Origin of the sequence: Flavobacterium fragile, from assembly GCF_023634865.1 — a bacterium.
Taxonomy (GTDB): Bacteria; Bacteroidota; Bacteroidia; order Flavobacteriales; family Flavobacteriaceae; genus Flavobacterium; species Flavobacterium fragile.
This window is the reverse complement of sequence record NZ_JAMLJN010000002.1, coordinates 57,672-173,014: the sequence shown is the minus strand read 5'-3', so window position 1 is coordinate 173,014 and position 115,343 is coordinate 57,672. Positions and strand designations below refer to the sequence as shown.

Below are 115,343 nucleotides of genomic sequence, written 5' to 3'. Positions count from 1 at the left end.
GACCATCGGCGTAGAAAATATCAAAGCCCAATTCATTTGAAAAACCAAAATCGCTATCTGGGCGATTAATGAAATTCAATTGTCCACTTTCCTGCATGGGAAATAAATTTTCGTGTAAGAACGAAGCTTTTTCACGCGCATTGGGTTGGGTTGCCCATTTCCAATGGTTTTCATTCGTCCAAAATTTTGCGTTTTTAAAAGCCACTTCGTAGCCCGTTTTATCTTTGTTCCAATTTACGCTTCCACCACAATGGTCGAAATGTAAGTGCGTCATAAAAACATCGGTAATATCATCGCGATGAAAACCAGCATTTTTTAACGATTTATCTAACGAATGGTCGCCCCAAAGCGAATAATATCCAAAGAACTTTTCAGATTGTTTGTTTCCCATTCCGGTATCTATTAAAGTTAATCGGTTTCCGTTTTCTACTAATAGGCATCTAGCTGCAATATCAATTAGGTTATTTTCGTCTGCCGGATTGGTTTTATTCCAGATAGTTTTGGGCACTACACCAAACATAGCACCACCGTCTAGTTTGAAATTTCCAGCCTCAATAGGGTATAATTTCATGGTTAATACATTTTTCAGCCAAATTACAAAAAATACTATAAACAGAAACTATGAATCTATAAGTTATAAAAATGTTATGAAATCTTGCAAAAAGCAATTTATGACTTATCTTTGCCGTTAATTTAGACAAAATCAAAATAGCAATGATCAAAGTGTCAGATACAGCAAGTAAAAAAATCATCGAAATGATGAAAGATGATGGTTTTGATGCAACCCAAGATTACGTAAGAGTAGGCGTAAAGAGTGGTGGTTGTTCGGGTTTGTCATACGAATTAAAGTTTGACAAAGAAATAGGAGAAAACGATAAAATATTTGAAGATAATAATGTAAGAATTGCAGTTGAGAAAAAGAGTTTTCTTTACTTGGCTGGAACTATATTAGAATTTTCAGGTGGTTTAAACGGAAAAGGATTTGTTTTTAATAATCCTAACGCACAAAGAACTTGTGGATGTGGAGAGAGTTTCTCTCTATAAATCAAAAAATATGAGCAAATATACAGAAGACGATTTAAAAGTCGAATTAGAAAATAAAGAATACGAATACGGATTTTATACCGAATTGGACTCGGAAACATTTCCTGTTGGGTTAAATGAAGATATTGTTCGTGCCATTTCTAAGAAAAAGGAAGAGCCAGAATGGATGACCGAATGGCGTTTGGAAGCTTTTCGTGTTTGGCAAGAAATGGAAGAGCCGGAATGGGCCAACGTAAATTACGAAAAACCCGATTTTCAAGCCATTTCGTATTATTCAGCTCCAAAAAAAGCCGATCCGAATAAAAAATTAGAAGACGTTGATCCTGAACTTTTGGCGATGTACAAAAAGTTAGGTATTTCTATCGATGAACAAAAGAAAATGAATAACGTGGCGATTGATATCGTAGTAGATTCAGTTTCAGTAGCAACGACTTTCAAAAAAACATTAAACGAAAAAGGCATTATTTTCTGTTCGATTTCGGAAGCCATCAAAGAACATCCAGAATTAGTTCGTAAACATTTAGGAACCGTTGTTCCAATGAAAGATAATTTTTACGCTGCTTTAAACTCAGCTGTTTTCTCTGATGGAAGTTTCTGTTACATTCCAAAAGGCGTAAAATGTCCAATGGAATTATCAACGTATTTCCGTATCAATCAAGGAGGAACCGGTCAGTTTGAAAGAACGTTATTAGTGGCTGATGAAGAGAGTTATGTTTCTTATTTAGAAGGATGTACCGCTCCAAGTCGTGATGAAAATCAATTGCACGCTGCCGTTGTTGAACTTATTGCAATGGACGGAGCTGAAATCAAATATTCAACCGTTCAAAACTGGTATCCTGGAAACAAAGAGGGTAAAGGTGGTGTTTACAACTTCGTAACCAAAAGAGGTTTGTGCGAGAAAAACGCAAAAATTTCTTGGACGCAAGTAGAAACAGGTTCGGCGGTAACTTGGAAATATCCTTCTTGCGTGTTGAAAGGCGATAATTCAATCGGGGAGTTTTACTCAATTGCCGTAACCAACAATTTCCAACAAGCGGATACCGGAACAAAAATGATTCATTTGGGGAAAAACACCAAATCGACCATCATTTCTAAAGGTATTTCAGCTGGAAAATCACAAAACAGTTATAGAGGATTAGTGCAAATTGGAGCAAGAGCTGAAAATGCTCGTAACTTCTCACAATGTGATTCGCTTTTAATGGGAAATAATTGTGGTGCACACACTTTTCCATATATCGAAAGTAAAAATGCTTCGGCAAAAATTGAACACGAAGCTACGACTTCAAAAATTGGAGAAGACCAAGTGTTCTATTGTAACCAACGCGGAATCCCAACCGAAAAAGCCATTGCTTTAATCGTAAACGGTTTCAGTAGAGAAGTATTGAACAAATTACCAATGGAATTCGCAGTTGAAGCTCAAAAATTATTGGAAATTTCGTTAGAAGGTTCAGTAGGATAGTCAATCATAAATTCGAATATATAACACATTTACAAAATGTTACAGATAAAAAACTTACACGCTTCGGTAGAAGACAAAGACATATTAAAAGGAATCAACCTTGAAATTAAAGCAGGAGAAGTGCACGCAATTATGGGACCAAACGGTGCCGGAAAATCAACCTTATCTTCTATCATTGCTGGAAACGAAAATTACGAAGTTTCTCAAGGAGAAATCTTTTTAGACGGTGAAGAAATTTCAGAATTAGCACCAGAAGAAAGAGCGCACAAAGGTGTTTTCTTATCGTTTCAATATCCAGTGGAAATTCCAGGAGTTTCGGTAACGAATTTCATCAAAACCGCTATCAACGAAAAGCGCAAAGCGAATGGTGAAGAAGAAATGCCAGCGAATGAAATGTTAAAGAAAATCCGCGAGAAATCAGAATTGTTAGAAATGGACAGAAAATTCTTGTCGCGTTCTCTAAACGAAGGTTTTTCGGGTGGTGAAAAGAAACGTAACGAAATCTTTCAAATGGCCATGTTAGAACCAAAAATCGCTATTTTGGATGAAACGGATTCAGGTTTGGATATCGATGCGTTACGAATTGTAGCTAACGGTGTAAACAAATTGAAAAACGAAAACAACGCGGTATTAGTAATTACGCACTACCAACGTTTGTTAGACTATATTGTTCCAGATTTCGTTCACGTTTTAATGGATGGAAAAATCGTAAAAACGGGTGGAGCTGATTTAGCTTTAGAGCTTGAAGAAAAAGGATACGACTGGATTAAACAAGAACAAGAAGCATAATATGGAGTTGAAAGAAAAAATGTTAGCTTCCTTTATGGCCTTTGAAGAAAAAATCAAAGACAATGAAGATTTGCATGAAGTTCGAAATCAAGCCATAAAAAATTTCGAAAACAAAGGGTTCCCAACAAAGAAAGAGGAAGCTTGGAAATACACGTCGTTAAATGCTATTTTAAAAAATGATTTTTCGGTTTTCCCAAAAAAGGATAATGCGATTGAATTTAAAGACGTAAAAAAGTATTTCTTACACGAAATTGACACTTATAAAGTAGTTTTCATCGACGGAATTTTCAGTTCGTTTTTGTCTTCTACAACTCATGAAGGTTTAGATGTTTGTTTGATGTCTTCGGCATTGACCAAACCGAAATATAAAATGGTAATTGATACGTATTTCAATCAAATTGCGAGCAAAGAAGAGAGTTTAACTTCTTTAAATACGGCTTTTTCATTGGAAGGCGCTTACATTAATATTCCAAAAAGTAAAGTGGTGGAGAAACCTATCGAAATCATCTATTTCTCTACCGGAAATGAAGCGGCTTTGATGGTGCAACCTCGAAATTTAGTAATCGTTGGAGAAAACGCTCACGTGCAAATCGTAGAACGTCATCAAAGTTTGAATTCGAATCCCGTTTTAACGAATTCAGTTACCGAAATTTTTGCTCAAAAACGTGCCATTGTAGATTATTACAAAGTACAAAACGATGTGCAAACTGCCAATTTGATTGACAATACGTACATTGCCCAAAAGCAAGAGAGTAGAGTAGCGGTGCATACGTTTTCGTTTGGCGGAAACATCACCAGAAACAACTTGAATTTCTATCACCAAGGGGAACGAATCGATTCAACCTTGAAAGGAATTACCATTATTGGCGATAAACAACACGTAGATCATTATACTTTAGTACAACACGCCACACCAAACTGCGAAAGTCATCAAAATTATAAAACGATTTTACATGATAGTTCAACTGGTGTTTTCAATGGAAAAATTTTCGTAGAAAAAGAAGCGCAAAAAACCGATGCATTCCAACAAAACAACAACATTTTAATTGGCGATAAGGCTACTATCAACGCAAAACCACAATTGGAAATCTTTGCCGATGATGTAAAATGTTCGCACGGTTGTACAATTGGTCAATTAGACGAAAGCGCCATGTTCTACATGCAACAACGCGGCATTCCGAAAAAAGAAGCAAAAGCTTTGTTAATGTATGCCTTTACAAGTGAAGTAACAAGTAGCATTAAAATACCAGAATTAAAAGCTAAAATTGGTAGAATTATCGCTGATAAATTAGGCGTAAATATGGGATTTGATTTGTAGTGTTAAACCACAAAGACACTAAGTAATACACAAAGAGCGCAAAGTAGAAAACCTTGCGCTCTTTTTTATTTTTCTATTTTAGAAAATGGATTTGCGTTGTTTTATTCAAACAATTAAGAATTTCCTTATCTTTATTCAAACTTTACTTCATGGAAAAACCACATTTTTCAGAACTACAACTTCAAAAACTCCATCAAAAGGGGTTTCTAAACGATAAAGATTTACAGGAAATTGCTGATTATCAAAAGAAAGGCATTTTTTCCTTGAGAAGCGAATTGCTTTTAATGATTTACTTTTCTATAATCCTTTTTACTTCTGGAATAGGAGTAATTATTTACAACAACATCGATTCTATCGGACATTTAGCGATTCTTTCGGCTAATTTTATTTTGATGTTGGTTTGCTTTTATTTCAGTTTTAAAAAAGCAAAAGGATATTCGAATGATGAGGTTTTGTTCGAAAATCCGTTGCATGATTATTTGGTTTTAACCGGAAGTTTGTTGGCGTGTATCTTTTTGGGTTACATCAATTTTCAATATCAAATTTTTGATGATTCGTATGCTTATGTTTCTTTAATTTCAGCTATTTTATGTTTCGCTGTTGCGTATTATTTCGATAATCGAATTGTACTTTCCATGGCGATTACGAGTTTGGCGGCTTTCATTGGAATCAGCATAACACCAAAAAGTTTGTTTCAAAATGAAGTCTATTCTAATCTAGAATTAACCTATTCTGGATTGATTTTAGGAATACTTTTGTTGATTTGGATGGAATATTCCTTTAAAGGAAAAATCAAAGCGCATTTCCATTTTGTGTATGCCACGTTTGCTTTGCATTTGTTGGGCGTTTGCATTGTAGCAGGTTTGGTTTCCGATCATTGGTGGATTTTCATTCCTATTTTAATTGGATATGTTTATTATTTCTACCAATTTAGTTATCGCGTTTTTGCTACGTCACTTTTCGCTTTTATGCTTTTGTATGGCTACTTCGGAGTGAATATTGTAGGCGGAAGAATCATTTCGTTTATTCATTTTGAATTTATTTACCAATTTATAACCATGTTAGCGCCATTTTATGTGGTAGCGAGTATTTATCTGTTTATTCGATTAGTCAAACAATTTAATGCCAAAAAAAATGCAAGCGTACAATAAATCCGAATTAGAAAACTATTTTTTGGCCGAAGAAGCGAAAAAATTATACCTAAAGAAATTCTTGTCAAAAGAACAATTGCAAAACATTTACGCGCAATTAGTCCAACTAAAATCGAATGCTAATTTTTTCTTTAGAATTGGGTTCTTTTTCTTGGGAAGTTTCTTGATTTCAACCATTATCAGTGCTTTTGGATTAATATTATTTCCTTTAATTTCAGAGGAATATCAAATTATTTTCTTCTTTTATGCAATTGTGGCTTACATTGGATTAGAGGTTTTGGTGAATATGAAGTTTTTTCGACACGGATTAGATGATGCCTTTTTGCTTACTTCGCAAATTTCTTTCGCAATTGGTATCGGAATTCTCACCGAAGCTATATTGCCGGTTTTAATCACGATGTTGGTTTTAGGGGTGTTTTTTGCTATTCGTTTTATCAATACGATTTCGGCTTTATTGGCTTTCATAGGTTTGGTTGGGATATTTTTCAATTTAATAGTCGAACATGATATAATGCCAAAATTTTATTTGTCATTTGTGGGATTAATTTTAGCCATTTTGGTTTACTTTTTTGTAGTTCATTTGGCTAAAAACCAAAATTACTATCCGTATTTCAAAACGTTTGATACCATTCGAATTGTGAGTTTGCTTTTAGGTTATTTATCAATGAATTATTTAGTAGTTCGCGAATTATCTCAATCTTTAATGAACTTAGAAATCACAAATAAATCCGATGTTCCGCTTGCTTTTGTTTTTTACGGACTCACCTTTTTAATTCCGTTGCTTTATTTCTTTTTGGGAATCCAATGGAAAGACAAATTGGTTTTATACACCGCATTTGCCACTTTAGCATTCGGATTTTACTCCATTCGTCATTATTACTATTTCTTCCCAATAGAATACGTTATGGTAATTAGCGGAATTTTACTTTTCGGATTAGCTTATTTGATTATCCAACAGCTAAAAAATAAAACCGAAGGTATAACGTTCCAACCCGATAGAGATTCTGATAATTCTTTATTATTTAACGCCCAAGCGGTTTTATCATTAGCGAATGCCAATACACCTGCACCTATACAATCCAATCCAATGGAATTTGGTGGAGGAGGATTTAGTGGCGGCGGAGCAGGAGAGAAGTTTTAATTTGATTTTAACCTTTATTTATTCTAATTATAAACAATGAAGTTGTAAATTTGTACTCAAATTGTACAAAAATGTTTGATGTTCAAAAAGTAAGAGCTGATTTTCCCATTTTAACGCAAAAAGTAAATGGTAAACCCTTGGTGTATTTTGATAACGGCGCTACTTCGCAAAAGCCACAAGTGGTTATCGATGCTATTTCGAAATATTACAGCGAAATCAATGCTAATATTCACCGCGGGGTACATACGTTGAGTCAATTGGCTACCGATGCTTATGAAGTGTCTAGAAATACAATTCAAAATCACTTAAATGCGAAACATAATCACGAAATCATTTTTACTTCGGGAACTACTTTCGGAATTAACTTGGTGGCGAATGGTTTTGCTAGTTTGCTAAAAGCAGGCGATGAGGTAATGGTTTCGGCTTTAGAACATCACAGCAACATTGTGCCTTGGCAATTTTTATGTGAAAAAACAGGAGCAAAGTTGGTCGTAATTCCAATAAATGAAAAAGGAGAATTAATCCTTTCTGAATTCGACAACTTACTTTCTGAAAAAACGAAAATCGTAACCGTAAATCACATTTCAAACGCATTAGGAACAGTTAACCCAATTGAATACATCATCAAAAAAGCACATGGAGTAGGAGCAGCCGTTTTAATCGATGGAGCACAAGCAACGCCGCATTTACGTCCCGATGTGCAAGCTTTGGATTGTGATTTTTATGTGTTTTCAGGCCATAAAGTGTGCGGACCAACAGGCGTTGGAATTTTATACGGAAAAGAAGAATGGTTGCGTAAATTGCCACCCTATCAAGGCGGAGGTGAAATGATTGCTGAGGTTACATTTGAAAAAACAACCTACGCGGATTTACCTCATAAATTTGAAGCGGGAACGCCCAACATCGAAGGAGGAATTGTCCTGGGAACCGCGATTGATTATATGAATGAAATTGGTTTTGAAAATATTGCGGCTTACGAACAAGAATTATTAGATTACGGAACCAAAAGATTACAAGAAATCGAAGGTTTAACGATTTACGGAACTAGTGAAAATAAAGCTTCGGTAATTTCATTTAACATCGATGGTATTCATCCATATGACATTGGCACAATTATCGATAAGTTAGGTATAGCGGTTAGAACCGGACATCATTGCGCCCAACCTATTATGAATTTTTTCAATATTCCGGGAACGATCAGAGCGAGTTTTGCTTTTTATAATACCAAGGAAGAAATTGATATTTTTGTAGAAGCGGTTAAAAAAGCGAAAATGATGTTGTCTTAAAAAAAAATAGATTATGAGAGTATTATTATCAACATTGTCTTTGTTGTGTTTTTTAGTAAGTTGTAAATGCAACAAAGTGGCTTCAAAAGAGGATACAGTTATGGTGGTTACAGAGGGAAGTTTAGTTACAGAAACAAATATGCCAAATGTAATTTATCTTGAAACTTCAAGAGGTTTTTACAAGAAAATTGCGATTGATGGCGTTAGAATTTATGTTACTACAGTACGAGAAGCTAAGCCGGTTTTTTGGGATTTAAAAAAATCAGACTACCAGAAGTTGTCCGATTTATATCAAAGTATCGATTTACAAAGATTAAGCAATCTAAAAGCTCCTACTGACAAAAGATTAGTTGATGGTGCCACTATTGCTACACTTGCTTTTGTAAAAGACAGTACGACTTACACTTCTTCTGAGTTTGATGGAGGTACACCACCAAAAGAGATTGAAGTATTTGTGAATGAGTTAATCAGTATTGCAAAAAATTTGAATAAATAATGACAATTAAAGAAATACAAGAAGAAATTGTAGACGAGTTTTCAATGTTTGATGATTGGATGCAACGCTATGAATATATAATCGAATTAGGGAAATCTCTGCCGTTAATCGATGAACAATACAAAGTCGAGGACAATATTATCAAAGGTTGCCAATCTAAAGTTTGGGTGCACGGTGAAGAAAAAGACGGTAAAATTATTTTTACTGCTGATAGCGATGCCATTCTAACCAAAGGAATTATTGCGATTTTAATCCGTGCATTTTCTAATCAATCACCAAAGGATATTTTAGATGCGAATACTGATTTTATCGACGAAATTGGATTAAAAGAGCATTTATCACCAACAAGAGCAAACGGTTTGGTTTCAATGATAAAACAAATCAAAATGTATGCTTTAGCATTTCAAGCAAAGCAATAGATTTAATAATTTATTACATTAAGTTTTTTATATACTAATTACTTTTACTGAACACTGAATACTAAAATAAAATGGAAGAATTTAACGATACAATCAACTTAGGCGAAGATGTAGTCAAAGTTTTAAAGGGAATTTACGACCCAGAAATTCCTGTAGATATTTACGAATTAGGTTTAATCTACGATGTGATGATTAATGAGGATAACGATGTGAAAATCTTAATGACCTTAACGTCACCAAACTGCCCAGTAGCGGAAACGTTACCGCAAGAGGTAGAGGAGAAAATAAAGTCTATAGATGCTGTTAAATCTTGCGAAGTTGAAATTACTTTTGATCCGCCATGGAGCAAAGATTTAATGAGCGAAGAAGCGAAGTTAGAATTAGGAATGCTTTAAAATAGTAAGCAGTCGCAGTCACAGTAAACAGTTTTATACTTGTATTACTGAAAACTGCGACTGAAAACTGTGACTAAAAATGAACGAAATAATAAATAAAGTAGCGCAAAGTTCTTTGATGGTTTTCGATTTAGAAGATTACTATCCAGATGATCATGTGATTGGTTTAGATATTTCGCAATGGTTATTGGAAGGGTTTATTCTTAAGGAATCGGAATTTAGGACGAAACTAAAAGAAACGGATTGGTCCCGATTTGAAGGCAAATACGTGTCTCTGTATTGTTCTACCGATGCGATACTTCCAGCTTGGACATTTGCTTTGGTTACGGTTCATTTAGCTCCGCATGCTTTGAAAGTTTTCCATGGTAATGAAGAGCAAACAGTCATAGAATGGTACCAAGATATATTGAATAAGTTAGATTATACCGACTATTTTCAAAAGCCGGTTATTTTGAAAGGCTGTTCAAAAAAACAAGTCCCTAATCAAGTTTATACGCTTGCGATTCAAAAGTTGATTAAAATAGCTAAAAGCGTTATGTTTGGTGAAGCTTGTTCAGCAGTTCCCTTATTTAAATCAAAATAAAAAGACCTCATTTGAGGTCTTTTTGTTATTCTTTATCGACAGCGTCTTTATAATCTGGATATAAAAATTTATTGTAAGGAAATCTAGTGATATGAATTTCTCTAACCGCTTCATACACCTTTTCTCTGAATTCTTCAAAATTAGCTTTTTCAGTAGCGGATATGAATAAGGTTCTGTTTTCACCTAATTTACTCATCCAAGTTCTCTTCCAATCCTCTAAAGTGTAATGTTTAGTTGTCTTTTCAACTGATAAATCATTTTCATCAAAATGAGCCGATTTGAAAGCATCAATTTTATTGAAAACCATTATGGTTGGTTTGTCTGCACTCTTAATATCTTGCAAAATTTGATTTACCGATTCAATATGGTCTTCAAAGTCGGGATGAGAAATATCTACCACGTGAAGTAATAAATCAGCCTCTCTCACTTCATCTAAGGTGCTTTTAAACGACTCAACCAATTGTGTTGGTAGTTTTCTTATAAATCCAACGGTATCGCTTAAAAGAAAGGGTAAATTCTTTATTACTGTTTTACGAACAGTTGTGTCAAGTGTTGCGAATAATTTGTTTTCTACAAACACATCACTTTTTCCAACCGCATTCATTAAAGTAGATTTTCCAACATTAGTATAACCTACTAAGGCTACACGAACCATGGCACCACGATTACTTCGCTGGGTAGCCATTTGTTTATCGATAACCTTAATTTTTTCTTTAAGTAAAGATATTCTATCACGTACGATACGACGGTCGGTTTCAATTTCAGTCTCCCCCGGACCACGCATTCCAATTCCTCCTTTTTGACGTTCAAGATGCGTCCACATTCCGGTTAAACGAGGTAGTAAATATTGGCATTGTGCTAATTCTACTTGCGTTCTTGCGTAAGAAGTTTCGGCACGTTGTGCAAAGATGTCTAGAATAAGATTAGTTCTATCTAAAACCTTACAATCTAATTCTTTAGTAATATTTTTGGATTGTGATGGTGTTAATTCGTCGTCAAAGATTACGGTTTTAATGTCGTTATCTTTGATAAAATATTTTATTTCTTCTAGTTTTCCTGTTCCAACAAACGTCTTTGGATTTGGTTTGTCCATTTTCTGAGAGAAACGTTTTATAACCGTTCCGCCAGCAGTATAGGTTAAAAACTCCAACTCGTCAAGATATTCATTTAGTTTATCTTCGCTTTGATTTTGGGTTACAATACCTACTATAATTGATTTTTCAAAGTCAATAACTTCTTTTTCTAACATAATCGTTCTTTATAGATTGCAAATGTAGTTAAATACAGAACACAAAAAAAGCGACTCATTTGAGTCGCTTTTAATTAGTTTTAAAATAATTGTTATTGAAACAAAATATTATCTATTTGTGCACCAGGTCTAGTTTCTGCATTAGCTGTAGAAGTTGTTGCAACATCATATGCAAAAATGATATGACCTTGACCAGACATTCCAGTAAATGTATGAACACCTGAATCTGTGAAAGCAGGTGCCCAACCTGTACCCGTATGAGTTGAGAATGTAAAACTACTCGTAATATCTACAAGATTTGCTGTAGGGTTACTACTATTGAAGTTAGTAGAATAATACACTTTCATAATTGGTGTTGAAGTCTGAGACATGTAACCATACAATGTTTTAAATGAAACTTTTGTATGTGTATCAAAATCGAAAGGCATTACAAAGAAAATTTTAGTAGCCCCTGAGTTAGATCCTTTTCTTGCTTGTAAATATCTATTGCCATTGTATAAACCTACATACCAATCATTAGTTCCTTGAACAGTGATATTTAAATAATTAGGGAATACATTAGTGTTTGTTGTTGTAAAAGATTCAAAGTTTTCGATTGCAGGGTGTAATCTAGCATTGGTTAATTTTACATCGTTTAGTGTTCTTAACATTAATTGAAAAGTTCCATTGTATTTAGTTAAAACACCACGAATTTTACCACTCTCACTTGGGATTTCTTCTGAAGCAAATGTAGCGAATGCACTATTACGTACAGTTATTGAATTACCAGCCGCATCAATTACAGAATGATTTGTAGCAGTAGCATTAACGAAAGATAATGCTTCATCATGATACGTGTGTCCTAAAGAAGCATCTGCGAATTGCACCCCATCAAACTCTACGATTTTGTGTAAATAAGAATCATTAATTTGAGAAAGTGAAATATGTTGTACTAAAGTTTCTTCATCAACTTTATCACAACTTCTTAAGATAGCATCTTTATATTCAACACCAGAAATTCTTCCCACGCTACCTTCATAAAGTGAACCAATTTCTAAAGATGAAATTTGATTTTTGTAATGAAAATATCTATTCTGCATGTTAATGGTAACTTTTCTACCAGGTTCAAATTCTGTATATAAATTATACGAATCAACTGGCATCGTGAAACCTTTATTTCCGTCAACAGAAACAAAAGATATCGATTTGTAAAAATTTCCACCTTCATCACTAGAAGTAACATAAGCTTCTATGTAATCAGAATCTGGATATTGTTGAACAGTAGTATTAGCTAAAGTTGCAATATCTTGTACAGATTTAGTTGCAGCTATACTAATACAATCATTCGATAAATCTGGAGTTCCATAATCATCGCCATTAACACATCCTACTAAAGATGCTAAAATGGTTGTTGTTAGTACTAATTTTAATTTTTTCATAGCTATTAATTTTTAATTATTTTAACATCATCTACTTCCCAAGTAGTAGAAGCTGAAGATGTTGAAGTGTATTTGAATGCTACATATACATTTCCTCCAGCAAAAGAAGAAATATCTATTATTCCAGATCCTGTCCATTTATAATTACTAGTATCAAGATCTAACGTAGCTGCTAAATCCATCCAAGTGGCATCATTTGGATTACCACCAGCATAATCAGACGAAATTTTTATTTCTAAAACATTTCCAGAAAATTTTGAAGCAGTTTTAAAAGTCAAAGCGGCCGATGTTAATTCACTTAAATCAAAAGCTGGCGAAATTAACCAATCTTCATTTACATTATTCGTACCTGCATATCCAGACATTTTTGCACAATTAGAATTGTTAAAACCATATTGAGTGTCCAATTGCCATGTTTGAGCACCTGTTACACTATATTTAGTCCAATCAGCCCAATTAGTTTCGAAACCATCAGTATAAGCGTATTCATAAACCGTAGGAGTTGCATAGTCATCATCTCCTACACAACTTGTTAATAAACTTGTACAAAGAGTTAACAAGAACATTGTTTTTAAAAATTTTATTTTCATAGTATATTTTTTTAGAAGTTAATGTAGAAATTAACAAAATAAGTTCTTCCGTAGCCATAGAAGTATTTAGGTCCAAAAGAAGGAGTTCCGTTAGCTTGATCAGCTTGTAAATCTGGGAAAGTTGCTTTTCTAGATTGTTCAAAACCACCTGTTTTATAAGTAACATCAAAAACGTTGTTTACAGAAGCAAAGAATCCCACTGTATTACGATTTGCTTTACTAATTCTCCAAGATTTTCCACCTGTTAAATTTACTAATGTAAAGTTATCAAATTTTTCTTGTTTTAAAATATCTTTAACAGTTTCTGGTGTTGCTCCATTGTAAGTATCACCACTTGAATCTAAACTAAAGTTGTCAGTTCTTAAAATGTTAGATACATCTAAATAAGTTCCTTCTAAGTAATTAACATTAGCTCCAATCCACCAGAAGTTTGGATCTCTATATTCTAAACCAAATGTAGCAGCAGTTTGTGGCATACCTGGTAATCTGTAATTTTTTAAGTATACAGTTCCAAAGTCTGTTAATGGGTTGTTTCCAGTGGCCGCTACGTTATCATCATTTGTTTTTAAGTTAGCATTATCAGAATAGATGTACTGACCATATGAAGCAGCAGCAGTTGCTTTAATTGTTGAAGTAATTTGATATTCTAAACCTACTTCAACACCCATGTTTTGTTTGTTAACTCCAGTAACAATTTCACTTACAAAAGTGTCTTCATCACCTCCATCATCACCTCCAATTCCTTCTCCATAGAAAAATGCAATTTCAGTAGCATCTTTAATAGATGAGAAGAAACCTGTGAAACGAGCTTTGAATTTAGGAGCTCTAATAATATAACTACCATCAGCACTCAAAACAGTTTCACTTCTAAGATCTGGAGTAATGGTATTGTTTAATCTAGCATTTGAGAAAGAGTTTCTTAAATTAGGTGCTTTCGTCATGTAAACTCCGTTGAAATCAAGTAAATGTTTACCTGTAATCTTGTAAGTTAAACCTCCTTTGAAACCAAAGTTTTCAAAAGTTACACTTTTACTTTTTCCATAAGAATTATCCACATAAATACCATTTCTGTAAATACCCTCTCTTTGATATTCGCTACGAGAAAAAGATTGCGCTAAATAGAAATCGGCTTTGTCGTAAGAAAATTTGAATTGTGTAAACCCATCAAAAGTTGTAGCATGTAATAAATAATTGTAACCATAAGATTCGTTTTCTCTTACTTGGCGGTTAGGATTATTTAAATCAGACTGAGAAGCGTTTCCTGTAAAGAAAGGATCGATATCCAAGAAGTATTGACCTCCTAATAAGTCTAATAAGTTTTGGTGATTGTGTGATCTTAATTTTCTAAAATTAACTCCTGCATTTAAAACGATATTGTCAGATAAGTTAGAGTTAATAATTGAATTAGCATTCAATAAATTATCATCTGTTCTATCTTCGTATAAAGCATATACGCTTCTACCAGCAAAAGCACTATTTTGGTTCGCAATGTACATTGCATTCCAATCAATTTGTGGACGAGATCTAAAAATACTAGCGTAGTTATTAAACTCATCTTGAGTTAAACCTCCATTTAAGTTGCTATAGTAGCTAGGTAAGTTTCTGTAGTAAGTTGGGTCAGGATTGTTTCCTAATTGGTAGTCTAATCTTGAGTTACCAATAGTTCCCGTTTGGAAAGCAACATTAGTATTCAAATTTGTTTTTTCAGAAAGTTTCCAATAGTGAGACAACATTACCATTGGCTCTTCTAAATCTTTATCTCTCGAGTTACGTTTTTTACCATCTTGCCATCCCCAATAAGAGTTGTATTTAACTCCCATTAAATCTGTAACTTCTTGAGTGTTTGGTGAATTTTTACCTCTACTGTTTTGAGCGTAAATTGCCGTTAAGTTAAGGCTGTGTTTGTCGTTGAATTTTTTCTCAACACTAGCAAATAATGAATTTGCCCCATAATCAGTACCATCAAAGTAACCCTCTTCTGCCCATCTTCTCGATGCAGAAACTACAAATGCCCATCCTTGTTTGTTCATTCCGGAAGCATGTGTAGCCATAACTCTCCAGTTGTAGTTTGTGTTAGTACCTGACATTGAAATTCTTGAACCTGGACGGTAGAAAGAAGCTCTTGTGTTGATGGTTTGAGTACCTAAAATTCCTCCGAAAGTATAATCAGAAGGCTTAGACCCCATAGTAAACTCTTGGTTTCTTGTAGCGTCATTTAATCCTCCCCAGTTTCCCCATTGTGGTCTTCCGTCGTATAATTTATTCATTACGATACCATTAATCATTGTGGTACCATATTCGTTATCTAAACCTCTAATTCTAAAACGAGCCTGACCCCAGTTAAAGGCAGCTGCTTGCTGATAAGTATCTCTTGTAGCTTGTAATAATCCAGCCGTGCTTTCAGAGCCACTATTATCATCTCCTAAATCATTTTCTGTAATGGTAATAAGAGACAATTGTTGTTCTGAAGTAATATCTTCTTCCAATAAAATTGTTCCTAAATCCACTGTTTCACCTGTAGAAGGCTCTAAAGCAAAAGTTTGCTGATTGAATCCTGTGAAACGAATTACTAAAACCTGATGTCCAGGTGGAACAGTTTGAAACACAAAATTTCCACTAAAATCAGTTACAACAGTTTGATTGGTGCTTTGAATTATAGCAGCCACGTTTTGTAATGGTTTTTGACTTTTAGCATCGATAACCTTACCCTTTAAGGCTGGATTTTGCTGTGCAAAAACTAAAACAGCTTGTAGTACCAATAAGGTACTTAGTACAAGTTTTTTCATAAAGAAATTTAAAATTAATACTAATTTAATGTTAAGTACTTACAAACTTAACAGCCTACAAATGTATAACTTTTAATAATATTATTTACCTTTGGCTCCTATTTTGTGTTAAACTTGATATTAATATAACATTCATTTTATGAAAATTAAACATCTTTTCTTGGTTTTTGCAGTTGTTTTTTCGGTAAATAAAGGCATTTCTCAGGATAAAAAATTCAAAGTTCATACCGTAGCTTTTTACAACTTTGAAAATTTATTTGATACCATTAACGATCCAGATACGTATGATGAAGAATATACACCGGTCAATGGTTGGACTAAAAAAAATTACAATAAAAAGTTAGATAATTTAAGCCATGTACTTATAGAGTTAGGTACTAGTGAAAATCAAAAAAATTCTCCTGTAATTATCGGAGCTTGTGAAATTGAAAATAGAAGAGTTTTAGAAGATTTAGTAAAACACCCTACATTAATCAATAAGGGTTATAAAGTGGTACACTTTGATTCTCCTGACAAAAGAGGTATTGATGTTGGATTTTTATATCAAGAAAAATATTTTCAACCTACAAGTTACATCAATGTACCATTGTACGTGTATGAAACAGAATCTGATTCTGATAAAAAAAGTAAGAAAGAAGAAGGTGAAGTTGAAGAAAATGTAAACTACGATAAAAAAACCAAAAGAATTTACACACGTGATCAATTATTGGTTACAGGTTTGTTAGATGGTGAAGAAATCAATGTAATAGTAAACCATTGGCCTTCCCGTTCAGGCGGCGAAAAGAAAAGTAGTCCATATAGAGAAGCCGCTGGTAGATTGAATAGAAAAATCATGGACTCCATCATAAAAATTAACCCTAATGCTAAATTCATTACAATGGGAGATTTAAATGACGGTCCTTACAATAAATCCGTAAAACAAGGGATTGGTGCTAAGTTAAAAAAGACCGAATTAAAAGAACCAAGAGATATTTACAATCCGTTTGAGCAAATGCAAAAAGATGGTCATGCTACTTTGTTTTATAGAGATGCTGGAGATATTTTCGACCAAATTATGGTGAGCCAGCAATTGATTCCTTCAGATAATAATGACTACGGTTCGTTCAAATATTGGAAAGCAGGAATTTACAATAAACCTTTCTTAATTCAGAAAACCGGCCAGTATAAAGGATATCCACTTCGTAATCAAAATGGAGTTCCTGGATTCTCAGATCACTTCCCAGTTTATATTTACTTAGTAAAGGAAGTGAAGTAGTTCAAAAATAATAAATTCAAAAGGTTAGTTGTATAAAAAAGCAGCTAACCTTTTTCTTTTTAGTAACTTTACGTTTTAAAATTTAAAAAATGAAAATTCAAAAACCATTCAATTTGAATCAATGGATAGAAGAAAACAGGCAGTTTTTAAAACCGCCTGTAGGAAATAAAACCATTTACGACGAAACTTCTGAAGATTATATTATCATGATTGTGGGTGGTCCTAATGCACGTAAAGACTATCATTATAACGAAACAGAAGAATTGTTCTATCAATTAGAAGGTGAAATTACCATTTATGTTCAAGATGAAGGCGAAAAGAAAGCTATGAAATTAGGTCCTGGAGATATGTATCTTAATCCTGCCAAAGTACCACATTCTCCATCAAGAACCGAAGACTCTGTTGGTTTGGTAGTAGAAAGAAAAAGAGCAGGTAAAGGTTTTACAGATGGCTTACTTTGGTTTTGTGATAACTGCAATCATAAATTACACGAAGTCTATTTCGAATTACACAATATTGAAAAAGATTTCCTGCCTCATTTTCAGGAGTATTATTCTTCAGAGGAAAAAAGAACGTGTCAAAAATGTGGGACTGTAATGGAAACGAATCCTAAGTTCCTAAAAAAATAATACTAAGTATCACAATGGTTTTTCACAAAGTTTTGTAAAGAAATACGTGAAAATCTCTGAAATCTGTGACAAAAAATTAACTTAAAAATTATTTGCTTTTAGCGTAAGCTTAGTATCCTGAAACTTCGGGATTGTGGTTAAAAAATATATTTTCTATCTTTGAAAAAAAATCTAACAAAATCTGAATAAAAAGTTATAAAAATGATATCTGAAGCAGCAATTCAATTTGGTATGCAAGAAGCTTTGCAACAATTAGGCATTAAAGAAATTAATGATGGAACTTCTACTGGAACAAAGTGGTTTTCTAACGGAAAAATCATCGAATCATACTCACCTGCAACAGGAGATTTGATTGGAAAAGTAAAATCTTCAACAAAAGAAGATTACGAAACAGCTATGCAAGCAGCAACTGAGGCTTTCAAAACTTGGCGTTTGGTTCCGGCTCCAAAAAGAGGGGAAATCGTGCGTCAAATGGGAGAAGAATTGCGTAAACACAAAGAAGCATTAGGAAAATTAGTGTCTTTCGAAATGGGTAAATCGTATCAAGAAGGTCTTGGAGAAGTTCAAGAAATGATTGATATCTGTGATTTCGCAGTAGGGTTATCACGTCAATTACACGGATTAACGATGCATTCGGAACGTCCAATGCACAGAATGTATGAGCAATGGCATCCGTTTGGAGTAGTTGGAATCATTTCGGCTTTCAACTTCCCGGTAGCGGTTTGGTCTTGGAACTCGATGTTGGCTTGGGTTTGTGGTGATGTTTGTATTTGGAAACCAAGTTCAAAAACACCTTTATGTGGTGTTGCGTGTCAAAACATCATTCAAACGGTATTAGAAAGAAACAATTTACCAGAAGGAATCAGCTGTTTAGTAGTGGGTAACGAGTCTGGAGATTTAATCAATAACGACAAACGTATTCCATTAGTATCGTTTACAGGCTCTACAAGAATTGGTCGTCACGTATCAAAAACAGTTGCTGAGCGTTTTGGAAAAACTATCTTAGAATTAGGTGGAAACAACGCGATTATCGTTTCTAAAGAAGCTGATTTATCAATGGTATTGGTAGGAGCAGTTTTTGGAGCGGTAGGAACAGCAGGTCAACGTTGTACTTCAACTCGTAGATTAATTGTTCACGAAAGTGTTTACGATAAAACTTTAGACGTTTTAGCAAAAGCGTATGCGCAGTTAAAAATTGGAAATCCATTAGATGCAAACAATCACGTAGGACCACTTATCGATAAAGGTGCAGTGCAAGATTACTTAAACGCTATCGAAAAAGCGAAAGCTGAAGGCGGAAGAGTTATTGTAGAAGGCGGTGTTTTAGAAGGAAAAGGATACGAAAGTGGTTGTTATGTAAAACCATGTATTATCGAAGCTAAAAACGAGTTCGAAATCGTACAACACGAAACATTCGCTCCAGTATTATACGTAATGAAATACAGCACAATTGAAGAAGCTATCGAAATGCAAAATGCAGTTCCTCAAGGATTATCTTCTTCTATCTTTACCAACAACATGAGAGAAATGGAGTTATTCCTTTCGGCAGCAGGTTCTGATTGTGGTATTGCTAACGTAAACATTGGAACTTCTGGTGCTGAAATTGGTGGTGCTTTTGGTGGTGAAAAAGAAACCGGTGGTGGCCGTGAATCAGGTTCTGATGCATGGAAAGCCTACATGAGAAGACAAACCAACACCATTAACTACGGAACAGCATTACCATTAGCTCAAGGTATTAAGTTTGATTTGTAATATTAAGTGAAGAGTGAAAAGTAATTAGTGATTAGTTACTTTTTGGATATAGAAAAACCCTGCAAGAATATTGCAGGGTTTTGTTTTATTTTGATGGCACGGAATGCAATTCTGCACTATCGGAATGTTTTGTTTGTAATTTAGTTTTTTGGATTCAGTAAAAAAAATAAGATTAGATTCTCAAGCGAACTTTTTATAAATATTATTTTTTACATTAAATTTATAACGAATTATAAAAACCAGCAAACTAAATATGAATATGACTAATACGGTTCGAAATAAAAAAATAGCAGTTTTGTTATTGCTTTCATTTATTTTTATTAAGTGTAATACGTATAAAATGGAAATGCATTTAAAAGGTGGAAAATCACAAGCTATTGAAAATTGTATTATAGACTACTATCATACTAATAAAAAATACATAAAAGAGTATGATAGTTTTTATATCCGATTTATGGATGATAAAAAGTCTAATTTTTATCATATAAATATCTTACCACAAAGAAATAAAATTTCAATAAGGAAAAAACATAATATTGGCTCTATTGTTACAGATGAATTTTTTCCTACTAATTATAAACATTATAATTATAAACTCTTTATTTGGTACGATGAAGATAAAGCACTTCAAAGAGATGTTTTAGATGCATTAGATAAAAACAAATTGTTAGATTCTATTTGGTTACGTTATGACTTAGGTATTTATAAAGACGATTGGGATAATCCAGGTAAATATCCATATCCTCCAACAGTCAGTATTGATGAAACTATTGAAGGAGTAGATTATTTAATTTGTAAAAATAAAATTAAGAATTACAGAAAAAAAAGAAAAGGAGTTTTTCGTCCATATGATAATAATCTACCAAAACCTAAATGTAATTAATTTTGATTTGTAAAATAAGTGATTAGTGAAAAGTAATAAGTGATTAGTTACTTTTTGGATATAGAAAAACCCTGCAATTGCAGGGTTTTTTGTTGTTATGGTTATGGAATACGATTCCACGAATAAACTAATTATTCCAAACAGGAGTAACACAAGATATTAATTTGTCTTTAACTGTTGCACCTACATAGCCATGTCCTTTTAAATAATAAAAATCAAAAGTTACATCTTCAAATTTAGCACGTATAACTAATAGATTTTCATATTTACAAAATGGAGTTTTTAATTTACCATTAAATGAAATGATTTCATACTCACAATCGCCTTCAGCTGTTTTCCAAATATGTCCTTTTTTGAAGTTTTTATCAAATCGAATAGTTTCTTTTTTAACATCTTTTTTATATTCATAGATAACTCCATTTTCTTCTCTTAAATACATTTTAGACAAGTTCTTTTCTCCCCAATCTTGTAGATATTCAATATACTTTTTTTCATTAATAATTACAAAATTATTTTTTGTCTCAAAATAAGATTTATCCTGCCAAAGGATACGTTTTTTATCAATTGATGAAGGAAAATAATCACCGTTTTCATTTGGAGAACAAAAATCTTGTCCTTCATTAATTTGAGAGAAAATGGAATTTGTGATTGCTAAGAAGAGAATAAAGATTACTTTTTTCATACAAAAACTTTTTCAAATGTATTAAAATATTTAAACAAGCAGTGGAATAAAATGTATTAAGCTATACAATTTATTAAAACCAAAAACCCCACAAATCAAATTTGCAGGGTTTTCTATTGTGATATTGCCACATCGGCACATTGTCTCATCGACACATTGCCACATCGGCACATTAAAAACTACTTCGTTTTCTTCACGTATTGCGTCAAAATGTAAATACTTTGGTTTTCCACTCTACCTTCAATTAGGTTCGCGTCGTCCCAAACTAATTTAATGTTGTGCACGGCAGCTCCACGTTTTGCTGTAAAAGTAGCACCTTTTACATCTAAATCTTTAATTAACACCACCGAGTCGCCATCTTGTAAAATAACGCCGTTACTGTCTTTATGTACAATTTTGTTTTCGTCTTCTTCAGCGTCTTCGCCTGTTGCTTTTGCCCATTCTAAGGCTTCTTCATCTAAGTACATCATGTCAAGCAAATCGTTGTTTTTCAAACGCGCTAACATGCGCCAAGATAAAATTTGTACTGGCAAATGCTCATTCCACATACTTTCTGATAATCCTCTCCAATCGTTTTCATTCATGGTTTCAGGGTTTTCAATTTGGTCTTTTAAATGTTTTGCAACTAAAACCGAATGTTCTAAACTTTCTGCAGTGTGAGGTGGCAACGTATACACAACTAAACCATGTTCGGTACCACTAATTTCGCAAACTGAACCACTGCGATCTTTCAGTTTTTTTTCTATTACACTCATTTTGAATGGATTTTACGTAAATAAATAATTTGAAGCAAAGGTATAAATTGTAACTAGATGGCATAAAAAAAAGCAACTTTTTTATAAAGTTGCTTCAGTATATCGTTTTTTACGAACTTTAAAAGTTAAAAGCAGCACCAACACTTAAGGTTACTTGGTTATTAAAATGGTCAAATCCTCTAACTTGGTTTTTAAAACGTGCCAGTGGCGCAACGCCTTCTGCAAATACTCCAAACCCATTACTAAAAAAATGACGAAAACCTAAATGCGCACCAAAGTTTCGTGTGCCTAAATTCAAGCCGGGATACACATCCATTTTAGATCCTAGATTTAAAACGTTTCCAATGTTAGCATTGAAACGTACTTTAAAATCTATTTTGTCTCCAAAAGCAGCACTTTCACCACCAATTTCAGAGGTGTTTAAAAGATAAGTAGCATTGAAACCATAAGACATATTTTCACCAATACCGAAGTCAACCGTACTTGTAATTCCAGTAGCTCTGTTTTGCATGTTTAGTCCCACGTGTAGTTTTCGATCACCTTCACCTCTGTATGCTTGAGCCATAACAGAAGGTACACATATCATAAGAAAGAATAGAAGAGTTGCTTTTTTCATAGTGTCTTTAATTTTATTGAAAAGCAAAATTACTAAAAACAAACAAGTAATTTTTTTATTTGTTGCTTCATAAACAGAAATCTAATGATTAATTTCTACCTTTTTCATTTGGATATAAATCAGGTAACGCATCACTTTGCCAAAATGCTTTAGTATCAATATCCATAGCGGTTACTTTACCTTTAAAAGCGGCCCCGGTATCAACATTCCAAACACAAGCTTTGTTCACGGGAACGGTTTCGTTTATTTTTGTAACTGGAGTGTGTCCAATGTAAATTTCCTCATATATTTTCAATCGATTGGGATAGCGCGTATCTTCTTTTGGTATCGAAGTATCTAACGCTAACGCCATTTCCCAAAGCGTTCTGTCCCAATAAAACAAAGGTTTAAAAAATTCATAATCAACGCCTCTAACATTCGTAAATCCCGCATGAATAAATAAACGATTTTCGTCATCTAAATAATAATTTTGAAGCGATTGTAGAAAATGAATGTGTTTCATTTTAGTTTCTTCATCTACATTTTGATAGGCTAATGCGCTAGCATCTCCACCATTTTTAAACCACATGTTCTCATCAAATCCATCATGATTTCCTGACAACCATTTTAATAATAAATCATCATGATTTCCTCTTATGAAAACACAAGGTTGTTCTTTTTCAAGTGCAATTAAGAAATCTAAAACGGCAGGAGATTCGCTCCAACCGTCAACATAATCACCTAAAAAAATTAGGGTGTCTTCTTTTGTTATTTTAGCTCTTTCAAAAATTTGGTGTAGGGCTTTTAATCCTCCATGAACATCTCCAATGACTAATTTTCTATTCATTTTTTTTGTTGTATTTCATTTTTCTTAAAATCCGCATGGCTTCTTTAAACGAGACATAGAGTAGCGGATTTTCAAATGATTTTAGATAGGGTTTAGCTTCAATTAATTTTTGTTTAGCATCCTCAAATCCGTTTAAATAACAAATCATCATAATTTGAGGAAAGTTTTCTATATCTCTTTTTTCCGACGGTTGCAAAAGTAATCCCTTTTGAAGTTTTGTGAGCAAAGCAAGATGAGAATTGTAAATATGATGTAACATTTTTCGGTTGTATTGCGGGGGTTCAAACAACATTTCCGAATTTATTTTGTAATAGCCGTTATCAAAAAACGTTAGCGTCACTTTTTCAAAAGGATAATAACTCGTTTTGTCATTTAATCCGAGCGAAATGTATTCGGTAATACTAAAACTGTTATCATCATAAGCGATACTTACCTCGTCTAAAGCGGAATAAAACAATTTTACTTGTTCGTTGACCAATTCAATATCTACTCTTGAATAATACTCTTGGTCTCGAACTTTTTTCTTGTTTCCAGCCCAGCAAACCACAAACAATTCCTTAAACACTTTAAAATTAGACGGTAAATCTTTGTGACGATTATTGATGAAATCTATAACACTTTCTAATGTATGCTCGATACTGTTTCGAGAACTGTTTTCGATGCTAATAACCGTTTCCACATTCTGTTTCGAATACGGAATTTTTTCTGAAGTAGGTGAGGTATTACTTCCTTTTCGAATGAAGTAAGTATTCGCTTCAATCGTGTGAATACCTTTTCTAAAGTACGAATTTTTAGATTTGGGTTTAATCGTAACCAATCCCACTACTTTATCTTTTGGAAGGTTCGGAAAAGGGACATTTTCATACTGAATTTTAGGTGGATTTTCCAAAAAAGCATTCACTAAATTCTGAATCTTGCTATCGTCAAAGAAATCATCACCCACAATTTCATTGGTTTCATCTTCCACACCCACCACAATATAAGAATTATTGCTCGGATTGGAATTGGAAAGCGCACAAATATGCTTTAAGAATTTTGCTTTTCCTTCTTTGGTATGCAAATTCAACTGCCGCTTCTTATCATAAAAACTATTCTCATCATGATGAGCCAACAGATTTTTGATAAGAAGCCGCTTGTTGATCATTTTTTACCTGAATATTCTGAACACTATTAACCTAACATTGAATACTAGATTAAGGCACTCTATTTCCCATACTCTCCGTCCAAATCGCAAACCAATCTTGTTTGTCTAGTACTAGTGATTTTGCTTTCATCAATTGTTGAATTCTACCAGAGTTAACCGTTCCGGCAACGGGAGAAATTCCAGCAGGATGCTGCATAATCCAAGCCAATAAAATAATATCAGAACCTATGTGATATTTTTCTACCAATTTGGCTAAAAGTTGGCGCAGTCTAAAGGTTTGATCCGTATTTTCTCTAAAAACAGTTCCTAAAGGATTCCAGGCCATAGGTTTAATGTTGTGGACTTGCATGTAGTCTAAACTTCCATCTAACATGGCTTCATGATGCGTTGCAGAGAATTGAATTTGATTGATATCTACTTGTGTTTTTTGACGAATTAGCTCTGTTTGAAAAGGTGTAAAGTTAGAAACCCCAAAAGATAGAATTTTTCCATCTGCTTTTAATCGTTCAGCAGCTTCTGCAATTTCGTCTGCTTGCATTAACGGACTAGGACGGTGCAATAAAAATGCATCTAAATAGTCGGTTTTTAAATTTTTTAATGAATTTTCGGCAGACCAAATAATATAATCTTTTGAGTATTCATAATGTTTGATGTGATTATCGGGTCTATTTTCAGAAACATATTGAATACCACATTTGGTAATTAATTGAATTTTTTTTCGGTCAATCTTACTATCAGAAAAGGCTTTTCCAAAAGAAGCTTCAGTAGTATAACCTCCATAAATATCAGCGTGATCAAAAGTAGTAATTCCGTTTTCTACGAATAAATTAATTAAATGAGTAAACTCTTTGGTATTAAGGTTTTTATCCCAAATACCCCAATTCATTACCCCAGCAATGATAGGCGATAATTGTACAGACATAACGTTAGGTTTAAATTATTTCTTAAAATTATAAAATAGAATCTTAAAACACTCACAAAATCAATCTTTTTTATTCACTTTTAACGCAATGTTAACAACAAAGAATCAAAAAAAAAATTCAATTTGTAGTGTTAAAAAATGTTGTTAATTTCACACCGCCAAATACAATCATAAAATGGAAGAAAATACATCAACCTTAGACATTAGAGCAATTAATGAAAAGATTGAAAGAGAAAGTGCTTTTATAGACTTACTCACAATGGAAATGAATAAGGTAATCGTAGGTCAAAAGCATATGGTCGAGCGATTATTAATAGGTTTATTGGGTCAAGGACATATTTTACTAGAAGGAGTTCCTGGTTTAGCAAAAACCTTAGCCATTAATACGCTTTCACAAGCCGTTCACGGTTCGTTTAGCCGTATTCAGTTTACACCCGATTTATTGCCAGCCGATGTAGTTGGAACCATGATTTATAACATCAAACAAAACGACTTTACCATTCGTAAAGGACCCATTTTTGCCAACTTCGTCTTAGCGGATGAGATTAACCGTGCGCCTGCAAAAGTGCAATCAGCTTTGTTAGAAGCCATGCAGGAAAAGCAAGTTACTATTGGTGACGAAACGTTTAAGTTAGACAAACCGTTCTTAGTAATGGCAACGCAAAACCCGGTTGACCAAGAAGGAACGTATCCATTACCAGAAGCGCAAGTTGACCGTTTCATGTTAAAAGTGGTTATCGATTATCCAAAAATGGAGGAAGAGCGTCATGTAATTCGTCAAAACTTAAAAGGTGCTTACGAAAAAGTAAATGAAGTAGTTTCGTTAGACCAAATTTTAAGAGCACAAGAAGTGGTTCGTGAAGTGTACATGGACGAAAAAATTGAGAAATATATCTTGGATTTAATTTTCGCAACACGTTATCCAGAAAAATATAAATTAGAAAGTCTAAAACCGTTAATCAGTTTTGGAGCTTCGCCTCGTGGAAGTATCAACTTAGCAACAGCTGCTAAATGTTACGCTTTCATCAAACGTAGAGGTTACGTAATTCCAGAAGACGTTCGTGCTGTAGTATACGATGTATTACGTCACAGAATCGGAATCACCTACGAAGCAGAAGCTGAAAATGTAACCACAGAAGACATTATTAGCAGAATTGTTAACGAAGTTGAAGTGCCTTAATTTAGTAATCAGTGTTTTGTCTCAGTTTTCAGATAATACTGTTTTAACACTGCGACTATCAACTGCGACTGTCAACTAATAGAAATGGATACCAAAGAAATTCTAAAGAAAGTTCGAAAAATAGAAATCAAAACCCGAAGATTGAGTGATCATATCTTTTCGGGAGAATATCACACGTCTTTTAAAGGACGCGGGATGACGTTTTCAGAAGTGCGCCAATACCAATACGGTGACGACGTAAGGGCTATCGATTGGAATGTAACCGCGCGCTACAACGAACCTTTCGTAAAAGTATTTGAAGAAGAGCGTGAATTAACCATGATGTTAATGGTGGACATTTCAGGTTCAGAAAGTTTTGGTACAAAAAATCAGTTAAAACGTGATATGATTACTGAAATCGCAGCTACATTGGCGTTTTCGGCTACTCAAAATAATGATAAAATTGGTTTGCTTTTGTTTTCAGACCAAATCGAATTGTTTATTCCGCCTAAAAAAGGAAAATCACACGTTTTACGCATCATTCGCGAGTTAATCGAATTCGAATCGAAAAGTAAAAAAACCGATTTATCGCAAGCTTTGAAATATTTATCGAGCGTTTTGAAAAAGAAAGCCATTGTGTTTTTAATTTCCGATTTCATGGTGAAAGATTACGAGCACACACTAAAAATCGCTTCAAAACGTCATGATGTTACCGGAATCCGAGTGTTTGACCAAAGAGAAGAAAGCATTCCAAACATTGGAATTGTAAATATGATTGATGCTGAAACAGGCGAAACGATTTTAGTTGATACCACGTCAAAAAAAGTACGAATGGATTACGAAAAATACTATCGTGAAAACGTAAATTATTTCAAAGATATTTTTTCAAAATGTGGAGCAGGAACGATTAGTTCGAGAGTGGATGAAAGCTATGTGACCAAATTATTGGGTTATTTTAAAGCGCGTAATTAAGAAAAATGAAAAAGAAACTTTACTTATATATTGCTTTAATGCTCGGATTTTTGGGTTTTGCCCAACAAATCTCGTCTTCTATTGATTCTACCCAAATTAAAATTGGATCGCAATTCAACTTAACTATCAAAGCAAAAGTAAACGCAAAAGATAAAGTCGTTTTTCCTGATGGAAAGTTTTTTGGTGCTTTGGAAATATTAGAATCGTATCCAATTGACACCGTAAAAAACGACAACCAATATGAATTAATCAAAAAGTACGGGTTAACCCAATTTGATTCGGGACGTTATGTGATTCCGAAATTATTGGTGAAAATCAATCAGAAAGAATTTCGTACCGATTCGCTTTCGATTTTGGTAAACGATGTAAAAGTTGATACCACGAAACAACAAATGTACGACATCAAAGACATCATCGCTACCGAAGAAAAACCGATGAGCGAATGGTGGAAGCTATTGATTTTATTGGTGTTGATTGTAGCTTCTGGATTTGCATCTTACTTCATCATCAAGCGATTACAAAAAGACAAGGAACAAAAAGAAGAATTTTTCGCTTCGCCAATTGAAAAAGCGATTGCGTATCTTCAAAACTTAGATAAAAAACAATTGGTACAACGCGGTGATGTGAAAGAATACTATTCTGAAATGACCGATATCACCAGAACGTACATTGAAGAATCCATCCATATTCCAGCAATGGAAAGCACTTCAAGTGAGTTGATGGAAGCATTGAAAAAAGCGATTGCCGACAAAAAAATGTTTGTCAATCGTGAAGAATTAGATAAGTTCAAGAAAGTTTTAGAAAATTCCGATTTGGTGAAATTTGCTAAATCGCAACCGTTACCATTTGAAATTGAAACGGATAAAAAAATCATCGATAAATTCTTGTTGGTGATAGACAAAGCTTTACCTAGAACTGAAGATCAAGCTGCAATTTTGTTTGCTGAAGAAGTTCGCAAGAAAGAAATGCAAAAACAAAAAGCAAAACGTTTAGCACTTTCAGCCGGAATTTCAGCCTTTTTATTGGTGGCTTCTGTTGTGATTTTTGCTTATACGGTAGGATTTGATTTTGTGAAAGACAGTTATTTTGGCTATTCTACCAAAGAATTGTTGGAAAAAGAATGGATTACTTCGGAATATGGCGAGCCAGCTATCATTATTACGTCGCCTAAGGTTTTAAAACGAACAATTGATGAGAAAATTCAAAATAACCTTCCAGAAAACGTAAAATCAACCAGTCGTTTTGCGTATGGAAATATTACGGACGATTTCTCAATTGTATTAATCACAACGGCTTATAAAGACACCACCAAGATAGATTTAGATTTAGCATTGGAAGCGGATTTGAAAGAATTAGAAAATTTTGGTGCTAAAAATATCATCGTAAAAACGGGCGAATTTGAAAACGTAAAAGGACTTTCAGGTAAAAAAGCCTATGGAACATTCACGGCTTTTGACCCCGATAGCGAAGAAGATGTAAAAATGCAGTACGATATTATGGTGTTATCGCAACCGGGCGGCGCACAAGAATTTTTCTTTATGTATAGAGAAGAAGATAAGCATGCGAAGCAGATTATAGAGAAAATTCAGAACTCAATCGAACTAAGAAAAGCCAAGAAATAATGGGAAAAGTAACCTTTTTAAATCCGGAATTTTTATGGTTGTTTTTGGTTTTGCCAATTGCAATAGCTTGGTTATTTTACAAAAGAAACCAACTTTCGGCAACGGTAAAAATGAGTTCATTAGAACCTTTCAAGCAGAATAGAACTTTCCTGGCTAAAGCAAAACCATTTTTATATGTGCTGCGAATTTTAGCTTTAAGTTCGATTATCATCGCATTAGCCCGACCAAGAAGCGTTGACGTAACTTCAAAATCGAAAACCACAAAAGGAATTGATATTGTAATGGCAATTGACGTTTCGAGTAGTATGTTGGCCAATGATTTAAAACCAAATCGATTAGAAGCTTTGAAAAAAGTAGCTTCAACATTTGTGCAAGATAGAATTAACGATAGAATTGGATTAGTAGTTTATGCGGGTGAAAGTTACACGAGAACACCTGTAACTTCAGATAAAACAATCATTTTACAATCGCTAAAAACTATCGAATATGATGATTCTATTATTGCTGATGGAACAGGAATTGGTGTTGGTTTAGCAACCGCAATTAATCGAATTAAAGACAGTAAAGCAAAAAGCAGAATCATCATTTTATTAACAGATGGGGTGAACAACTCAGGAACTATCGACCCAAGAACGGCATCTGAAATCGCTAAAGAATACGGCATCAAAGTATATACCATCGGAATTGGAACGAACGGTCAAGCTATGTTTCCTGTAGCAAAAGACGCGAATGGTAAATTGGTATTCAGAAGAATGCCTGTAGAAATAGATGAAAGTTTAATGAAAGGAATTGCAAAAGCTACAGATGCAAAGTATTTTAGAGCCACATCCAACAAAAAATTACAAGCCATTTACGACGAAATCAATAAGTTAGAAACCACCGAAATTGATGAGAAGAAATTCTACAATTACGACGAGAAATACAAACCTTTCGTGTTGATTGCATTTGTATTATTAGGCGTTGAGGTGTTATTACGAAATTCAGTTTTTAGAGGAATCGTTTAGAAAGAAAAACAATGTTTGAATTAGAAAGTCCCATATATTTTTACTTATTAGCGCTATTACCTATAATAGTGGCACTTTTTCTATTCAATTTGTTTTGGAAAAGAAAAAGACAAGCCATTTTTGCCGATTTGGAATTGTTTAACCAATTAGCGCCTGAAAAATCTAGCTTTAAACCGGCTTTGAAATTAGGAGTTTTGTTGTTGGCATTAGCCTGCATTATCATCGCTTTGGTAAACCCAAAAATGGGAACGAAAATGGAAACCGTAAAGCGTCAAGGAATTGATATCGTTTTTGCAGTCGACATTTCAAAAAGTATGCTAGCCGAAGATGTAGCACCAAATCGATTAGAAAAAACCAAGCAAATCGTTTCGCAAATCATTAACCAATTAGGAAATGATCGTGTAGGAATTGTAGGTTACGCCGGAAGTGCTTACCCCGTTTTACCAATGACGACAGATTACAGCATCGCAAAAATGTACTTGCAGAGCATGAATACCAATATGGTTTCTTCGCAAGGAACCGCTTTTAACGATGCAATTCAATTAGCAGTAGATTTCTTTGATGTGAAAGATACTAGTAAACTAATTGTTTTGATTTCTGATGGTGAAGACCACGGAGATGGAGTAGAAGATGCTGTTGAATTAGCAAAAGAAAAGGGAGTTCGTATTATTACAATTGGTGTTGGAACCGAGAAAGGTGGCCCAATTCCGTTACGTGATGATAAAGGAACTATCGCTTCGTATAAAAAAGATCAAGACGGACAAACAGTAATTACCAAGTTATATCCAGAAACTTTAAAGAAAATCGCCGACAATACCAAATCAAAATATATAGCCGGAACAGTTACAAAAGATGTGGTAGAAGAAGTGAAAAAGTCGTTAGACAAAATCGAAAAATCAGAATTCGAATCGCAACAAATTGCTGATTTTGAATCGCAATATCAATGGTTTTTAGCTTTAGGATTTTTATTATTGTTAGTAGATGTTTTTCTTTTGGAGAAAAAAACAGCATGGGTGCAAAAGTTGAACTTATTTAATGAAAAGAAACATGCGTAAGATACTTTACATAGTGCTATTGTTGAATAGTGTTTTGCTTTTTGGACAAGAAAAAGACAAAAATCTTTACAACGGTAATCAGTTATTCAAAGAAAAAAAATACGCTGATGCCGAAGTTGATTTTCGAGTAACGGAATCCAAAAAATCACCAAAAAAAGCAACTGCAGGATACAATTTGGGAAATAGTGTGTATCGTCAAAACCAACAAGGTGAAGCGCAAATTAAATATATCCAAGCCTTAGAGCACGCGAAAACGAAAGAAGAAAAGCACCGAATTTATCACAATTTGGGCAACACTTTCATGTTAGAAAAGAAATATGATTTAGCAGCAGATGCTTATAAAAATGCGCTTCGAAACAACCCAAATGACGAAGAAACGCGTTACAATTATGCATTAGCCAAAAGAAAAAATAAAGACAATCCGCCTCCAAAAGACAACAAGAAAGACAACAAAGGTGGTGGAGGTCAAGATAACCAACCACAGCCGAAAGATAAAAACGGCAAAAACCACAAAGGAAACGACAAAAAAGATTCGGATAAAAACGATCAGAATAACAAAGACAAACAAGGCGATAACCAACAAGGTAAAGGTGACGGAGAGAAAAAGGAAGATAAAAACGAAAATCCAAAACCAAGTGGTGCCGACAAACAACGCATCGATAACATTTTAGATGCGGTTAATAATGCAGAGAAGAAAGTTCAGGACAAAGTGAATGCGAAGAAAGTGAAAGCACGTCCAGTTTCAAATGAAAAAGATTGGTAATTCATGAAAAAGATACTTTTAGTTTTATTCTTATCGTTTTTTTACAACGCTGTTTCTGCTCAAGTAAAATTTGAAGCACAAACAGAAAGAAGTTCTTATGGATTAAACGAGCGTATTCAGTTGGTTTTTTCTATCAATAACGAAGGAGATAATTTTGAACCTCCAAAATTTTCTGGATTTAAGGCGGAAGGACCTTTCATTAACAAAGGAAATCAAACTTCAATCACAATTATTAATGGTAGAGTAACACAAAAAAGGGAAATTTCTACCCAAGTCATTTACTATTTAACGCCTACTAAAAAAGGAACTTTTACCATTGGTGCTGCTTCAATTGAATATGAAGGAACTATTTACAAATCAGCTCCGATAAAAATCACTATTACTGATCCTATCCAAATGCCAAATTATCCAGGTCAGCCAAACAATATGAACTTTGGAGAAGGAATTCATTTGGTTGCCGAATTATCTACAAAGAATCCGTACATAAACGAACCAGTTACAGTTGTGTACAAGTTATATTTCGAGCCTCGTTCTACTGTTGGGAATTTCAGAAACTTCAAAGCACCAAAGTATAACGATTTCTGGAGTCAGTATATCGACATGAAGCAATTAACTGCAGAACGCGGAAAATACAACGGAAAAGATTATAGTATGGTGGTGCTTCGCAAAGTAATTTTGTATCCGTTAGAAGCTGGTGCTAAAACTATAGAACCTTTCAAAATCGATTTAGATGCTGAGGTTCCTACAGGTCGTCGCGATTGGTTTGGAGAATATGAAATGCGCGTGATCCAAAAATCATTGTCAACAGGAAATCAAACTATCAACGTAAAACCGCTTCCAGAAAAAGGTAAACCTGAAAGTTTTACAGGTGCTGTTGGGAATTTTGACTTTAAAGTAATTCCATCTAAAACCGCTTTAAAAGCAGGCGAATCTTTAGATTTGGAAGTGAGTGTTTCAGGGAAAGGAAATTTAAAATTATTCACCTTGCCAAAACCGGTCGTTCCAACTGCTTTAGAAATGTACGAACCATCACATACCGAAAATGTACAAACGCCATTAACGGGTATGGTGGGAAAAATTTCGGACAAATACACGATTATTCCCCAGTTTAAAGGAAAATATACTATCAAACCGATGGAGTTTTCGTATTACGATTTGGGAAGTAAATCCTATAAAACCATTACCTCAAAAGAAATCACAATTGAGGTAGCCGAAGGAGATGGAACCATTGTAGCTAATGCCCCAAGTACGAATAAACAAGCCATTCAGAAAAAAGAAGTATTCCAATTCAATAAGTTAAAAACGGAATTTGTTTCTGCTTCTAGAGAAGATTTCTTAGGTTCAGGATTGTTTTATGGCTTATTGATTGCGCCACTTTTACTAATTCCAATTGTGATGATTGCTAGAAAACAAAAAGAAGCAAAAGATGCTGATGTTGTTGGAAACAGAATTAGACAAAACAACAAGTTAGTGAAGAGATATTTGTCGGAAGCCAAAAAACAAATGGGCGACAAAGTTCCGTTCTATATGGCAATGGAAAAAGCATTACACAATTTCTTGAAAGCCAAATTACATATCGAAACGGTTGAAATGAGCAAAGAAAACATTATCGAATTATTGCAACAACGAAATGCATCCGAAGAAAGTATTAATCGATTTATGGAGTTAATGAACGATTGTGAATTCGCACGATACGCTCCAGCAACTGATATTGCCATGACCAATGATTTTGAACGAGCTGTGGAACGAATTTCTGAACTTGAAAAACAATTGAAATAATGAGAAATAAAATTATACTATTCCTTTTGTTTTTGATTTCATTTGCCAATGCAAACGAATCCAACGATGCTACCTTCAAAAAAGCAAACGATTTATACAACAAAGGTGATTACGAACAAGCGGTTCAATCTTTCGAAAGCATTGTAAACCAAGGCAACGAATCGGCTGATTTGTATTTTAATATTGCCAATTGTTATTATAAATTAGGAAAAGTTGCGCCATCGATTTACAATTACGAAAAAGCATTGCTTTTAAACCCAGATGACGAAGCCATTCAAACCAATCTGTCTTTTGCGCAAAAAACAGCAATAGACGACATTAAAATCATTCCAGATGTCGGTTTCAAAAAAATGGTAAAAGAGTTTACGAGCACATTTCATTATGATACTTGGGCTTGGATTGCGGTTATTATTGCTTTTCTAAGTTTACTTTTATTTTTAGGTTATTATTTTGGAAATACTGTATTTCTAAAACGCACTTTTTTCAGTTTGTTTCTGTTGTTTTTAATCGGAATTGGAGTAACCGTTTTTTCTGCTTTTTTACAGAAGAAGTTTGATGCGAATTACAATCCAGCCATTGTTTTTGCAGAAGCAACCACTTTGAAAGCCGAACCTAAAAACAGTTCGGAAGATGTAGTCACGCTTCACGAAGGCACAAAAGTTTTCGTTTTAGAAGAATTAGGCAATTGGAAACAAGTAGAACTTACCGACAAAACCAAAGCCTGGATTGACAAAGAAGCAATTAAGGAAGTGAAGAAATAGTGTTCAGTGTTCAGTTGAAAGTATTCAGAATCTAGGTTTGTAAGGCTGAGTTTGTTGAAACTTTTACTTCTCACTCTCAATTTCCGATTTCAAACTGTCATACCAATCCTCAATCGTAGGATAAATCGCTGTTGAAATATTCTGAATTGGATTATAAAAAATAGAGTTCTCTTGTGTTTCTTTTGAAAGTAACATGTTATTGATGTTGATTTTTTCAAAAATAAAAAGCACAACACTCAACGCTAAGATCGTTTTCAATAAGCTGAAAATCACACCGGCTAATTTATTTATCCAACCTAAAAATGCAAAATCTGCTAATTTGGTTAAAATTTTTGCGCTTAAATGAATTCCAATTACCACCAACAAAAACGTAATAATAAAAGCAGTAATTTGAATATATTTCGGATTCCAACTTGGGACAGTTTCAGTAAAAATCGAACCAACTAAACTCGAAAATTTAATCGCTAAATAAATACCTAAAATCAAAGCTACAAATGAAGCGACTTCTACAAAAAGTCCGTTTTTCAATCCTTTATAAACCGCAAAAACCAACAAAACTGCAAAAACAATATCAATAAAACTCATCCGAAACAATATAGATTAAAGAACAAAGATAAAAGAATTATTGAAAGTGGTTTTCTGTTGTTATCTTTGCAGAAATTTAGTGTTAGATAAATGGTAATTAGGTTCAAACCTTTAACTCTTAACCCATAACCTCAGAAACATGTCCAGAGACGAACAATTAAAACAGCGTTGGGAAAGCGTTGTCACTATATTATCAAACAAATTCGCAGATGGAGAAACCCTTGATTTAGAAGGAATCATCTACTTAATTGGTGTGCAAGAATTAGGGAAAATTCACGCAACTTTCAAAAAAGATGAAAAAGTGAACCTAATGCACATCGCCATTTGCCGTTTGCTAGAACCTTACGGTTACTACGAATTTGAATATTTCGACAATGATGGTTGGCCACATTACAAAGTAAAAGAAGAATTGCCACCATTAAAAGCAGGCGAGCAAGCGGTATTAATGAAAGAAGCAATTGTAAGCTACTTTTTAGAGAAAGAGTTGATTGATTAGTTTTCAGTCGCAGTCGCAGTTGGCAAATTTGTAAATTCTGAAAACTGTGACTGAGACTGTTTACTTTCATTAAAAATCCATAAATTTGCACCTTTATACAACGAGCGATGACAGAAACGATTAAAGCCCATATTGAAGAAGTAAAAGCTTTTCAAACCGATAATAAAGAACAATTAGAAGCCTTCCGAATCAAGTATTTAGGAAGTAAAGGCTTGTTGAAAGACTTTTTTGCCGAATTCAAAAATGTCCCAAACGAACAAAAGAAAGAATTTGGTCAAGTAATCAACGAATTGAAAACTTCGGCAGAAGAAAAGGTAAAAACCATTCAAGACGCTTTAGAAAATAAAGAAGAAGCAAAAGGAATTTACGGCGATACAACACGTCCGGGAGAAGCTATGAACATTGGTTCGCGCCATCCAATTTCTATTGTAAAAAACCAAATGATTGATATTTTTTCAACCATTGGTTTCAATGTGTCCGAAGGTCCAGAAATCGAAGACGATTGGCACAATTTTACCGCATTAAATTTACCAGAATATCATCCAGCACGAGATATGCAGGATACATTTTTCATTCAAACCAATCCTGATGTTTTGTTGCGTACACACACTTCATCAGTGCAAGTGCGTTATATGGAAAACAACAAACCGCCAATTCGTACGATTTCTCCAGGAAGAGTGTTCCGTAACGAGGCCGTTTCTTCGCGTTCGCACTGTATTTTCCATCAAGTGGAAGGTTTGTATATAGATAAAGACGTTTCCTTTGCCGATTTAAAACAAACCTTGTTGTATTTCACTAAAGAAATGTTCGGAAAATCGAAAATTCGTTTACGTCCGTCATATTTTCCATTTACAGAACCAAGTGCTGAAATCGATATTTATTGGGGATTAAAAACCGAAACAGATTATCGAATTACAAAAGGAACCGGTTGGTTAGAAATTGGTGGTTGCGGAATGGTAGATCCAAACGTATTGAAAAACTGTGGCATCAATCCAGACGAACACACAGGTTTCGCTTTCGGAATGGGAGTAGAACGTATTGCGATGTTGTTATACCAAATTGGCGATATTCGTATGTTTTACGAAAATGACGTTCGTTTCTTAGAGCAATTCAAATCGAGTATATAAATTAAGATAAAGTCTTAATAATTAATTCTTTAATCTTACTACTATTTCAATGAAGAAAGACATTATCATCCCAAAAGTAGAAGGCGTTCATATTGTAGCTTTTCAAGAATGGAACGACGATTTTATGGAGAATTCTTGGTACGCTTACTTAGTAAACGACACCGATAATTTGCTAGAAATGGCTATGGTAGTTTCTCGTGCTTATGGTTTAATCAATGGCGAAGAACGCAAAACAGGAACATTCCGTCACGCATTTGCTAAAGTAGAACCAAGAACCGCGGTTAAAGTTGAATTGTTAGAAAACAACGTTTTACAATTGAATAACGAATTCATGTTGTCGTATTTCTCAAACGGACAATTATACGATAAAACCTTCGTATTCCGAGTAAATACTATCAACGAAAAAGCCACTGCGGATTTACCAATCATCAACAAAAGAGGCGTTTTTGCGAATTAGATAGTAAAGTTACTATCAAAATAGTATCTTATTTATTTTCCTTCCCAACCCCACGGAGCATCAGGAGTTGCAATTGGTTTTTTCAAATCAAACGTAACACTGAAAACACGCTCTGTACCGATGCGTCTTAAGTTGTAGGTAAATGAATTTTCATCTAAAGTAATCCACCAAACATTATTTGAGGCATAACCAATTAAATCTGCCGTAAATTGATCAGCTGGAAATGATTGAATATTAGGCAAACCAGAATTTGATGCAGTTCCACCATATTGAGTAACTTTATCTTCTGAACCATCTTGATGTCTGTGATCATGTTTGAGCGTAATAACATCGTTATCAAATGTTAAAACCCAAGTACGCGATTTATCTTCTCCAACAAAGAATGGAATTTTTATATGATTTTCTGCACAACTTCTTACATGCATAACTAATTTTTTTCCTGAAAAAGGATCGTTTGGAGTTGCTCCAGCAGTTATTGTTCCTTCATAGGTTTGACCACAATGCTTTTTTAATTCCTCCCAAAACACTTTGGAACCTTTTTCAGATTGTCCAAAAGCTATTTGTACAAACCCAAGAATTAGAAACAGGATTCTTTTCATTGGAATTTGGTTTTAATCCTTATCAGGAAATAACAAAGAAGCAATTACAGACAAGATTAGAGCTCCACCCACAACAGATAAAGATAAACTTGTTGGAACGTGATAAAACGGCGCTATAATCATTTTAGTTCCGATAAAAGCCAAGATAAATCCTAATCCATATTTTAATTTACTGAACATATACATGAAATTCGCCAAAAGGAAATATAACGAACGTAATCCTAAAATCGCAAAAATATTAGACGTATAAAGAATAAATGGATCATCAGGAGCAATGGCAAAAATTGCTGGAATACTATCGATTGCAAATAATAAATCGGTAAATTCTACAATAGCTACTACTACAAATAAAGGAGTTGCAACTTTAAGTCCGTTTTCAATGGTGAAGAATTTATCGCCATCGTATTGATGCGTAACATTGAAAAATTTGTAAACAAATCGAGCACCTGGACTTTTTGTAAAGTCTTTGCTACCATCATCTTCTTCCTGACTAAAAGCAGATTTGATACCCGCAACAATCAAAATTAAACCGAAAATAGTTAATAAATAATTGATTTTAACCATTTGTCCGAAAAGTTCTATTTCAGGCAAATAAGTGTAATTTAACAGCCAAACTCCTGCGAAAATGAAAATAGCTCTAAATACTAATGCTCCAATTACACCCCAGAATAAAACTTTATGTTGGGCTTCTTTTGCCACATTGAAGTAGCCAAAAACTAAAATAAAAACAAATAAATTATCTACCGAAAGTGCTTTTTCAATCCAATACGCGCCTTGAAATTGCATGAATTTTTCGGCACCCATGTAATGATATATAATTCCACTGAATCCCATGGCAAGCGAAATCCAAATTACAGACCAAATAGCCGCTTCACGATTAGAAATTACATGGCTTTTTTTATTTAGAACTCCTAAATCAAGAATTAACATCGCAATGATGGTTATCGTAAAAGCCGTAATAATACCTGGATGATCTATTAAATGATCTATTGAACCTGTTTGTAAAGAAAATATCATGGGATTAATTTAATTTTTCAGTTAGTGATTTGAAAACGGTTTTAGCGTCTTTGTTTTTGTATAAAATTTCATATACAGCATCAATGATTGGAGTATCTGCACCGTATTCTTGATTTAATTTGTAAGCACTTTTTACAGCATAATAACCTTCAGCAATCATACTCATTTCCATTTGTGCAGATTTTACCGTATAGCCTTTTCCAATCATGTTTCCAAACATTCTATTTCGAGAAAAAACAGAATATCCAGTTACCAATAAATCGCCTAAATAAGCCGAATTATTAATATTTCGCTTCATTTTATGCACTTTACGAATAAATTTCTTCATTTCGCGAATTCCGTTACTCATTAAAACCGCCTGGAAGTTATCGCCATAGCCTAAACCATGAGCAATTCCGGCTGCAATTGCGTAAATATTTTTTAAAACGGCTGCATATTCAGTCCCAATAATATCATCAGTAGTTTTTGCTTTGATGTAGTGCGAACTCAAATTTTTAGCCACATATTTAGCTTTTTTCTTATCACTACACGCAATGGTTAGGTACGATAAACGTTCCATTGCTACTTCTTCTGCGTGACAAGGACCTGTAATTACCCCAATATTTTCAAATGGAATATCGTATTTAGTATGAAAATGTTCGCCTACAATCAAACTTGATTCAGGAACAATTCCTTTAATAGCTGAAAAAATGATTTTTCCTTCCAAACTTTCAGTCAAACTTTCTAATTCTTTGCTTAAAAAAGCTGACGGAACCACAAAAATAATGTAATCAGCATAAGCAACCGCTTCGTTGATGTCGTTTGTAAGTTTTAATTTATTGATGTCAAACGCAACCGAACTTAAGTAGTTTGGATTGTGTTTTTGATGTTTTAAATGCTCAATAGCATAAGTACTTCGCATGTACCAAGCGATTTCGTCTTGATTTTCACAAAGCATTTTCGCAATTGCAGTAGCCCAACTTCCTCCTCCAATGACGGCAAATTTTGGCTTTTTTTCCATTTTACGATTTAATTTAGAACATCAAAAATAGTCATTTAAAAAGGATTTACAAAAAACGTTTGCGAAACTCTTTTTAATACAAAGGCACGAAGAAAAACTCCGCGCCTTTATTATGATGAATACGTATTTTTTAATAACTCATTTCTACAATAGCTCTCACTTTTTCAAGTGTGATGTTTTGCTTTTCACCCATGGCTTTCCAACCTCTTTCTTCGAAACGATTTACGATGAAATCAGCTGTTTTTTCGATGTTTTCTGCGTTTTCAGAAATTTTGGTTTTCATGCCCATTTTGTGGAAGAACTCAACCGTTTTTTCAATCGCTTTTTCTGCAATTTCTTCCGTTGAATTGCCTTGAATGTTCCAAACGCGTTGCCCGTATTGTGCTAATTTCTCTTTTTTCGTATCGAACATGACGCGGTACAAGTTAGGTCCAATAATAGCCAAGGTTCTTGCATGATCAATTTCGTATAAAGCGGTTAATTCATGACCAATCATGTGTGTTGCCCAATCCGAAGGAACTCCTTTTTGGATTAAACCATTTAGTGCCATAGTAGCACTCCAAACAAAGTTGGAAGCCAATTTATAATCACTCGGATTTTCTACTACATCTGGACCAATTTCAATTAGCGTTTGTAAAATGCTTTCTGAAATTCGGTCTTGTAATAAAGCATCGTGTGTATAGGTTAAATATTGTTCCATTACGTGTGTGAACGCATCCACAACACCGTTTTGTAATTGTCTTTTTGGTAACGAAGTAATCACCGTTGGGTCAACAATGGAGAAAACTGGAAACAAAGCGCTTCCGCCCAACGTTAATTTTTCTTGTGTAGCTTCAATCGTAACTACAGCGCCTGAATTCATTTCCGAACCTGTTGCTGGTAATGTTAAAACGGTTCCAAAAGGAATCACTTTAGTAACATCTTTGAATAAGATTCGTTTTTTCAAAATATCGGCTTCGTCACCTTCAAAATTCACGGCAGCCGAAATAAATTTCACACCATCAATTACGCTTCCGCCACCAACAGCTAAGATGAAACCAATTTTTTCAGCACGAATAATTTCAACGGCTTTCATCAAAGTTTCAAAACGTGGATTCGGTTCGATTCCGCCAAATTCCACAATATCGTGATTGGGTAAAGCTGCTTTTACTTGGTCGTAAACGCCGTTTTTAAAGATACTTCCACCACCATAAGCAAGTAGAATCTTAGTATTTGTTGGAACTAAATCAGTTAGTTTAGCAATTTGTCCTTTTCCAAAGACATAATTTACCGGATTGTATAATTCGAAGTTTAGCATAACATTTTATTTTTTAAGAATACAAAGTTACGCAATGGGATTGGGAACGAATGGTAAAGGAATGTTAAGAGATAACTAATTATTTTGTTTAAACGTCTTTAAACAATTTAACATCATTGACATATTTTTATTTAATTCTTTAGTTCTAGAAGCGCTGGCATTTAAATAAAAATAATTATTTTCAGTACTACTTTTAGTAATTATGGTTATCATTTCTAATTCGCCATAATTTCCAGAATTAGATTTAGAATGGATAAAGTATGCCTCATTAATCAGAAAATCTGTTTTCCCTGAATCAATGATTATGAAAGAATCTTTTTGTTTGATTTTTTGAATGAGATAATCATATTCAGATTTCAAATCTTTTTTTGATGAAAATGGTTTCATTTTTTGAACACTTATTGCGTAGATAAAGTTTTCATTGTCAGGTTTTGAAACAGCATCGATTCCTAAAATTATTTCATCGTTATTTTCATAGTCTTCAACTTTACTTTCCCAATTCAATGGTAGGAAAATTTCAAATTCATCATTTGGATAAACAAATTTTTTCTTGGCAAATTTTACAGGGTAGTTTGCGTATTTTTCAAATGTAAATTGCTTTTCAGAACAAGAAATCAGGAGAGAAATAAAAACGAGTATGAAAATTTTTTTAATCATAATTTCATTACTTCTTATAAAACAAATTATGTTCCACGTATTCCCAAACTTTATTCGGTAACATCGGTACTACATTTTTACCGTTTTTAATGCTTTCGCGAATGAAAGTAGAAGACAATTCAATTACTGGTGCACCTACGCGATGAATTTTTGGATGATTCACAAATTGTTCGTCAATCTCACCTGAATTTAATCGCGGATAGACATAAATATCGTGATTTTGCAAAATGATTTCGTAGTTTTTCCACTTATGGAGTGAGTTCAAATTGTCTTCGCCCATGATTAATGAAAACTCGTGTTTGGGGAATTTTTCTTGCAGATGTGCTAAAGTATTAACCGTATAATTCGGCTGCGGCAATTTGAATTCGATATCTGAAGGTTGGATTTTAGGGTAATCTTCCGTTGCCAAATGCACCATGTGCAAACGATGGTAATCATCTAACAACGAACTTTTCTGCTTGTGCGGATTGTGCGGCGTTACCACCATCCAAATTTGATCCAAATCAGAATGTTCTGCCATGTGATTGGCAATAATCAAATGCCCAATGTGAATGGGATTAAACGTTCCGAAATACAATCCGATTTTCATTTGTTTGGGTTTTGGGTTTTGGGTTTTGGGTTTTGGGTTCATTTGTGCTATTTTACCAATGACCTTTTGCCCAATACCTTTTACCTATTTACTAATAAAATCCTTTACCAATTGATACGCTTCTTCTTTTGCCACATCTAAATCATAATTTTTGATAATGGTGTCAAATTGAGGTGCGGTGGCTAATTCAACCGATGCTTTTGCAATACGCATGTTGATTTTATCTTCGCTTTCTGTAGAACGCTGTTTTAAACGACGTTTTAATTCGTCAACACTTGGTGGTTTTACGAAAACCGCTAACGTTTCGTTTGGAAATTTGCTTTTGATACGTAATCCGCCTGCTACATCAATGTCAAAAATTACATGTTTTCCTAAAGCCCAAATGCGTTCTACCTCGGTTTTTAAAGTACCGTAGAAATTATCCGTGTATACTTCTTCCCATTCCACGAAATCTTCTGCTTTAATGTGCTTTTTGAATTCGTCCCAAGAGATAAAATAATAATCTTTCCCATCTACTTCTTCGCCACGAGGCGCACGCGTAGTACACGAAATCGAAAACTCTAAATTCAAATCGGGTTGGGCTAATAAATGGCGTACTATAGTGGTTTTTCCTGAACCTGATGGCGCAGAGAATACTAATAATTTTCCTTTAGTCATTGTGTTGTGTGTTATCCTGCAAGGTTTCCAAAACCTTGTAGGTAGTATGAATTACGGATTCAAATAGAATTTTATCAACTTTTTATATAGATAAATTACTATTTTTTTCTGTTATTATTTTCTCTTAATTTATATTTAGTATTTTTTTTACTTCTTTTATATATCTGTCAATTAGTTCTTCTGGTTTGAGATAATTTATATCTTCATAATTATGATTTTTCCCTTTTAATTTATATCGTGAACCATCAAAATATATCCAAAATGTTGAATCTTTAACATTGGTTAATTTGATAGTGATTATTTTTGCAGTTTTCTCTTGAATAATAAAACCTGTATCTTCTTTAATTTCTTCTAAGAAAGAAATATGATTAGATTCTAACAAATTTTTGACATCATTAGAAAGATTTTTTTGAAACTTGCTTAAATTTTCATTATTCAAAACTAAATATTTTTCCCAAAATTGATAATGTTGTTTATACCATTGCTTTCCTCTAAAGAATGAAGATGCTATATTTTTTATCCACATAGTTTTTACATATAATATATAACTCAAAAATAATACCTACAAGGTTTTGGAAACTTTGCAGGAATTTTATAAAACGTTTAAAACTTGTTCTTTAATCTTTTCCAATTCATCTTTCATCATCACCACCAATTTTTGCATTTCGGAATGATTTGATTTGGATCCCATGGTATTGATTTCTCTTCCCATTTCTTGCGTGATGAAACCTAGTTTTCTTCCGTTGGCTTCAGTTCCGTTTAAGGTTTCTAAGAAATAGTTTAAATGGTTGCCCAAACGCACTTTTTCTTCGGTAATGTCGTACTTTTCTAAATAAAAAATCAATTCTTGCTCGAAACGATTTTCATCTACATTGACTTTTAATTCATCTAAAGCAGTGCGTAAACGTGTTTTTACTGTTTCAATACGTTCGGCATCGTAAGAAACGGCCTCGTTCATTAATTTTTCAATATTGGCAATTCTTAATTGGAATTCTTTTTCCAACGAAGCACCTTCGTCTTTTCTAAAATTAACGATGTTTTCCAAGGCTTCATCAATCACGGTTTGGATTTGTTTCCATTCGTTTTCATCGATTTCGTCGCGCTCGGTTTTTAATGCGTCTGGCATACGAACGGCCATTTTCATTAATTCCGTTTCATCTGCATTTGGAATTACGGCTTTCATTTGGTTAATGTAACCTTTTACAACTGGCACATTGATTTTTGAAGTCGTTTCTTCGCCTGTAACTTCTATATATAATGAAAAATCAACCTTTCCACGCTCTAAACGTTGCGAAATTTGATTGCGTAAACCCAATTCCATTTCACGAAAAACCGATGGCATTCGCGTATTTAAGTCTAAACCTTTACTGTTTAGCGATTTGATTTCTACGGTAATTTTTTTGGTTGGTAATTGCAAAGATGCTTTCCCAAAACCCGTCATGGAGTGTATCATACGTTATAAAAATGTCTTCAAAGATAAGAAAAAGTGTTCAGTGTTCAGTTTTTAGTGTTTAGTGGGAAATTTAATCTTTAAATCTCCAATACTTTCTTTCAATACCTTCATTCGTTATATACAGAGTGTCTTTAGAAATTTTGAATTTTCCTTTAGAAGTATAATCATCATAAAATATGAATAACGAATCTTTTTTTAATTTGTATTCATATTCTTTTAATAAATCAAGATAGAAAATAGTTTTTTTATTGATTTCAAAGGTCGCATTCTCTGTACTTCCGTCAGTCCAAATTCCCAATATTGAGTTGTTTTTTTGTAAAAAATTAAATGATGAAAACAATACAACTAATGATGTTAGAAATAATAAAGTAGGTTTATTCATAATTAAATCACTTTTTTTGGGTTACTAAATATACCCCAATAAAAATTAAAATAGCCGAAATCAATTTTACTAAACTCAAGTCGTCTTTTCCTAGACTCACGGCGAAAATAGTAGCAAAAAGTGGTTGTAAATAGATAAAAACCGCTACGGTTGTTGGCTTAAGTTCACGCATGGAAACTAAATTCAGCAAATAAGTTAAGAAGGTCGAAAACACGACTACAAAACCAATTTTCCAGATGATATCTGTTGGTAAATTAGCAAAATCTATCGCTTGAAATTCGCCCCAACCAAATGGTAACACCATCAAGAATCCAAAAGTATAAATCCATTTCACGAAGGTGAAGGCGTTGTATTTATCCATTAATTTTTTCACGATAATTAAGTAAAATCCGTAGGAAACGGCATTTACAAAAACCAATAAGTTTCCTAAACTTGCATTGGTCGCGTTTACCAATGATTTTCCATACAATATCAATGTTATCGTTCCGGCTAAGCCTAAAATAATTCCTAACACTTTTCGGTTTTCCATGCGTTCTTTCATGATAAAAGCGGATAAAACGAGGACAATCATAGGTGTAGTCACCATTAAAACGGCTCCCATAATAGGCGAAGTGTAACTCAATCCTTTGAAAAAAGTCAACATATTAAATGCAACTCCGAAGAACGCAGCAGTAATAATTCGGGGAAAATCTTCTTTAGCGATTTTTTCTTTGGGTCCAAAAAAGGAAATCAGCCAAAATAACAAAACGGAACCTCCAACACGCATTACGATAAACCCGAAAGCGTCAACGTATTTTGGCATTACATCTTTGGCAATCGTGAAAGTCACACCATAAATGATGGAAACTAAGGTAGCGGCAACTAGAGCCCAATTTCTTTTTGACATTAGCTTAAAACGGTAATTACTTCGTGAATGTTTTTTGGACTATTTCCAATGTAAATCTTCCCATTGATAATAAAAACTGGTCGACTTAAAAAGGTGTAATGTTCTAAAAGATATTTTTTAAAATCGGCTTCAGTTAGATTTTTATCTTTTAATCCTAATGATTTGTATAATTGAGCTTTTTTGCTGAAAAGCGCTTCGTAACTTCCCGAAAGTTGATACATTTCTTCCAAATCGATTTCCGAAATTGGATTTTGACGAATATCAATAAATGTTAATTTATCAGAATTTGGAAGTGATTTGATGATTTTTTGGCAGGTATCACACGAAGCCAAATAGTATATTTTATTCATTTTGTTGTTTTTCAATTTCTGATGCAAAAATACAGCCTTTTGAATTCTAAAAATCAGTAATTTTGTAAAAAATTAATACAAATGAAATTCAATACAAAAACGATACATGGTGGGCAACATCATGAAAAAGTAACGGGAGCCGTAATGCCTCCTGTATTTCAAACGTCGACTTATGTACAATCAAGTCCTGGAAAACCGGTTGGTGATTATGAATATAGTAGAGCAGCTAACCCAACAAGAACCGCTTTAGAAGATGCTTTGGCGAGTATCGAAAACGGAGCAAGAGGTTTAGCTTTTTCATCTGGATTAGCGGCAACCGATTGTTTGTTACGCATGTTCAAATCAGGTGACGAAATCATCGCAATGGACGATTTATACGGCGGAACTTACAGATTGTTCACCAGATTATATAAAGATAGCGGTATCAAATTTCATTTCGTGGATATGAATGATTTGGAGAAATTCCAATCGTTAATCAATGAAAACACGAAATTGGTTTGGGTAGAAACGCCAACCAATCCCTTAATGAAATTAGCGGATATTGCTGCGATTGCTCAAATTACAAAAAAACATAATATTTTGTTTGCGGTGGATAATACATTCGCTACACCCTATTTACAAAAACCATTAGATTTAGGTGCTGATATTGTAATGCATTCGGCAACTAAATATTTAGGCGGACATTCAGATGTTATTGCTGGTGCTTTAATTATAAAAGACAAAGCGTTGGGTGAAGAATTACACTTTAAACAATTTGCAACAGGCGCAACTTTAGGACCAATGGATTCTTTCTTGGTTTTAAGAGGAATCAAAACGTTACATTTACGTGTACAGCGTCATTGCGAAAACGGTGAAAAAGTAGCGGAATATTTGAACAATCATCCTTTAGTGGAAAAAGTATATTATCCAGGTTTAACGTCACATCCTTTTCATGAAATTGCAAAAAAACAAATGAGCGGTTTTGGTGGAATGGTAACGTTTACTTTCAAGTCAGGTAAAAAAGAAGATGCGATTAAGTTTTTAGAAAATTTAAAAGTGTTCACATTAGCAGAATCTTTAGGTGGAGTGGAATCGTTAGCGAATCACCCAGCTTTAATGACACACGCATCTATTCCGGAAGATAAAAGAAAAGAAGTAGGTATTTCAGATGATTTAGTTCGTTTGAGCGTTGGAATTGAAGATATAGAAGATTTATTAGCGGATTTAGAACAAGCTTTTAAATAGTAGTATTAACAAAAAAATCCCGATTTGATAAAATCGGGATTTTTTGTATTGTAATATTATTAGTCTAAATAGTGGATGTATCCAAAATTAAGCCATACATTCCAATCATTTGTCTTGTTTTCTTTCCAAATTTCTGGATCTTTTCTTAATCCGTCTACCCAATCAGAAAAGTAATATTGCCATCTTAATTCTACAAATAAATCAGATAACTCAGCAAGTTTGTAGCGAGTACCAATAGAAGATACAATAGACCAAGTAGTTCCTCCTTCTGAAGAATATCCGTTAGGTAAATATCTTGGATATGTTGTTAATGGTGTTCCAAGGGGACCCAAATCTGAATAAACATGATTGTCAAAAATTGAAAAATGTACACCTAAACTGACAAAAGGCGCCCAGGCTCCATCTGTTGCCGTAAATTCTCTAATGCTAAATGGATAGTACTCAAGTTGCATACCAATATCAGTAACTTTGGTTTCGCCTTTCATCGCTTTAAGCATTCTGCCATAATCAGAATCTCTTTCTGCCCATTTACCAAAGTGATTTAACTTAGTACTATTATAAGATAGTTCTGATCGAATTTTAAAATGATCGTTAAAGTAAGTTTCGGGAGTGTAACAATTACATTCTGGGCTGTAGGCAAAGTTTAAGTAATGAACTAAACCAATGGCAAATCCAGTATTTCCTGCATTTGTTTCAAAGTCATTTCTAACTCCAAAATCGGACTGAAATGCAACTCCTCCAACAAATGCTCCGACTTCGTGAGAAAATCCAAATTGTGCTTTAGCAGAAAAACTTATTCCTAATAAGAATAAAAACAGATATTTAGCTTTTTTAGCCATTACTAAAATTTTATGGCGCAAATATATAAAACTACTGATATTTAATATAAAAAAATCATTAATTTATAAACAAAAGAAGTGAAATCACATGGGTTATTAACGCTATTAAAAATATAAAATTTATATAAAATATAACTAAGTGATTTTAAAAAATGTATATTTGTCAACTTTATTTTTTGAGAATAATGTAATTTGAAGTCAAAATAATATTAGTTAATTAGTTTATCTACAATTTTTTAGAATATTATGGAACAAAAAATCAATGATTTTATGGCTTTGGTTGAAGCCAAAAACCCAAATGAACCTGAGTTTTTACAAGCAGTTAGAGAATTTGCAGAAACAGTAATGCCATTTATAGCAAGTGATAAAAAGTATGATGGAAAAAATGTACTGTTAAGAATGGCTGAGCCAGAGCGCTCAATTATTTTTAGAGTGCCATGGGTAGACGATAAAGGAGAAATTCAAGTGAACAGAGGATTTCGTATTCAAATGAACTCTGCGATTGGACCATACAAAGGAGGAATTCGTTTTCATCCGACAGTAAACTTATCAGTTCTTAAGTTTTTAGCTTTTGAACAAGTTTTTAAAAATAGTTTAACTACGCTTCCTATGGGAGGAGGTAAAGGAGGTTCTGATTTTGATCCACAAGGAAAATCAGATGCTGAAATCATGCGTTTTTGTCAATCATTCATGACGGAGTTATGTCGTCATATCGGTCCAGATTTAGACGTTCCTGCTGGTGATATCGGTGTTGGAGCTAGAGAGATTGGATATATGTTTGGACAATATAAAAGAATTAGAAACGAATTTACAGGAGTTTTAACTGGTAAAGGTTTGGCTTATGGTGGATCGTTAATTCGTCCAGAAGCTACGGGTTATGGTGTAGTTTATTTTACACAACAAATGCTAAAAACTAAAGGAGAATCAATTGAAGGGAAAACCGTTGCTATCTCTGGTTTTGGTAATGTAGCTTGGGGTGTAGCATTAAAGGTAAACGAATTAGGAGGTAAGGTAGTTACAATTTCTGGTCCTGATGGATATATTTATGATGCTGAAGGTATTTCTGGAGAAAAGATTGACTTCATGGTCGAAATGAGAAATAGTGGAAACAATAGAGCAGAAAGTTTTGCTGAAAAGTTCCCAAGTGCTGTTTTCCACAAAGGGAAAAGACCATGGGAAGCAAAAGTGGATGTCGCCATTCCTTGTGCCACTCAAAATGAATTAAATGAAGAGGACGCTAAAAAATTAATTGCTAACGGTGTTATGTGTGTTACGGAAGCAGCTAACATGCCATCAACACTAGAGGCCATTAAATTATTCTTAGATGCAAAAGTTTTATTTGCTCCAGGTAAAGCCGCAAACGCTGGTGGTGTTGCAGCATCTGGTTTAGAAATGACACAAAACTCTATTCGTTTAAATTGGACAAGTGAAGAAGTTGACGCTCGTTTAAAAGAGATTATGACAGGTATTCACGGACAATGTAAAAAATACGGTACAGAAGCTGATGGATATGTAAACTATGTAAAAGGAGCCAACATTGCTGGTTTCGTAAAAGTAGCTGACGCTATGTTAGCTCAAGGCGTAGTATAATCATATCCTTATTAAATATAAAAGCTCTTTTGGATTTCCAAAAGAGCTTTTTCTTTTAAAAATATATGAAAATTAAAAATTAACACGTTTGTACTATATTTGTATTAAATACTACTGATGAAAAAAGCTTTTTTTATTTTTTTATTTTCACAATTTTTATTTTCACAACAAAACAATCAGTTGTGGAAAGGATATTTTTCTTATAACGAAATTGTAGATGTTGAGTCAGCCACTAATACTGTTTTTGCTGCAACTGAAAATGCTGTTTTTAATCAGGAAGTTACAAGTTCTAATTTAAACATTTACAATTCAATATCGGGTTTAAAACCAAATGTAATAACGACCCTTCATAGATCAGAAATTTTCAATAAAACGTTTGTTGGAAATAACAATGGATTAATTTTAATTCAAAATTCAGATGGGTCAATTTCTACTAAAGTCGATATTATTACAGAAGTTCCAGTTCCACCAGATAAAAAGAAAATCAACGATTTTTATGAGTTTGATGGCCGCTTGTATATTGCAGCTGATTATGGAATTTCTGTTATGGATATTGCAACATCCGAATTTATTTCAACCTATTTTATTGGAACCACAGGGGAAGAAACTGAAGTATTGCAAACAACCGTTTTTAATAACGAGATATATGCTGTAACTAGAAATTTTGGAATTAGAAAAGCAAGTCTTGGTAATCCTAATTTATTTGATTTTAATCAATGGCAAACTTTTGATGGAGGCTATTGGACAGGAATTATTTCTTTTAATAATCAGTTAGTTGCAAGTAATGCAAACTCAAAATTATATCGAAACAACGGTACGAGTTTTCAAGAGATTTTAAGTCTCAATCAAGCAGTAATAAAATTAAAAACAAATGGATCTGAAGTTGTCGTAACAACACAAAATAATGTTTACGTTCTTAATACAGCCCTACTTGTGACAGCTCATGTAAATCAAATTACAGATTATAATGTGCAATTTACCGCTGCTTCAGTTGTTAATGGTTTTTTATACATAGGAACACAAAAAGATGGTTTGTTTTCTGCAAGTTTGTCAAATCCAACTGTTTTCACTCCAATTTCACCTAACGGACCGTTACAAAATTATACCTTCCGAGTTAAAAAAGGTTCGAACAGATTGTGGGCTGTACATGGCGATTATAATCAACAATTTAACCCTTATCCTTTGGATGAATTAGGAATAAGTATGTTCAATGGTGAAAATGGATGGGTCAATAAACCCTATGATGAGCTTTTGGGTGCGAAATCATTATCTGATATTGCTTTTAATCCATCTCGACCAAATGAAGTATACGTGACATCTTATTTCTCAGGTATGCTGAAATTTCAAGGAGATAATATAGAATTATTGAATAATACCAATACCGGTCCAAATGGATTGGAATCTTTAGTATTGTCTGGAAATCCTACATATGTTGATATTCGTATCAATAGTCCAGCTTTTGACAGAGACGGAAACCTTTGGGTAACCAATGCTTTTGTAAACAAAGCCATTAAAGTATTACGCACAAACGGACAATGGCAGTCTTATGATTTAACCGGAATTACAGCTAATTTATCTTCAGGAAGGTACAATTCCATGGCTATTGACCGAAACAACACTAAGTGGATTTCTGCTTACAACGATGGAGTAGTAGCTTTTAACGAAAATTACGGAAATAAATTCATCGTAATTAATCAAAGCAATGCAAATATACCTTCTACCGATGTAAATTGTGTAGCCCTAGATAACCGGAACCAGCTGTGGATTGGCACAGGAGCAGGTTTGCGTATTTTACCAAGTGTTGATCGTTTTGTTTCTGAAACAGAGTTGGAAGTTTTTCCAATAATTATTCAAGAAGGAGATTTGGCTCAAGAACTTTTTTATCAACAACCAGTTTTAGATATTGCGGTAGATGGTGCTAACAGAAAATGGATTTCTATTGCAGATGGGGGTGTTTTTTTAGTTTCTTCAAATGGCCAACAAACTATTTATAGATTTGATAAAAGTAATTCTCCTTTACCAAGCAATAATGTGTTAGATATAGAAATTGATGGCGTTTCTGGTGAAGTCTTTTTTGCAACCGACAAAGGAATTGTTTCGTTTTTAGGAACTTCAACCAAACCAAGTGATAGCTTAGGCGATGTCTTTGTTTATCCAAATCCAGTACGCCCAAATTTTACAGGAACTGTAAAAATTAGTGGATTAACCGATAAAGCCAATGTAAAAATTACAGATATCGAAGGTAATTTGGTTTACGAAACCACGTCATCAGGTGGAACCATTGAATGGGATACCACAGCTTTTGGTAAATACAAAGTGGCTTCGGGGGTTTACATGATCTTTGTGGCTTCTCAAGACGGAATGGATTCTACAGTTAAAAAAGTGATGATTATCCGATAAAATAATGTTAGTTAAAACCAAAGCTATTGTAATTTCGGCATTAAAATATCAAGAAAAAAGCTTGATTGTAAAGTGTTTCACGCAATCCGATGGTTTGAAGAGTTATTTCGTTCCAAGCGCTTATTCTAACAAAAAAGGGAATCAAAAAATTGCGTATTTTCAACCGTTAACGATTATTGAAATTGAAGCGAATCACAAAAATAAAGGCACACTCGAACATTTTAAAGAAATCAAATTAGCACATAGTTTTCATTCGATAAATACGGATATTGTTAAAAGTACTATCGTTATTTTTCTGTCCGAAATTCTGTATCACAGCATTCACGAAGAAGAGAAAAATGAAAATTTATTTTCTTTTTTAGAAACCGCCTTACTTTGGTTGGATGCCCACGAAGAAGCTACAAATTTTCATCTAATTTTGATGATGGAAATGACCAAATTTTTAGGGTTTTATCCCGATGTTTCTGAAATAGATTTCGATTTTTTCGATGTCAAAGAAGGTTTTTTTACGCCATTTCAATCGGTAAATACGCTTTCGGCTCATGAAACGCAATTATTTAAACGGTTAATCGAATTAAAATTTGATTCCAATCAAAAAACTTTTGCCGGAATAGAACGCCAACTTTTGCTAAAAATCCTCTTAGATTTCTATACCTTACACCTCGAAGGCTTCAAAAAACCTAAATCGTTAGAAGTTTTAAAAGAAGTTTTTTCCTAAGTCTTAACTTTTGCCTTATACCTTTTGCCTTTTACCTTTAAATCATTACTTTCGCAAATTGATTTAAGAAAGCGACAAAATGAGTACAAAATTTACTGAATACAAAGGACTTGACTTGCCAACAGTAGCATCAGAAGTTCTTGATTTTTGGAAAAAAAACAACATCTTTGAACAATCGGTAACTTCTCGCGAAGGAGCTACACCTTACGTTTTTTTTGAAGGACCACCATCTGCAAATGGTTTGCCTGGAATTCACCACGTGATGGCCCGTGCGATTAAAGATATTTTTTGTCGTTACAAAACTCAAAAAGGCTACCAAGTGAAGCGTAAAGCCGGCTGGGATACGCACGGTTTACCCGTAGAATTAGGTACCGAAAAAGAATTAGGTATCACCAAAGAAGACATCGGAAAAACGATTTCAGTTACTGAATACAACGAAGCGTGTAAAAGAACCGTGATGCGTTACACCGACGTTTGGAATGACCTTACGGAAAAAATGGGGTATTGGGTAGATATGGAAGATCCGTATGTGACGTACAAATCCAAATACATGGAAACCGTTTGGTGGTTGCTAAAACAAATTTACAACAAAGATTTACTATACAAAGGTTACACAATCCAACCCTATTCTCCAAAAGCGGGAACAGGTTTGTCATCGCACGAAGTAAACCAACCAGGTTCATACCGCGATGTTACCGATACAACGATTGTGGCTCAGTTTAAAGCTAAAGACGAAACGTTACCAAGTTTCTTACAAGGTTTTGGAACGGTTCATTTCTTAGCTTGGACGACAACTCCTTGGACGTTGCCATCAAACACAGCGTTGACTGTTGGTCCAAAAATTGATTATGTTTTAGTAAAAACCTTCAATCAATATACTTTTGAACCAATCAATGTTGTTTTAGCGAAACCTTTAGTTGGAAAACAATTTGGTGGAAAGTATTTTGTGGCTGAGTCTGAAGAAGATTTTGCTAATTATAAATCAGAAGATAAAAAGATTCCATACCAAATTTTAGCCGAAGCAAAAGGTGCTGATTTAGTTGGAATTCGTTACGAACAATTATTACCATTAGCGTTACCATATCAAAATCCAGAAAATGCATTTAGAGTAATTCCAGGTGATTTCGTTACTACGGAAGATGGAACTGGAATTGTACACACGGCACCAACATTCGGAGCTGATGATGCTAAAGTGGCCAAAGAAGCAACTCCAGAAGTGCCACCAATGTTAGTTTTAGACGAAAATGGAAATCCAGTGCCATTGGTTGATTTGCAAGGAAAATTTGTTGCAGGATTAGGTGATTTATCAGGAAAATACGTTAAAAACGAATATTATAACGAAGGCGAAGCACCTGAGAAATCAGTAGATGTTGAAATCGCCATTCGTTTAAAAGAAGAAAATAAAGCCTTTAAGGTTGAAAAATACGTACACAGTTATCCGCATTGTTGGAGAACCGACAAACCCATTCTATACTATCCATTAGATTCTTGGTTCATCAAAGTAACCGAAATCAAAGATAGAATGTTCGACTTAAACGACACCATCAATTGGAAACCAAAAGCTACAGGAGAAGGCCGTTTCGGAAATTGGTTGAAAAACGCAAACGATTGGAACTTGTCGCGTTCTAGATATTGGGGAATTCCTTTGCCAATTTGGAGAAGTGAAGATGGAACAGAAGAAATGTTGGTAGGTTCGGTTGAAGAATTGTACAACGAAATCGAAAAATCAATCGCAGCTGGTTTCCAAGCTGAAAATCCATACAAAGGATTCAAAATTGGCGACATGAGCGAAGCCAACTACGATTTAGTGGATTTACATAAAAATGTAGTGGATAACATCGTTTTAGTTTCTCCATCAGGAAAACCAATGAAACGCGAAACGGATTTAATTGACGTTTGGTTCGACTCAGGTGCGATGCCTTATGCACAATGGCATTATCCATTCGAAAACAAAGAATTAATCGACGAAAATAAGGCGTTCCCAGCCGATTTTATTGCGGAAGGTGTTGACCAGACACGTGGTTGGTTCTATACATTACATGCAATTGGAACATTAGTTTTTGATAAAATAGCATACAAAAACGTAGTTTCAAACGGATTAGTTTTGGACAAAAACGGACAAAAAATGTCGAAACGTTTAGGAAATGCGGTTGATCCATTCACCACTTTGGCTGAATATGGTCCAGATGCTACACGTTGGTACATGATTTCGAATGCTAATCCTTGGGATAACTTAAAATTTGATATTGAAGGTGTTGCTGAGGTAAGAAGAAAATTCTTTGGAACACTTTATAATACATATTCGTTCTTTGCATTATATGCCAATATTGATGGTTTTAAATATGATGAGGCGGAAGTTCCATTAAACGAAAGACCAGAAATCGACCGTTGGATTTTATCGGAATTACATACTTTAATTCAATTAGTAGATGAAGCGTATGCGGATTACGAACCAACAAAAGCGGCTCGTGCTATTTCCGATTTCGTTCAAGAAAACTTGAGTAACTGGTACGTTCGTTTGTGTAGAAGAAGATTCTGGAAAGGTGATTATGCACAGGATAAAATTGCGGCTTATCAAACGTTATATACTTGTTTGGTAACAGTTGCGAAGCTTTCTGCTCCAATTGCACCGTTCTTTATGGACAAACTTTACAGAGATTTAACACAAGCTACAGGTTCTGAGTCGTTTGAAAGCGTACATTTGGCCGAGTTTCCAAAAATGGTTGAAAACTTTGTTGATAAATCATTAGAAAGCAAAATGATGAAAGCACAAACGGTTTCTTCACTAGTTTTATCGCTTCGTAAGAAGGAAATGATTAAAGTGCGTCAACCGTTGCAAAGGGTTATGATTCCTGTACTTGACGACAATCAGCGTGCTGAAATTGAGGCAGTTTCTGACTTGATTAAAGCAGAGGTAAACGTGAAAGAAGTAGAGTTGTTAGATGATGCTTCGGGTGTTTTAGTGAAGCAAATTAAGCCTAATTTTAAAACATTAGGACCGCGTTTTGGTAAGGATATGGGATTGATTTCCAAAGAGATACATAATTTTGAACAAGAACAAATTGCAAAATTAGAGCGTGATGGCGAGCTAGTTATGGAAATTCCAGGAAAAACTATAATTTTATCACAAGATGATGTGGAAATTTCATCGCAAGATATCCCAGGTTGGTTAGTAGCCAATTCAAACGGAATTACAGTAGCTTTAGATATTACTATTTCCGATGAATTAAGAAAAGAAGGAATCGCGAGAGAATTGATCAACAGAATCCAAAATATCAGAAAAGATTCTGGATTTGAAGTGACTGACAAGATTACCGTTAAAATGGAAAAAAATCCGCAAGTTGAGGAGGCCGTTTTAGCTAATGAATCGTATATTAAGTCAGAAACACTAACCGAATCATTAATTTTTGTTCCAACCCTTGAAAATGGTACGGAAATTGAGTTTGATGATATTAAAACAAGCATATTAATTTCAAAATAAAAGCCAAAAGCTTTTAATCAACGTATAACTATAAAAAAATATTGAAATTATGGTAGAGGAGCAAATTAGATATTCAGACGCTGATTTGGCTGAATTCAAAGCGTTAATTCAAGCGAAATTAGAAAAAGCTAAAAACGATTTAGAGCTTATTAAGAGTGCTTATATGAATGACTTAAACAACGGAACTGATGATACATCACCAACGTTTAAAGCATTTGAAGAAGGCAGTGAAACCATGAGTAAAGAAGCCAATTCGCAATTAGCTATTCGTCAAGAAAAATTCATTAGAGATTTAAAAAATGCCTTGATTCGTATCGAGAACAAAACCTATGGTATTTGTAAAGTTACAGGCAAATTAATAAGTAAAGAAAGATTAAAAATCGTTCCTCATGCAACTATGAGTATCGAAGCAAAAAACTTGCAACGTTAATCTTTTTACAAAATTATACTAACGCTCCGTTTGGAGCGTTTTTTATTTGATAAATTCCACTATTTTTGCAAAAAAATTGAACATGTCGTTAAAGAAAGCCTATATTTTAATCATTGCTATTTTATTAATTGATCAGATTTCAAAAATCTATATCAAAACACATTTTTTTATTGGAGAATCTATAAAAGTAATGGGTTTAGATTGGTTTCAAATTCACTTTATTGAGAATGAAGGAATGGCTTGGGGTGCTGAAATTCCTGGCGAACATGGGAAATTAATATTAACTTTATTCCGAATCGTAGCCGTAGGCGGAATTGCTTGGTGGTTATGGGATTCGGTAAAAAAGAAAGCTTCTAATTACTTAATTGTAGCAATTGCTTTGATTTTCACAGGCGCTTTAGGAAATATTATCGATTCAGTTTTTTACGGTGTCATTTTTAACGATAGTTATCATCAAGTAGCTACAGCTTTTGCTGACCAACCTTATGGTACTTGGTTCCACGGCGAAGTAGTAGATATGTTTTATTTTCCAATATGGGAAGGAAACTTACCTTCTTGGTTGCCAATTTGGGGTGGAAAACACTTCACTTTCTTCAACGCTATTTTCAACGTGGCTGATGTAGCGATTTCAACTGGTGTTGGAATTTTAATTGTCTTCAACAAAAGAGCGTTTGCTCATTCGGATAAAGAAGAAGCATTAGCTGAGGAAAATTAAAATTCGAAAATCCCCTCAGGCGTCACACAAAAATCCAATTTTACATCACTTTCGGAAACATCTTCAATTTTTTCTTCGGGAGGAAAGAAAGACAACCCAATTTTAATCGTTTCGGGTTTGCATTTGCTTAGAAAGTTATCATAGAAACCTTTTCCGTAGCCAACGCGATTTCCTTGCTTATCATAAGCTAAAAGCGGCACAAAAACCACATCAATTTTAGCATCAGGTACTTCTAAACCATCAACTGGTTCTGGAACGTTGTAACTGTTCTTTTTGATTTTAGTATTATCGGTTAATAAAAAATGCGTCATTCCTAAAGTGGCAAATTCGCACTTCGAAATGACGATTTCTTTATCTTTTCCCGCTAAAATTTGCAGCATATATTCGGTATTAATTTCTTTTTGCTCTTCAATCGTTAAAAACAAATGATAATACAATTTGTCCCAAATGTCCATACGCAACAATTGGTTCGCAATCGCCAAACTTTTGTCTTCGATTTCTTCTAGAGTTAACTTTTGCCTTTCAGCTTTTGCCTTTTGCCTTAACGATTTTTTATCCATTTACAGACGCTTTCAATTCGTCTATAAATTTAGTCAAATGTTCTACTTCTACGTGATCCATTAACACAATTTTGTACCATTTGTTGTTTTCGTTGTGCTGTTGTGGTACCAAATCATATTTTTCAGCAATTTTCTCTGGAATAGATTCCGAATGAATTGTTACAATATTCATAAACGGTTCACGGAAATAGTTGATGTTTAATTTGTCTAATTCGTTACATAAAAATTGGGTGCGCATTTGTAAAATACTCACTTTTTCAAACCAACCATAAGCGCCATAAGTAAATAAAATCATCCAAACCGCCACGGCATTCGCACCAGAGCGACTTCCGCAAAGGGTTAAATCCATTCCTTCTACGTATTCGGCTTCTTTGGTTAATACGTTTTCGATTAAGCCTTTTCGGCAAACAAAAATTCCAGTTCCGTATGGAGCTTGTAACATTTTGTGTGCATCAATCGTAATCGAACTAATTTTAGGATTACTAAAGTTAATATTCGATTTTTGATTGCTAAACGGATACACAAATCCACCATAAGCGCCATCAATATGCAAACGATACGTAGCATTATGTTTTTCCAATGCCGAAGTATACACATCTGGATTATCAACTGAACCAAACATGGTAGTCGCCATATTAGAAACGGCGATGAAGTATTTTTTACCTTTATTTTTAGCTTCCGAAATGATGTTATCTAAAGCAACTGCATCAATTTCACGATTTTCAAACCCGACCGGAATTTTCAACCAATCGATTTGCAATAAATTAGACGCTTTTGGAATCGAATAATGCGTGTCTTCCGAAGCTAAAATAGCGATTTCGTCTAATTTTGCATCGAAATTGTGCATGAATTCATTTCTAAAAACCCAAATAGCTTGAATGTTGGCTTCCGTTCCACCAGGAGCGATGTAACCGTCGAATTCGTTTTCTTTAGCTTTAAAAATATCAACGGCAATTACGTTTAAAACTTCACGCTCAATTTCTTGAGTGCCATAAAATGCTTTTTCCGAAGTACCAAAAGTGTGACAACCAATGTTATTTGGATTGGCAACATAGGTTTGAAGCGTTGGTGCATCTTTCAAAAAAGGAGCATCATCATAAAAAACGCGACCATCTAATTTAGATGCAGGATAACCCAAAGAAGCGTCTTTTGAGAAATTTACATTATCGTGTAAAGCCTTTTCAATACGGGCTTTTCTTTCTTCGTGTGTAAGTTTTTTCCAGAAGTTCATACCTAAAAATTTTGACGAAATTACAGGTACTAATCCAATAAAAACATGATAATTGTTAGCTTTCCGATTCTAAATGGGTAGAAATGTGAAAAATAGCATCGCCTTGATAAATAATGGGTGCATCATTTACATTAATAATATAACCTTCATGAGGTGCTTTTACTTTATGTTCGATTTTTCCATAAGGGTCAGAAATAGTAGCCAATAATTCGCCTTTTTTGACAAAACTTCCTACGGTGGTTAAACCATGAAACATGCCAGAATATTTCGCTCTAATCCAACTGGATTTTTCGATGTAAATGGTTTTATTTTGTGGATTAGTTACTTTCTTTCTTGGATTTAGCATTTCTAAATGATGTAAAAAACGTTTAGTTCCTTCCACTGCTTCTTCGGTAACTTGAAGATTTAAATCCAATGATTTTCCTCCTTCAAAAAGCAGCATTTTAACGCCTAATCTATCGCAAGAATTTCGAAACGAACCCGAAATATTCTTCGAATACAAAGTAAAAGGCGCATTAAAAACATCGGAAAGTTCTTTTAATTCAGGGTTTTCAGGTACAATTCTAATTTGAGGCGCATTAAATCGACTGGCACCACCAGCATGAAAATCAATCGCATAATCTACGTGCGGAATAATGTCTTTCAAAATATAATACGCAAAACGACTCGCTAAAGAACCTGTTTTACTACCAGGAAAAACCCGATTCAAATCGCGACCATCTGGAAATTCACGTGTTTTATTGATGAATCCGAAAATATTGATAATTGGAATGCAAATTATAGTGCCGCGTTTTGGTTTGTTGATTTTTTGAACAATTAACTGACGCACAATTTCAGTTCCGTTGATTTCATCGCCATGCAAACATGCGGTGAATAAAACTGTTGGACCATCAAGTTTTGAACGTTCCACAATTATTGGAATTTTCAATTTGTTCATGGTGTGCAACTTGGCAATTTCCATGTTAATGGTTTTGCTTTCACCCGCTAAAATGGTTTCTTTAAGGATTACAAGTGGTTTTGAGGCTGTCATTTTTAAAATCTAAAGTGTTAAAAATACAAAACAAATCTCATTTAGGAACACAGATGTAAGAAATTTGAGAAATGAAAAGTTTAAATGAAAATAATGTAAGTTGTTATGCCACAGATTTCAAAGATTTTCAGGATTTGAAATTGAGATAAATTTAAAAAAGTACAACGCCTCGGTGTATCTCTTTCAACAGAATCAACATCAAAAAAAACCTCTGTGAATCTCTGTGTAAAAACAAAGCTCAAATCTAAGCAGCAAAGCATCCGTTTCATCCGCGTGCCAATTCAAACAATTCTCTTATCTTTGTTCTTTACCTCTTTTTTAAAAATGCAAACACCATTAGAACTTCAAATCCAAACCTTGCCCGATAATCCGGGTGTGTATCAATATTATGATAAGGAAGGAAAAATTCTATATGTTGGGAAAGCGAAAAACTTAAAAAAACGCGTTCAATCGTATTTTACGAAGAATCACGATAATTATAAAACTTCGGTTTTAGTTAAGAAAATTGTGACTATAAAACACATTGTTGTTCCTACAGAAACCGATGCGTTATTATTGGAAAATAATCTGATAAAAAAATTACAACCACGTTATAATGTGTTGCTTCGTGATGACAAAACCTATCCTTGGATTTGCATTAAAAACGAACGATTTCCACGAATATTTTCTACTCGAAAAATGATTAAAGACGGTTCGGAATATTTTGGACCTTACACCAGTTTTAAAACGGTTCATACGATTTTAGATTTAATTAAAGAATTGTATCCACTACGAACTTGTACTTACGATTTATCGAAAGCGAATGTTGATTCAAGGAAATTCAAAGTTTGTTTGGAATATCATATTGGCAATTGTAAAGGCGCTTGTGAAGGATATGAAACGGCTGAAAACTATCAAAATCAAGTCGAAAAAATCCGTCAAATTTTGAAGGGAAATTTCAAAGAAAGTTTGAAAGATTTCAAAAAATTAATGACTGATTTAGCGATGGAAATGAAGTTTGAAGAAGCGCAAAAAATCAAAGAAAAAATCGAGGTTTTAGAAAATTACCAATCGCGTTCTACGGTTTTAAATCCGAAAATTACCAATTTGGATGTGTTTTCTATTATTTCCGATGAAACGATGGCGTATGTGAACTTTTTACAGATTTCACATGGAGCTATCGTTCGTTCGCATACGTTGGAATTAAAGAAAAAATTAGACGAAACCAACGAAGAATTATTGGAATTGGCCGTTGTTGAATTACGCGAACGTTTTCATTTGAATGCACGAGAAATTGTGGTTCCTTTCCCAATTGATTTAGGCGAAAATATAAAAGTTACGGTGCCGCAATTGGGCGATAAAAAGCAAATTTTAGATTTATCAGAGCGTAACGCTAAATTTTATCGATTAGACCAATTAAAACAAATTCAGATAGTCGATCCAGAACGTCATACGAATCGCATCATGGCGCAAATGCAAAAAGATTTGCGTTTATCAGTTGAGCCAAGACATATCGAGTGTTTTGATAATTCGAATATTCAAGGAACCAATCCAGTTTCGGCTTGTGTGGTGTTTAAAGATGGAAAACCGAGCAAGAAAGATTATCGTCATTTCAATATCAAAACGGTTGAAGGCCCAAATGATTTCGCTTCTATGGAAGAAGTGGTTTATCGAAGATACAAACGCATGTTAGATGAAAATCAACCATTACCACAATTGATTATTATTGATGGTGGAAAAGGCCAATTATCTTCGGCTTTAAAAAGTTTGGATGATTTAGGTTTGCGTGGAAAAATTGCCATCATCGGAATAGCTAAACGTTTGGAAGAATTGTTTTATCCAGGCGATTCGGTGCCATTGTATTTGGATAAAAAATCGGAAACCTTAAAAGTGATTCAGCATTTACGAAACGAAGCACACCGATTTGGAATTACGCATCACAGAGACAAACGAAGTAAATCGGCTTTGACTAATAGTTTAGAAAGTATTCCGGGTATTGGAGAAAAAACGATGATTACATTAATGAAACATTTTAAAAGTGTAAAAAGATTACAAAATGCTGATGAAAAAGCTATTTCGGAAGTGGTAGGTGTTTCAAAAGCCAAAAAAATTTCCGACTTTTACAAGACAATTCAATCTGAAACTAAATAATGAAAAAACTCTTCTTGTTTGTAAGCCTACTATTTTTAACCCAAATCAGCTTAGGACAAGAAAACACGCGACCAAAAGTTGGACTCGTACTTAGTGGTGGTGGTGCAAAAGGATTGGCACATATTGGCGTGCTAAAAGTAATCGATTCGTTAGGAATAAAAATCGATTACGTAGCAGGAACTAGTATGGGTGCGATTGTAGGTGGATTGTACGCATCGGGTTATAATGCAGAACAATTGGATTCTATTTTTTCTAACGTTGATGTTGATGCCTTACTTCAAGATTATACACCAAGAGAAGCTAAATCTTTTTACGAAAAGCGAAATGACGAGATCTATGCTTTAACGCTTCCATTTAACAAGTTTAAATTGGGATTGCCGAAAGGACTTTCTAAAGGATTGTACAATTTCAATTTGTTGTCTTCTTTAACACAACATGTAAGTCATGTTCGTGATTTTAAACAGTTACCCGTTCCGTTTTTATGCATTGCAACAGATGCAGAAACGGGTGAGAAGGTAGTTTTAGATTCAGGAATCTTAGCACAAAGTATGATTGCTAGTGGTGCGCTGCCTACCTTATATAGTCCATTTGAAATTAATGGAAGACTTTTAATTGATGGCGGTGTTGTGGATAATTATCCTATCGAGGAGTTAAAATCAAGAGGGATTGATGTAATTATTGGTGTTGATGTTCAGGATGGATTAAGAACAAGAGAGCAATTAAAAGATGTTACTTCTGTTTTGGTACAAATCAATAATTTTTCTATGATTGAGAGAATGGAAGGAAAGCAAAAGGCAACAAATATTTATATAAAGCCCGATATTAAAGGATTTACGGTGGTAGCTTTTGAAAAAGGAAAGGAAATTATTGAAAAAGGAAAGCAAAAAGCATCTGAATTTATTAAAGAACTAGCTCCTTTTGGTAATTTAAACACACCTAATGATAGAAAAGTGATGATTCAAGATTCTATTTACATAAAGGAAATTACCTTTAATAAGCTAGATAATTTTACAAGGTCTTATGTTTTAGGAAAATTGAGGTTTAAAAATAATTCAAAAGTTTCAACAGCACAGTTGCATAAAGGTATTTCAAATTTAAATGCTACACAAAACTTTAGCGGTATAAATTATTCCTTTGAAAAAAAGGATAATGGAAACAAGTTGATGTTGCAATTAAAAGAAAATGATGTAAATACTTTCTTGAAATTTGGATTACATTATGATGGTTTATTTAAAAGTGGAGTTTTACTGAATTACACAAAAAAGCGATTGATTGCAAAAAATGATGTCGCATCTTTTGATTTGGTTTTGGGAGATAACATTCGATACAATTTTGATTACTATATTGATAATGGTTTTTATTGGAGTTTTGGCTTTAATTCTAAATTAATCACTTTTAATAGAAACATTACAAGTAATATTAGCAATGAAGTTGTTTTTAATGATGCTTTGAATGCCATAAATGTTGATTTTTTAGATCTGAGTAATCAAGCATATTTGCAAACAATTTTTGCGCATAAATTTTCACTAGGTGCTGGCATAGAATATAAATGGTTAAGGTTAGAGTCTGAAACACTCCAAAATGTTGCTCCAGTATTTGAAAACAGTAATTATTTGTCTGTTTTTGGCTATATGAAATACGATTCTTTTGATAAAAAATATTTTCCCAGAACTGGTTGGAATCTTAATTCTGAACTTCGTTCTTATGTTTATTCATCGGGTAATAATAATGATTTTGAACGTTTTTCTATTAGTAAATTTGATTTAGGGGTTGTTCTAAGTCCAATAAAAAAAATATCTGTTTTGTTACAATCTGAAGTTGGATTTAAAATTGGAAGAAGTTCTACACCGTTTTTTGATTTTATTCTTGGCGGTACTACAGTTAGAGAGGTAAATAACTTTAAACCGTTTTATGGATATGATTTTTTATCGATTTTAGGAAACAGTTATATAAAAGGGAGTTCTACGATTGATTATGAATTCTATAAAAAAAATCACATAAATTTTTCATATAATGTAGCAAATGTGGGCAATTTTATTTTTGATGCTACAAAAAAATGGATTGATAAGCCTCGATATTCAGGCTTTGCCTTAGGCTACGGGTTAGAGACAATATTAGGCCCTATTGAACTAAAATATAGTTGGTCTCCAGAGACTAGTAATAGTTATTTTTGGGTAAATGTTGGCTTTATTTTTTAATAAAAAATAATTTTTTAAAAAATTAATTAAATTATTATAAATTTGGGAACTTAATCATTTAACTACTACTATGTCAATTTGGAGAGTAAAACCTGTTTCTGCTTTTGAAGCAGACATGAAAAAAAGTCAATTAAAGAGGGTTCTAGGTAAATGGAGCCTTACTGCTATTGGTGTTGGGGCAATTATTGGTGGAGGAATTTTCGTTCTGACTGGAACAGGAGCCTATTATCATGCAGGTCCTGCACTAGCTATTTCTTTTATAATTGCAGGTATAGCCTGCGTTTTTGCAGCATTGTGTTATTCTGAATTTGCTTCCATTTTACCTGTTGAAGGTTCAGCATATGCCTATGCCTATGGTACAATTGGAGAAATCTTTGCTTGGATTATCGGCTGGGGTTTAATTTTAGAGTATGCGATGGGTTCAATGACTGTGGCCGTTTCTTGGTCGGGATATTTTAATAAGCTTCTCAAACTTTTTGGTTTAGAACTTCCTACATGGCTTACGACAGATCCTGCAAGTTATACTGGAGAAGGATTTTCAATGAATTTACCAGCGTTTTTAATTGTCCTTTTTGTAATTTCAATTTTAATCAAAGGTACAAGTAGCGCCGCAAAAGCAAACAATTTAATTGTTATTTTAAAAGTTTCTGCTATATTATTTGTAATTATTGCAGGAGCATTTTTTATAAATACTGATAATTGGGATCCGTTTATTCCAGCTGCTACTCAAATAGTTGAAAAAGAAACAACTCATAATGCGTATGGTGTAGCGGGTATTATTTCTGGAGCTGCAGCTATTTTCTTTGCTTACGTAGGATTTGATGCTGTATCAACACAAGCAGGTGAGGCTATAAACCCTAAAAAAGATTTACCATTTGCTATCATCGCATCTTTGTTAATTTGTACTATTTTATACATTTTGGTTTCATTAGTATTGACAGGAATGATGAATTATCAAGATTTTGATCCACTAGGAAAATATCCTGAAGCTATTAAAGCGCCTGTGGCTTATGCTTTTGACATTGCTGGTCAAGGTTGGGCAGGTTTTATTATTACTATTGCAGCAACCGTAGGTTTAATTTCAGTTTTAATGGTAATGATTATGGGGCAATCAAGAATTTTTCTTGGAATGTCTAAAGACGGTTTGATCCCTTCTGTATTTTCAAAAATTAATCCTATTTCTGGTACACCGCAAACTAACTTAATGATTTTAGGAGGTTTTATTGCTGTTGTGGCGGCTTTTACACCAATTAGTAAGTTAGCAGACATGACTAGTTTTGGAACTTTATTTGCTTTTACAATGGTTTGTATTGCCGTGTGGATTCTACGAGTGAAACAGCCAAATTTAACTAGAACCTTCAAAGTTCCTGCATTGCCTGTAATAGCAGTTTTAGGAATTTTAATTAATACTTATTTAATGTTTAATTTAAGTAAAGAAGCTCAAATTCTTTCATTAGGATGGCTAGCTATAGGGGTAGTAGTTTACTTTCTTTATGGAAAACGAAATTCAAAACTCGAAAAGCACGAATAAAAAAAGAGCCACTTTTAGTGGCTTTTTTTATTTTTTTACGATATTTGTTGAGATAAATTATTTTATGAAACCAGTTTTTAAAAATTTATTAGCATACTTAAAGTTCCTCATCAAGAGGAATCCTGAATGATTTTTTATTACGCCAATTTCTAGATTTTAGTTGCAATTGGCTCTTCGACATATTTACTTAACTATCTAAAAAAGTTAAAAAATGCCAATATATCATAAATTAGGAAAAATTCCTCACAAGCGTCATATTCAATTCCGTAAACCTAACGGGGATTTGTATTATGAGCAGCTATTTGGTACAGTAGGTTTTGACGGAATGTCAACAAATATGTATCACGAGCATCGTCCTACACAAGTAAAGGAAATTAAAAGACAATACAGTGTTGCGCCTAAAATTGCTAAGGCAAATAATATTCAATCGTATCGATTACGCGGTTTTGAAGTAGCGCCACAAGATGATTACTTAGAAAGTAGAAAAATCGTGCTTACGAATTCCGATTGTCATATTGTTTTGGCAGCTCCAAGAAAATCAACAACCGATTATTTTTATAAAAATACGGATTCTGATGAGGTAATTTTCATTCACAAAGGAACCGGAAAATTAAGAACCATGTTAGGGAATTTAGATTTCAAATATGGTGATTATCTGGTTATTCCTAGAGGGATGATTTACAAAATGGATTTCGATACTGAAGATAACCGTTTGTTTATTGTAGAATCACATTCGCCAGTTTATACGCCAAAACAATACAGAAACTGGTTCGGACAATTGTTAGAACATTCTCCGTTTTGTGAAAGAGATATTCGTCGTCCAGAAGAATTAGAAACCTATGACCAAAAAGGCGAATTCTTAATCAAAATCAAAAAGAAAGACGAAATTTTCGAATTAGTTTATGCAACGCATCCTTTTGATGTGGTTGGTTACGATGGTTTTAACTATCCATATGCGTTTTCAATTCACGATTTCGAACCAATTACAGGAAGAATTCATTTACCACCACCAGTACATCAAACATTCGAAACGAATGCTTTTGTGATTTGTTCGTTTGTTCCAAGACTTTATGATTATCATCCGTTATCTGTTCCGGCACCTTACAATCACAGTAATATTGATGCCGATGAGGTATTATACTATGTAGATGGTGATTTTATGAGCCGAAATGATATTGAAGCAGGACACATTTCATTGCATCCAGCAGGAATTCCTCATGGGCCTCATCCAGGAGCAGCGGAAAGAAGTATTGGTAAAAAAGAAACATTAGAGTTAGCCGTAATGGTAGATACCTTCAAGCCTTTAATGGTGACCGAAGAAGCAATGAAAATTGCAGACGATAAGTATTTCCAGTCTTGGTTAGATAAATAAAACAATAATTTAAAAACACAACTTTAGGATAATTTCCTTAAAAACACAATTATGGCACAAGAAATAAAATCAGTAGAGTACGGATTAGAAAAAATATTTGAAGGAGCACAAGACTTCTTACCATTATTAGGAACAGATTACGTAGAATTTTACGTAGGAAATGCAAAACAAGCAGCACATTTTTATAAAACAGCATTTGGTTTTCAATCGTTAGCTTATGCTGGATTAGAAACCGGAGTGAAAGATAGAGCATCTTATGTTTTAGTCCAAGACAAAATAAAATTAGTGTTAACCACCGCTTTAAAAAGCGATTCTCCAATAGGAGAGCATGTTAAAAAGCATGGTGATGGAGTAAAAATTGTAGCGCTTTGGGTAGAAGATGCTAGAAAAGCTTTTGAAGAAACTACTAAGCGCGGAGCAAAAGTGTACATGGAGCCTACAGTGGAAACAGATGAGTTTGGTGAAGTTGTAAGAGCAGGAATCTATACGTATGGAGAAACTGTTCATATGTTTGTTGAGCGCAAAAACTATAATGGAACTTTTTTACCAGGTTATAAAGAATGGAAATCAAATTACAACCCAACACCAGTAGGTTTAAAATTTGTTGACCATATGGTGGGGAATGTAGGTTGGAACGAAATGAATGTTTGGGTAAAATGGTATGAAGATGTAATGGGATTTGTAAATTTCTTATCGTTTGACGACAAACAAATTACTACAGAATACTCTGCTTTGATGTCAAAAGTAATGAGTAATGGTAACGGAAGAATTAAATTCCCAATTAACGAACCAGCTGAAGGAAAGAAAAAATCTCAAATTGAAGAATATTTAGATTTCTACGAAGGACCAGGAGTACAACATATTGCGGTGGCAACAGATGATATCATTTCGACAGTAGCTGAAATGCGTGCTAGAGGAATTGAATTTTTAAGTACACCTCCTCAAGCGTATTATGATGCAATTCCTGAAAGATTAAAAGATCACATGTCTAAATTTAAAGAAGATATTAACGAACTTCAAAAATTAGGCATCATGATTGATGCTGATGATGAAGGTTATTTATTGCAAATTTTCACGAAGCCAGTAGAAGATCGTCCTACACTTTTCTTCGAAATTATTCAAAGAATGGGGGCTCGTGGATTCGGTGCAGGTAACTTTAAAGCTCTTTTTGAGTCAATTGAGCGTGAGCAAGAATTGCGAGGCACATTATAAAAACGATTATTTATTAACAAATCTTTAAATTACAACGTTGTAGTGGTGTTGTTTTTGATAAAAATATGTTAAAGTTGAAATTTAACTAAGAATAATTCAAAAAACATTTTTACATTTGCACTCGCAAAATAGGGAGGTAGTTTGCCTTGTTTTGCAAGTAAATTTTCATAATTTATAGTTTTTTGGTTGGTTAATAGCATAAAAACTCAGTCATATTTTTGACTGGGTTTTTTTGTTTTAGTATTTTTGGAACAGAAATTGCATTTTCATTCTGTAAAATGAATCAACTATGAAAAAAATTGTTCTACTACTTGTTTTATTTGTATCAACCAATTCTTTTGTTGAACAGGAAAATGCATTCACTACTGGAGAATGGTTCAAACTACGTATTCACTACGGGCTTGTAAATGCTGGTTATGCTACTTTAGAAATTAAAGAAGCTATAAAAAATAATAAAAAAGTACATCATGTAGTTGGTAAAGGTTGGACAACTGGAATGACAAAGTTTTTTTTTAAAGTTGACGATAACTACGAAAGCTATTTTGATAAAGAAACCAATAAGCCTTATCAGTTTGTAAGAAGAATAGATGAAGGAGGATATACTAAAAATCAAGAAGGATTTTTTAATCAAGAAAAAAATACGGTTTTAGTAAAGGACTATAAAGGAAAAACAGAACGCACTTTTTCTGTTCCTGAAAATGTTCAAGATATTGTGTCTTCCTTTTATTATTTAAGAAATCACCCTAAAATTGATAAATTAAAAGTGGGAGAATCCATCGCAATCGATATGTTTTTTGATGATGAAACCACAAAGTTTAAGTTAAAATTTATTGGTAGAGAAGATATAAAAACTAAATTTGGGAAAGTTTCCTGTATGGTTTTTAGACCTTATGTACAAGCAGGAAGAGTTTTTAAAGAAGAAGAAAGTTTAACCGTTTGGATATCAGATGACAACAATAAGATTCCAATTCGACTAAAAGCAAGTTTAGCTGTTGGGTCTTTGAAAGCAGATTTAGAATCTTTCAAAGGTTTGAAAAATTCATTTAAAGTTAAAGTAGAAAAATAATGGAAATTACTCCTAAAATTCAAGAACAATTAAATCAACTTCACGAAAAGTTTGAATCGATAAATCAAAACACTTCTACCCATTTAGAAGGATTGCTTTGGTCTAAACCTATAACCTATTGGGATTATATTCAAACCGATGCGCTTTTGAGTCTTCAAACTCAACGTACTACTTTGCCTGATGAAATGGTTTTCGTAATGTATCATCAAGTAAATGAATTGTTGTTTAAAATGATTCTTTGGGAAATGGACCAATTGTGTCATAATGAAAAACCAACTACTGTATATTTTACAGAAAAATTAGGTAGAATTAGCCGTTATTTTGATATGTTAACTACATCTTTTGATATTATGAAAGATGGAATGGAACCAGAACAATATCTAAAGTTTAGAAATACATTAACTCCGGCAAGCGGATTTCAATCGGCACAATATCGATTAATTGAATTCAGTTCTACTGATTTAATTAACTTAATCGATAATCGTTTTAGAGCAACAATTGATAGAAATACACCATATGAACACGCTTTTGAACACTTGTATTGGCAAGCTGCAGGAAAAGATTACCACACAGGTGAAAAATCATATCTGATTTTAGAATTCGAGAGAAAATATAAAAAGATGTTCTTAAATTGGATGGAAGAATATAACACTATCAACTTGTGGAGAAAATTCAAACAACTTCCAGAAGCCGATCAACAAAATCCAGAATTAGTTGCTGCTATGCGCCACTACGACAAAACAGTTAACATCACATGGGTTATGGGGCACTTTAATGCCGCAAAAAAATACATCGAAAGTGTACCTGGAAATCACGAAGCTACAGGGGGAAGTGATTGGAAAAAATACATGTTGCCAAAATACCAAAAAAGGATATTCTTTCCTGAATTGTGGTCAAAAGAAGAGTTAGAAAACTGGGGAGAGTAATCGCATTAAGCATAAAACAAAAAGACATTGAGATATTTAGTATTAGCCATTTTATTTGTTACTTTTTTTACTGCTTGCAATTCTAAAGAAGAATCTGATAAAGCAAAGAAAACATCGGTAAAGAAAGAACCAATTGTCAAAGAATACGGATTTACTTTTAACGACTTCAAAGTGGTTAGAGATACTATTCGTTCGGGTGATACTTTTAGTAAACTATTAGAAAAATTCCCGTTAAAAGATAGTTTGAGAATTCATGACGTTACAGAAAAAGTGAAAGATTCATTTAATCTAAGAAGGATTAAAGCGGGAAAACCTTATATCTTGTTTCTAGATAAGAAAAAACCAAACACTCTTAAAGCATTAGTCTACATAGAAGATAGAATTAGCTATACAGTAGTTGATTTTAGAGATTCAATAGCGGTTTTCAATAAGAAAAAACCCACTACCGTTAAACGAAGAGTTGTAGCAGCTGAGATAGAAGGTTCTTTGTCGGAAACACTAACAAATGCTGGAGTTAGCGCCGCGCTAGGCAATAAGTTAGCAAGTATTTATGCTTATACAGTCGATTTCTTTAAAATTCAAAAAGGAGATAAATTTGCCGTTACAATTAATGAACGTTATATAGAAGATTCTATTTATGTAGGTGTTGAAAGTATTGAAGCTTCTTATTTTGAGCATAAAGGCAAAAAGATTTTTGCATTTCCGTACAAGATAAGCGAAGAACAGAAAAAGTCAGATTATTACGATGAAAATGGAAAAGGATTAAAAAGTATGTTCCTTAAAGCTCCTTTAGATTATTTTCGAATTTCTTCTCGTTTTTCTGGAAGACGTTTTCATCCTGTACAAATGCGATTTAAAGCGCACAATGGAACAGATTATGCAGCTCCTCACGGGACACCAATTAAAACAACTGCATCTGGAATTGTTGAAAGAACAGGTTATACATCAGGAAATGGTAATTATGTTAAAGTAAGACACAGTTCAACTTACGCAACCCAGTATTTACACATGTCAAAAATTTTGGTAAGAAATGGACAACGTGTAACACAAGGTCAAGTTATTGGAAAGGTAGGAAGTACAGGTTTAGCTACAGGTCCGCATGTTTGTTATCGATTTTGGAAAAATGGGGTTCAAGTAGATCCGCTTAGACAAAAATTACCCAATGCAGAACCTTTAAATGCATCTCAAAAGAAAAAATATTTAGCACATATTACTCCTTTAAAAAAAGAATTGGATAGCATAACAGCCATAAAATTTAAAGAATAATGTCACTACCAAAAATTAATCCAACCAAGACGATTACTTGGGAAAGTATTCAATTGCATTTTGAAAAAATGAAAGCAGTATCTATGAAAGATTTGTTTGCTTCAGATGCAAATAGAGCTGAAAAATTTCATATCGAATGGAATAATTTTTTGCTTGATTTTTCAAAAAATATTATCAATCAGGAAACAATCGATTTGCTATTAAATTTAGCTAACGATGTACAACTAAAAGATGCTATTTCGAGTTATTTTCAAGGTGATATCATTAATCAAACCGAGAATAGGGCAGTTTTACATACAGCGCTTCGTGCAAAAGAATCAGCTAATATTTTAGTTGAAGGCGTTAACGTAATACCAGAAGTGTATTCAGTTAAAGATAAAATTAAAAACTTTTCTAACGAGGTTATTTCAGGAAATAAAAAAGGATTTACTGGAAAACCTTTCACAGATATTGTAAACATCGGAATTGGCGGTTCTGATTTGGGTCCGGCCATGATTGTAGAAGCTTTACAATTCTATAAAAATCATTTAAGTGTACATTTTGTTTCTAATGTAGATGGCGATCACGTAAATGAAGTTATTAAAAAGTTAAATCCAGAAACGACTTTATTTGTTGTAGTTTCTAAAACATTCACCACACAAGAAACTTTATCAAATGCTGAAACCATTAGAAGTTGGTTCTTACAATCTGCTTCACAAGAAGATGTGGCAAAGCATTTCGTGGCAGTTTCAACCAACATACAAAAGGTAACCGAATTCGGAATTAATCACGACAATATTTTCCCTATGTGGGATTGGGTAGGAGGTCGTTTTTCGTTATGGAGTGCTGTAGGTTTGTCCGTAAGTTTAGCAGTTGGATTTGATAATTATGATAAATTATTAAAAGGTGCCAACGAGATGGATGAGCACTTCAAAAATGAATCTTTCGATAAAAATATACCTGTAGTTTTGGCCTTATTGAGCATTTGGTATAATAACTTTTTTGGGGCCGAAAGTGAAGCTTTAATTCCGTATACCCAATATTTACAGAAGTTAGCGCCTTATTTGCAACAAGGAATAATGGAAAGTAATGGAAAAAGTATAGGAAGAGATGGAAAGCAGGTTAATTATCAAACGGGAACTATTATTTGGGGAGAACCAGGTACAAATTCTCAACATGCTTTCTTTCAATTAATCCATCAAGGGACTAAATTAATCCCAACAGATTTCATCGGATTTAAACAATCGCTTTATGGCAATAAAGATCACCACGATAAATTAATGTCAAATTTCTTTGCTCAAACAGAAGCTTTGTTGATGGGGAAAACAGAAGAAGAAGTAAAAAGTGAATTTCAATCTCAAGGAATTTCAGGTGAAAAGGCTAACTTTTTATTGCCTTTTAAAGTGTTCTCAGGAAACAAACCAACTAATACCCTTCTTATTGATAAACTAACTCCTGAATCATTAGGCGCTTTAGTAGCTATGTACGAACATAAAATTTTTGTTCAAGGCGTAATATGGAATATTTTTAGTTATGATCAATGGGGAGTTGAATTAGGTAAGCAGTTAGCGAATAGTATTTTGGAGGAAATCAACTCAAAAGAAATTAAAAAACACGATACATCAACAAGTTTTTTACTAAATAAATATATTTTTAAATAATATTCTTTTAAATCATTTTTCTGTTTTGTGTCAGTGTTTACTGTGGTTTTGTAAAATTTCATGACTATACTTTTAATTTCACAACTTATTTGTTAACAATAACTTAACATGTGAATGTAAAATATGTATGAAATTTGCCCCAAAATAACATAAAAGACACAACAAATGAAAATCTTTAAAAATGCTTTCCTGACAGGGTTTTTACTTTTAACCATGTCTGTGTTTTCTCAGTCAAAAATTACAGGTGTTGTAATTGATGGCGAACAAAATCAACCTTTAGTTGGTGCTAGTGTAGTTGTTAAAGGAACTACAGTTGGAGCAGCGGCAGATTTTGATGGTAAATTTGAGCTTTCAACTTCTCAAAAATCTGGAGTTGTTACAATTTCGTTTTTAGGTTTTGTATCTAAGTCAGTACCATTCACTATTACGGGTAATTCAGTAAATTTAGGAAGAATTGTGTTATCACCAGACACAAGTGAATTACAAGAATTAGTTGTAATTGGTAAAGGTATTATTGACGTAGCTAAGGAGAGAAAAACTCCAATTGCTGTTTCTACAATTAAAGCAGTTGAAATCCAAGAAAAAGTGGGTACTGCTGATGTTACTCAAGCAATGGTTAATACACCATCTGTTTACGTAGCTGGACAATCTGGAGGTTATGGAGACTCTAGAATTACTGTGCGTGGTTTCCAGCAAGATAATACCGCTTTCCTTTTAAATGGACAACCAATTAACGGTATGGAAGATGGTAAAATGTACTGGTCTAACTGGTCTGGAATGTCTGATATCGCTAACTTTATCCAAGTTCAGAGAGGTTTGGGTTCTTCAAAATTAGCAATTTCTTCAGTTGGAGGTACAGTTAACTTCGTAACCAAAGCAACTGACAAAAAAGAAGGAGGTTTTGTTTCTATGGGAGTGGCTAACAGTGATTATTTCAAATCAACAGCTGCTTACAATACAGGAATGATGAAAAACGGATTAGGAGTTAGTTTAATGTTGTCTCATTGGCAAGGTGATGGATATAACCAAGGAACTAGAGGAGAAGGACAAAATTATTTTATCTCTTTTGGTTATAAATTGAATGATAGACATAATTTCAATTTCTTAATCACGGGAGCTCCTCAATCTCATGATCAAAATTTCACTAAAAGAATTTCAGATTATTTAGGTTTCGGAAGAAAGTACAATAACAATTATGGTTATTTAAACGGGCAATATATGTCAGAAAGAACAAATTTCTACCACAAACCTGTTGCAAACTTAAACTGGGATTTCAATATCAATAGTACTACTAATTTATCGACTGTATTATATGCTTCATGGGGTCGTGGAGGAGGAACTGGTAACTATGGTAGTGGAAAAAGAAGTATTTCACAAGTAAATCCATACACAGGACAATCTCAAAGTACTTATATCGATTTTGATCAAATTTACGCAAATAACTCTGCTGATGCAGATGGAATAGGAACAAGTTCAAATTATGCAATTAGAGCTTCAATGAATAACCATGCATGGTATGGTGTAGTTTCTAATTTAAAGAAAGAAATCAATAAAAATTTAAATTTAAACTTTGGTTTAGATTTAAGAACATATAATGGAGATCATTACCGTCAAGTTTCAAATTTCTTAGGTTTGAGCGGATGGAGAGAAAGTAGACCTTTAAGAGATAATACTCACATTATCCCTAATCCAAACACTTTGCCAAGTGCTACAAATACGGTTAATCAATCTTATAATATTAATCCTTGGTATGCATTCTTTAATTCTGCTGATGATTCTCAAAAAATTGATTATGATTACAGTGAAACTATTACTTATGGTGGTTTATTTGGTCAAATAGAGTACTCTAATGATAAATTCTCAACTTTCTTCCAAGGAGCTGTTTCTAATCAATCACACCAAAGATTTGATTATTATGATTATCAAGATCAATATCAAGATTCTGAAAAAGTTAATAATGTTGGTTTCAATGTTAAGGGAGGTGCTTCTTATAACATTAATGAACAACATGTAGTTTATGGTAACGCAGGATATTATTCACGTCAACCTTACCACGACAATATTTATTTGAATTTTACTAATCAAGTAAACCCTTTAACTAAAAATGAAAAAGTTTTAGGTTTAGAAGCAGGTTATACTTTCAAGTCAAAAATATTTACGGCTAGTTTAAACGCTTACAGAACGTCATGGGAAGATAGAGTTGTAACAACTTCAACTGTTTTAACTTCTAATACTACAATCGGAACTACAAATTTACTTTCAGGTGATGTTGTAATTTCAGCAAATCAAGGGGTTAAACAAGTTCATACGGGATTAGAGTTAGACTTCGTTTTAAAACCATTTGATAAATTAGATGTTAAAGGTTTTGCTTCTGTAGGTAACTGGGAATATGATGGAAGTGCTATCAGAAGAAGATTTGATGAAAATTTAAATATTTTAGATGAAACTTTAACTGATAACGATGGTGGAAAAGTTGGAGATGCTGCTCAAACAACTTGGGGATTAGGTGCTAAATATGAGGTTTTTGAGCGTTTTTCAGTTGATGCTGATTGGAGAAACTACGACAATTTATATGCTAATGTAGTAACTAAAAACAATTTAGAGTTACCTTCTTATGATTTAGTTGATATGGGTATTTCTTATAAGATGTTAGTTGGTAAAGAAAAACAAAACTCAGTAAACTTTAGATTCAATGTAAATAACTTGTTTGATGAGGTTTATATTTCTGAGTTAACATCTAATATCAAAACTACAGCATTTATTAGTGGTAATTCTGGACCAACTTATCAATCTGCTGGTAGAGTTTATAAAGGTATTGCTGATGGAAACCAAGGTTTCTTTGGTTTCGGAAGAACATGGAATTTTACATTACGTTATAATTTCTAATCAAAGAAAAATAATTTAACAAAACCTCTTACTCTTTTTTGAGTAAGAGGTTTTTTATTTTTACTATATTTGTGTTTCATTAAAAAAAATTAGGTATGTACGAAACTATTCAATCTGTTCACTCTATTTTAGCATACGCTGCTTTAGGGCTTCTGGTGTTAGCATCAGTTAATGCTGTTACAGGATTAACTTCTAAAAAACTTTTCACAGATAAAGACTTACGTTTGTCTTTATTTACACTAATCATTTGCCACATTCAATTATTAGTTGGGCTTATTTTATATTTTGTTTCTCCTTTAGGGTTAGCCCAATTAGGAAACATGAAAGATGCTGCTATGCGCTTGACTTCTTTAGAACACCCTTTAATTAATATTATAGCTCTAGTTTTAATTACAATTGGATGGTCAAAACATAAAAGAGAAGAAAGTAACAATGGTAAATTCAAGAAAATTGCCGTTTTCTATGTGTTAGGTTTAATTTTAATTCTATCTAGACTTCCTTGGTCTAATTGGATCAACTAGTATTTGGTATAATCTTTGGTAATGAGTAAAAAAACAAAAATTATGAGAAAAAATGTTCTATTAATAACGTTAATGTTACTTATTACTGCTTTAGCAGGCTTTTCTAACGAATCCAATTTAAGCTTTGTTAGAAAGGCTTCTTTTTATAATTCTGATAAGAAAAAACAATCTAAAAATTTAGATACGATTAAGAAATCTGATACGCTTAAAGTTGTCGATTCCTTAGCAAATATTAAAACTAAATTTTATAAGAAAAATGTAGAAGCCTCTCATTATTCTGATAAATTAAATGGAAGGCGCACAGCAAGTGGGCAAGTTTTTAGCAATAAAAAATATACAGCAGCTCACAAAACATTAAAATTTGGAACTAAGGTTAAAGTAACTAATATAGCTAATAATAAAAGCGTTATAGTTACAATTAATGATAGAGGTCCTTACACCCGAAGTAGGGAAATTGACATTGCTAAACGCCCGTTCTTAGATATTTCTCATAATAAAGGAAAAACACCTTTACGAGTGATATTGGAAATTGTTGAGAAGTAATTATTTCAAATATTTAAAAGGATTATTACTTAGGTAAGAGTTGTAATAACGTTCGTCAGAAGTGACTTCTTTGCCTAACCAATACGGTTTTTCAAAAGATTCATTTTCCGATTGTAGTTCAATTTCGGCTACAATTAAACCCTCATTTTCACCTAAAAAAACATCAACTTCATAAATGTGTTTTCCAACAGGTATCTCGTAGCGAATTTTATCAATAGCACCCTTTTCACATAGTGGCAATAGTGCTTCGGCTTCCGAAAGTGAAATTTCTTTTTCCCATTCAAAACGACTTATTCCCGACTCGTTTCCCTTGCCTTTTATTGTTAAAAAACCTTTGTCGCCTTTTATTCTAATTCTTACGGTACGATCAGGATTTGAATTTAAATATCCTTGAACAATTCTAAAATGTCTCGTACTTTCTTTTATAAAATCAGTCGAGGTAACTAAAAATTTGCGCTCTATTTCTGTCAAAATTTAATGTTTATTTAGGTATCTAAAATACAAAAAAACATTTCTCTTTGTATCTTTACGATTATTTGACCAAAAATATGAATTTATTTACCAATAAAAATCAACTTTCCCCTGATGAAATTCTTAAAAATTATTTTAATGAATTACAATTATGGCGTAACGAAGAGAATGAAATAGATATTTTGGTTCAATTAGTTAATGCTATTCGGCCAAGAAATCCAAAAAAGTTGCAAGAAATTAGTTTATCTTCTATTATTAAGTTTTTTACTAATAATGATGAGATAAGAATAAATTTTGTGGCCTATTTACAAGCTGTGTTACAAAGTAAAAATTTTGATGCTATTTTAACAGATGCCGGTATTCTTCAAGATACTGATTTTTTCTATGAAGTTAAAAAACGCATTTTTGCTAAAATTTTACCATATCAAGCGCCAAAAGACACCTTACAATATATTTTAAATCAGGTCTTTTATGTGGATTCAGATCCTATTTGGATTAATAAAATTTCGAAATCTGAATTAGAAAAATTGTTTGACTTGCTTCAATTTCAAACTATTTATGAAACGGCAGCTATCAATTCCCCTTTGTATGAAGTAATGCAAGCCCTCAATTTGCTCTCACAAAGAACTAGTGGAAAAGCGTTAGAATCTGATGTTATGAAAATGGTTCCCGAATATGCAGGTTTGGAAAGTCCTTTTGCTGCTTTTGAAAAGGAATTATATGCAATTGAAAATACGATACGAAATAAAGAATCGGAATTTTATACGACTTCATCAGACATCAATTACAAGCAATTATTAGTTTTGTATAAACAATGTAATGAATTTGTCGAGAAAGCCTTTCAAAACTCCTCAAAATATGGAATATCACTGCGTGTAAATCAAAATTTACTCCGTATAAAACAGCAATTATATCGTGTTGGGGTTTTAATTCCTTTATTGGTAATTGACCGACTTGAAGATAAAAAAACAAAATCAATTGAATTAGCTATAAAACTTATTAAATATAATTGTTTAAAGACCAATGTAAGGAAATTATTCGATGAAAGTACACAATTGTTGTCTTATGAAATAACACAACATACCGCAAAAACGGGTGAGCATTACATAACGGAATCCAAAACAGAGTATTTTAAAATGTTATATGCGGCTCTTGGTGGTGGTTTGATAGTTGGATTTTTGTGTATTTTCAAATTGATGTTATCAAAAATAGAAACTAGCGGTTTTGGACACGCTTTTTTGTATAGTATGAATTATTCTTTTGGATTTATTACGATCTATATTTTAGGGTTTACATTAGCAACCAAACAACCCGCGATGACTGCAGCAGCTTTAATTAACGCTTTAGAAGATGGTTTAAAAAGGATGCCAAATGGAGATGGTGAAAAACATAAAAGTTTTGCCATTTTATTCGCACGATTATTCCGTTCGCAGTTTATTGCCTTTGTTGGAAATGTCGTGATGGCTTTTCCAGTGGCGTTTTTAGGGATTTGGCTAATCGATTTAGCTTTTGATTATAATATTGCTGAAAGCAAATGGGAAAAACTCATAACCGATTTAAGTCCGGTACATTCTATGGCGATTTTTCACGCAGCAATTGCTGGTTTCTTCTTGTTTTTGTCAGGAATTATCTCAGGAAGTATTGCAAATCGAGACAAGCATTTTGAAGTGTATTATAGAATTAAAGAGCATCCGTTATTAAAATTGAATTTCGGAAAAGCCAAAGCAGAAAGAATTTCTAAGTGGTACGAACGTTATTGGGCCGGAATTATTTCTAATTTTTGGTTTGGTGTCTTCCTAGGGAGTACAGCTTCGATAGGGTTATTCCTTGGCTTGAATTTAGATATTCGTCATATTACTTTTGCTAGTGGAAATTTAGCTTTGGCTATTTATGGAGCAGATTATATGGTAAATAATGCAATGTTGTTTTGGGGTGTTTTAGGTATAGGAATTATTGGTTTTGTAAACTTTATTGTGAGTTTTAGTTTATCGCTTGGATTAGCATTTCGTTCACGTAATATTCCTTTAGCAGAATTACGCCCTATTATTACTTCGATTAAACAACATTTTCTTAGAAAACCTATGAGTTTCTTTTTTCCTACTGAGTAAATATGAATCAACACTACCGAAAAATTATACACGTAGACATGGATGCGTTTTATGCATCGGTAGAGCAAATGGACAATCCTGAGTTGAAAGGAAAGCCTTTGGCTGTTGGTGGAAGCGAAGTTCGTGGCGTAGTTTCAGCAGCAAGTTACGAAGCTAGAAAATTTGGAGTTCGAAGTGCCATTAGCGGTATTCAAGCGAAGAAATTGTGTCCCGATTTGATTTTCGTGCGACCAAGATTTGATCGTTACAAAGAAATTTCAAAGAAAATCAGAAAGATATTCCACGAGTATACCGATTTAGTCGAACCATTATCGCTCGATGAAGCCTATTTAGACGTTACCGAAAATAAAAAAGGCAATCCCAGCGCCACTTTAATTGCTCAAGAAATAAGAAAACGCATTTTTGATGAAGTTGGACTTACGGCTTCGGCAGGAATTTCCGTAAATAAATTCGTAGCTAAAATCGCTTCCGATTATAACAAGCCTAACGGACAAAAAACGGTAAATCCCGATGAAGTTGAAGCATTTTTAGAAAAGTTAGACATTAAAAAGTTCTATGGTGTAGGAAAGGTAACGGCTGAAAAAATGTATCAACTAGGTATATTCACAGGTTATGATTTAAAGCAAAAACCGTTAGATTATTTAGAGAAACACTTTGGAAACAGTGGTTTTCATTATTACCAAATTTGTCGTGGCATTCATAATAGCCCAGTAAAACCAAATCGTAAGATAAAATCTGTTGGAGCGGAACGTACATTTGGAGAAAATTTATCTTCCGAAATATTCATGGAAGAACGTTTGCAAAGCATCGCCAAAGAACTAGAAAGACGCCTACAAAAGAGCAAAATTTCAGGCAAGACCATCACGCTAAAAATAAAATATTCCGATTTCACCTTACAAACTCGAAGCAAAACGCTACCTTATTATGTAAGTGATAAAAACATCATTTTAGACGTTGCCAAAGATTTACTTTACCAAGAACGCTTAAGAAACTCCGTAAGATTATTAGGAATTTCTATCCATAATTTAAACAACGAAGAAAAAGCCAAAACCGATTTACTGCAAAAAAGTGTTTCGGTGCAATTGAAGTTTGAGTTTTAAAAAAAGCAAAAAAATTCCGTTTTGAAATTTCAAAACGGAATTTATATTAATGAAAGACAAATCTTATTCTATTTCAGAAACACGCATCGTGTTTACCATTCCTTTTGCTACGATAGGCATTGCAGCTAAGTTGACCACCATATCGCCTTTTTTCACGTATTTCTTTTCTTTACAAATCGTGTTGATGTCGTCAATGGTGTCGTCTGTACTTACAAGTTTATCATAGAAGTAGGCTCTAACACCCCATAACAGGTTTAATTGTGTTAAAATACGCTTGTTTGAAGTAAATACTAAAATATGTGATTTTGGTCGCCATGCCGAAATTTGAAACGCTGTGTAACCTGAATTTGTAAGAGTTGTAATCGCTTTAGCATTAATGGTGTCTGCCATTAGCGAAGCGTGATAACAAATAGATTTTGTAATATAACGTTGGTTTTTTACTTGTGGTTGCGATAACGGAACTTTAATTAGTGGCGAATCTTCTACACTTTCAATAATACGTGTCATGGTTTGAATAACTTCTACAGGATAATTTCCTACTGAAGTTTCTCCAGACAACATAACCGCATCAGCTCCGTCCATAACAGAGTTCGCTACGTCGTTTACTTCGGCACGTGTTGGGGTTAATGATGTAATCATTGTTTCCATCATTTGTGTCGCCACAATTACTGGAATACGAGCCGTTTTTGCTCTGTGAATTAATTTTTTCTGAATCAATGGCACTTCTTCTGCTGGCACTTCTACACCTAAATCACCACGAGCCACCATTAAGCCATCACAAAACGCTACTATTTTATCAATGTTTTCAACGGCTTCTGGTTTTTCAATCTTGGCAATAATTGGAATTTTATGATCCGAATGTTCTGCAATCAAATCTTGTAAATCTTCTAAATCTTTTGGAGTTCTTACAAACGATAATGCAATCCAATCTACTTTGTTTTCGATAGCGAATTTAGCATCGCGAATGTCTTTTTCTGTTAAAGCAGGAAGCGAAACTTTTGTATTTGGTAAATTCACACCTTTTTTCGATTTCAAAGGACCACCTTGAACTACTACGGCTTCAACTTCAGTGTTTTTATCGGTTTTAGTTACTTCGAAAATTAATTTTCCGTCGTCTAATAAGATTCTTTCTCCAGGATTTACGTCTTTTGGAAACTCTTTGTAGTTCATGTAAACACGTTCAGCCGTTCCTAAGATATCTTCTGCAGTAGTAAAGGTAATTTTGTCGCCTTTGCTTACTACTACGTCTTCTTTCATTACGCCTACACGTAATTTCGGACCTTGTAAATCGGCTAAGATAGAGGTAGTATAACCAAACTCGTCGTTTAGTTCTCTAATCATGTCAATTCGAGCACTAACATCGGTATAATCAGCGTGCGAAAAGTTAATTCGGAAGACATTAACTCCAGCATCCACCATATTTTTAAGCACTTCTTTTGTACTACAGGCAGGACCTAGCGTAGCTACAATTTTAGTTTTTTTGTTTGTCGGCATTTTAATTAAAAAATTAAATTATTTTTTGATTTTAAGTTTGTAATATCAATGGTATAAACAGTGGTTATATTTTTGATTTTTTGTATTTTATCGATAATTTCTTCTGCGTCAAAGCCATAGTCGATATTTTCAATTTTAATCAAATAATCTGCTTTTTTATATTCTGGAAGTAAAAAAACGGTAATGTCAACTTGTTCAAAAAGGGAACTTGTTTGTTTGTTTGAATTGATAATCGTAGTTTTATTTTCGATTAAGGTCCAAATTACATCGTTCTTTTCATCATCAAATACAAAATTTTCAAAAGCGCTTTTTCCCTCCGCAATAGCGATTTCTACGTAGTTATCATTTTTTTGTAACTGCAATCCCAATTCCTTGTTTAAGCAATACGCCAATTTGTAATCTTCTAAAGATGAATGAATGGCGATTAACTCATAATCATCTGAAATAAAATCGTTTATTTGAATTTTATGAATGGCCATTTTCCAAAATTGAGTGGTAAAGATAAGGTTAAATTCACTTAAAAACTACCTGTTTAGCAGTTCTTAACGATAATTTATAAACGCAAACGTTTGAGTTAAGGAATTATTTTTTTATAATTTTTTCTTGAAAAGCAAAATACGCTCTTTGAGCTGCTTTTTCTTCTGCTTTTTTCTTTGAAGTTGCTCTAGCTTTAGCAACTATTTTATGATTTATTGATAATTTTACACTGAAATATTTCTGTCCTTCTTGTCCGTTGTCTTCAATAAAATCAAAAGCAAAAGGTGCTTTTTCTTTTTGACACCATTCTATAATTAAACTTTTGTAACTGATTACTTTGCCTTCCAATTTAGCAATGTCAACATATTGTTTAATAATTTTGTTTTGGATGAATTTTTCGCAATAGGCAAAGCCTTTATCTAAGTAAATAGCGCCAATAAAAGCTTCAAACAAATTACCATGAATGTTTTCCCCAAACTGACTAGAGTTGACTTTACTTTCTACAAATTGTAATAAGTTGAAATCACGACCTAGTTCATTCAAATGTTCTCTGCTTACAATTTTAGAGCGCATTTTTGTCAGATAACCTTCATCACCAGATGGAACTTCGTTATATAAATGTGCCGCAATAACACTTCCTAACATGGCATCTCCAAGAAATTCTAAACGCTCGTAATTAAATGGATTTCCTTTTTCATCTAATTTATTGGCAGAACGATGGGTGAACGCTTTTCGATAATATTTTAATTCTTTGGGTTCAAATCCAAGGATTTTGGTAATTTTTTCAAAAAAAATCCCGTCTTCTTGAGAACGGGAATTTTTTCGTATTTTATTTAATAAACGACGCATGTTTAGTTCTCAAATTTTTTGAATAAAACACAAGCGTTATGTCCACCAAATCCAAAAGTATTACTCATAGCTACTTTAATTTCGCGTTTTTGCGCTTTGTTTAAAGTTAAGTTTAACGATGGATCAATGTTTTCGTCTACAGTAGTATGATTAATTGTTGGAGGTACAATTCCGTGTTGCATAGCTAAGATAGAAGCAATTGCTTCTATTGCACCAGCTGCACCAAGTAAGTGACCTGTCATTGATTTAGTGGAATTAATATTGATGTTTTTAGCATGATCACCAAAAACGGCTTTAATCGCTTTTAATTCAGCTACATCTCCAAGAGGCGTTGAAGTTCCGTGTGTGTTTATATGGTCTACGTCTTCTGGTTTTAAGCCAGCGTCACGTAAACAGTTTTCCATTACAGCAATTACTCCAATTCCTTCAGGGTGAGGAGCCGTTAAGTGATATGCATCAGAAGATAAACCACCACCACCTACCTCGCAGTAGATTTTAGCACCACGCGCAATCGCATGTTCGTATTCTTCTAATACTAAAGCACCAGCACCTTCCCCTAAAACAAATCCGTCACGAGTAGCATCAAATGGTCTTGAAGCTGTTTCTGGACTATCGTTTCTTGTTGATAATGCTTGCATTGAGTTAAACCCGCCCATACCTGCAATGGTTACCGCTGCTTCAGAACCTCCAGAAACAATAACGTCACACATTCCTAAACGTATGTAGTTGAACGCATCTACTAACGCATTAGCTGAAGAAGCGCATGCAGAAACCGTAGTATAGTTAGGTCCCATGAAACCATTTCGCATAGAAATATGTCCAGGAGCAATATCAGCAATCATTTTTGGAATAAAGAATGGATTAAAACGCGGTGTACCATCACCGGCGGCATAATTCATTACTTCGTCTTGGAACGTTTGTAAACCTCCAATACCTGCTCCCCAAATAACACCAACTCTGTGTTTATTTACATTTTCTAATGAAATACCCGCATCTTTGATGGCTTCATCGCTAGCAACAATTGCATATTGAGCAAACTTATCCATTCTGCGAACCTCTTTCTTGTCGATAAAATCTTCTACATTGAAATTTTTAATCTCACATGCAAATTTGGTTTTATGCTTTTCAGTATCGTAATAAGTAATAGGGGCAGCTCCACTTTTTCCGTTCACAAGACCATCCCAATATTCTTGAAGAGTATTTCCTATAGGAGTTAGCGCTCCAAGTCCTGTTACAACAACACGCTTTAATTGCATATTCTAATTTTTAAAAAATCGTTTAAACAAATAATACCCGTGTTTTCTTTAATTATTGTGAGTAAAGAGACAAGGGTATTTCAATATATTGTGATTGAAATTCAATCAAAAATAGTCTAATTTTCTTAAAATAATAAAAACCCGTATGCCAAAATAAGCACACGGGTGATTTATTTATTATTTTTTAGCTTCTTCGATGTAAGAAATAGCTTGACCTACAGTAGCAATGTTTTCAGCTTGGTCGTCTGGAATTTGAATATCAAATTCTTTTTCGAACTCCATAATTAGCTCAACAGTGTCTAATGAATCAGCTCCTAAATCGTTTGTGAAGCTAGCTTCAGCTACAACTTCATTTTCGTCAACGCCTAATTTGTCTACGATAATCGCTTTTACTCTTGATGCAATGTCTGACATAATCTTTAATTTTTAATTTAATTTGTTGGCAAAAATAAAAAACTTTATTTTAAAACCACCTTTTTGTTACTAAATGTGACTACGAAAATAAAAAAAATTATTCACAAAGGCTTCTTTTTTTTATTTTTTACCAATTATTATTCTTTTTTTTGTGGAAAGAAATCGATACAAAAATGAAGAATATTGTACTTTTTGCTTCTGGTAATGGCTCTAACGCAGAAGAAATAATAAAATACTTTAAAAACAGTAAAAATGCGAAAGTTGTGGCTCTTTTTTCTAATAAATCAGACGCTAAAGTGTTAGATCGAGCAAAAAATCATGAGATTCCATCGGTGGTTTTTAATAAAGCACAGTTAAATGAAGGTTTTGTGTTGGAACAATTGCATCAATTTCAACCTGATTTAATCGTTTTAGCCGGATTTCTTCTAAAATTTCCCGAGTCTATATTAAAAGAATATCCAAAAGTAATCAATATTCATCCTGCTTTATTACCAAAATACGGCGGAAAAGGTATGTATGGCATGAATGTACATCAAGCGGTTTTGGAAAATAAAGAAAAAGAAACAGGGATTACCATTCATTATGTAAACGAACATTACGATGAGGGTGAATTTATTTTTCAAAAATCTGTAAATATTGAAGATTGTAAAACTCCAGAAGAAATTGCGCAAAAAGTACATGAATTAGAACATCTATACTTTCCAGAAGTTATCGCAAATATATTAATGTCATCTCGAGCGGAGTCGAGAGGCTAAATTCTAAATTTAAATTTTGTCACACGAAGTTCACATATACACAGACGGCGCTGCCAAGGGAAATCCTGGGCCGGCTGGTTATGGCGTGGTGATGGAACTAGTGGGAACTCCGTATAAAAAAGAATTTTATGAAGGTTTCCGATTGTCGACCAACAATAGAATGGAATTATTAGCGGTAATTGTAGGTTTAGAAAAATTAAAAAACCCAAAAACTAAAGTTTTAGTGGTTTCGGATTCTAAATATGTAGTGGATGCGGTAGAAAAACGCTGGGTATTTCAATGGGAAAAAATCAACTTCAAAGCTAAGAAAAACCCTGATTTATGGATGCGCTTCTTAAAAGTGTATCGAAAACATCAAGTCGATTTTCAATGGATTAAAGGACACAACAATCATCCTCAAAATGAACGTTGTGATCAATTAGCGGTTATGGCATCACAACAAGAAAAATTATCAATAGACGAATTTTACGAAAGAGAAGAAGGGAAGTTGTTGTAGTGTATTAACTTTTAAACACATAAACTTTTAAACTTCTAAACAAAAACTTATCTTTGCACCTTATTTCAAATTCATATTGATGAACAAATTATTGATAGTAGGAACAGTAGCTTTTGATGCTATTGAAACACCTTTCGGGAAAACGGATAAAATTTTAGGAGGAGCCGCAACTTACATTGGTTTGGCGTCTAACTTTTTTAATGTAGATGCGGCAGTAGTTTCTGTGGTTGGGGAAGATTTTCCAAAGGAATATTTAGATTTATTAGAAAACAAAGGAGTAAATATCGAAGGAATCGAAATCGTAAAAGGTGGAAAAACCTTCTTTTGGAGCGGGAAATACCACAACGATTTAAATTCTCGTGATACTTTAGTGACAGAATTAAATGTTTTGGCAGATTTTAATCCAGTAGTGCCACAAGCATATAAAAACTCAGATGTAGTTTTATTAGGAAACTTACACCCAATTGTACAATCAGGTGTTTTAAACCAAATGTCTGAAAGACCAAAATTAGTTGTTTTAGACACCATGAATTTTTGGATGGATTGTGCGTTACCAGAATTATTAGACGTAATCAAACGTGTAGATGTAATCACCATCAACGATGAAGAAGCGCGTCAATTATCAGGAGAATATTCTTTGGTAAAAGCGGCAGCTAAAATTCATACAATGGGACCAAAGTATGTGGTAATCAAAAAAGGAGAACACGGTGCTTTATTGTTCCATAACAAAGAGGTTTTCTTTGCTCCAGCGTTACCATTAGAAGAAGTGTTTGATCCAACAGGAGCTGGCGATACTTTCGCTGGAGGTTTTGCGGGTTACATTGCGCAATCAGAAAATATTTCATTCGATAACATGAAGAATGCGATTATTTATGGTTCTAACTTAGCGTCTTTCTGTGTGGAGAAATTTGGAACAGAAAGAATGGAAGCTTTAGATAAAAAAGAAGTAAACTCGCGTTTGCAACAGTTTAAAGCTTTAACACAATTTGAAATCGAATTAGAAGAATAAAAACGTGCCTCGAATTTTCGGGGCATTTTTTGTTTTAGAATAAAATAAGAATTACAACAACCTACAACAACACAACAACTTATGAGTGACGCAATCAAACACGAATGTGGAATTGCACTACTGCGATTAAAAAAACCGTTAGAATTCTATAAGGAAAAATACGGAACTGCTTTTTATGGAGTACAAAAAATGTACTTATTAATGGAAAAGCAACACAACCGTGGTCAAGACGGAGCCGGATTGGCAAGTATTAAATTAGATGTAAATCCAGGTGAGCGATACATTAGTCGTATTCGTTCTAATGATCCGCAACCAATTAAAGATATCTTTGCTCAAATCAACGAACGCATCAGCGGCGAACTAGAAGCACATCCTGAATATCAGAATAATGTGGCACTTCAAAAACAAAATATTCCGTATGTGGGTGAAGTGTTTTTAGGTCACGTCCGTTACGGGACTTTTGGTAAAAACAGTATCGAAAGTGTACACCCATTTTTACGTCAAAACAATTGGATGCACCGAAATCTAATCGTAGCGGGGAACTTTAACATGACGAATGTGAAAGAGTTGTTCCAAAACTTAATCGATTTAGGCCAACATCCTAAACAAATGGCCGATACGGTTACGGTAATGGAGAAAATCGGACATTTCTTAGATGATGAGGTGACACATTTGTATAAAGAATGCAAAAACGAAGGTTTTTCCAAAAAAGACGCTTCCCCAATTATTGGTGAACGATTGAATATCCAACGAATTTTAGAACGCGCCTCTCGTAATTGGGATGGTGGTTATGCTATGGCTGGTTTATTAGGTCACGGCGATTCATTCGTTATGCGCGATCCAGCCGGAATTCGTCCTGCTTTCTTTTATGAAGATGATGAAATAGTGGTGGTAGCTTCAGAACGTCCAGTAATTCAAACGGTTTTCAATGTACCTTTCGAAAAAGTTCAAGAATTAGATCCTGGAAGTGCTATCATTATCAAGAAAAATGGTAAAGTTTCTATTGAAGAAGTTAGAACTCCATTGGTAAAGAAAGCGTGTTCGTTTGAACGTATTTATTTCTCTCGTGGAAGTGATGCCGAAATTTACCAAGAGCGAAAAGAACTAGGAAGATTAATTTTCCCAAGTGTTTTAAAATCTATCGATAACGACACAGATAACACCGTTTTCTCTTATATTCCAAACACAGCTGAAACTTCTTTTTACGGAATGTGTGAAGCGGCTCAAGATTTCTTGAACCAAAGAAAAGCGAAAGCAATTATAGAGCAAAAAGATACGTTAACAGAAGATACTCTAAAAGAATTACTTTCAGTAAAAATTAGAACCGAAAAAATAGCCATTAAAGATGCGAAACTAAGAACGTTTATTACAGAAGATAGTAGTCGCGATGATTTAGTGGCTCACGTGTATGATGTAACGTACGGAGTAGTAAAACCAACCGATAATTTGGTAATTATTGATGATAGTATTGTGCGAGGAACTACCTTAAAACAAAGTATTATTAAAATGATGGATCGTTTGCATCCAAAGAAAATTGTTGTAGTTTCATCAGCACCTCAAATTCGTTATCCCGATTGTTACGGAATCGATATGGCGAAATTAGAAGGTTTAGTAGCGTTTAGAGCTGCTTTAGAATTACTGAAAGAACGCAACTTATATCATATAGTAGAGGAGGTTTATCAAAAGTCAAAAGCACAAGAAGATTTTAGTGATGCTGATGTAGTGAATTATGTAAAAGAAATTTATGCACCTTTTACAGATCAAGAAATTTCAGATAAAATTGCCGAAATGCTTACGCCAGATGATACTAAAGCAGAAGTAAAAATTATTTATCAAACGGTGGAAGATTTGCATAAAGCATGTCCAAAGAATTTAGGCGATTGGTATTTCACTGGCGATTACCCAACAGATGGAGGAAATCGTGTAGTAAATAGAGCTTTTATGAATTTTTATGAAGGGAAAGATGCGAGAGCCTATTAAAAATGAGGTTTGTCGTATTTTTTTTTCGATTAACATTTTTTTTCGATAAAATTGAAAATATCCTTCTATTTTAGCACAGCCATAAAGTTAGTAGGTTAAAGTTTATGGCAGATTTGGGGTAAAAGAGTACGATATCTGTACTCTTTTTTTGTTTAAACTTTTCTTAGATTAATAGAATCAAAAAATTGTATAAAAATGCATTTCATCGTTTTTTTTTATACGTTTATCAATTTTTTTGTGTAAGTGCATTATTCTATTCTAATTTAGTACTACCAAAAAATTAGTAGGTTAAATTTTATGGTAGATTTGGGGCAAAAAGGGTACGCTATGCGTGCCTTTTTTATTACCCAAAAAGAAATGAATAATAGAAAAAAATTAACTTATTTTATTTTCTAAAACGCATTTCATCGAGTTTTTGTGTTGTTCAACAATTTTTTTCGTTACAAACGATTTACTGTTCTATCTTAGCTTTACCAAAAAATTAGTAGGTTAAATTTTATGGTAGATTTGGGGCAAAAAGGGTACGCTATGCGTGCCTTTTTTTATTACCCAAAAAGAAATAAATTTGTTTGAGAAAGTAAAAAATTAATTTATTTTACTCTTCAAAAACGCATTTCATCGAGTTTTTGTGTTATTCAACAATTTTTTTCGTCACACAAGATATACTGTTCTACTTTAGTTCTACCAGAAAATTAGTAGGTTAAGTTTTATGGTAGATTTGGGGCAAAAAGGGTGAAAGCAATTTCACCTTTTTTAATTTGATTAATTTGTTAACAAAAAAAGGTGAGGGTTCTTCAACTCTCACCTTTAGCATTTTTATAAAGATTATTTCAATGCAGAAAAACGTTTTGCAACCTCTGTCCAATTAATTACATTAAAGAATGCTTCAATATAATCTGGACGACGGTTTTGATAGTGTAAGTAGTAAGCATGTTCCCAAACATCCATTCCTAATATGGGTTGTCCGCCACAAGCAACACCTGGCATTAATGGGTTGTCTTGATTTGGAGTAGAACAAACTTCTAATTTGCCATCTTTCACACATAACCAAGCCCATCCTGAACCAAAACGAGTTGCACCCGCTTTAGCAAACTCTGCTTTGAAAGCGTCAAAAGAACCAAAAGCAGCATCAATAGCAGTAGCTAATTCACCTGTTGGTAAACCACCTCCGTTTGGAGACATAATTTCCCAAAACATAGTGTGATTATAATGTCCACCACCATTGTTACGAACTGCCATGTTGTTCATGTCCAAATTTTTCATCAAATCTTCAATAGATTTTCCTTCTAAATCTGTTCCAGCGATTGCAGCGTTTAAGTTGGTAACGTATGCATTGTGGTGCTTAGAATGGTGAATTTCCATCGTTCTAGCGTCAATATGTGGTTCTAATGCATCGTATGCATAAGGTAATTGTGGTAATTCAAAAGCCATAATATTTAATTTTTAGATTAATAATATTTTCACCAAATTTACAAATTAAACTTCGGATTCAAAAATAGATAGTTCTTATACCACTATTAGTAAGATAAATATAACATTTATCAATAACAGTTTCTTTTAAAACACTGATTCTTTTGTCAAAAAAATTAATTAGAATTTCTTATTCGATTCATAAAAGGATATTTTTTGCAATACTCTACATTTACGATTTGTCCTATCTGATATTTCTCATCATAACTTGGATTCTTGTATTTTTTGCCATTAACTTCAAATTCATAATAATAAGAGAACATGTTTGTTAGGTGAGAACCTCTTGAATTTTCTTTTTCATTAATTATAATCCCAGTTGTGTTTTTTACATCAATAACATCTAATAAGGGTCTGTAAACTAAAACATTTCTATTTAAAAAAAGTAAAAAGAGTAATAATAAGACCAGTAACATTCTCTTTAAATTTCGTTTTATATTTCGTTCCATTTTTATTTTTCCCAAGTTTGTTTTAATAATTTATAGCTAAGTTTTTTTAAAGTATTAAATTTTTTAATTTCCAATATTTTTATCAAATTTACGAATTAAACTTCGTAATTAAATCAAGATAGTTTTTCGCAGAACAATTAATACAAATTCTCTTTTGAATACAACCGCTTTCACCATATACGACGCTTCGGCTGGCTCCGGAAAAACCTATACGCTAACGAAAGAATACTTAAAAATTCTTTTCTTGGCGACGAATGATGATGCTTATCGGAAAATTCTAGCCATCACTTTTACTAACAAAGCGGTGGAAGAAATGAAAACCCGAATTGTGTCGAGTTTGTACCAATTTTCATTGGATAATACTTCGGATAAAGCAATGGAATTGCTAAAAGATGTGGCTTCAGAAACCAAATTAAGCATCTCTACTTTAAAAGATAAATCGAAAGCCATCATCAAAAACATCATTCACAATTATGCGGCGTTTGATATTTCTACGATTGATAAATTCACGCACAAAGTCATTCGAACGTTTGCACAAGATTTGAATTTACCACCTAATTTTGAAGTGTCGTTGGAAACCGATTCCTTATTACAAGAAGCGATTGATTTGGTGATTTCTAAAGCGGGTGATGATCCAAATTTGACTAAATTACTAATCGAATTTTCAAAAGAAAAAACCGACGACGATAAAAACTGGGACATTTCGGCCGAATTATTAAAGGTTGCCCAATTGATTACCAATGAAAATAATTCGGAAGAAATTAAAGAATTGTCTGAAAAAACTATTGACGATTTCGGAATCGTAAAAAAGAAATTACAAGAAGAAATCAAACAGTTAAAAGTCGATTGTAAAGCAATTGCTCAAAGTGTTTTGGATTCGATTGATGGAAATGGAGTTTCTCGAAAATCGTTTTTCAAAAGTATAGTTCCTAATTTTTTAGAGAAAATTGCTGATGAAAAAATTGCAATAAATGAAACATCTATAAAATATTTAGATGGTTCAGAAAGTAGATATTCTAAAACCGTTCCACAATCTGATAAAGATTTTATCGATGAAAAAGCTTCCGAAATTTTAGCTTCGGTGCTAACTATCAATGAAAAAGTTGGAAAAATTTCAATGTACGAAGCTTTTCTACAAAACTTAAACCCATTGTCGTTATTAAACACGATTTATCAAGAATTCAAACAAATTCAGGAAGAGCAAAATTTAGTTTCTATTTCCGATTTCAATAAAATTATTCACAACGAAATACAAAATCAGCCAGCACCTTTTATCTATGAGCGTTTGGGCGAAAAATACCGTCATTATTTTATTGATGAATTTCAGGATACTTCGGTAATGCAATGGCAAAATTTGATTCCGTTAATCGATAATGCACTTTCAGGACAAGACGATTTTGGACAACAAGGAACTTTGATGTTGGTGGGCGATCCAAAACAAGCCATTTACCGTTGGCGAGGCGGAAAAGCCGAACAATTTATTGATTTAGCCAAAGAAGATAAAGGGCATAATCCGTTTTCAAATAAAGATAAAGAAACACTTCGTTTAGGCACAAATTACCGTAGTTATTCCGAAGTCATTCAGTTTAACAACGCTTTTTTCAAGCAATTATCGGATAAATTTGAAAATCCAGATTATAAAAATCTTTACGAAAACCTTTCGCATCAAGACATCAATTCTAAAATTGGCGGTTATGTGAATTTGTCGTTCATCGAAGTGCCAGAAGACGAAACCGAAGTTGAAGGTTTTGACTCGGATAACGATTCTATTTCGGTAAAAGATAAATTTTACTTGAATCAAACGTTAAGAACGATTGAAAAATGTATCGCTAACGGATTTGAATACAAAGACATCGTTTTACTTACACGAACCAAAGCACCTGGGATTAAATTAGCGAATTTCTTAACCGAAAACAGCATTCCAATTTTATCTTCGGAAACTTTATTGATTCAAAATGCGACCGAAGTGAAGTTGTTGATTGCGTTGCTTCGCTATTTGAAAAATCCAAAAGATGATGAATCGAAAGTTTATTTCTTGTATTTTATTGCGAAATATTTGCAGTCAGAATTAGAGATTCATGATTTCATTTTAGCTACAAAAGATAAAAATTCGGAAGAATTAGAAGCGTTTTTGAAAACCATCGGAATTGAAATTTCGTTTAAAAATTGCAAGAAGAAATCGCTGTATGAAGCAGTTGAAATTTTAATTGCGACTTTCTTAAATGACAAAGTGAATACTTCGTATTTGCAATATTTCTTAGATTTGGTGTTGGAAAAAGATGTAAAAGTGCAATCGAGTATTGCGGATTTCTTGGAATATTGGGATAAAATTGGCTACCAAAAAAGTATTCCATCACCAGAAGGAACGAATGCGGTTCGTATCATGACGATCCATAAGTCGAAAGGTTTAGAATTTCCGGTGGTGATTTTTCCGTTTGCGGAAGAAAATTTTTCAAGCAAACCAAAAGACAAATTGTGGATTCCGTTGGAAGATGCAAATGTTAATTTTCCAAAAGCGTTAATCAACAATAAAAAAGAAGTAGAAACTTACGGAAACGAAGCCAAAACCATTTTCCAAACCAAAAATCAAGAAGAGATTTTAGATACGATTAATGTTTTATATGTTGCTTTAACGCGTGCTGAAGAACAGTTATATGTGATTTCGAATAAACTGAAGCCAAAAAAGGATGGAACTTATCCAAACAATTTAGCAACTTATTTTATCGAGTTTTTGTTGAATTTAGGAAATTACGAAGACACAAAATTAGAGTATGAATTTGGTGATTCAGTTCGAGTTTCAATTAACAAAGCTCATGAAGGCAAAAACAATCAAATAGGAATCGTAACACATAAATTAAATCCAAAAAACATCAAAATTGCACAACGTGAAGCTCTAATGTGGGGAACCCATCAACAAGATGCAATAAACTTTGGGAATATTTTGCATGAAATTATGGCGTTTATTCACACCAAAGATGATGTAGATTTAGCCATCCAAAAAGCAACGGAATTGGGATTGATCACGTTTTCTCAACAACAAGTTTTTAAAGAAACCATTCAAAATATTGTTAGTCATCCCGAATTAAAAGAATATTTTGACTTGGATGCAAAAGTTTTCAACGAACAAAATATCATCAAAAAAGCATCTAAAAACATAAAACCGGATAGAGTCGTTTTAAAAGGAAATCAGGCTTATTTATTGGATTATAAAACAGGAGAAAAGCACAACAAACACAAAATGCAATTGGAGGAATATGAATTGGCTTTGATAGAAATGCAGTATCACGTCATAAAAAAAGTAATCCTTTACATAGGGAAAAATATAGAAATAGTAACTTTGTAACCACAAACAACAAACTGTAAACAACAAAAATATTATGTACGGAAAAATTCAACAACACTTACAAAACGAATTGGCCACAATCAAAGAAAGTGGATTATACAAAAAAGAGCGCATTATAACTTCACCACAAGGAGCAGAAATTACGATTTCAACTGGCGAAACGGTATTAAATTTTTGTGCGAATAATTATTTAGGACTTTCTTCACATCCGGAAGTAGTTCAAGCGGCTAAAGACGCTTTGGATTCTCACGGATTCGGAATGTCATCAGTGCGTTTTATTTGTGGAACACAAGATATTCATAAGGAATTAGAAAAAAAGATAGCCGATTTTTATGGAACAGAAGATACCATTTTATATGCAGCAGCTTTTGATGCGAATGGAGGAGTTTTCGAGCCTTTATTGGGAGAAGAAGATTGTATTATTTCGGATTCTTTAAATCATGCTTCTATTATTGATGGTGTTCGTTTGTGTAAAGCAGCTCGTTATCGCTATGAAAACAATAGCATGGAAGACTTAGAGCAACAGTTAATCAAAGCAACTGAAGCGGGTCATCGTTTTAAATTAATTGTAACGGACGGTGTTTTTTCAATGGACGGATTAGTAGCGCCACTAGATAAAATTTGTGACTTAGCGGATAAATATGATGCCATGGTTATGGTGGACGAATGTCACGCAGCAGGCTTCATTGGAGCTACAGGAAAAGGTACATTAGAAGCTAAAGGTGTAATGGGAAGAGTAGACATTATCACAGGGACCCTTGGAAAAGCTCTGGGTGGTGCCATGGGAGGTTATACAACAGCTAAAAAAGAAGTGATTGAAATTTTACGCCAACGCTCTCGTCCGTATTTATTTTCAAATTCATTAGCGCCTTCAATTGTAGGAGCGTCTTTAAAAGTTTTCGAATTATTAGAGAAAGATACCACGCTTAGAGATAAATTGGAATGGAATACCAATTATTTCAAAGCGGGTCTGAGAAAAGCAGGTATAGATTTTATCGATGGAGACTCTGCAATTGTCCCTGTAATGTTGTACGATGCAAAATTGTCTCAAATAATGGCTGAAAAATTATTGGAAAAAGGGATTTATGTAATCGGTTTTTTCTTTCCGGTAGTTCCAAAGGATAAAGCACGTATTCGTGTTCAATTATCTGCAGCACATACTAAGGAACATTTGGATAAAGCAATAGGTGCATTTGAGGAAGTTGCGAAAGAATTAGGTATCATTAAATAGTATTAAAGTAAAACTTTTTTAACAAAACTTTTTGGAGTAAAAAAAAAGCATTACTTTTGTAATAATTATAACTTATTGTAATTAAATAAATAAAGTATGAAACATTTAAACAAATTATTTGCTGCTGCTTTCTTATTTGCGGGTATATCGATGCAAGCACAAGACAGCAACAATCCGTGGGCAATCTCTTTTGGAGCTAACGGAGTTGACACTAAGATTAGTGCTGTTGGTAACGATAGTCCAAAATGGATTCAATTGGCTAACGCAAAACAAAATTGGAATTTCGTTCCTTCAGTTTCTTACATTAATGTATCGAAATATGTAGGAGATGGTTTTTCATTTGGTGTAACAGGTTCTGTTAATAAAATTGACAGATGGGTTTCTAGAGTTCCTGGGACACAATCAACGGATTTAGTTACAAATCCAGGAGATATTTCTTACTACGGGTTTGATGCAGTTGTGAAATACAGCTTCATGGAAATGTTAAAATCTAAATGGTTTGACCCATCTCTTAATATTGGTGGAGGTTATACTTTTGTTGGTGATGCTTCAGCTGGTACTGTAAACGGAGGTTTAGGATTTACTTTTTGGTTCTCTGAGCAAGTTGGTTTACAGTTACAATCTGTTTACAAACATTCATTTGATGATACAAGAATTGCGGATGTTGACGTACCAACTCATATCCAACACTTTGCTGGTTTAACTTTCAAATTTGGAGGTAAAGATACTGATGGTGATGGTATATATGACAAAAATGATACTTGTCCTGAAGTAGCAGGTTTACCAGAATTCAATGGTTGTCCTGATACAGACAAAGATGGTATCCAAGATTCAGAAGATGCTTGTCCAGATGAGGCTGGTTCTAAAGAATTAAACGGATGTCCTGATAATGATGGTGATGGTATCATCAATTCAGAAGATGCTTGTCCAGATGACAAAGGAACTAAAATGATGAAAGGTTGTCCAGATGCTGACGGAGATGGTGTTGCTGATAAAGCTGACAAGTGTCCTACTGTAGCTGGTGCTAAAGAGAATGCAGGTTGTCCTTGGCCAGATACTGACGGTGACGGAGTTGCTGACAAAGATGACAAATGTCCTACTGTTAAAGGAACTGTAGCTAATCATGGTTGTCCAGAGATTACTGAAGAAAAAGTTAAAGCTATCAATGATGCTGCAAAAAATATTTTCTTCCAAACAGGTACAAACAAATTAACTAAAGAATCGTTAACTACTTTAGATGGTATTGCTTTCATCATGTTAGAGCACCCAGAAGCTAGATTCACTATTGAAGGTCATACAGATAGCGTAGGAAGTGATGCTTCTAACCAAAAATTATCTGAAAATAGAGCTGCTGCTGTAAAAAATTATTTGCTTTCTAAAGGAGTAAAATCAGATAATATTTCATCTATTGGTTATGGTGAGTCTAAACCAATCGCTGATAACAAAACTGCTGTAGGTAGATCTAAAAACAGAAGAGTAGATGTGAAATTAGTAAAATAATTTCTTTCTAAAATATTTAAAGAAACGTCCTGATATTTCAGGGCGTTTTTTTATTTTTATAAAATGAATACGCCAACATTTTTAGATAAAGTAAGTCAAACCATAGTATCTGATTTCAACGATAAGTTGTCGGATGTGACAATAGTTCTTCCTAACAAGAGAGCTAAAGTTTTTCTAATTGAAAGTCTTAAAAATCATTTGAACATCACTTCATTTGCTCCAACTATAATAAATATTGAAGATTTTATTCAAGATATTTCAGGTTTAAGATCTATTGATCCAATCGAATTATTATTTGAGTTTTACGAAGTTTTTCTTTCCGTAACTGAAAAAGCAAAACAGCAAACTTTTGAAGAATTTGCAACGTGGGCAAAAACTGCTATTCAAGATTTTAATGAAATCGATAGATATCTTTTAGATCCAAATCACGTGTTCTCTTATTTGGAAGATATTGAAGCATTAAAACGTTGGGATTTACAACCACAAGACAAAACCAAATTAATCACAACTCATTTAGAATTTTGGTCAAAATTACCTTTATATTACGAATCATTTTACAATTTTCTTAAGGCTAAAAAAGTGGGCTATCAAGGTATGTTGTATCGAGAAGCTGTTGCAAATTTACAAAGCTTTACCAATCAGCTTCAAACCAATATAGTTTTTGCTGGTTTCAACGCTTTAAATCAAGCCGAAGAGCGAATATTTAAACATTTAGCCAACGAAAATAAAGCCAAAATTTATTGGGATATTGATGAGGTATTTCTAAATGATTTGTATCATGATGCAGGTTTATTCATTCGTAGATTCAAAAAAGAATGGAAACCTTTTGTAAATCAAGATTTCGAATGGGTGGTGAATCATTTCAGCGAAGAAAAAAATATCGAAATTATAGGTACTCCAAAAAGTATCGGGCAAGCTAAAATTGTAGGAACTATTATTGAAAAAATTCAATCTGAAAACCCAAATTTAGAAAAAACCGCTGTTGTTCTTGGAGATGAAAACCTGTTGCTTCCAGTTTTGTATGGATTACCTGAAACAGTTGATGCATTGAATATTACGATGGGTTATCCGAGTAAAAATAATCCTGCACAATTGTTGATTAGTAAGTTGTTCAAGTTACATACCAATGCCAAACAGCGAAACGAAAAAAGCTATACTTTCTATTACAAAGAAGTTTTAGATATCCTGAATCATCCTTTGGTGGAACCCTATTGTAAAGTGGAAGAAGTAGTAAAAGTGATTAATAACAACAATTTTACCTTCTTTTCGAATCAAAAATTATTCAGTTTATACGAAGAAAAATATCCGAATACAGAAAACAAATTCTTCAAATTATTATTTACACGTTGGGATGATTCAATTTCCGATATTTTAGTGAATTTGAATTCGATTTTACTAACCATAAAATCCTATTTAAGTAACGATGATGCCGAAGAAAAAGTAACGAAAGCTTTTGTGTATTCCGTTTTTAAAACGATAAATAAATTAACCAATTATCACGAAACTTATAATCAAATTGAAAGTTTGCCATCGCTTCAATCCATTTACAAGCAAATTATCGATTTAGCGGAAGTTTCTTTTGAAGGCGAACCTTTGAGTGGTCTTCAAGTAATGGGTGTTTTAGAGAGCCGTGTATTGGATTTTGAAAATGTGATTATTACTTCGGTAAATGAAGGGAAATTTCCAGCTGGAAAATCGCAAAATTCATTCATTCCATATGATGTGAAGAAAGAATTGGGATTGCCTACCTTTAAGGAAAAAGATGCTATTTATTGCTATCACTTTTATCATTTGTTGTTGCGTGCGAAAAACGTGTGGTTGCTTTATAATACCGATAATGAAGGAATTGATGCTGGCGAAAAAAGTCGTTTCATTACCCAACTAGAAATCGAGAAACAACCAAAACACAACATTACAAGCACGATTTACAATGCGGTTTTACCCGAAAAAGCATATGAACCCGTATCTATTCCAAAAACCGATAAAATCTTAACCCGTTTACACGAAATTGCAACAGATAAAGGCTTTTCGCCATCGTCGTTGACGAATTATATTCGAAATCAGTTACAATTTTATATGCAACGAATTTTGCGCATTAACGAAGCCGATGAAGTGGAAGAAAACATCGCTGTGAATACCTTGGGAACCATTATTCACAATGCGTTAGAAGAATTGTATACGCCGTATTTGAATCAGTTTTTAGCCTTACATTATATTGAAGCGATGGAAGCAAAAATTGATGATGTGATTCTGAAATATTTCAAACAAGAATATAAAGAAGGTGAAATTACCAAAGGAAAAAATCTATTGGCGTTTGAAGTAGCGAAACGTAATGTTTACAATTTTCTACAATTAGAAAAGAAAGACATCGAAGAAGGCCAAGCCATAAAAGTATTGCTATTAGAAGCAAGTTTATCATGTGAAATCGAAGTGAAATCGTTGCCATTTCCAATAAAAATCGCAGGTAAAGTCGACCGAATTGAAGAACGTGATGGAAATATCAGAATCATCGATTATAAAACCGGAAAAGTAGATGGAAACAGTTTAAAAATTCAAGATTTTGGTGATTTGACTTCCGATATAAAAAACGAAAAAATCATTCAGTTGTTGTGTTATGCGTTGATGTTTGAAAATCACGAATTAAAACAAAATCGAGAAGTTTCCGCCGGAATTGTTTCATTCAAAAACATGAAAAACGGTTTTTTACCTTTCGGATTAGGAAAAGGAAAAGAAGCTGAACTTGTTATTTCTACTGAAATTTTAGAAGATTTCAAATTGGAATTAGAAAAATTGATTGTAGAAATTTTCAATCCAGAAATTCCGTTTAAAGAGAAAGTTTAACTAATTAAACCCTTTTCAAAAAACCACTCAAAACCGTCAACAATTCCGCCTGGTTTTCAAAATGACTCATGTGGCCGTCTTCAAAAGTGGTGAGTTGTACTTGCGTGCCTTCGATTTGTTCTAAATTGTCTTCGTAGTTTAAAACAGGATCTTTTTTACCTAAAATAAGTTGAATCGGATATGGAGCAAAATGCAAAATAACTTCGCGGTCTTTTCTGATTTTCATGCCTTCTAAAGCCGCAACAATTCCTTGAAGTGGTGTTTTTAAAGCTTCTAATTTAACTGCTTCAATGATATCAGCCAAACGTTCGCGATTATCTTCACTAAATAAATTGGCAATACTCATGCGAATAAAAGCCGAATAATTTTGTTTCACCGCGACAATAGCTCTATCACGATTTGCTTTTCGTTCGTCGCTATCAGCTCTTGAAGTAGAGTTTTGTAATACAATTCCTTTTACATTGTCGGGATACAATTCGGCGAAAGCCAACGCCACATAACCACCCATGGAATGTCCAATTAAAACCGCTTTTCTAATTTTTAATTCGTGCAATACATGATGCACCATGTCGGCTTGGTCTTCCATGGTGTGGACATAACCTAAACATTCGGTTTCGCCATGACCCAATAAATCGATAGTAATGATGCGGTGTTTCTTTACCAACTCAGGAATAAACGCATTCCACATCGATTGATTTTCCAAAAAACCATGCAATAAAACCACAGCCGTTCCTTTTCCTTGGTCGGTGTAACTGATTTTGGTGTTTTTGAAATTGGTGGTTTTCATGTGGGCAAAGGTAAAGTTTAAACGCAAATTCCGAAACTTCGTAACCAAAGTTTTTTCCCGAAGTGAGTTAAATTTAAAAAAAAACGGCTCACATTTCTGTAAGCCGTCTATACTGTAAACTGAGACCGAGACTGAAAACTAACTATTCATTATCGCTTCAATTTCCTCAATTTCAATTGGAATGTTTCGCATTAAATTGAACGGTTCGCCTTGTTTTTGTATAACAACATCGTCTTCTAAACGAATACCAAAACCTTCTTTCGGAATGTAAATTCCTGGTTCAACAGTGAACACCATGTTGGCTTGCATAGGTTCGTGTAATAATCCGTAATCGTGTGTATCTAATCCCATGTGGTGAGACGTTCCATGCATAAAATATTTTTTATATGCTGGCCAATCTGGATTTTCGTTTTGAACATCGGCTTTGTCTAATAATCCTAAACCAAGTAATTCCGAAGTCATGATTTTACCTACTTCTACATGATATTGTTTCCATAATGTTCCTGGAACCAACATTTTTGTAGCTTCGTTTTTTATATTTAAAACCGCATTGTAAACCGCTTTTTGTCTGTCTGTAAAACGTCCTGAAACTGGAACCATACGTGTCATATCACTTGAATAATTGGCATATTCTGCACCAACGTCTAATAAAATTAAATCGCCAGCTTTACATTGTTGGTTGTTTTCGATATAATGTAACACATTCGCGTTGTTACCCGAAGCAATAATTGGCGTGTAAGCAAAACCTTTCGAACGATTTCTTAAAAATTCATGTGCAAATTCGGCTTCGATTTCGTATTCCATAACACCTGGTTTTACGAAATTCAAAACTCTTCTGAATCCTTTTTCCGTAATATCACACGCTTTTTGGATTAAATCCAATTCTTCACTTTCTTTAACCGAACGCAATCTTTGTAAAATAGGATTCGATTTTTCTACTTTATGTGCTGGATAATTTTCTTTCCACCATTTGATAAAACGCGCTTCACGAGTTTCGGTTTCGATAACCGCTCTGTAATGTTCGTTAGTGTTGATGTAAATTGTGTCGGCATACGCCATGATTTCTTTTAAGGTTTTGTGGAAATCTTGTAACCAAATCACCGTTTTAATTCCAGAAACTTCAAAGGCTCTTTCTTTGGTTAGTTTTTCTCCTTCCCAAATAGCGATATGTTCGTTTGTTTCTTTTAAGAATAAAATTTCTTTCAAATGTTCATAAGGCGCATCTGGAAAAAGCAATAAAATACTTTCTTCTTGGTCAACACCCGATAAATAGAAAATATCTCTGTGTTGTGCAAAAGGTAAAGTACTATCTGCACTCACCGGATAAATGTCGTTTGAATTGAATACCGCTACACTATTTGATTTCATTTGAGCTGTAAATTTTGCTCTATTTTTAATGAATAAGTTGCGGTCTATTTGATGGTATTTCATTTTTTAAGTGATTAGTGATTAGTAATTAGTGACTAGTTTTTGTGTTAAACAAATTCTATACTTTCTATGTGTTTAAAATAGTTTTTCAAAATTAATAAGATAAAAATGAAAAGTTGTTAAATACTTTAGAAATTTTGTAGAAGTGCAATGTTTTGGCTAATTTTCAACAAAATTTTTCAAGATGAAGCAAATTACTATTCTGTTTTTATTGATTGTGCAATCGGCAATTGCTCAAAATTCCTTGTTTACTCAACTGGAAGCTAAAAATATCGGACCAACAATTATGAGTGGTCGTGTAGTTGATTTAGCTGTAAATCCAAAAAATCCAACTGAATTTTATGTCGCTTATGCTACTGGCGGACTTTGGTATACTAACAACAATGGAACTTCTTTTTCGCCTGTAATGGATTCGGCAGAAACAGTGAATTGTGGTTCGGTTACTGTGGATTGGAATTCAGGAACGATTTGGGTAGGAACTGGTGAAGTAAATGCTTCGCGATCGTCATATGCTGGAGTTGGGGTTTTAAAATCTTCCGATAAAGGTAAAACCTGGGAAAATTTAGGATTAAAAGATTCACATCATATTAGCAGAATTTGGGTGAATCCAAGTAACTTGAATGAAATTGTCGTTGCGGCTGTCGGACATTTGTATACCACTAATAAAGAACGTGGGATTTACAAATCAATCGATGGAGGGAAAACTTGGAAGCAAACCTTATTCGTTTCGGAAGATGCTGGAATTATCGATTTAGCAGTTTCTAAAAACAATCCAAAAATTATGTTTGCAGCATCTTGGCAAAAAGATAGAAAAGCGTGGCATTTTGATGGTGATGGCGAAAAATCAGGTATTTATAAAAGTGAAGATGGTGGAAGTTCTTGGAAATTAGTTACAACTAAAGAAAGTGGATTTCCAGCGAATGAAGGCGTGGGAAGAATTGGTTTAGCGATGTTCAATGAAAACGTGATTTATGCTGTTTTGGACAATCAGAATATGCGACCAAAAGCAGCTTCAAAAAACAAATTGACCGTAATGTTGTCTTCTCCTGGAGCTGATATAATGGAAATTTCGAGCAAAGAATTGAATAATGCTTTAAAAGCAAGTGGTTTTAGAGATAAATATCGTGCAGAGAATATCAAAAATTGGATTGCTGATAACCATATGGAACCGAAAGATGTTTTGAAATTCCTTTCAGATGCTAATAAAGCGCTTTTTGAGACAGAGGTAATTGGTTGCGAAGTTTATAAATCGGAAGATGGTGGAAAATCTTGGAAAAAAACCAATCAGAATTATATCGATGATATGTTTTATACCTATGGATATTATTTTGCGAATATTTCGGTAGATGAAACCAATCAAAATCGTGTCTATATTGGAGGTGTTCCATTATTGTTTTCGGAAGATGGAGGAAAAACCTTTACGGCTATTTCAAAAGAAAATGTACATGCGGATCATCACGTAACTTGGGTTAATCCAGAAAATCCAAATCATATCATTAACGGTAATGATGGCGGTGTGAATATTTCTTATGATAATGGCGAACATTGGATTAAATGCAATAATGAAGCAGTAAGTCAGTTTTATGCGGTGAATGTAGATTATCAAGAAAATTATAATGTCTACGGTGGAATGCAAGATAATGGCGTTTGGTTTGGACCAAATAATTACTCGCATTCTGTGGCTTGGCATCAAGAAGGGAAATATCCGTATCAAGAATTAATGGGAGGCGATGGAATGCAAACACAAATCGATAGTCGTAATCCAAATGTGGTTTTCACAGGTTATCAATTCGGAAATTACTACAGAATTAACCAAAAAGAAGGTAAATTTGATTACATCACACCAAGAGCTCCAAAAGGGGAAAAACCATACCGTTTCAATTGGCAAACACCGATTTTATTGTCTTCGCACAACCAAGATATTTTATACATGGGTTCGGAATTTTTACATCGATCAATGAATCAAGGCGAAACTTGGGAACGAATTTCGGATGATTTAACCAATGGAGCAAAAGAAGGAAACGTAGCTTTTGGAACGTTGACGACTATTTCAGAAAGTAAATTTCAATTTGGATTGCTTTATGTAGGTTCTGATGATGGAAAAATTCACATCTCAAAAGATGGTGGAACTTCATGGCAATTGATTTCAGCTAATTTACCTCAAAATTTGTGGGTTTCAAGAGTGGTGGCATCTTCTCATAAAAAAGAAAGAGTTTATGCAACTTTAAACGGGTACAGAAACGATAATTTTGAAAGTTATGCCTTTGTTTCACAAGACTTTGGTGCGACTTGGACTTCAATTTCAAATGGATTAACTGAAGCCGTTAACGTAATTGTTGAAGATTCGGTAAATGAGAATATTTTATATGTTGGAACCGATAATGGTTTGTTTATTTCGTTAGATAAAGGTACAACTTGGCAAGATTTTTCCAACGGAATGCCAAAAGTAGCGGTTCATGATGCGGTTATTCAAACCAAAGCAAAAGAATTAATCGTAGGGACTCATGGTCGTTCTATTTATAAAATAGATATTTCTAAAGTTCAGGAATTAACTAAAGAAGTTTTAGCTAAAAATTTACATTTATTTAAAGTAAACGATAGAACAAAATCCAATCGTTGGGGAACTCAAAATTACGCTTGGGGCAAACCAAATGAACCTTCACAAACGATTTGGTTTTACTCAAATGGTGATGGAATGGTAAATATTTCCATTACAAATGAATTTGGAATGGTTGTTCAAAGTCAAAAATTTGATGCAAAAAAAGGATTGAACTCGGTTGAATTTGATTATTCGATGCCGAAAAATGTGGCAGATAATTGGAATAAAAAAGATAAGAATGTCAAATTGAAAGCAGCTGAAAATCAGAAGTTTTATTTGCCTGTGGGTAAATACAGAGTAACAATTTCAAAAGAAAAAACATCGGAAAACCAATCATTTGAAATTCTAACCTCAAAAAAGTAAAACACTTAGGATAGTATTTTTGTAGGGTATTTAAATTCGCACAAATGAAGCGTCTTTTTTAGATAAGAAATCCTATCTGATAAATATTTTTTGCAAAAATACTATACATAGATCTTTTTTATTCTTGTAAATCTCTGATATTCAACGTTAGTTAAATTCATTTTAAAATCATTATAAATTAGCTAGAAAAGGTTGTAGTTAAATTCAAATAGCCGTATTTTTGTTTGATTTTTTATTAAACTAGTACAATCAAATAAAAATTATGGCAAAATCAGCACTATTAAAGTCGTCTATAGTAAAAAAATACTGGATGGCTCTTACAGGTTTATTCTTATGCTTGTTTTTGGCGGGACACTTGGCAGGAAATCTTCAATTGATTTTTGGAACCAGTTTGCAATTTAATGAATATGCATTGTTCATGACCACTAATCCAGCAGTAAAGTTACTTTCCTATTTAACTTACATTTCAATTATTTTCCATGCAATTGATGGAATTATGTTGACCATTCAAAACAAAAAAGCAAGGCCTGTTGGTTATGCTAAAACGGATGGTTCTTCAAGTAGTTTTGCTTCAAGAAATATGGCTGTTTTAGGAACAATCATTTTAGTTTTTATTGCAACCCACATGGTAAATTTTTGGGCTAAAATGCATTTCGATAAAAACATGCCGTTAATGGTTAAAGAAATCGAAGTGCAAGGAAACAAACAAAAGTTTTATGTTGGAACTCAAGTAGGTCAATTTTTCCCAGTAGAACAAGTGGCTAAAGAAGGAGAAAAGCCAGATCCTGTTACTATGTTGCCTAAACAGTTTGTGATTAAAAATAAAACAGAATTGCATTATAGTCAAGCTGATGTTAAGGCTGCAGATTTATATAAAGACTTACACAAATTAACAGTTGATTTCTTTAAAGATCCTAAGTTTGGTTTAGCTTTTACAATTTTCTATGTTTTTTCAATGGGTGCTTTAGGGTTCCACTTGTGGCATGGTTTTCAAAGTGCTTTCCAATCATTGGGTGTTAATAGTTCTAAAATAACTCCAGTTATCAAGTTTGTAGGAAAAGCATTTGCAGTAATAGTTCCATTATTGTTTGCAATCATTCCAATCTTTTTACACTTAAAAAAATAATCAACATCAGTATATATTATGAAGTTAGATTCTAAAATACCAGCTGGTCCTTTAAAAGATAAATGGACCAATCATAAAAATCACTTGAAATTAGTTGCTCCAAACAATAGACCAAAAATCGATATTATTGTGGTAGGAACTGGTTTAGCAGGTGCTTCAGCTGCCGCTTCTCTTGGAGAAATGGGGTATAATGTGAAAGCATTCTGTTTTCAAGATTCTCCTCGTCGTGCACACTCGATTGCCGCTCAAGGGGGTATCAATGCGGCTAAAAATTATCAAAATGATGGTGATAGCGTTTACCGTCTTTTCTATGATACAATTAAAGGAGGTGATTACCGTGCACGTGAAGCAAACGTTCACCGTTTAGCAGAAGTTTCAGGTAATATTATCGATCAATGTGTCGCTCAAGGTGTTCCTTTTGCACGTGAATATGGTGGAATGTTAGATAACCGTTCGTTCGGTGGAACACAAGTACAACGTACTTTCTACGCTGCAGGACAAACTGGTCAGCAATTATTATTAGGAGCGTATTCTGCTTTATCAAGACAAATCGGGTTAGGTCGTGTAAAAATGTACAACCGACATGAAATGTTAGACTTAGTAAAAGTAGATGGAAAAGCTCGTGGAATAATCGCACGTAACTTAATTACTGGTGAAATCGAAAGACATTCAGCTCATGCAGTAGTTATTGCTTCTGGAGGTTATGGAAACGTATATTTCCTATCAACAAACGCTATGGGAAGTAACGTTACAGCTGCTTGGAAAGTTCACAAGCAAGGTGCGTTATTTGCTAATCCTTGTTTTGTACAAATTCACCCAACTTGTATTCCAGTACACGGAACCAATCAGTCAAAATTAACGTTGATGTCTGAGTCGTTACGTAACTCTGGTCGTATTTGGGTTCCAAAGAAAAAAGAAGATGCAGAAGCAATTAGAGCGGGTAAATTAAAACCAACTCAAATTGCAGAAGAAGATAGAGATTATTTCTTAGAAAGAAGATATCCAGCTTTCGGTAACTTAGTGCCTCGTGACGTTGCTTCGAGAGCAGCTAAAGAGCGTTGCGATGCTGGTTTCGGAATTGAAGCTAACGATACTAACGAAGGAGTTTACTTAGATTTCTCTACTGAAATTCAAAACAAAGGTAGACAAGCGGCTTACGCTAAAGGAAACCATAATCCTACACCAGAAGAAATTACTAAATTAGGTAAAGCTTGGTTGGAAGAGAAATACGGTAACTTGTTTACAATGTATCAAAAAATTACCGATGAGAATCCGTATGAAACTCCAATGAAAATTTACCCAGCGGTTCACTACACTATGGGAGGTGTTTGGGTTGATTATAACTTACAATCTACTATTCCTGGTTGTTTCGTAGCAGGTGAAGCAAATTTCTCTGACCACGGGGCAAATCGTTTAGGAGCTTCAGCTTTAATGCAAGGTTTAGCGGATGGATATTTCGTATTGCCATACACTATCTCTAACTATTTAGCTGACGAAATTAGAACAGGTAAAATCTCTACAGATGCTCCAGAATTTGCTGAAGCAGAATCAAGAGTTAAAGATGCAATAAGCAAATTCTTAAATAACAACGGTTCTAAATCAGTTGATCACTTCCACAAACGTTTAGGTTTAATTATGTGGAATAAAGTAGGTATGGCTCGTAACGAAGAAGGTTTAAAACAAGCTATCCAAGAGATTGCTCAGTTAAAAGAAGAGTTTTACAATGAAGTTTATGTTCCAGGAAGCGCTGATGAATTGAATCCTGAGTTAGACAAAGCAATGCGTGTAGCTGACTTTATCGAATTAGGTCAATTGATGGCAATGGATGCTTTACAGCGTAAAGAGTCTTGTGGAGGTCACTTCCGTGAAGAATATCAAGATGCTGAAGGAGAAACTTTACGTGATGATGTAAACTTTAAGTTTGTTGGAGCTTGGGAATACAAAGGAAGCGATATCAGTAAAGCAGAACTTCACAAAGAAGAATTAGTATACGAAGAAATTAAAATTGCAGCTAGAAATTACAAATAATGAAGTAATTAGTGAATAGTAACTAGTAATTAGTCAAATGAGTACAATTAAATCATATAAAGACTTATTAATCTGGCAAAAAGGTTTTGAAATTGTTATTTCTACTTATAGACTAGTGAAAACTTTTCCTCAAGAAGAGTTATATGCATTAACAAGTCAAATAAAAAGAGCAGCAATTTCCATCCCTTCAAATATAGCAGAAGGATATGGAAGAAATACCGATAAGTCTTTTAGTCATTTCATTGATATTTCAAGAGGTTCTTTATATGAATTGGAAACGCAGTTACTTATTGCAAATGAATTAGATTTTATTCAAGATATTAATATGTTTAATCACATAATTAGTTTGATTAATGAAGAGAGTAAAATGATAAATGCATTTTATAACACGCTTTCAAAAGCTAATCACTAATCACTAATTACCAATCACTTAAAAATATACAACATGAGTGCAGCAAAAAATATCAATATAACCCTTAAAATTTGGCGTCAGAAAAATGCTAAAGCTAAAGGTAGCATGGAAACTTACAAATTAGATAATGTTTCTACTGCAAGTTCGTTTTTGGAAATGTTAGACCAGTTAAACGAACAATTAATTAATGAGAAGAAAGAACCAGTAGCATTTGACCACGACTGTCGTGAAGGTATTTGCGGAATGTGTTCTTTATACATCAACGGACGTGCTCACGGACCAGATAGTGGTATTACTACTTGTCAGTTACACATGAGAATGTTCAATGATGGAGATACTATTTATATCGAGCCTTGGAGAAGTAAAGCTTTTCCTGTGGTAAAAGATTTAGTAGTAGACAGAAGTGCTTTCGATAGAATTCAACAAGCAGGTGGTTTCGTATCAGTAAACACGTCTGGAAACACTATCGATGCCAACTCTATTCCAGTTCCTAAAGATGATGCTGATAAAGCTTTTATGGCAGCAGCTTGTATTGGATGTGGAGCTTGTGTAGCAACATGTAAAAATGGTTCTGCGATGTTATTCGTTGGTGCTAAAGTATCACAATATGCTTTGTTACCACAAGGTAAAGTAGAAGCTACGCAACGTGTTTTAAACATGGTACGTCAAATGGACGAAGAAGGATTCGGAAATTGTACCAATACTGGAGCATGTGAAATCGAATGTCCGAAAGGAATTTCGTTAGAAAATATCGCTCGTATGAACAGAGAGTACTTAAAAGCTTCTTTGAAATAATTCATTGAAACTTTAAAATAATAAAAACGCATTCATTTATTTGGATGCGTTTTTTTGTATTTTTAAACCAAATTAATATCCAATGAAAGTAGCCCTTTTTCAAACCAAATTAGCTTGGGAAAATCCACAAGTAAATCGAAAATTTATTGAAGAATATTTCTTAAATGAAGAGGAATCGTTTGATTTATTTGTTTTACCTGAAATGTTTACTTCTGGGTTTACCATGAGTCCATCGGTTGTAGCGGAAACTATGGAAGGAGAAACAATGACTTGGTTGAAAGAGTTAGCTAAGAGAAAAAACTGCGCCATTACCGGAAGTTTAGTAATCAAAGAAAACGATAACTATTACAATCGAATGGTTTTTGTTTTTCCATCAGGAGAAGTTCAATACTACAATAAACGTCATTTGTTTACTTTAGCCGGAGAGGATAAAGTATATACAAAAGGAAATGAGAAAGTAATTGTAAATTACAACAATTGGAAGATTTGCCTTCAAATTTGTTACGATTTACGTTTTCCTGTTTTTGTGAGAAACACAGAAGACTATGATTTATTATTATATGTAGCCAACTGGCCAATTCCTAGAATAAGTGCTTGGGATACTCTTTTAAGAGCTCGAGCTATAGAAAACATGTGTTATACTATTGGTGTTAATAGAATAGGGGAAGATGCAAACAAAATGGATTATCCAGGCCATTCACATGTTGTTGATTATTTAGGAAAAAATATTTTAGATTGTGAAGATGAATTAGGTGTTTTCATCATCGAATTAGACAAGACAAGACAGAATGAAGCTAGAGCTAAATTCAACTTTTTAAACGATAGAGATAGTTATATGATTATCTAATCTAAAATAAAATCTTGTTCCACATCCCAATTGGCTCGCACATCGATGAGTTTTGGAAAGTAAATAATTTGTTCTGCCTGTTTTTTGGCTAAGTAATCTCCTGTATCCCACTCACCATTAGAGTTGTCATCATAAATGATTCTTAAGGTGTATAATTTTGGTTCTATAGTTTCAAAATAAAAACTTGTTGCAGTAGCAGAACTCATGCGATATAAAACGTTTTCTTTTTCTAAAAGTTCTACAATGATAGGAAAACGTTTTGTGTTCATTAAGTTTACTTTCAAATTTCCGTAATCTGAAAGTTGTTTCGTGCTAAAATTGTATTTTAGGGTATCATTGGTAGATTCGTAAAAGTCTTTTATGGCACCAGGAAGTAGTTCTAAGGTATATTTTTCGTTTTCTTCTTTTTTGAAATCAAACGATATTTCTCGATCAAAATCATGAATTTTAGCAGTTAATTTTACCAATACAGAATCTTTATTTCGAAGTGTGATTTTAGACTCGTCAATCTGAGTGATTGGAGTTTTAGATTTTATTACAAATGAATCTCTGTATGGAAGAATACCGCCCGTTTTCTTCTCAATAGACAACGAATCAGCTTCTTTTAAATCTTTAAGCTTCGTAACAAAAGATTTATGATAAGACCCGTTATTAACCGAAATTTGGATGGAATCCATTTTTACATTAGGGTAAAAAATAAGTACAGAATCTTTATTCTTTTCAGGAAATTTAGCTATTTTAATTGGGACTTCTTTATTGTTGTAGGAAGCCGAAATTTTAGTGTTTTTGAAGTCTCCTTCGTACCCTAAAAAAAGTTTGTTATTGCTTTCTTGTGTAGGTTTTTCAGCTTTGAAAGGTAATTTTTCTTTAAATAATTCCAACTCATACATTTCAGTGGTTGGAATAGTTATTGGAAAATCTAAAAAACCAATCTTATCAACCCCAGGATTGTATAAATTATTGTTTGATTTATCTTTAAGAGCAATAATTTTATACGTCCCTTCTTTAAGGTTTTCAAGTGAATAAGCTTTTAAACTATCTAAGGTATTGGTAATGTATAAAGGAGTTTTTTTATAAACAGTAGAGTCGTTAAAAGTTGCAGCATCATAGAGCATAACGCTAACAAAGTTGTCTGGTTTTTGTTCGTAAGCGTCTTTAATTTTGCCAACTATCGTCAGTGAGTCGATATATTTACCTGTTGAGAAAACGTATTTAAATTGTGAATACGGATTTCCTTCGTTGTTATCAGTAATACTTTGGCCAAAATTAAAACTGTAGGTTGTGTTCGGTTGTAAAGTATCTAAAATTTTAATTGAAATGAATTTACTTGCACTCCCTTGAGGAACAATTATAGGTTGTTTCTTCATTGGTGGAGAAATAATCAATTGTTTATTAATGTCTTTGATTTTTATAAGTTCATTAAAAGTAATTTTAATTTCATTGCCTTTAAAATCTGAAGTAAAATTATCAGGACTGCTAAAAATAATTTTAGGAGCTATAGTGTCTTTAGCGCCACCTGTGATGGTGCCTCGCTTAGCACAACTCGAAAGCAGCAAAAGACTTGCTAATATAAAGGCTATTTTTTTCAATGGATTTAATTTAAATAATGATGTTACAAAATAACAACTATAATTAGTGCAAACATACAATTTTTACTAATTTTTATGAAAGCGTATAGGCCATAGTTATGATGCTTACTTTTGCATCAGGTATTTTTAATAAGGCTCTTGTGCATGCTTCTAGTGTAGCTCCAGATGTAATAACGTCATCGACTAATAAAAAGTGTTTGTTGTGGTCAAGATTTGTAAATTTTACATCAAATAAAGCATTTGAAACTTCTTTTCGATGTTCTTTGTCTTTTTGGGTTTGCGTTTTAGAATATCTATTTCTAAACAACAAATTAGAATTTAGAGGAATTTCTATGCCTTTTGCAATAGCTTCACAAAATGTGGTTACCTGATTATACCCGCGCTCTTCAAGTCTTTTCGAATGCAACGGAACAGGTATTATTTCAGTAAAATTAAATTTTTCATGAATAGTTTTTAAATCATTAGCATACCAATTTCCTAAAAGCGTTCCTATTTTTTGTTGATTTCTGTATTTTAAATCGTGAATTAAGTTTTGCACAATTCCATCATGATGAAAATACAACATAGACGAACAGAATTCTATTGGAATAATACCATCAAATTTTTTTGAGGCCTCGTTTGGATATAAATTATGATGTAGAGTAAAAGGTAAATCATGAATGCATTGGCTGCATAAAATTATCTCGTTTTTGAGAAGCAAGTTCTTACATCCACTACAAAGTTTTGGGAAAATTAAGTTTATCAGGTTTTTTAGCATGTTGTCGATTAATTGTAATAACCAAAATATAAAAAAATAAATTTACAAAAAAATCAGTATTATTATTTTCAAGAAAAACATATTCGTCATATCCATTGTTGGAATCAACATGTGTTTGTTCATGTTTTTAACTTATCGATATTTTAAAATTCGTGCTGATTTTGATGATTTTAGAGTAAAATCAGACCATGAATTAACTGATTTGAAAAACCGACTAGTAGAAATTAAATCGCTCAACGATTCTTTAGTTCAAAATAGCTATCAAACAGACTACGATGCCCCTGAAAACCTTCAACAAAATAATACACATAAGTTCTTATTGAACGAGAATTAATCGTTTTATTTTCATAAAAAGTTAATCCTCACTTTTTTATTATCATTTCTTTCGTTTATTCCAAAGCTATTTTTACTTTTGCACTATGGCAAAGCAAGAAGATATTTTTAAGAATGTAGTTTCGCATGCAAAAGAGTACGGATTTATATTTCCGTCGAGCGAAATTTACGATGGTTTAAGTGCGGTTTATGACTATGCACAAAATGGTGTGGAGTTAAAGAAAAACATCCGTGAATATTGGTGGCAATCCATGGTGCAAATGCATGAAAATATTGTAGGATTAGATTCAGCAATTTTGATGCATCCCACCACATGGAAAGCTTCTGGTCACGTAGATGCGTTTAACGATCCATTAATCGATAACAAAGATTCTAAAAAAAGATATCGTGCCGATGTTTTAATTGAGGATTATGCTGAAAAATTAAATCAAAAAGCACAAAAAGAAATCGACAAAGCACGTGAGCGTTTTGGTGCTTCATTTGATGAAGAACAATACAAAACAACGAATCCTCGTGTGATGGAATATTTGTCTAAAAAGCAGGAAATTCTGGAAAGAATGGCGCGCTCTTTAGAAACAGAAAACCTTGCAGATGTTAAAGCCTTAATAGAAGAATTAGAAATTGCTTGTCCAGAAAGTGGCTCAAAAAACTGGACCGATGTAAAGCAATTCAACTTAATGTTCGGAACTAAATTAGGGGCTTCTGCTGAAAACGCAATGGATTTGTACCTACGTCCAGAAACGGCTCAAGGTATTTTCGTAAACTTCTTAAATGTTCAAAAAACGGGTCGTATGAAGATTCCTTTCGGAATTGCTCAAACCGGTAAAGCGTTTAGAAATGAAATCGTAGCTAGACAATTTATTTTCCGTATGCGTGAGTTTGAACAAATGGAAATGCAGTTTTTCGTAAAACCAGGAGAAGAAATGAAATGGTACGAATACTGGAAGACTACACGATTAAATTGGCATTTATCGCTAGGATTAGGAAAAGAAAACTATCGTTTCCATGACCATGAAAAATTAGCGCATTATGCCAATGCTGCAGCCGATATCGAATTCAACTTCCCATTCGGATTTAAAGAATTAGAAGGAATTCACTCGAGAACCGATTTCGATTTGAAAGCGCACGAACAATATTCAGGTAAAAAATTACAATATTTTGATAACGATACCAATTCGAACTACACGCCTTATGTTGTAGAAACTTCGGTTGGTTTAGATAGAATGTTTTTAGCGGTTTTCTCAAACTCATTACAAGAAGAGGTTTTAGAAGACG

103 protein-coding genes (2 of these 103 cut by a window edge) are annotated in these 115,343 nt (G+C 33.6%); 63 read left to right on the top strand and 40 right to left on the bottom strand.

What is annotated here, in order from left to right:
* Positions 1-571, bottom strand: the 5' portion of a protein-coding gene (locus tag NAT47_RS03235) for an MBL fold metallo-hydrolase (RefSeq protein WP_250580222.1). It extends 290 nt beyond the left edge of the window; the window shows 571 of its 861 coding nt (coding positions 1-571); it begins with the start codon at positions 569-571; the stop codon falls past the left edge of the window.
* A gap of 143 nt (positions 572-714) precedes the next feature.
* Between NAT47_RS03235 and NAT47_RS03230 the strand changes: the two genes are divergently transcribed.
* The 11 genes from NAT47_RS03230 to NAT47_RS03180 all read left to right on the top strand — a co-directional run bounded on the left by NAT47_RS03230 (position 715) and on the right by NAT47_RS03180 (position 10,081).
* Positions 715-1,044: a HesB/IscA family protein gene (locus NAT47_RS03230; protein ID WP_250580221.1), complete on the top strand. Its 330-nt coding sequence runs from the start codon at positions 715-717 to the stop codon at positions 1,042-1,044.
* A 10-nt stretch (positions 1,045-1,054) separates the two neighbouring features.
* Positions 1,055-2,503, top strand: coding sequence for a Fe-S cluster assembly protein SufB (gene sufB / locus NAT47_RS03225; protein WP_250580218.1), 1,449 nt, complete (start codon positions 1,055-1,057; stop codon positions 2,501-2,503).
* 36 nt (positions 2,504-2,539) lie between these two features.
* Positions 2,540-3,292: a Fe-S cluster assembly ATPase SufC gene (sufC, locus tag NAT47_RS03220; RefSeq protein ID WP_250580217.1), complete on the top strand. Its 753-nt coding sequence runs from the start codon at positions 2,540-2,542 to the stop codon at positions 3,290-3,292.
* A 1-nt stretch (position 3,293) separates the two neighbouring features.
* Entirely contained in the window at positions 3,294-4,610 is a 1,317-nt protein-coding gene (gene sufD, locus NAT47_RS03215) for a Fe-S cluster assembly protein SufD (protein ID WP_250580216.1), read from the top strand.
* A 149-nt stretch (positions 4,611-4,759) separates the two neighbouring features.
* On the top strand, positions 4,760-5,761 hold the full coding sequence (locus NAT47_RS03210; protein ID WP_250580212.1) for a DUF2157 domain-containing protein: 1,002 nt from the start codon (positions 4,760-4,762) through the stop codon (positions 5,759-5,761).
* Positions 5,733-6,902, top strand: coding sequence for a hypothetical protein (locus NAT47_RS03205; protein WP_250580210.1), 1,170 nt, complete (start codon positions 5,733-5,735; stop codon positions 6,900-6,902). The genes NAT47_RS03210 and NAT47_RS03205 overlap by 29 nt, the downstream gene beginning before the upstream one ends.
* 71 nt (positions 6,903-6,973) lie before the next feature.
* The gene (locus NAT47_RS03200) at positions 6,974-8,188 is read left to right on the top strand and encodes an aminotransferase class V-fold PLP-dependent enzyme (RefSeq protein ID WP_250580208.1); all 1,215 of its coding nucleotides are present in this window, start codon (positions 6,974-6,976) and stop codon (positions 8,186-8,188) included.
* 13 nt (positions 8,189-8,201) lie between these two features.
* Positions 8,202-8,684, top strand: a complete 483-nt coding sequence (locus tag NAT47_RS03195) for a hypothetical protein (RefSeq protein ID WP_250580206.1) — start codon at positions 8,202-8,204, stop codon at positions 8,682-8,684.
* The gene (locus NAT47_RS03190) at positions 8,684-9,103 is read left to right on the top strand and encodes a SufE family protein (protein ID WP_250580204.1); all 420 of its coding nucleotides are present in this window, start codon (positions 8,684-8,686) and stop codon (positions 9,101-9,103) included. The genes NAT47_RS03195 and NAT47_RS03190 overlap by 1 nt, the downstream gene beginning before the upstream one ends.
* 71 nt (positions 9,104-9,174) lie before the next feature.
* Complete coding sequence (locus NAT47_RS03185) at positions 9,175-9,498, top strand: SUF system Fe-S cluster assembly protein (protein ID WP_026980635.1); 324 nt, start codon at positions 9,175-9,177, stop codon at positions 9,496-9,498.
* 79 nt (positions 9,499-9,577) lie between these two features.
* Positions 9,578-10,081: a DUF2480 family protein gene (locus NAT47_RS03180; RefSeq protein ID WP_250580202.1), complete on the top strand. Its 504-nt coding sequence runs from the start codon at positions 9,578-9,580 to the stop codon at positions 10,079-10,081.
* Between the two features lie 25 nt (positions 10,082-10,106).
* Here NAT47_RS03180 and hflX read toward each other — a convergent pair whose 3' ends face one another.
* The 4 genes from hflX to NAT47_RS03160 form a co-directional block, all read right to left on the bottom strand.
* On the bottom strand, positions 10,107-11,330 hold the full coding sequence (hflX, locus tag NAT47_RS03175; RefSeq protein ID WP_250580200.1) for a GTPase HflX: 1,224 nt from the start codon (positions 11,328-11,330) through the stop codon (positions 10,107-10,109).
* Positions 11,331-11,422: 92 nt separating this feature from the next.
* The gene (locus NAT47_RS03170; RefSeq protein ID WP_250580197.1) at positions 11,423-12,748 is read right to left on the bottom strand and encodes a DUF5689 domain-containing protein; all 1,326 of its coding nucleotides are present in this window, start codon (positions 12,746-12,748) and stop codon (positions 11,423-11,425) included.
* A 5-nt stretch (positions 12,749-12,753) separates the two neighbouring features.
* On the bottom strand, positions 12,754-13,338 hold the full coding sequence (locus NAT47_RS03165; protein ID WP_250580196.1) for a choice-of-anchor J domain-containing protein: 585 nt from the start codon (positions 13,336-13,338) through the stop codon (positions 12,754-12,756).
* 11 nt (positions 13,339-13,349) lie between these two features.
* Positions 13,350-16,124: a TonB-dependent receptor gene (locus NAT47_RS03160; protein ID WP_250580194.1), complete on the bottom strand. Its 2,775-nt coding sequence runs from the start codon at positions 16,122-16,124 to the stop codon at positions 13,350-13,352.
* A 139-nt stretch (positions 16,125-16,263) separates the two neighbouring features.
* Between NAT47_RS03160 and NAT47_RS03155 the strand changes: the two genes are divergently transcribed.
* The 4 genes from NAT47_RS03155 to NAT47_RS03140 all read left to right on the top strand — a co-directional run bounded on the left by NAT47_RS03155 (position 16,264) and on the right by NAT47_RS03140 (position 20,643).
* Positions 16,264-17,379, top strand: a complete 1,116-nt coding sequence (locus tag NAT47_RS03155) for an endonuclease/exonuclease/phosphatase family protein (protein ID WP_250580192.1) — start codon at positions 16,264-16,266, stop codon at positions 17,377-17,379.
* Between the two features lie 89 nt (positions 17,380-17,468).
* Complete coding sequence (locus NAT47_RS03150; protein WP_250580190.1) at positions 17,469-18,008, top strand: 3-hydroxyanthranilate 3,4-dioxygenase; 540 nt, start codon at positions 17,469-17,471, stop codon at positions 18,006-18,008.
* Between the two features lie 201 nt (positions 18,009-18,209).
* On the top strand, positions 18,210-19,760 hold the full coding sequence (gene amaB, locus NAT47_RS03145) for an L-piperidine-6-carboxylate dehydrogenase (protein ID WP_262918727.1): 1,551 nt from the start codon (positions 18,210-18,212) through the stop codon (positions 19,758-19,760).
* A 253-nt stretch (positions 19,761-20,013) separates the two neighbouring features.
* Entirely contained in the window at positions 20,014-20,643 is a 630-nt protein-coding gene (locus NAT47_RS03140) for a hypothetical protein (protein WP_250580188.1), read from the top strand.
* Positions 20,644-20,770: 127 nt separating this feature from the next.
* On the opposite strand, the gene NAT47_RS03135 is transcribed toward NAT47_RS03140, so the two are convergent.
* The 6 genes from NAT47_RS03135 to NAT47_RS03110 form a co-directional block, all read right to left on the bottom strand.
* Entirely contained in the window at positions 20,771-21,325 is a 555-nt protein-coding gene (locus NAT47_RS03135) for a hypothetical protein (protein ID WP_250580186.1), read from the bottom strand.
* Between the two features lie 179 nt (positions 21,326-21,504).
* Entirely contained in the window at positions 21,505-22,080 is a 576-nt protein-coding gene (locus NAT47_RS03130; RefSeq protein WP_250580185.1) for a PhnA domain-containing protein, read from the bottom strand.
* Between the two features lie 118 nt (positions 22,081-22,198).
* Positions 22,199-22,696 (bottom strand): DUF6646 family protein, encoded by a 498-nt coding sequence (locus NAT47_RS03125; protein ID WP_250580182.1) that lies wholly within the window; start codon positions 22,694-22,696, stop codon positions 22,199-22,201.
* Between the two features lie 88 nt (positions 22,697-22,784).
* Positions 22,785-23,522 (bottom strand): metallophosphoesterase family protein, encoded by a 738-nt coding sequence (locus NAT47_RS03120; protein WP_250580180.1) that lies wholly within the window; start codon positions 23,520-23,522, stop codon positions 22,785-22,787.
* The gene (locus NAT47_RS03115; protein ID WP_250580178.1) at positions 23,515-24,666 is read right to left on the bottom strand and encodes an ATP-binding protein; all 1,152 of its coding nucleotides are present in this window, start codon (positions 24,664-24,666) and stop codon (positions 23,515-23,517) included. Before NAT47_RS03115 ends, NAT47_RS03120 begins: the two co-directional genes overlap by 8 nt.
* Positions 24,667-24,715: 49 nt before the next feature.
* Positions 24,716-25,588, bottom strand: a complete 873-nt coding sequence (locus NAT47_RS03110) for an aldo/keto reductase (RefSeq protein ID WP_250580176.1) — start codon at positions 25,586-25,588, stop codon at positions 24,716-24,718.
* Between the two features lie 175 nt (positions 25,589-25,763).
* Between NAT47_RS03110 and NAT47_RS03105 the strand changes: the two genes are divergently transcribed.
* From NAT47_RS03105 to NAT47_RS03070, 8 genes are all read left to right on the top strand, one after another.
* Complete coding sequence (locus NAT47_RS03105) at positions 25,764-26,768, top strand: AAA family ATPase (protein WP_250580174.1); 1,005 nt, start codon at positions 25,764-25,766, stop codon at positions 26,766-26,768.
* An 84-nt stretch (positions 26,769-26,852) separates the two neighbouring features.
* Positions 26,853-27,719, top strand: a complete 867-nt coding sequence (locus NAT47_RS03100) for a DUF58 domain-containing protein (protein ID WP_250580172.1) — start codon at positions 26,853-26,855, stop codon at positions 27,717-27,719.
* Positions 27,720-27,724: 5 nt separating this feature from the next.
* Positions 27,725-29,341, top strand: coding sequence for a BatD family protein (locus NAT47_RS03095; protein ID WP_250580171.1), 1,617 nt, complete (start codon positions 27,725-27,727; stop codon positions 29,339-29,341).
* Positions 29,341-30,345 (top strand): vWA domain-containing protein, encoded by a 1,005-nt coding sequence (locus NAT47_RS03090; RefSeq protein ID WP_250580170.1) that lies wholly within the window; start codon positions 29,341-29,343, stop codon positions 30,343-30,345. Before NAT47_RS03095 ends, NAT47_RS03090 begins: the two co-directional genes overlap by 1 nt.
* An 11-nt stretch (positions 30,346-30,356) precedes the next feature.
* The gene (locus NAT47_RS03085; RefSeq protein WP_250580169.1) at positions 30,357-31,400 is read left to right on the top strand and encodes a vWA domain-containing protein; all 1,044 of its coding nucleotides are present in this window, start codon (positions 30,357-30,359) and stop codon (positions 31,398-31,400) included.
* On the top strand, positions 31,393-32,163 hold the full coding sequence (locus tag NAT47_RS03080) for a tetratricopeptide repeat protein (RefSeq protein ID WP_250580168.1): 771 nt from the start codon (positions 31,393-31,395) through the stop codon (positions 32,161-32,163). Before NAT47_RS03085 ends, NAT47_RS03080 begins: the two co-directional genes overlap by 8 nt.
* A 3-nt stretch (positions 32,164-32,166) precedes the next feature.
* A complete protein-coding gene (locus NAT47_RS03075; RefSeq protein WP_250580167.1) occupies positions 32,167-33,942 on the top strand; it encodes a BatD family protein in 1,776 nt (591 codons plus the stop codon).
* On the top strand, positions 33,942-34,703 hold the full coding sequence (locus tag NAT47_RS03070; RefSeq protein WP_250580166.1) for a tetratricopeptide repeat protein: 762 nt from the start codon (positions 33,942-33,944) through the stop codon (positions 34,701-34,703). Before NAT47_RS03075 ends, NAT47_RS03070 begins: the two co-directional genes overlap by 1 nt.
* A gap of 63 nt (positions 34,704-34,766) precedes the next feature.
* On the opposite strand, the gene NAT47_RS03065 is transcribed toward NAT47_RS03070, so the two are convergent.
* Complete coding sequence (locus NAT47_RS03065; protein WP_250580165.1) at positions 34,767-35,288, bottom strand: CvpA family protein; 522 nt, start codon at positions 35,286-35,288, stop codon at positions 34,767-34,769.
* A 139-nt stretch (positions 35,289-35,427) separates the two neighbouring features.
* On the opposite strand from NAT47_RS03065, the gene NAT47_RS03060 reads away from it, so the two are divergent.
* From NAT47_RS03060 to NAT47_RS03050, 3 genes are all read left to right on the top strand, one after another.
* Complete coding sequence (locus NAT47_RS03060) at positions 35,428-35,784, top strand: hypothetical protein (RefSeq protein WP_194093791.1); 357 nt, start codon at positions 35,428-35,430, stop codon at positions 35,782-35,784.
* A 107-nt stretch (positions 35,785-35,891) separates the two neighbouring features.
* Complete coding sequence (gene pheS, locus NAT47_RS03055; protein WP_026725129.1) at positions 35,892-36,911, top strand: phenylalanine--tRNA ligase subunit alpha; 1,020 nt, start codon at positions 35,892-35,894, stop codon at positions 36,909-36,911.
* A gap of 49 nt (positions 36,912-36,960) precedes the next feature.
* Positions 36,961-37,368, top strand: coding sequence for a hypothetical protein (locus tag NAT47_RS03050; protein WP_250580163.1), 408 nt, complete (start codon positions 36,961-36,963; stop codon positions 37,366-37,368).
* 32 nt (positions 37,369-37,400) lie between these two features.
* Here NAT47_RS03050 and NAT47_RS03045 read toward each other — a convergent pair whose 3' ends face one another.
* The 12 genes from NAT47_RS03045 to NAT47_RS02990 form a co-directional block, all read right to left on the bottom strand.
* Positions 37,401-37,967 (bottom strand): hypothetical protein, encoded by a 567-nt coding sequence (locus NAT47_RS03045; protein WP_250580161.1) that lies wholly within the window; start codon positions 37,965-37,967, stop codon positions 37,401-37,403.
* 12 nt (positions 37,968-37,979) lie between these two features.
* A complete protein-coding gene (locus NAT47_RS03040) occupies positions 37,980-38,957 on the bottom strand; it encodes a TerC family protein (RefSeq protein ID WP_250580728.1) in 978 nt (325 codons plus the stop codon).
* Between the two features lie 31 nt (positions 38,958-38,988).
* The gene (locus NAT47_RS03035) at positions 38,989-39,984 is read right to left on the bottom strand and encodes an NAD(P)H-dependent glycerol-3-phosphate dehydrogenase (protein WP_250580159.1); all 996 of its coding nucleotides are present in this window, start codon (positions 39,982-39,984) and stop codon (positions 38,989-38,991) included.
* 130 nt (positions 39,985-40,114) lie between these two features.
* Positions 40,115-41,281 carry an iron-containing alcohol dehydrogenase gene (locus NAT47_RS03030; protein ID WP_250580157.1) on the bottom strand — a complete coding sequence of 389 codons (1,167 nt, stop codon included), beginning with the start codon at positions 41,279-41,281 and terminating at the stop codon, positions 40,115-40,117.
* A gap of 75 nt (positions 41,282-41,356) precedes the next feature.
* Positions 41,357-41,938 (bottom strand): hypothetical protein, encoded by a 582-nt coding sequence (locus tag NAT47_RS03025; protein ID WP_250580155.1) that lies wholly within the window; start codon positions 41,936-41,938, stop codon positions 41,357-41,359.
* Between the two features lie 7 nt (positions 41,939-41,945).
* A complete protein-coding gene (gene nadD / locus NAT47_RS03020; protein WP_250580727.1) occupies positions 41,946-42,527 on the bottom strand; it encodes a nicotinate (nicotinamide) nucleotide adenylyltransferase in 582 nt (193 codons plus the stop codon).
* Positions 42,528-42,611: 84 nt separating this feature from the next.
* Positions 42,612-43,184: a guanylate kinase gene (gmk, locus tag NAT47_RS03015; RefSeq protein WP_250580153.1), complete on the bottom strand. Its 573-nt coding sequence runs from the start codon at positions 43,182-43,184 to the stop codon at positions 42,612-42,614.
* 124 nt (positions 43,185-43,308) lie between these two features.
* Complete coding sequence (locus NAT47_RS03010; RefSeq protein ID WP_250580151.1) at positions 43,309-43,710, bottom strand: hypothetical protein; 402 nt, start codon at positions 43,708-43,710, stop codon at positions 43,309-43,311.
* Positions 43,711-43,776: 66 nt separating this feature from the next.
* Positions 43,777-44,637 (bottom strand): YicC/YloC family endoribonuclease, encoded by an 861-nt coding sequence (locus tag NAT47_RS03005; RefSeq protein ID WP_250580150.1) that lies wholly within the window; start codon positions 44,635-44,637, stop codon positions 43,777-43,779.
* A gap of 70 nt (positions 44,638-44,707) precedes the next feature.
* Positions 44,708-45,019 carry a hypothetical protein gene (locus NAT47_RS03000; RefSeq protein WP_250580149.1) on the bottom strand — a complete coding sequence of 104 codons (312 nt, stop codon included), beginning with the start codon at positions 45,017-45,019 and terminating at the stop codon, positions 44,708-44,710.
* Between the two features lie 7 nt (positions 45,020-45,026).
* The gene (locus NAT47_RS02995; RefSeq protein ID WP_250580148.1) at positions 45,027-45,905 is read right to left on the bottom strand and encodes a DMT family transporter; all 879 of its coding nucleotides are present in this window, start codon (positions 45,903-45,905) and stop codon (positions 45,027-45,029) included.
* Positions 45,905-46,255: an arsenate reductase family protein gene (locus NAT47_RS02990; protein WP_250580147.1), complete on the bottom strand. Its 351-nt coding sequence runs from the start codon at positions 46,253-46,255 to the stop codon at positions 45,905-45,907. Before NAT47_RS02990 ends, NAT47_RS02995 begins: the two co-directional genes overlap by 1 nt.
* Positions 46,256-46,336: 81 nt before the next feature.
* On the opposite strand from NAT47_RS02990, the gene NAT47_RS02985 reads away from it, so the two are divergent.
* On the top strand, positions 46,337-47,479 hold the full coding sequence (locus NAT47_RS02985) for a cystathionine gamma-synthase (RefSeq protein WP_250580146.1): 1,143 nt from the start codon (positions 46,337-46,339) through the stop codon (positions 47,477-47,479).
* Between the two features lie 59 nt (positions 47,480-47,538).
* On the opposite strand, the gene NAT47_RS02980 is transcribed toward NAT47_RS02985, so the two are convergent.
* Positions 47,539-48,318 carry a THC0290_0291 family protein gene (locus NAT47_RS02980; RefSeq protein ID WP_250580145.1) on the bottom strand — a complete coding sequence of 260 codons (780 nt, stop codon included), beginning with the start codon at positions 48,316-48,318 and terminating at the stop codon, positions 47,539-47,541.
* A gap of 246 nt (positions 48,319-48,564) precedes the next feature.
* Between NAT47_RS02980 and gdhA the strand changes: the two genes are divergently transcribed.
* The 6 genes from gdhA to NAT47_RS02950 all read left to right on the top strand — a co-directional run bounded on the left by gdhA (position 48,565) and on the right by NAT47_RS02950 (position 57,652).
* A complete protein-coding gene (gene gdhA, locus NAT47_RS02975) occupies positions 48,565-49,908 on the top strand; it encodes an NADP-specific glutamate dehydrogenase (RefSeq protein ID WP_250580142.1) in 1,344 nt (447 codons plus the stop codon).
* A 117-nt stretch (positions 49,909-50,025) separates the two neighbouring features.
* A complete protein-coding gene (gene porZ / locus NAT47_RS02970) occupies positions 50,026-52,308 on the top strand; it encodes a type IX secretion system anionic LPS delivery protein PorZ (protein ID WP_250580140.1) in 2,283 nt (760 codons plus the stop codon).
* Positions 52,309-52,312: 4 nt separating this feature from the next.
* On the top strand, positions 52,313-53,026 hold the full coding sequence (gene recO / locus NAT47_RS02965; RefSeq protein ID WP_250580138.1) for a DNA repair protein RecO: 714 nt from the start codon (positions 52,313-52,315) through the stop codon (positions 53,024-53,026).
* A 79-nt stretch (positions 53,027-53,105) separates the two neighbouring features.
* Positions 53,106-56,507 carry an isoleucine--tRNA ligase gene (gene ileS, locus NAT47_RS02960; RefSeq protein ID WP_250580136.1) on the top strand — a complete coding sequence of 1,134 codons (3,402 nt, stop codon included), beginning with the start codon at positions 53,106-53,108 and terminating at the stop codon, positions 56,505-56,507.
* A gap of 49 nt (positions 56,508-56,556) precedes the next feature.
* Positions 56,557-56,937, top strand: coding sequence for a TraR/DksA family transcriptional regulator (locus NAT47_RS02955; RefSeq protein WP_026725150.1), 381 nt, complete (start codon positions 56,557-56,559; stop codon positions 56,935-56,937).
* Between the two features lie 82 nt (positions 56,938-57,019).
* Complete coding sequence (locus NAT47_RS02950) at positions 57,020-57,652, top strand: lipoprotein signal peptidase (RefSeq protein ID WP_250580134.1); 633 nt, start codon at positions 57,020-57,022, stop codon at positions 57,650-57,652.
* Here NAT47_RS02950 and NAT47_RS02945 read toward each other — a convergent pair.
* From NAT47_RS02945 to NAT47_RS02935, 3 genes are read right to left on the bottom strand one after another with little or no spacing between them, the layout of a single operon-like run.
* Positions 57,649-58,212, bottom strand: coding sequence for a 5-formyltetrahydrofolate cyclo-ligase (locus NAT47_RS02945; protein ID WP_250580132.1), 564 nt, complete (start codon positions 58,210-58,212; stop codon positions 57,649-57,651). The genes NAT47_RS02950 and NAT47_RS02945 overlap by 4 nt on opposite strands.
* Positions 58,205-59,443, bottom strand: coding sequence for a pyridoxal-dependent decarboxylase (locus tag NAT47_RS02940; protein WP_250580130.1), 1,239 nt, complete (start codon positions 59,441-59,443; stop codon positions 58,205-58,207). Before NAT47_RS02940 ends, NAT47_RS02945 begins: the two co-directional genes overlap by 8 nt.
* Positions 59,444-59,498: 55 nt before the next feature.
* The gene (locus tag NAT47_RS02935; RefSeq protein WP_250580128.1) at positions 59,499-60,473 is read right to left on the bottom strand and encodes a succinylglutamate desuccinylase/aspartoacylase family protein; all 975 of its coding nucleotides are present in this window, start codon (positions 60,471-60,473) and stop codon (positions 59,499-59,501) included.
* 324 nt (positions 60,474-60,797) lie between these two features.
* On the opposite strand from NAT47_RS02935, the gene uvrC reads away from it, so the two are divergent.
* The 12 genes from uvrC (at position 60,798) to NAT47_RS02875 (ending at position 77,764) form a co-directional block, all read left to right on the top strand.
* Positions 60,798-62,603, top strand: coding sequence for an excinuclease ABC subunit UvrC (uvrC, locus tag NAT47_RS02930; RefSeq protein WP_250580126.1), 1,806 nt, complete (start codon positions 60,798-60,800; stop codon positions 62,601-62,603).
* Positions 62,603-64,801, top strand: coding sequence for a patatin-like phospholipase family protein (locus NAT47_RS02925; RefSeq protein WP_250580121.1), 2,199 nt, complete (start codon positions 62,603-62,605; stop codon positions 64,799-64,801). The genes uvrC and NAT47_RS02925 overlap by 1 nt, the downstream gene beginning before the upstream one ends.
* Before the next feature lie 70 nt (positions 64,802-64,871).
* A complete protein-coding gene (locus NAT47_RS02920) occupies positions 64,872-66,332 on the top strand; it encodes an APC family permease (RefSeq protein WP_250580120.1) in 1,461 nt (486 codons plus the stop codon).
* Between the two features lie 211 nt (positions 66,333-66,543).
* On the top strand, positions 66,544-67,704 hold the full coding sequence (locus tag NAT47_RS02915) for a homogentisate 1,2-dioxygenase (protein WP_250580119.1): 1,161 nt from the start codon (positions 66,544-66,546) through the stop codon (positions 67,702-67,704).
* A 51-nt stretch (positions 67,705-67,755) separates the two neighbouring features.
* Complete coding sequence (hppD, locus tag NAT47_RS02910) at positions 67,756-68,916, top strand: 4-hydroxyphenylpyruvate dioxygenase (RefSeq protein WP_250580118.1); 1,161 nt, start codon at positions 67,756-67,758, stop codon at positions 68,914-68,916.
* Positions 68,917-69,205: 289 nt separating this feature from the next.
* On the top strand, positions 69,206-69,982 hold the full coding sequence (locus tag NAT47_RS02905) for a DUF3108 domain-containing protein (RefSeq protein ID WP_250580117.1): 777 nt from the start codon (positions 69,206-69,208) through the stop codon (positions 69,980-69,982).
* Positions 69,982-70,908: a tryptophan 2,3-dioxygenase family protein gene (locus NAT47_RS02900; RefSeq protein WP_250580116.1), complete on the top strand. Its 927-nt coding sequence runs from the start codon at positions 69,982-69,984 to the stop codon at positions 70,906-70,908. The genes NAT47_RS02905 and NAT47_RS02900 overlap by 1 nt, the downstream gene beginning before the upstream one ends.
* Positions 70,909-70,935: 27 nt before the next feature.
* Positions 70,936-72,174, top strand: a complete 1,239-nt coding sequence (locus tag NAT47_RS02895) for a peptidoglycan DD-metalloendopeptidase family protein (protein ID WP_250580115.1) — start codon at positions 70,936-70,938, stop codon at positions 72,172-72,174.
* Positions 72,174-73,814: a glucose-6-phosphate isomerase gene (gene pgi, locus NAT47_RS02890; RefSeq protein WP_250580114.1), complete on the top strand. Its 1,641-nt coding sequence runs from the start codon at positions 72,174-72,176 to the stop codon at positions 73,812-73,814. The genes NAT47_RS02895 and pgi overlap by 1 nt, the downstream gene beginning before the upstream one ends.
* 165 nt (positions 73,815-73,979) lie before the next feature.
* Entirely contained in the window at positions 73,980-76,700 is a 2,721-nt protein-coding gene (locus NAT47_RS02885; protein WP_250580113.1) for a TonB-dependent receptor, read from the top strand.
* Positions 76,701-76,795: 95 nt separating this feature from the next.
* Positions 76,796-77,221: a hypothetical protein gene (locus NAT47_RS02880; RefSeq protein WP_250580112.1), complete on the top strand. Its 426-nt coding sequence runs from the start codon at positions 76,796-76,798 to the stop codon at positions 77,219-77,221.
* Positions 77,222-77,242: 21 nt separating this feature from the next.
* On the top strand, positions 77,243-77,764 hold the full coding sequence (locus tag NAT47_RS02875) for a septal ring lytic transglycosylase RlpA family protein (protein WP_250580111.1): 522 nt from the start codon (positions 77,243-77,245) through the stop codon (positions 77,762-77,764).
* On the opposite strand, the gene NAT47_RS02870 is transcribed toward NAT47_RS02875, so the two are convergent.
* Positions 77,765-78,235: a CYTH domain-containing protein gene (locus NAT47_RS02870; protein ID WP_250580110.1), complete on the bottom strand. Its 471-nt coding sequence runs from the start codon at positions 78,233-78,235 to the stop codon at positions 77,765-77,767.
* A gap of 77 nt (positions 78,236-78,312) precedes the next feature.
* On the opposite strand from NAT47_RS02870, the gene NAT47_RS02865 reads away from it, so the two are divergent.
* Both NAT47_RS02865 and dinB read left to right on the top strand, forming a co-directional pair.
* Positions 78,313-80,343, top strand: coding sequence for a site-specific recombinase (locus tag NAT47_RS02865; RefSeq protein ID WP_250580108.1), 2,031 nt, complete (start codon positions 78,313-78,315; stop codon positions 80,341-80,343).
* Between the two features lie 2 nt (positions 80,344-80,345).
* On the top strand, positions 80,346-81,443 hold the full coding sequence (dinB, locus tag NAT47_RS02860; protein ID WP_250580101.1) for a DNA polymerase IV: 1,098 nt from the start codon (positions 80,346-80,348) through the stop codon (positions 81,441-81,443).
* 63 nt (positions 81,444-81,506) lie between these two features.
* Here dinB and pyk read toward each other — a convergent pair whose 3' ends face one another.
* The 5 genes from pyk to NAT47_RS02835 all read right to left on the bottom strand — a co-directional run bounded on the left by pyk (position 81,507) and on the right by NAT47_RS02835 (position 85,933).
* Positions 81,507-82,937: a pyruvate kinase gene (gene pyk / locus NAT47_RS02855; protein ID WP_250580099.1), complete on the bottom strand. Its 1,431-nt coding sequence runs from the start codon at positions 82,935-82,937 to the stop codon at positions 81,507-81,509.
* Positions 82,938-82,942: 5 nt separating this feature from the next.
* Positions 82,943-83,416 (bottom strand): IPExxxVDY family protein, encoded by a 474-nt coding sequence (locus tag NAT47_RS02850; RefSeq protein WP_250580097.1) that lies wholly within the window; start codon positions 83,414-83,416, stop codon positions 82,943-82,945.
* A gap of 103 nt (positions 83,417-83,519) precedes the next feature.
* Positions 83,520-84,263 (bottom strand): ribonuclease III, encoded by a 744-nt coding sequence (rnc, locus tag NAT47_RS02845; RefSeq protein WP_250580095.1) that lies wholly within the window; start codon positions 84,261-84,263, stop codon positions 83,520-83,522.
* A 2-nt stretch (positions 84,264-84,265) separates the two neighbouring features.
* Positions 84,266-85,519, bottom strand: a complete 1,254-nt coding sequence (gene fabF / locus NAT47_RS02840; protein ID WP_250580092.1) for a beta-ketoacyl-ACP synthase II — start codon at positions 85,517-85,519, stop codon at positions 84,266-84,268.
* A 177-nt stretch (positions 85,520-85,696) separates the two neighbouring features.
* Entirely contained in the window at positions 85,697-85,933 is a 237-nt protein-coding gene (locus NAT47_RS02835; RefSeq protein ID WP_002988156.1) for an acyl carrier protein, read from the bottom strand.
* Between the two features lie 173 nt (positions 85,934-86,106).
* On the opposite strand from NAT47_RS02835, the gene purN reads away from it, so the two are divergent.
* The 4 genes from purN (at position 86,107) to NAT47_RS02815 (ending at position 90,173) form a co-directional block, all read left to right on the top strand.
* Positions 86,107-86,688, top strand: coding sequence for a phosphoribosylglycinamide formyltransferase (gene purN, locus NAT47_RS02830; RefSeq protein ID WP_250580082.1), 582 nt, complete (start codon positions 86,107-86,109; stop codon positions 86,686-86,688).
* 16 nt (positions 86,689-86,704) lie between these two features.
* Positions 86,705-87,184 carry a ribonuclease HI gene (rnhA, locus tag NAT47_RS02825; RefSeq protein ID WP_250580080.1) on the top strand — a complete coding sequence of 160 codons (480 nt, stop codon included), beginning with the start codon at positions 86,705-86,707 and terminating at the stop codon, positions 87,182-87,184.
* 79 nt (positions 87,185-87,263) lie between these two features.
* Entirely contained in the window at positions 87,264-88,193 is a 930-nt protein-coding gene (locus NAT47_RS02820) for a PfkB family carbohydrate kinase (protein ID WP_250580067.1), read from the top strand.
* Between the two features lie 81 nt (positions 88,194-88,274).
* On the top strand, positions 88,275-90,173 hold the full coding sequence (locus NAT47_RS02815; protein WP_250580065.1) for an amidophosphoribosyltransferase: 1,899 nt from the start codon (positions 88,275-88,277) through the stop codon (positions 90,171-90,173).
* A gap of 825 nt (positions 90,174-90,998) precedes the next feature.
* On the opposite strand, the gene NAT47_RS02810 is transcribed toward NAT47_RS02815, so the two are convergent.
* Positions 90,999-91,604, bottom strand: coding sequence for a superoxide dismutase (locus NAT47_RS02810; protein WP_250580063.1), 606 nt, complete (start codon positions 91,602-91,604; stop codon positions 90,999-91,001).
* 155 nt (positions 91,605-91,759) lie between these two features.
* Positions 91,760-92,089, bottom strand: coding sequence for a hypothetical protein (locus NAT47_RS02805; protein WP_250580061.1), 330 nt, complete (start codon positions 92,087-92,089; stop codon positions 91,760-91,762).
* Positions 92,090-92,243: 154 nt separating this feature from the next.
* Here NAT47_RS02805 and NAT47_RS02800 point away from each other — a divergent pair, with 154 nt between their 5' ends.
* The 4 genes from NAT47_RS02800 (at position 92,244) to NAT47_RS02785 (ending at position 101,004) form a co-directional block, all read left to right on the top strand.
* Complete coding sequence (locus tag NAT47_RS02800; protein WP_250580059.1) at positions 92,244-95,432, top strand: UvrD-helicase domain-containing protein; 3,189 nt, start codon at positions 92,244-92,246, stop codon at positions 95,430-95,432.
* A 34-nt stretch (positions 95,433-95,466) separates the two neighbouring features.
* Complete coding sequence (kbl, locus tag NAT47_RS02795; protein ID WP_250580057.1) at positions 95,467-96,663, top strand: glycine C-acetyltransferase; 1,197 nt, start codon at positions 95,467-95,469, stop codon at positions 96,661-96,663.
* 96 nt (positions 96,664-96,759) lie between these two features.
* Complete coding sequence (locus tag NAT47_RS02790) at positions 96,760-98,163, top strand: OmpA family protein (protein WP_250580055.1); 1,404 nt, start codon at positions 96,760-96,762, stop codon at positions 98,161-98,163.
* Positions 98,164-98,226: 63 nt separating this feature from the next.
* Positions 98,227-101,004 (top strand): PD-(D/E)XK nuclease family protein, encoded by a 2,778-nt coding sequence (locus NAT47_RS02785; RefSeq protein WP_250580053.1) that lies wholly within the window; start codon positions 98,227-98,229, stop codon positions 101,002-101,004.
* Positions 101,005-101,008: 4 nt separating this feature from the next.
* Here the strand turns inward: NAT47_RS02785 and NAT47_RS02780 are convergent, their stop codons facing one another.
* Positions 101,009-101,791, bottom strand: coding sequence for an alpha/beta fold hydrolase (locus NAT47_RS02780; protein ID WP_250580051.1), 783 nt, complete (start codon positions 101,789-101,791; stop codon positions 101,009-101,011).
* Between the two features lie 138 nt (positions 101,792-101,929).
* A complete protein-coding gene (locus tag NAT47_RS02775; protein WP_250580044.1) occupies positions 101,930-103,222 on the bottom strand; it encodes an aminopeptidase P family protein in 1,293 nt (430 codons plus the stop codon).
* A 181-nt stretch (positions 103,223-103,403) separates the two neighbouring features.
* Here NAT47_RS02775 and NAT47_RS02770 point away from each other — a divergent pair, with 181 nt between their 5' ends.
* From NAT47_RS02770 to NAT47_RS02745, 6 genes are all read left to right on the top strand, one after another.
* Positions 103,404-106,181 carry a VPS10 domain-containing protein gene (locus NAT47_RS02770; protein WP_250580042.1) on the top strand — a complete coding sequence of 926 codons (2,778 nt, stop codon included), beginning with the start codon at positions 103,404-103,406 and terminating at the stop codon, positions 106,179-106,181.
* Positions 106,182-106,443: 262 nt separating this feature from the next.
* On the top strand, positions 106,444-107,307 hold the full coding sequence (locus NAT47_RS02765; RefSeq protein ID WP_250580041.1) for a succinate dehydrogenase cytochrome b subunit: 864 nt from the start codon (positions 106,444-106,446) through the stop codon (positions 107,305-107,307).
* 18 nt (positions 107,308-107,325) lie between these two features.
* Positions 107,326-109,335, top strand: coding sequence for a fumarate reductase/succinate dehydrogenase flavoprotein subunit (locus NAT47_RS02760; protein ID WP_250580039.1), 2,010 nt, complete (start codon positions 107,326-107,328; stop codon positions 109,333-109,335).
* Positions 109,336-109,372: 37 nt separating this feature from the next.
* Positions 109,373-109,747 carry a four helix bundle protein gene (locus NAT47_RS02755; protein WP_250580037.1) on the top strand — a complete coding sequence of 125 codons (375 nt, stop codon included), beginning with the start codon at positions 109,373-109,375 and terminating at the stop codon, positions 109,745-109,747.
* Between the two features lie 33 nt (positions 109,748-109,780).
* Positions 109,781-110,542, top strand: a complete 762-nt coding sequence (locus NAT47_RS02750; RefSeq protein ID WP_250580035.1) for a succinate dehydrogenase/fumarate reductase iron-sulfur subunit — start codon at positions 109,781-109,783, stop codon at positions 110,540-110,542.
* An 82-nt stretch (positions 110,543-110,624) separates the two neighbouring features.
* Positions 110,625-111,389: a nitrilase family protein gene (locus NAT47_RS02745; protein ID WP_250580033.1), complete on the top strand. Its 765-nt coding sequence runs from the start codon at positions 110,625-110,627 to the stop codon at positions 111,387-111,389.
* On the opposite strand, the gene NAT47_RS02740 is transcribed toward NAT47_RS02745, so the two are convergent.
* Both NAT47_RS02740 and NAT47_RS02735 read right to left on the bottom strand, forming a co-directional pair.
* Positions 111,386-112,978: an Ig-like domain-containing protein gene (locus NAT47_RS02740; RefSeq protein ID WP_250580031.1), complete on the bottom strand. Its 1,593-nt coding sequence runs from the start codon at positions 112,976-112,978 to the stop codon at positions 111,386-111,388. The genes NAT47_RS02745 and NAT47_RS02740 overlap by 4 nt on opposite strands.
* A 73-nt stretch (positions 112,979-113,051) precedes the next feature.
* On the bottom strand, positions 113,052-113,735 hold the full coding sequence (locus NAT47_RS02735) for a ComF family protein (RefSeq protein WP_250580029.1): 684 nt from the start codon (positions 113,733-113,735) through the stop codon (positions 113,052-113,054).
* Between the two features lie 121 nt (positions 113,736-113,856).
* On the opposite strand from NAT47_RS02735, the gene NAT47_RS02730 reads away from it, so the two are divergent.
* Both NAT47_RS02730 and NAT47_RS02725 read left to right on the top strand, forming a co-directional pair.
* Positions 113,857-114,069 carry a hypothetical protein gene (locus NAT47_RS02730; RefSeq protein WP_250580027.1) on the top strand — a complete coding sequence of 71 codons (213 nt, stop codon included), beginning with the start codon at positions 113,857-113,859 and terminating at the stop codon, positions 114,067-114,069.
* An 85-nt stretch (positions 114,070-114,154) separates the two neighbouring features.
* Positions 114,155-115,343: the 5' portion of a glycine--tRNA ligase gene (locus NAT47_RS02725; protein WP_250580025.1), read on the top strand. 353 nt of this gene lie beyond the right edge of the window; the window shows 1,189 of its 1,542 coding nt (coding positions 1-1,189); its start codon is at positions 114,155-114,157; its stop codon lies beyond the right edge, outside the window.

Coding starts and splice junctions, on each gene's coding strand:
- NAT47_RS03230 (WP_250580221.1), top strand. CDS start 715: ATGATCAAAGTGTCAGATACAGCAAGTAAAAAAATCATCGAAATGATG.
- sufB (WP_250580218.1), top strand. CDS start 1,055: ATGAGCAAATATACAGAAGACGATTTAAAAGTCGAATTAGAAAATAAA.
- sufC (WP_250580217.1), top strand. CDS start 2,540: ATGTTACAGATAAAAAACTTACACGCTTCGGTAGAAGACAAAGACATA.
- sufD (WP_250580216.1), top strand. CDS start 3,294: ATGGAGTTGAAAGAAAAAATGTTAGCTTCCTTTATGGCCTTTGAAGAA.
- NAT47_RS03210 (WP_250580212.1), top strand. CDS start 4,760: ATGGAAAAACCACATTTTTCAGAACTACAACTTCAAAAACTCCATCAA.
- NAT47_RS03205 (WP_250580210.1), top strand. CDS start 5,733: ATGCCAAAAAAAATGCAAGCGTACAATAAATCCGAATTAGAAAACTAT.
- NAT47_RS03200 (WP_250580208.1), top strand. CDS start 6,974: ATGTTTGATGTTCAAAAAGTAAGAGCTGATTTTCCCATTTTAACGCAA.
- NAT47_RS03195 (WP_250580206.1), top strand. CDS start 8,202: ATGAGAGTATTATTATCAACATTGTCTTTGTTGTGTTTTTTAGTAAGT.
- NAT47_RS03190 (WP_250580204.1), top strand. CDS start 8,684: ATGACAATTAAAGAAATACAAGAAGAAATTGTAGACGAGTTTTCAATG.
- NAT47_RS03185 (WP_026980635.1), top strand. CDS start 9,175: ATGGAAGAATTTAACGATACAATCAACTTAGGCGAAGATGTAGTCAAA.
- NAT47_RS03180 (WP_250580202.1), top strand. CDS start 9,578: ATGAACGAAATAATAAATAAAGTAGCGCAAAGTTCTTTGATGGTTTTC.
- hflX (WP_250580200.1), bottom strand. CDS start 11,330: ATGTTAGAAAAAGAAGTTATTGACTTTGAAAAATCAATTATAGTAGGT.
- NAT47_RS03170 (WP_250580197.1), bottom strand. CDS start 12,748: ATGAAAAAATTAAAATTAGTACTAACAACAACCATTTTAGCATCTTTA.
- NAT47_RS03165 (WP_250580196.1), bottom strand. CDS start 13,338: ATGAAAATAAAATTTTTAAAAACAATGTTCTTGTTAACTCTTTGTACA.
- NAT47_RS03160 (WP_250580194.1), bottom strand. CDS start 16,124: ATGAAAAAACTTGTACTAAGTACCTTATTGGTACTACAAGCTGTTTTA.
- NAT47_RS03155 (WP_250580192.1), top strand. CDS start 16,264: ATGAAAATTAAACATCTTTTCTTGGTTTTTGCAGTTGTTTTTTCGGTA.
- NAT47_RS03150 (WP_250580190.1), top strand. CDS start 17,469: ATGAAAATTCAAAAACCATTCAATTTGAATCAATGGATAGAAGAAAAC.
- amaB (WP_262918727.1), top strand. CDS start 18,210: ATGATATCTGAAGCAGCAATTCAATTTGGTATGCAAGAAGCTTTGCAA.
- NAT47_RS03140 (WP_250580188.1), top strand. CDS start 20,014: ATGAATATGACTAATACGGTTCGAAATAAAAAAATAGCAGTTTTGTTA.
- NAT47_RS03135 (WP_250580186.1), bottom strand. CDS start 21,325: ATGAAAAAAGTAATCTTTATTCTCTTCTTAGCAATCACAAATTCCATT.
- NAT47_RS03130 (WP_250580185.1), bottom strand. CDS start 22,080: ATGAGTGTAATAGAAAAAAAACTGAAAGATCGCAGTGGTTCAGTTTGC.
- NAT47_RS03125 (WP_250580182.1), bottom strand. CDS start 22,696: ATGAAAAAAGCAACTCTTCTATTCTTTCTTATGATATGTGTACCTTCT.
- NAT47_RS03120 (WP_250580180.1), bottom strand. CDS start 23,522: ATGAATAGAAAATTAGTCATTGGAGATGTTCATGGAGGATTAAAAGCC.
- NAT47_RS03115 (WP_250580178.1), bottom strand. CDS start 24,666: ATGATCAACAAGCGGCTTCTTATCAAAAATCTGTTGGCTCATCATGAT.
- NAT47_RS03110 (WP_250580176.1), bottom strand. CDS start 25,588: ATGTCTGTACAATTATCGCCTATCATTGCTGGGGTAATGAATTGGGGT.
- NAT47_RS03105 (WP_250580174.1), top strand. CDS start 25,764: ATGGAAGAAAATACATCAACCTTAGACATTAGAGCAATTAATGAAAAG.
- NAT47_RS03100 (WP_250580172.1), top strand. CDS start 26,853: ATGGATACCAAAGAAATTCTAAAGAAAGTTCGAAAAATAGAAATCAAA.
- NAT47_RS03095 (WP_250580171.1), top strand. CDS start 27,725: ATGAAAAAGAAACTTTACTTATATATTGCTTTAATGCTCGGATTTTTG.
- NAT47_RS03090 (WP_250580170.1), top strand. CDS start 29,341: ATGGGAAAAGTAACCTTTTTAAATCCGGAATTTTTATGGTTGTTTTTG.
- NAT47_RS03085 (WP_250580169.1), top strand. CDS start 30,357: ATGTTTGAATTAGAAAGTCCCATATATTTTTACTTATTAGCGCTATTA.
- NAT47_RS03080 (WP_250580168.1), top strand. CDS start 31,393: ATGCGTAAGATACTTTACATAGTGCTATTGTTGAATAGTGTTTTGCTT.
- NAT47_RS03075 (WP_250580167.1), top strand. CDS start 32,167: ATGAAAAAGATACTTTTAGTTTTATTCTTATCGTTTTTTTACAACGCT.
- NAT47_RS03070 (WP_250580166.1), top strand. CDS start 33,942: ATGAGAAATAAAATTATACTATTCCTTTTGTTTTTGATTTCATTTGCC.
- NAT47_RS03065 (WP_250580165.1), bottom strand. CDS start 35,288: ATGAGTTTTATTGATATTGTTTTTGCAGTTTTGTTGGTTTTTGCGGTT.
- NAT47_RS03060 (WP_194093791.1), top strand. CDS start 35,428: ATGTCCAGAGACGAACAATTAAAACAGCGTTGGGAAAGCGTTGTCACT.
- pheS (WP_026725129.1), top strand. CDS start 35,892: ATGACAGAAACGATTAAAGCCCATATTGAAGAAGTAAAAGCTTTTCAA.
- NAT47_RS03050 (WP_250580163.1), top strand. CDS start 36,961: ATGAAGAAAGACATTATCATCCCAAAAGTAGAAGGCGTTCATATTGTA.
- NAT47_RS03045 (WP_250580161.1), bottom strand. CDS start 37,967: ATGAAAAGAATCCTGTTTCTAATTCTTGGGTTTGTACAAATAGCTTTT.
- NAT47_RS03035 (WP_250580159.1), bottom strand. CDS start 39,984: ATGGAAAAAAAGCCAAAATTTGCCGTCATTGGAGGAGGAAGTTGGGCT.
- NAT47_RS03030 (WP_250580157.1), bottom strand. CDS start 41,281: ATGCTAAACTTCGAATTATACAATCCGGTAAATTATGTCTTTGGAAAA.
- NAT47_RS03025 (WP_250580155.1), bottom strand. CDS start 41,938: ATGATTAAAAAAATTTTCATACTCGTTTTTATTTCTCTCCTGATTTCT.
- nadD (WP_250580727.1), bottom strand. CDS start 42,527: ATGAAAATCGGATTGTATTTCGGAACGTTTAATCCCATTCACATTGGG.
- gmk (WP_250580153.1), bottom strand. CDS start 43,184: ATGACTAAAGGAAAATTATTAGTATTCTCTGCGCCATCAGGTTCAGGA.
- NAT47_RS03010 (WP_250580151.1), bottom strand. CDS start 43,710: ATGTGGATAAAAAATATAGCATCTTCATTCTTTAGAGGAAAGCAATGG.
- NAT47_RS03005 (WP_250580150.1), bottom strand. CDS start 44,637: ATGATACACTCCATGACGGGTTTTGGGAAAGCATCTTTGCAATTACCA.
- NAT47_RS03000 (WP_250580149.1), bottom strand. CDS start 45,019: ATGAATAAACCTACTTTATTATTTCTAACATCATTAGTTGTATTGTTT.
- NAT47_RS02995 (WP_250580148.1), bottom strand. CDS start 45,905: ATGTCAAAAAGAAATTGGGCTCTAGTTGCCGCTACCTTAGTTTCCATC.
- NAT47_RS02990 (WP_250580147.1), bottom strand. CDS start 46,255: ATGAATAAAATATACTATTTGGCTTCGTGTGATACCTGCCAAAAAATC.
- NAT47_RS02985 (WP_250580146.1), top strand. CDS start 46,337: ATGAAATTCAATACAAAAACGATACATGGTGGGCAACATCATGAAAAA.
- NAT47_RS02980 (WP_250580145.1), bottom strand. CDS start 48,318: ATGGCTAAAAAAGCTAAATATCTGTTTTTATTCTTATTAGGAATAAGT.
- gdhA (WP_250580142.1), top strand. CDS start 48,565: ATGGAACAAAAAATCAATGATTTTATGGCTTTGGTTGAAGCCAAAAAC.
- porZ (WP_250580140.1), top strand. CDS start 50,026: ATGAAAAAAGCTTTTTTTATTTTTTTATTTTCACAATTTTTATTTTCA.
- recO (WP_250580138.1), top strand. CDS start 52,313: ATGTTAGTTAAAACCAAAGCTATTGTAATTTCGGCATTAAAATATCAA.
- ileS (WP_250580136.1), top strand. CDS start 53,106: ATGAGTACAAAATTTACTGAATACAAAGGACTTGACTTGCCAACAGTA.
- NAT47_RS02955 (WP_026725150.1), top strand. CDS start 56,557: ATGGTAGAGGAGCAAATTAGATATTCAGACGCTGATTTGGCTGAATTC.
- NAT47_RS02950 (WP_250580134.1), top strand. CDS start 57,020: ATGTCGTTAAAGAAAGCCTATATTTTAATCATTGCTATTTTATTAATT.
- NAT47_RS02945 (WP_250580132.1), bottom strand. CDS start 58,212: ATGGATAAAAAATCGTTAAGGCAAAAGGCAAAAGCTGAAAGGCAAAAG.
- NAT47_RS02940 (WP_250580130.1), bottom strand. CDS start 59,443: ATGAACTTCTGGAAAAAACTTACACACGAAGAAAGAAAAGCCCGTATT.
- NAT47_RS02935 (WP_250580128.1), bottom strand. CDS start 60,473: ATGACAGCCTCAAAACCACTTGTAATCCTTAAAGAAACCATTTTAGCG.
- uvrC (WP_250580126.1), top strand. CDS start 60,798: ATGCAAACACCATTAGAACTTCAAATCCAAACCTTGCCCGATAATCCG.
- NAT47_RS02925 (WP_250580121.1), top strand. CDS start 62,603: ATGAAAAAACTCTTCTTGTTTGTAAGCCTACTATTTTTAACCCAAATC.
- NAT47_RS02920 (WP_250580120.1), top strand. CDS start 64,872: ATGTCAATTTGGAGAGTAAAACCTGTTTCTGCTTTTGAAGCAGACATG.
- NAT47_RS02915 (WP_250580119.1), top strand. CDS start 66,544: ATGCCAATATATCATAAATTAGGAAAAATTCCTCACAAGCGTCATATT.
- hppD (WP_250580118.1), top strand. CDS start 67,756: ATGGCACAAGAAATAAAATCAGTAGAGTACGGATTAGAAAAAATATTT.
- NAT47_RS02905 (WP_250580117.1), top strand. CDS start 69,206: ATGAAAAAAATTGTTCTACTACTTGTTTTATTTGTATCAACCAATTCT.
- NAT47_RS02900 (WP_250580116.1), top strand. CDS start 69,982: ATGGAAATTACTCCTAAAATTCAAGAACAATTAAATCAACTTCACGAA.
- pgi (WP_250580114.1), top strand. CDS start 72,174: ATGTCACTACCAAAAATTAATCCAACCAAGACGATTACTTGGGAAAGT.
- NAT47_RS02885 (WP_250580113.1), top strand. CDS start 73,980: ATGAAAATCTTTAAAAATGCTTTCCTGACAGGGTTTTTACTTTTAACC.
- NAT47_RS02880 (WP_250580112.1), top strand. CDS start 76,796: ATGTACGAAACTATTCAATCTGTTCACTCTATTTTAGCATACGCTGCT.
- NAT47_RS02875 (WP_250580111.1), top strand. CDS start 77,243: ATGAGTAAAAAAACAAAAATTATGAGAAAAAATGTTCTATTAATAACG.
- NAT47_RS02865 (WP_250580108.1), top strand. CDS start 78,313: ATGAATTTATTTACCAATAAAAATCAACTTTCCCCTGATGAAATTCTT.
- dinB (WP_250580101.1), top strand. CDS start 80,346: ATGAATCAACACTACCGAAAAATTATACACGTAGACATGGATGCGTTT.
- pyk (WP_250580099.1), bottom strand. CDS start 82,937: ATGCCGACAAACAAAAAAACTAAAATTGTAGCTACGCTAGGTCCTGCC.
- NAT47_RS02850 (WP_250580097.1), bottom strand. CDS start 83,416: ATGGCCATTCATAAAATTCAAATAAACGATTTTATTTCAGATGATTAT.
- rnc (WP_250580095.1), bottom strand. CDS start 84,263: ATGCGTCGTTTATTAAATAAAATACGAAAAAATTCCCGTTCTCAAGAA.
- fabF (WP_250580092.1), bottom strand. CDS start 85,519: ATGCAATTAAAGCGTGTTGTTGTAACAGGACTTGGAGCGCTAACTCCT.
- NAT47_RS02835 (WP_002988156.1), bottom strand. CDS start 85,933: ATGTCAGACATTGCATCAAGAGTAAAAGCGATTATCGTAGACAAATTA.
- purN (WP_250580082.1), top strand. CDS start 86,107: ATGAAGAATATTGTACTTTTTGCTTCTGGTAATGGCTCTAACGCAGAA.
- NAT47_RS02820 (WP_250580067.1), top strand. CDS start 87,264: ATGAACAAATTATTGATAGTAGGAACAGTAGCTTTTGATGCTATTGAA.
- NAT47_RS02815 (WP_250580065.1), top strand. CDS start 88,275: ATGAGTGACGCAATCAAACACGAATGTGGAATTGCACTACTGCGATTA.
- NAT47_RS02810 (WP_250580063.1), bottom strand. CDS start 91,604: ATGGCTTTTGAATTACCACAATTACCTTATGCATACGATGCATTAGAA.
- NAT47_RS02805 (WP_250580061.1), bottom strand. CDS start 92,089: ATGGAACGAAATATAAAACGAAATTTAAAGAGAATGTTACTGGTCTTA.
- kbl (WP_250580057.1), top strand. CDS start 95,467: ATGTACGGAAAAATTCAACAACACTTACAAAACGAATTGGCCACAATC.
- NAT47_RS02790 (WP_250580055.1), top strand. CDS start 96,760: ATGAAACATTTAAACAAATTATTTGCTGCTGCTTTCTTATTTGCGGGT.
- NAT47_RS02785 (WP_250580053.1), top strand. CDS start 98,227: ATGAATACGCCAACATTTTTAGATAAAGTAAGTCAAACCATAGTATCT.
- NAT47_RS02780 (WP_250580051.1), bottom strand. CDS start 101,791: ATGAAAACCACCAATTTCAAAAACACCAAAATCAGTTACACCGACCAA.
- NAT47_RS02775 (WP_250580044.1), bottom strand. CDS start 103,222: ATGAAATACCATCAAATAGACCGCAACTTATTCATTAAAAATAGAGCA.
- NAT47_RS02770 (WP_250580042.1), top strand. CDS start 103,404: ATGAAGCAAATTACTATTCTGTTTTTATTGATTGTGCAATCGGCAATT.
- NAT47_RS02765 (WP_250580041.1), top strand. CDS start 106,444: ATGGCAAAATCAGCACTATTAAAGTCGTCTATAGTAAAAAAATACTGG.
- NAT47_RS02760 (WP_250580039.1), top strand. CDS start 107,326: ATGAAGTTAGATTCTAAAATACCAGCTGGTCCTTTAAAAGATAAATGG.
- NAT47_RS02755 (WP_250580037.1), top strand. CDS start 109,373: ATGAGTACAATTAAATCATATAAAGACTTATTAATCTGGCAAAAAGGT.
- NAT47_RS02750 (WP_250580035.1), top strand. CDS start 109,781: ATGAGTGCAGCAAAAAATATCAATATAACCCTTAAAATTTGGCGTCAG.
- NAT47_RS02745 (WP_250580033.1), top strand. CDS start 110,625: ATGAAAGTAGCCCTTTTTCAAACCAAATTAGCTTGGGAAAATCCACAA.
- NAT47_RS02735 (WP_250580029.1), bottom strand. CDS start 113,735: ATGCTAAAAAACCTGATAAACTTAATTTTCCCAAAACTTTGTAGTGGA.
- NAT47_RS02730 (WP_250580027.1), top strand. CDS start 113,857: ATGTTTTTAACTTATCGATATTTTAAAATTCGTGCTGATTTTGATGAT.